Here is a 113,398-nt window from a genome sequence, read left to right on the forward strand (position 1 = left end):
AAGTGGTGATCACGATGCTCTGGAATGGGTGATCACGATCGCCTGGAATCGGTGATCACGATCGGCTGGAACGCGCACACCCTCCGATCCGGCGGCGCGCTGGACCGGGGCGCACGGTGGCCAAGCCTTCTTCGCCTACTCAACGAACTACCTGATTGACGTCGAGAACGCGATCATCGTCGATGTCGAGGCGACGACGGCAATCCGGCAGGCGGAGGTATTGGCCGCCAAACGCATGATTGAGCGCTCGCTCGAACGGTTCGACCTCTATCCGAGCCGACTTCTCGGCGACAGTGGCTACGGCTCGGCCGAGATGCTCGCCTGGCTGGTCTATGAGCACGGCATCGAGCCGCACGTTACAGTCTTCGACAAGTCGGCCCGCACGGACGGAATCTTCTCGCGCGATGACTTCACCTATGACCATGCCGGGGACCTCTATCGTTGTCCCGGCGGCAAAGTTCTTACCTCGACCGGAACGCTGGTGAACGATGGCGCCACCATGCTTTACCTCGCCAGCAAGCGCGATTGTGATCGCTGCGCATTGAAGTCCCGGTGTTGCCCTAAGCAGCCTTCACGGAGGGTACCGCGCTCGATCTACGAGGGCGCTCGCGACATGGCGCGCCAGATCGCAAGATCATTGGAGGGCCGCACGTCTCGTCGGCTCCGAAAGAAGATCGAGATGCTGTTCGCGCACCTCAAACGCATTCTCAAGCTCGATCGCCTGCGACTAAGAGGCCCGAACGGCGCGCGTGACGAGTTCACCCTCGCAGCCACCGCTCGGAACCTTCGTAAGATGGCCAAGCTGATCCCGATGCAAATCCCCAGGCCCGCATAGCGGGTGGACCAAGCGCTAAGCCGCTTCGGAGCTGGCGCCAATACATCGGATCACCGGCGTCTTTTTCAACGAAATCGGCCAAGAGCCGACATTAGTGGGCGCTTCGCTAAGATCAGTTTTCGGGTCTCACATTGGTACCACCCGTGGCACATTTAGTGCGCCAATTTGCGCTGAGAACTCCATCACCTCCCGGGGGCTCCTGGCGCATAGGAACGTTTTGATCCCAAGCGCGTCCTACAGGGCATCGATCCTTAGCTTCTGTGGATCGGCCAATGGAGAAAGCACTCGCTTACGGCATTTCGGCGCTCATTGTGGGCTTTGGTGTCTGCATCTTTGTTGCTGGCCTGGGCTCCAGCTCGCCCGCCCTATGGACCATCGTGGGGCTAGTCCCCATTGCGATCGGACTGATAAGCGCTTTCGGTCCTTCTTGATTGGCTTGGTTACACCGGGTGGATCGACGCCAGGTCGCCTGGAGTTTTCTCAGAGAGGCAACCGTGGATCTAACCGGGATGGAGCGCGCGTTCTTAAAGCAGCTGTCTCCCGAAAAGTGGATCAGCACCCCGATCACAGCCGAGAGCTCGATCGTTCAATTCATGGCATTACTGCCGCCGCCACAAGATCGCCGTCGGCTACACCTAGACCTGCTGCGGCGAGGCAAATCGCGGCGAGCGCAAGCACAGCGATCGCTGAAAGTTGTCTCCCACGCTGCCCATTCACTCCCGGCAATGGGTATTCTCAAATGTCTTGTGATGATTGGCCTCTGCGCGAGATCGATCCGGGCACGGAACGTGCCAAAAGAAAGATCGATCTTGGCTCCCGCCCTTTGCGCAAGTCTTCGCATCGGCCAGTTGTCGCTCGTGTAGATAAGATCAACGCTTCGGGCATCCTTATAAAAGGACAGGCGGGCGCCGAATATCAAGCTGACCTGCGTGAACAAGCCGCATTGACTCCTGAAGGCAGACACTGCCGCCCTATAAGCGAAGGTCGGCAACGGGTCACCTGCGGACTACACTGCAGCCCAGCGCCAGAAGTGCAGCCACGTGACCCTCATCGAGTTGGTCATCCGGTTGAACCTTTCGGGATTTCCGGGCTCACTTCGGAGACTGAGGTTTCCCATCATGAAGCATCGCGCGATCACCGGATTTGTGGCTGTCGCTCTCCTTGTTGCAGCCACCGCGATCACCATTAAGTCGTACTCGTCCTCTGCCGATAGCTTGATTTACTAAGCGCCTGGCGCGCCACGATTCCGAGTATGAACGGGTTCACAACGGCGTCGTGGCGCGAATGCTATGCTTGCAGCAAGTTCAATTGCTGACTGATTGTTTCAAAAGGGTTTCTGTTTCGAACGACCTCCGAAGAGGTTTTCATGTTCAAGCGACTTCTTTTGCTAGCGGTCATAGCCTCTCTAACGTTAGCGGCATCGTCTCAAGCCCATTGTCGTGATGGGTCGGAGCCCACCGTGCCCACCGGTTCCCCTTCGGTTCCGTCGCATGCCGACGCAACGCGAGCCGCGGAAGACTTGTTGGATGAAATTGTGACTTGGCTCGCTTCGAATTTCGATCTGCCGGCCATCGAGGAACGTCCAGCCATCGAATTTGCGTCGAAGATGAAACTCGCGACGATGCGGTTCGGAGATGGTACCCTTTCGGAGAGTTTCACGGGGAACGACGCATTCGATGAACTGGCTCAGCGTCAGGTCGTCGCCCTCTATAACAACACGTCAAAAACGATCCTGCTCCCTGATGACTGGACTGGGACTTCACCAGCCGAACAATCGATCCTGGTCCACGAAATGGTCCATCACCTCCAGAACCTGGCCAAGCTCACGTTCGAATGCCCGAGGGCGCGAGAGAAGTTGGCATATTTGGCTCAGGACAAGTGGCTTGGGCGGTTCGGAATGAGCTTGGAGCGCGAGTTTGACGTCGACATGTTCACGGTGCTGATTTCCTCAGCATGCATATTTTGACCGTGAGTTGAACGATTGCCACCAACGTAATGTAGTCCCGGGTCGGTTTGCTGAAGTGGTGCCCGCGATCGGCGGCGACAGCCACTACCGTTCCCTCGAGCGAGAGATCGTGCCCATGCGGCATCAGGCGGCCCGGGCGAGCGAGCGCCGCTTTTGGCGGAGGTAGCGCGTGATCTCAGGCAGCGTCATCGCGTTCAGGACCCGTTCGGGAGGGACGCCGCCCTTGCGGGCCATCAGCACGCCCCAGTGCATGTGGTCGAGCTCGGGGAAGGAGTGCGCGTCCGGATTGATGCTCAGCATGCAGCCGAACTCCAGCGCCGCCTGGTGCCAGCGCCAGTCCAGGTCGAGGCGCCACGGGTGTGCGTTGATCTCGACGACGACGTCATGCCAAGCGCACGCGCGAAGCACCTTCTCGATGTCGATTTCGTAGCCTGGCCGGCGTTGGAGCTGCCGCCCTGTCATGTGGCCGATGATGGTGGTGTGAGGATTGCCGATAGCGCGCAGCAGGCGCTGCGTCTGGGCCTTGCGATCCAGTTTGAACCGGCCATGAATGCTCGCGACCACGAAGTCGAAGCGCTCTAGCACGTCGTCCGGATAGTCGAGCGAGCCGTCGGCCAGAATGTCGGATTCGATGCCTTTGAGGATCCGGAAATCCTTGCCGAACCGCTTGTTCAACCGGTCGGCTTCCCGGTGCTGCTGCGCGATCTCCTCCACGGTGAGACCACCGGCATAGTGCGCGGACTTGGAATGGTCCGCGACCCCGAAGTATTCGTAGCCGTGCTGGCGCGTGGCCTTGGCCATCGTCTCTAGGGTCTCTGCGCCGTCGGAAGCATCCGTGTGGCAGTGAAGGATTCCGCGGAGGTCCTTGTCGGTAACCAGGTTCGGCAGCTTGCCTTTCAAGGCTAGTTCGACCTCGCCGCGCCCCTCCCGGAGCTCCGGATCGATGAAAGGCAGGCCGAGGGCGCGGTAGATGTCGGTTTCTTCGCCGGCGACCAGGATGCGACCCTTGTGCAATCCGTCGGCCTCCAAACGAAACCCCTTCTCCGCGGCAAGCGCCTGAAGCCGTTTGACGTGAGCGGCGGAGCCGGTCGCGAACAGAAGGGCGGCGCCGAAGTGCTTGCGGTCGGACACGCAGATTGGCAATCCTCCGGCTGACGGCATCCACGTCTTGTCCGACTTGGCAGCCTCCGCAACGATTGCGAGGTCGCCGACGAGCTCGCAGCCGCGACGAAAATCGCCGGCGATCGTCACGCGCTTGAGCTCGGGCCGGGCTTTCAGCATGGAATCCTGCGCGTGCGCGAGCAGGGCGGCGGCACGGTGCAGGTGGAGACGGACTTCTCCACTCTTCGCGATGGCCAAGTTCTGCAGGATTTTGGCCTGCAGCGCGGCGCCAAGTCCTTTCGCCTTCTTGATGCGGTCGTCCTTGGCGGCCGCCTCCAATTCGGCGAGGGAGGCGATGCCCAGATCTTTGTAGAGCCGCAGTACCTTCTCGGGGCGGAGACCGGGCACGGCAAACATCTCGAGTACACCCTCTGGAATCTCCTTCCGGAGCTTTTCGAGGCTGGGATGACTTCCCGTCTTATGAAGCTTGGTGATGATGTCGGCAATAGCATCGCCGACCCCCCGGGATCTCCGTGAGACGATCTTCGGCGATGAGCACGCCGAGCGGGACGGCAAGTGCCGCCAAGCTGTCGGCGGCTCTCGAATAGGCCTTGGACCGATAGGGATTGTCCCCTTGCAGAGCGGTGCGCTGCGCGTATTCTCGCAGGAGACTAGCCACACCGCGATCGTCGAGCGAAGGCATTCAGCGAGCCTCCCCGTCCGCGCTTTGCGGCGTCGCCGTAGTAAGGCGACCGCCTAGCCTGTCACTTGGCCGCCCATCGAGAGAGCTCTCGAGCTTCTGAGCTGCGCGAAAGTCCTCGAGGTGCTGGATATTTGGGCCGTAGGCAGCCTCTTTCTTGAGGAGATTGTAGATCCGGCCGGCCACCAGCTGCAGATGCTTCATCCTGCCCCGCGGCATGGATCTCGCTTTGCAGAGAGCTCGGACTGCGTAGGCCCGAAAGTAATCGAATGCGTCTGACATGATTGTCAGTAAACGCCGGCGCTCGCCGGGAGTTCGATGGGCCCCCGCGGATGACCGGACTGCCCTCGGCATCGGTTGCAGCCTAGGCGCAAGCTCGAAAGACTTCGAAACAGCGCGCTCGTTGGAACTCCTCGCCCCCTGCGAAGTTGCGAGACTCGTTGATTAAGGTAGGTAGACTGCCCGCCGTCGGCCCCAACCCGGCGGCGGGTTTCTTGTGAGTTGCGTAGCGTGGCAAAGCGTACAAAGGCTGGCCCTCGGCCCGAAGAGGCAGAAGCGCCTCAGATGCCAGGGTTCATCGGACCCCAATTGGCGACCCTGAAGATGAAGGCACCTTGCCTGGGATGGCCTGTTGCTCGACGGTTGGGCTCCCATCCTCCACCGCCATTCTTGTGGCCACTGAGCCGCGGACTTTAGCTCACGGGGAACCCGCGATTCCTTGCGGCGTTGCATCGCCACCAGTTCGCAAGAGGAGGAGCCGATGGCCGCAGCGCAGAAGAAGAAGACCGCGCGTGGACGCAAGCAGGACCGCGCCCGGGTCGCGAAAGGGCAGGACTACGAAGTCCATTACGAAGCGAAGAAGACCGGCCGCTCGGCATCTGCCGTGAAGAAGGCCGTCAAGAAGGTCGGGAATTCCCGCAAGCGCGTCGAGAAGCGTCTCGGCCGCTAGGGCGTGCTAATAACAGTCGGCTTACGAAGACAAAGCGGAAGTCTGCCACCTTGCGCGGATCGGCAGCTTTTGACCCTGGCTGTGTGAAAACACTGGGCTGCTGTTATGATTCTCCTGTGATTCTTTTGGGGGGAATCGATGAGGCGCTTCGTTGAAGAGGCGGACCGTGGGCAGCGGACGCTGTTGCCCGAATGCCTCGATGACTTCATTGACGAGAGCAACCCAGTTCGCGTGATCGACGTATTTGTCGACGCGCTCGGTTTGGCTGAGATGGGCTTTGAGGGTGTAGAGCCGGCGGCCACCGGTCGGCCGTCGTACCATCCCTCGGTGCTCCTGAAGCTTTACATTTACGGTTATCTGAACCGGGTGCAGTCGAGCCGGCGGCTGGAACGAGAGGCCGGGCGCAATGTCGAGGTGATGTGGCTGCTGGGGCGGCTCGCTCCCGATCACAAGACGATTGCGGACTTCCGCAAGGACAACGGTCTGGCGCTGCGCAGGGTATGTGCGCGCTTCGTCGAACTCTGCCGAGAGATGGGTCTGCTGGCGACGGCGAGCGTCGCCATCGATGGCAGCAAGTTCAAGGCCGTGAATAACCGGGACAGGAACTTCACGCGCGCGAAGATGGAGCGACGGCGTGCTCAGTTGGAGGAGAGCGTCGCGCGCTATCTGAGCCAACTTGACACGGCCGATCGCCAGGAGCCGACGGAGGCGCTGGTCACGAAGGTGACGAGACTTACCGAGAAACTGACAAAGCTGAAGGAGGAAATGGGCAAGCTTGCCGTCTACGAGAAGCAAATGCTTGCCTCGCCTGACCAGCAAATCTCGCTTACCGACCCTGACAGCCGTTCGATGGCGACGAGCGGCCGCGGCTCTGGCGTTGTCGGCTACAACGTACAGGTCGCCGTGGACACCGAGCACCATTTGATTGTGACGCACGAGGTGACGAACAGCGGCTCGGATCGGGCACAACTTACCAATATGGCCAAGCAGGCGAAGGCTGTTCTAAAGACCGAGACGCTCGAAGCTGTAGCCGATCGCGGCTACTTCAACAGCCCGGAGATCCTCGCGTGCCACGAAGCAGGCATCACGGTAACTCTGCCCAAACCGCTAACGTCCGGCGCTAAGGCAGACGGACGCTTCGGTAAACAGGACTTTGCTTATTTGCCAGAGGAGGACGCCTATCGCTGCCCGGCCGGGGAGCGGCTGTCTATCGCTATACGAATGAAGAAGACGGCAAGGTGCTGCGGCGCTACTGGACCACGGCCTGTCAAAGCTGTTCGCTCAAGACCCAATGCACGCCTGGGTCAGAACGGCGGATTACGCGATGGGAGCATGAGCATCTGCTCGAGGCTGTGCAGCATCGCCTCGATGCAAACCCGCACGCCATGCGTCAGCGTCGCGAAACAGTCGAGCATCCGTTCGGCACCATGAAAGCCCGCATGGGCGCGACATACTTCCTGACCAAAACGCTTCCGAAAGTGGCGGCCGAAATGGCGCTCTCCGTCCTGGCCTACAATCTGACACGGGTCATGAACATCGTTGGGATCAAGCCGCTGATGGTTGCGATCGCGGCCTGACACCAAGCTGGTCCTGGCTTCCGCTCGACTGCCTAGAGACCGGCGTTTTTACACGACCAAGTCTGAAAGCAGACATCGCAATTAGCCAGCCAACATGTCCGGAGCCCGGTCTCATAGCAGATTGGAGCGATCGTCAGGTCATGGCGTCTGACGCATTCTGCCTCGGCACGTCCGCCTGAAGACTCTCGCCGTAAACCTGCAGGAAGATGTAAGGTGCTTCACAAGCTGGGTCGGCCCGCTTTGCTAACTTGCATTTCTCTCCAGTTGCTCGCACCGCGCCCTGAACGGCGCTTCGGTAAACCTGGGAGTTAGAGATGAAAAAGTTTCTCGCGTATCTTGTTGGCTCGTTTGTCGCCATCTTCACTGCGGCGCTCCATTGTAGTGCGAATGCCGAAGTGATCATGGACTGGAATATCAAAGGCGACGCAATCGCCGCGGAGAAGCTAGTTCTACCGGCGCAACAATCTCGCGCGATGTCGATGCTTCATATCGCCATGTTCGAGGCGGTGAACGCGATAGAGCGAAAATATGCGCCTTACAAGCTGACGCTGTCTGCAGATCGTTCGACTTCGAAGGAAGCAGCCGCAGCGACGGCCGCTCACGTTGTTCTCGTGTCGATCTATCCGGATCAAAAATCCCTGCTCGACACTGCCCTTGAAACGTCGCTTGCAGAGATTGTCGACGATGAGGCAAGGGCCAAGGGTGTCGCCCTAGGCAAGGAAGCGGCTGAAGGCGTGATCGCGCTTCGTGTTAACGATGGCGCCGCCGCAAAGGAAAATTACCGCCCCTACACGGAGGCCGGCGTTTACGTGCCGACAACAATACCTTTGTTCTCCACCATTGGAAATTCAACACCCTGGGTAATGGCATCCGGCTCGCAGTTCCGACCGGCTCCGCCTCCGACGCTGGATTCCGAGATTTGGACCAGAGACCTAAATGAGATTCGCAAGCTTGGCGCTCGCGACAGCACCATCAGGACGGCAGAGCAAACCATAATTGGCCGGTTCTGGTTCCTGGTCGGACCTCGCTCGTACAATCCAATCGTCAGACAAGCTGCTATGGCCAAACGCATGGATGTGGTCGACTGCGCTCGCCTGTTCGCACTGACTTCTATCGCCGGTTACGACGCGCTCGTTGCCGTGTTTGATGCAAAGTATCACTATAACTTCTGGCGGCCAGTTACCGCGATCCGGAATGCAGATATGGCTCACAACGCGGCAACGCCGCGGGATGAGTCGTGGCTGCCGCTGGGCGATACTCCCATGCATCCAGAATATCCTTGTGCGCATTGCATTACCTCAGCTGCGGTATCGACCGTCCTCGCGACTGTTGTAGGTGACGAGTTCGGTGAGTTTTCGCTTACCAGCCCGACTGCACCGGGTGTTGTGCGCAAGTGGGCCCGCTTGCGAGATTACAGCGACGAAGTGGCCAACGCGCGAATTTATGCTGGATTCCACTACCGGTTTTCAACATTGGTGGGGAAAGATATGGGAAGGAAGATTGGAGAACTGACCGTCGCAACGCAGCTTCGCGGCTTGGAAGCATCAGCTGGACCTCAGCAATAGACAGCCGAGCAAGTCTCGTCGCATCTGGAAAGCTGTTCTCCGTTAACGATCGAGTATGCACCTACAATGCCGAGCAATCAGCCGATGTTGCGTTGGAGGACGGAGATAAGCCTCCTCTCCGTCCTCAGATCTGGGGAGGCATGCAACAGTAGGGAGTTACATCATGCGCACGATCGGAGTCGTATGTTTTTCGCTGCTGCTATCAACAACTGCTGCGACCTCATCAGATCAAAAGCTCAAGGAGGAGCTTGGACGAGTGACCTCCGCATACGAGCAACACTTCAACAAACAGGACGCCGCTGGCATCACGTCGCTTTTTACCAAGGATTACCTCCGCGTTACTCAGAATGGAATCGAGCCCGACAATACGAAATACTACGAAGGCGCCTTCAAGGCTGGAATGAATCACCTCGAAATAAAGACGACCGACATTCAACCTCTCTCAGAGAGCATGGCGTTGCTTACCGGAGAAGCTCGAGTAACTGGTAAGAGCGAGAGAGGCGACCCACTGGAGCTGAATGTCGTTTGGACCTCTGTTGATGTTCGTGAGGATGGGCAGTGGAAGATCCGTATGCTGACGTCGGTGCCTAAGCCGCCGCCCCAGTCGCAGCAAGCAGCAAGGTAAGTACCTTATCCTTAGGCCCCGCCTCCGGACGCATTTCAAAGTCTGCCGGAGATTACTTAGTGAAGTCATTTTCTCCGTTCTTCCCGGAGGCGGGCTTTTTCAGTCCAACATTTTAGAAGAAGCTATTTGCTATGTCCACTTTCAGAAGCGAAGCTCGGTGCTCCGCAGGTATTGGCCATTCAAACGCAATGCGATCTTGCATACTCCAAGTCGCTTGCTTCATTGCCTTCGCGAGTGCCGCGTCCGCTCAATGCGCAGCCCGCGATGTCTTGCAGAGGCAGCTGAAGCTCACGACGCGCTCCGCCCCCACGTCCGAACAGTCTATCAGGTCCGCCCGCGACGTTGCGACTTGGAAGACGATTGCAATTGGTACCTTCGTCAACTCGCATGCCTTGCGCAACGAGCTCGATAGCAAGGGCTGCAATGTCGGCAAGCAGGCCGCAGAAATCCTTGCTCGGCCGACGTTCGATGTCAGCTCTCAGAAGACGAATGCGGAGCTTGCCCGCGTCTCGCCTGCGCAGCTCGGGTTCGCGTCCGATACCGCGACATTGGCTAACGTTTACGCACGCGCCCAGCAGCTCGGTCTTAAGCTTGCTGCGGCCGAAGTCGGCCCGCAATTGCGCCTCCAATATTTCGACCAGCCTATCGGGGAGTTTCTCATCATCGGAATGGATCCGATCAAGACATGGAGTGGCGAGCCAATCATTCTGAATGTGGCAAATGGCGGCGCCGGATTGATCCTAATCGGCCAGGATGGTCGGGCCGAAGCGGATATACCCGTTACCTCTCATTTCATTTTCGTCCGGTCCTACAAACCGGCGGCGAGCGGCGAAGTCGTCGGATCAGTTTTATTGTCGCCGCAGTGAACAAACTAGCGCTTTAGGTTTCGGCTAGTGGCCCGTGGCTGACCTCAGCCTAGAGCGCGGGGATGTCCGCTTCGTGCAACCGACCTGACCAAGGTCTGCTGGTACCGCGGGCAATCTTTGACTCATTCCGCTCGAGTCTAAAGAGCCTTCGTTGGTGCAGTGTACGTAACGCAATTTCTGCCGATATCACCAACTGCACGTACGCCCGCACCTGGCGCCTTTACTGTCGGTCATCTCAGGAAGGAGACGAGACCATGACTACAAATGCTTTCTCGGACCTTATGCGGCTGATTAATGGCTATCAAATTTCACAGGCCATTCACGTCGCGGCGCGGCTCGGCATAGCCGATCATCTTAGTCACGGGCCGTTAGGCAGTAACGAACTTGCTCGGCTCAGCGAATCGCATCCGAGGACACTTTATCGGCTCTTGCGGGCACTGGCTTCAGCCGGTGTTTTCCATGAGGCCGAGAACAGGACGTTCTCGCTCACCCCGATGGGCGAGTGTCTTCGTTCTGATTCGCCGACTCCACTCGACGGGTGGGCCGCATATGTCGGCCGACCTTATGCATGGCAGGCCTGGGGCCATCTTGAACACAGCGTTCGCACTGGCGAGAATGCCTTTCTGCATCTCAACGGTCAGAGCGTATGGGCGTATCGCAGCACCCGTCCAGATGAGAACACCATTTTCAACCGAGCCATGACGGCCAATTCTCGCGGAGCCATCGAAGCTACTATCGCTGCCTGCGACTTCAGCCGCTTCCGTCACGTCGCGGACATCGGGGGCGGTCAAGGCCAGCTGCTGGCGGGAATTCTCGCCGCACACAAGAGCCTGCGAGGAACGCTGTTCGACCAGCCCCACGTGGTCGGTAAGGCGACCGAAGTTCTGAGCCAACATGGAGTCGCCGACAGATGCGAAATCGTTGGTGGCAGTTTCTTTGAAGAGATCCCGGAGGGGGCTGACGCCTATGTGATGCGCGCGGTCATTCACGATTGGGACGACGAAGAAGCCATCTCTATCTTGAAGACGTGCCGCCGCGCAATGAAGGCTAACGCCAGATTGCTGCTCGTTGAACGTGTGGTGGAGCCGCCGAATGAGGGTCTAATCTCGAAATTCAGTGACCTCAACATGCTCGTCATGCTCGGTGCGCTGGAACGGACCTATGACGAGTATTCTGCGCTTTGCCGAACGGCCGGATTCGAGACGCGCGGCACGGCTCGCGCAGGCGCGAACTTCCAAGTCATCGAGGCGGTTCCCACTTAGGCCGAACCAGTAGGACTTTGCTTCACTGCCGCAGAGGCACGCCTCAGATACACTTTCGTAAGCTGGGGTCTGCTTATGGCCCGAAGCCGCCTGCGAGAAAGGGGCAGAGCATGTCCGCTCTGCCCAGTTGGTTCAGACGTCGACTTGCTCTGCTATTGCAAGCGCATCGTCGACTTCAATTCCTAGGTATCGGACGGTGCTCTCGATTTTGGTGTGCCCCAGAAGCAGCTGCACGGCTCGCAAGTTGCCGGTGCGCCGATAGATAAGGGTCGCTTTTGTTCGACGGAGCGAATGCGTTCCGAACAGGTGAGGATCCAACCCTATACCGGCCAGCCAGCCCGATAATAGACGCGCATATTGCCGAGTGGTCAGGCTGCACCCAGGGCCTCTGCGGCCGGTGAACAGGCGATCGCCAGGCTTTTTGTCGGTTGCCCTCAGGTAGTCATCGATGGCTTGGCGGGTAGACTCTGTAAGCTCGAACTTGACCGGCCGTCCAGTCTTCTTCTGGCGGACGCTTGCTCTATCGGCCGCATACCCGCTTGATGCCACGTCATCGACTTTCAGGCCCACCACGTCGCAGCTACGAAGCTTGCTGTCGATTGCGATGTTGAACAACGCCAGATCACGAATCCGTCCCTCAACCTGGAGCTTCGTCCGGATAGACCAAACGTGCTTCGGCCGAAGTGGCGGCTTAGCGCCAACGATCTTACCCTTGTTCCATGGGACGCGCTTTTGGACGTTCTCTGCGGGATTTGAGACATCGGTCATGATGACCTCCTCAGTTGGTGAGGCCGATCACTTTCGAACCTGCCACCTTCTGAACCTACGGCGGCTTTCGGACGACTGGAGGCGTACTTAGGTCCAATTCGATGGGTGAGAGGTCGCAATTTGGCCCACAAGAGACATTAGCCGGATCGAAATCCCGCAATGCGAGATTGGCGCTACAGGCCCCCGATCTGGGACCCCGCCGCCGTAGCCGATGCGCTGGTCACGCTGCTGCTGGCACATGTGATCGGACACAACGCCCACGATCCGGCGACGATGGCCGCGGCACTCGATCAGGACGACGCCGACGTAGAGCCGGGCAAGCGTGGCAACCAGCGCGACACGTTGGCGCAATAGGTGTCGTACTCCGCTCCAAATGTCCTACGCAGCGTCGGCTCCTCATAAGCCAGAACGAAGACGTGGAAGGCGATCCACAGTAGCGCGCCGTAGACCAGAAGCCCTGTGTTTCCGAGGATCAGTCCTTGGCCAAGTACAATCGCCACTAGGGCAAGATAGATCGGATTGCGGACATAACGATTGGGGCCGGTGATCACCAAATGTTGCGGTGGTGCGACCGGCGCTGGCGTGCCGCCGCCTTGCAGCGCAAATCGTGTGAAGGTTTCGACCAACACCGGAATGCCAAGCAGGATCAGAACAACGCCAAACCATCGGATAAGCTGGAGATCGAAGAACGGCGCTTGCAGATGCCATCGCGAAATCGACCACGGCACGACGCCGGCGACCGTCGTGGGGGCAATCAGAAAAAAGACCGCCGACCCCAGAGCTGCCAAGCCCCTGGTCATGATGTTGCTCGGCCTCACAAATCCCAGCGTGCACCCGCGATAGCGACGCGGTCGCCCGGCCTCATCGTAGCGGCCGGCGATTGGGGCGACAAGGATTGACTGGCGCGGGTCACGCTGCTCACGACCGCTTTCAATCTCGTTAAGGGCCGCTTCTGGACCCTCTGAGACATGCCCGCCTATCCTCATAATGTCCGTTCACTGGGGTAGACCGGAAGTCGCTATGATCCGCAAGACCGACGCGAATGACCCAACTCGGACTCCGCCGAACGATTGCGTGATTTACGCGGCGCGATCCTTGTCCGACTGTTCCTCGACTGCGGTCGCGGTTTCTTCGAACCCCTTTTCGTAATTGCCCGCAAACCTCTCGATGCTGTCGGCCCACATCCTCAGCATTGAGATCTGAAAGTGCATAATTGGCTTCAGGGCAATAATACCGATTTCTGTCGCTGCGGTTGTGCGCTTTTGGGCGTCGCGCGCGAGACGGTCTGAGTTAGAGGTGTTGTCTGCCATGGCTGCTTGCTCCTTCTCGGTGATTAACCTCACAGCTGGGTGCCAGGTTGTACACCACGTGATGCTAACCGTTCGGCCAAGGCCTGATCTGCCGCGAGTCTCGCACGGCGGTCGTCATGCAGTTCGTCCAGCTTTTTGAGGTAAGCGACCGCTGCTATTTGCAAGAGATCGAAATCATACTCGCCGGTATCGCGGAGATTGGTGACGTAGCGAAAGAGGGCGGAACGCCTGGCATCGTTCTCACTGATGCCGCTATGGAGCAGCAAGTAGTTCCGCCAAGCGAACGCACATGCGCCTTCTATGGCCTGAGAAGTCATGGGCACCTCCCGAAGGTCAGAGAAAGACTGATGAGTCGATTCGTTCCGCGAATTTCTCAGATGTAATGTTGTTCCATAGGTGCACCGCAAGGTGTTTCGCGAAGATGGCAGTGCTGCAATCGGCGACGTCCCTATCGCAATCGGTTGGCTGTTACTTTCGATTACGTGTCGTCACAACGTTCCGTGAAGGCTATCAAGTTCTAGGTCGTCTGCCCGTCGTCGGACGCGAGGACTCCGACGCTCTCGGCAAAAAGAAACAAGGTCCACCAAGGATCGAACCTGCATCGAACCTGCATCTTAGTCATCACCCCGTGGCGGTGTGCACTTCATCGTGCACTCTGATGCGCCCAATGGAGCGCTTCATTCACATGGGAATATCCGCCTATACCGGCGACTTCTTGAGGAGAGAATGAGGACAGGCGGGCCCTCATCCGAAAGCTCCTAGCCGCAGTAGAAGCCAGAGACGTGCCCCCAATTCCGCGTGGGACTCGACGCGATAGATGAGAGCCCACTTGGCGGTCTCTATCGTCTTCGTCGCAGTAGACCCAGAGTGCGTGCCATGCTCTCGATTTTGGTTTGCCCCGGCGTGGGAGCACGACGAACCTGTTTCCGTTTGAAGCCTTTGAACGAGCTGGCCATTGGGCTTGCGATGATCGGAGAGGCGAGTTGCCAGGAATTTGTCTGGCCCTCCGCGATGCGGCGACCGCTTTCGACGTGAGACGGCCCGCCTGCGCGAACTGCTCGTCCTGGGTCATTGGATGGCTCCATCCCTTGAAAGGCGCCCGGGAGCAACTAACTAACATCCATTGACCATCCAAAGGGATGGCAGATGGATGTTTAGCGATGGCCGATAATATACACGAGCTGCGACCCAAAGCTCCCGACACCGAGAAGATCACGATCAACCTTGGCTATGTCGACCTCGGTCATGTCGATCTTATGGTGCAGGAAGGGTTCTATTCGAACAGAACCGATTTCATCCGGACAGCAATCCGGAACCAACTCGAGCGGCACGTAGAGGTCGTCAGACAGTCCACGGCCCGGAAGAAACTGGACCTCGGGCTGCGCAATTACACTCGCGAGGATCTCGAAGCGGCGCGGCGTGCCGGCGAGATGCTGCAGATCAATGTTTTGGGCTTAGCCACCATCGCCCAAGACGTCACTCCCGAGTTGGCTCGCGCCACAATCGCGTCGGTCTCGGTGCTGGGGGCCCTTCACGCCACTCCCGCGGTCAAGGCCGCTCTCGCCGACAGAACGAGGTGAACGATGCTGAATCAAGTCATAGTCCGCGAAGCAACCCGTCTCACGCGTGCCGGCCAACTGGTCGAGGCCACCGCGCTGCTGCAGCGCATGCTCCAAGGCGGTAGCGCTCCAAGACCGGAGTCGCGCAGCGCCTCTCAGGCTCCGCGCTCGCGGCTGGATCCGCTTGCGATCGACGCCACGGCCGAGCTTGTCGAGGAGCGGGAAGCTCCGCAGATTGCACCGGCCCGCTCTGCTCAGGGACGCAGACGCTCCTTATCGCTCGGCGGCATGCGAGATTTCTCCGGGCTCGGCCTGCGAAGTCCGATCACGCGCGCTCCTCTGTCGCCATCGGACATCGTGCCCGAGGGCACGCGGTTTATCGCCGGTACCTTCAGTAACGGCGCGGGAAGCCGGACCTACAAGCTGTTCGTCCCAAGCCGCTGTCAGGGACAACGGCTTCCCCTGATCGTCATGCTTCACGCCTGCACCCAGTCGCCGGACGATTTCGCGGCCGGCACCCGGATGAACTTCCTGGCGGACGAGCAGAATTGCTTCGTGGTCTATCCTGAGCAGCCGAGCGGAGCCAACCAGTCGAAGTGCTGGAACTGGTTTCGCACGAGCGACCAGCGCCGCGGCGGGGGCGAGCCCTCGATGATCGCCGGCATTACCCGCCAGATCATGCGCGACCATGTGATCGATCCGAACCGCGTATACGTCGCGGGTCTGTCGGCCGGCGGGGCCGCCGCCGCCATCATGGGCGCAACGTATAGCGACCTGTACGCGGCCGTCGGTATTCATTCAGGCCTCGCGTGCGGAGCCGCGAGCGATCTTCCCTCCGCGTTCGTCGCCATGCGGCAGGGAGGCGGCTCCAAGGCAATTGCGGACGGCAAAACTTCTGTGCCGACCATCGTTTTCCATGGCGATCGCGACACTACGGTGCATCCAAAGAATGGCGATCAGATTATCGAGCAGTCCGCCAGGGCAACGAGGCCGACGACGAAGGTACTTCGCGGACGCGTACCCCACGGCCACGCCTATACGCGCACCGTCCTGATCGACGGCGCCGGTCGGGCGATTTCCGAACACTGGAACATCGATGGCGCCGGACACGCGTGGTCAGGCGGCAGCCCCGCCGGGTCCTACACTGATCCGCAAGGGCCGGATGCGACGAGGGAAATGCTGCGCTTCTTCCTCGAGCATTCGCTCGGTGGGTAGTCCGGCTTGTTCTCAGACTGACGCCGTTGAGCATGGGTCGGGAAGATCGCCAGTTAGACGTTTGTTGGTTGGAGTTGCTACCTAAAATCATCGTCGACATCGCAGAACATGCGATTGATCTCAGTTCATGCGGGACTCCAACGGGTTTGGAACGCCACGTCACAAAGCCTGTTGTCCTTTCAGAAATGACCGTTGTGGTCGCCCCCCCTTTTCTTGGAGCGTCAGATGAGCAAACGCAAACCGGCGACAGCGCCAAAGCGCGCCCGCAATCCGAAAATGGCCGCGCGGGCCCAACGGAACAAGCAGGCCATTGTTAGAAGCCCGAAAGAGAATTTACTTCACTCTGCTGCGGCAGTCTCGATCGAATCGCGTCCTGAGCTTCATGATGATCCTAAACACGAGGTTTCTATCATTGAGCCTCGGGCGGATACCGTAGTAGATGACCTCGGTCAGAGAATGACGGATAGCGATCCAACGAATTTAGCGACGGCAAACATGCGGGCGTATCAAGCGAAGCTTCTTGAGATAGCCGGGGCCAACGCGCAATTTGCTTTTGAATTCGGCCTGAGACTTGCGACGATCAGGTCACCAACTGAATTTTTCGGCGTCATTACGGAGTTTACAAGCAGACGGGTCGATATGTTCGCGCAGCATTCGAAAGAACTGGCGGCATATCCGTTCCGGCGCATCAAGCCGCCCCGAGAGCTCACGGCTCTGCCGGGACGATAACTGCAAGCCGTACCCGCTGCGGTAAAGGGTGGATGCAAATGCGGATCACGCGCGCCCCGATCACGGTTGCTTACTTTCGGCTGGGGAGCGCGGCTCACAACGAGGGAGCGGAAACAGCGCCGGCCATCTTGGCGGGCTCGGTGCCGCTGGTCCGAGGTACCCGCCAGCGCAAACATAGGTTGACACCATTCACAACTGAAGCGGCTCTCGACCGTCTCCGGTCAATTCGCGCGTCTATCCCAGGACTGGTTTTTGGCGGAGTGATTGGAAGGCCCGGCTTGGACATAGCGGTGCGATACGTGGGCCTAAGCGCGAGGCGCACGGATGGAGTTGCCCGCTACACTGAACCTCGTTGACTTGACGGTGGGCGCACATCTAGAGCTCACAAAACCTGGGCGACTGCGCCTCGACCGGCTGAGAAAGCTTGGTAGGCGCGTGACGGCACTGGTTTATGCAGCGACGCTACTTGTGGCGTTTGCTGCAACTCGCGCATACGCCACTGACATAGGTTATTGGGCTCCCCCAGGAGTCGCTGCAAACGAGTTTCCCTCACCGCAGCGCCCTGTTGCACGGATTGTCAGCCCACGCCGCTCCGCCGAAGAGCACCGCGACGCTCTCAATGAGGCCGGCCAGATCGCACGTGTTCTTAAACTGAAACCTGGCATGACAGTCGGCGACATTGGTGCGGGCAGTGGCTACCACACGGTCAGACTCTCGTACCTCGTCGGACCCGCCGGCTCTGTCGTTGCCCAGGACGTCACGCGGGATTACCTCATTGAACTCGCCAGGCGAACAGAACTTCTGAAATTGACGAACGTGCAATTCGCGCTCGGCGAACCACACGACCCGCGTCTGCCCGCTTCCTCGCTGGATGCCGCAATCCTCGTGCACATGTATCACGAGATAGCCCAACCCTATGCCTTCCTCTACAATCTCGCGCCGGCCTTGAAGCAGGGTGCGCGGGTCGGAATTGTCGACTTTGAGCTTCCGACGTCGAAGCATGGCACGCCAATTGAGCTCCTGCGCTGCGAATTGACCGCCGTCGGCTATCGCGAGGTCGCCACATATAAGCTCGCAGGGGACGGAGGGTACCTCGCAGTATTCTCTCCGCCGGAGGTAGCGGGTCGAAAATCTCCCCGCGACATCGTTGCTTGTGGGGATCCCGCCGGCGCTCGCTGACACCACGCCCGCCGCCCGTCTCAGAAGCGATACGCGAACAGGTCGAAGACGGGGTTAGACCGAGTGCGTGACATACGGCTTACATTTTCCTTGCCGCCGGCCTATTCTTTTCGCGTCAGACGTCACCATAGCGGCCTCAAAGGACAACCGGGGGAATGCGCATTGCGCTACTTCTTCGGCGCCACGCGTTCGACGCCGACCGGCGCGATTGACGGCCGTTGACCCAAGACCGGCCCATCCCGTCTACTCAACTGAGTGGCGGCAGCGTGTAAGACAATGCTGACGCAAATTTACGAAGTCGCGACACCTGCGGAAGCCGAGGCGATATCGGCAATCGGCGTGGATCATGTCGGCGTGCTCCTCGGCGATGGAGCCTTCCCTCGGGAGCTTCCGGTTCGGAAGGCGTCAGCGGTCATGAAGATGGTGCGGTCGCCGTCCGTACTTTCCGCGCTGTTCCTTTCGGCGGATGTCGCTCTTATCGAACGGATGGCGAGAGAGCTTGATCCGCCCATTGTTCATCTTGGCGCATCAAGCGAATTGCTTACGCCTGATCTTGTCGTGGCGCTGCGAAAGTCCATGCCGAAGACCAAATTCATGCGCAGCGTACCTGTCACGGGACCTGAGGCAGTAGGTGTGGCGCAAGCCTATGATGGGGTTGTCGATTGGATCCTGCTCGACAGTCATCGCACAGGTGATGTGCAAATCGGCGCGCAGGGGGTGACGCACGACTGGAGCATCAGTCGAACGATAGTGGAGAGTGTTCGCACCCCAGTCATACTTGCTGGCGGCCTCGGACCAGACAATGTCAAAGAAGCTATTCGGTCGGTGCGACCTGCCGGCGTTGATTCGAAAACAAGAACGGATCGAGAGGGCACTCACTCAAAAGACCTGAGGAAGGTAGAAGCTTTCTATCGCGCTGCGACGAGCGGTTAGATCGCATTTCTCTCCTTGGCCCATCGCGTCAGTTAGTCCGGTGCAGCTGTTTGTCTGGAGTTATATTGGTAAAGCCGACCTGCCGGCTGAGCGCCTGGACTTCTCAGTTTGGCCCTTAGCCGAAGGTCGATTGAGCGCGTGCCGTGTCGGCTGTCAGAGGGATTGTGTTGCAAAACTCCAGTTGAGGCGACTCGCGAACCGTGATTCCGTTGGTTTGAGGCGGCATTTGCGGGAGCAGCGTGTATTTCGGCTTCAAATATCGCCCCCTTTCGGCTTCCAACATTGACCCCAGTGCGGCGGCAGAATCGAGAATGAGTCGAGACACTGAAGATGCATGGGGTGGGGGCCAGCCTTGGGCGGCCGATTGGGGGTCAAAGGACGCGCCGATTTACAGGGGGGAAGCAATTCCCCAATGGACCGGTCGCCGGAATGACGAACGGCTATGAGTTCATGCACGATTGCAATCTTGGCCATATACGGCAACTCATCGAAGAACACTGGACGATTTTCTCACCCCGGTTCGATCCCCTCAGCCTGGCCGATTTCTCCGCCAAATCTGACAAGGTCCGAGAAGTTAGGAACGCGGTCTACCACCACCGGTCGCTCTCTGGCATGTCAGACGTCGTTGCGGCCGCGGAAGGGCTTCTGGACAAACTCAATTTCTCGCTAAAGTTCGTCCATGGCAAAGTGGCTGAATGTGAGCCGGCAAAGCTTTCGTTTTTGATCGAAGCTGACGCGGTGCGGCATCGCACCTGGGTCATTATGTAATCTGCGATATCACAAGCTTGGCAAGCCTTGAAAAAACCGGTTCAAATCGCTTTCAAGCACAATGAAGCTTAGAAGGGCGCTACTAGCTTGGAACGCACAATCATCGTTGCGTAGCCCATCGTCGCGTCTCGTCCGATCAGGTCGCCTGGAGCTGTCGATTTATAAATCCCGCGCACTCGGTTCTCACGGGATCGCATTGTATCAGCGGATTGATCGGCGATTTAAATTGCCCGGCCCCGATTTGATTGACTTGAGTAAGGAGCATGGAAGACCGCGAAATCGCGGCCCCGTCTCCTACGCCAACATTGGGGAATCGGAGATCGGCCCATAGGCAATATCCTGAAGCTTTTTGAGCCCGGGGGCATTCGGATTTTATCGCTGTCAGAGAATACGCAGAACGTTGACGCATATTCATTCTGGCATGACGACCGTCCGTTTGTATTCCAGCAACTGCTCCTTTGCAAAGGCGGTCATCGGTTCTTCGACGATAGGTACCGAAAGGGCCGCTCGGAGAGCGGCCCTTTCCTATTCACCAGTTCCGGGTGCCGAAGCTGAAGCCGATGCTCGGGCCACCGCCGTAGTAGCCGTAGCCGCGATCATAGTAGCCGGGCCCGCCATAATAGCCGTAGCTCCGACGTACCACATAGCCGTCGTCCCCGCCGTAGTAGCGCTGAACATAGCGTGGACCGCGGGTGCGATAGCAGCGGCCATACTCGTCGCAGACCAGGCGGACCTGGTCGACGTTGGCAACCTCTGCCGACGCGATGGCAGCGGGCGCAAGCCGTGGGGCAGAAAAAAGGGCCCCGTGGTGGGGCTAATCTCAGTGAGCGAACGCCATACTCTAATTGTAATCCGAGTATTTGAACTGCGGGAGCGCTTTCAATTGCTCCTTGTTGCCGCTCATGACGGCGTGGTCCGGGACCCAATCGTTCGCATTGCGGGTCGTGGTGGTCGTCGACGCGGCGCCGGTGGTGGTGTCGCGCGAGGTTGTCGATGTGCTGGTCGAGCTGGTCCGGACAGGCTCATCGACGAACTTCAGCTTGTCCATCGAGACAGCGATGTCGTGTTCGCCCATGCCGAGAAAGCCGCCGATCCCGATCACCACCGCGTTGATCTTGCCGCTCTGTCGACAAGCAGTTCGTTGATGTCGCCAAGCTTCTCGTTGGCCTCGTTGTAGACGTTCAAGCCCATGAGCTTCGAGGCGCGCCAATTGCCTTTTAGGGCCATCTTCGCATCGGCCGAGTGGGCGGCCGCCGGGGCGGTGCGATCGATCGGCTGAGTGGACTGCGCGAACGCAGCGCCGCCGATCACGGCAGTGCCAAGCAGAGCGACGGCAAGAAACCTTTTCATGGAACATCTCTCCAACGTGAGAACCGCACCCGTTCGGATGCCGGCCCCAACGTCCGGAATTGCCACTTGTTCCCGAATTCGGAACAGAGGCTGGAAAGGATTCGACCGAGGAAATCGGCTCTCCTATCGACGTTCGGTTGTGACGATACGGACGGAAATCCCCTTACCTTCGGAGCGGATGCAGGCCTCCGAAAAATGCGGCCAAACCTGCTTCGAACAGTCTACGGCTTCCATCGCGGTGCCGCGGACCTGCTGGATTTTCGGCTGCGCAGGAGCTGTCTCGTCCGCGAAAGCCGGCGTCGCGAGAAGGACAAAAGCTGCCGTCGCGGAAAAGATGATTTTCATGGAGACCTCCTGGTCCGCGACAACGACTGGTGTCCTCAGCCGTTCCGGAAGGGATCGAAACGAGGCGCTCCGTTCTCGAATCCTTTCACGTCCACTGTTTGCCCTCACGCTGGGCGCCCCCGCGAGCGACCAGTTCGCGATATTGGTCTTCATATTCCCTCGCCATCCGGCTCGCAGCGAAGCGCTGCTCGAAGCGGGCGCGGACCTTTCTTCTGTCAAGCCGGACGACTTCCTTGACCGCTTCGATAGCCTGCTCCTCGCCGTCCACGATGAAGCCCGTGACCCCATCTTCCAGGACTTCCGGCACCGACCCCGAGCGGTAGGCGATCACGGGCGTGCCGCACGCCATCGCCTCGATCATGACGAGTCCGAACGGCTCCGGCCAATCGATTGGAAACAGCAGGGCGGCGGCGCCAGCGAGGAACGGCTGCTTGCGAACTTCGTCCACCTCGCCGATCAACTGGATGTTCTCACCGTCGATCTCGGGTTCGATCTTCTTCTTGAAGTAGACCGTTTCCGCGCGGGGTATCTTAGCCGCGATCCGCAGCGGCATCTGGACGGCGCGTGCGATGCGGATGGCATCTTCCGGACCCTTCTCCAGCGTCAGCCGACCGAGAAAAGCCAGGTACGAACCGCCTTCGTAAGAGGGGCGGAGCAAATCCTTGGGCAGTCCGTGCGGGATCGTTGCGATCCAGTTCGCGTCCGGAAGCTGACGGCGCTGGTTGTCGGAGATGGAGACGAACGGGGCCTCGGCAAAGGTCCCGACCACATCGGATAAACCGGGAAGGTCGAGCCGGCCGTGCATCGTCGTCAGGAAAGGCACACCGGTCCGGCTCAGCACCGGCAGGGGCAGCCAGTCGATATGGGAGTGGATCACGTCGAAGTCGCGCGCGCGCTCGGCGACGGCTTCGATCAGCAGCGCGCAGGCGACGTTCGGATCGACGCCCCGCCGCCCCAGGCGCAACGCGCGCGGCCACACCGCCTGGAGCCTTCCCTTCGTCTTCGAGTCCTCGCTTGCGAACAGAGTGACATCGTGTCCGAATTCGACCAATTCGTCCACCAGCCAGGCGATCACGCGCTCGGTGCCGCCGTAAAGCTTTGGAGGAACACTCTCGGCCAACGGAGCAAGTTGGGCAATCCGCATCGGCTAGGCCCCGGACACGAACCGCATAATTATCACGACAACAGCGGACATGAGGAATGAAATCGCGAGCAGCGTCCAAGCCGGTCTCGTGCTTCCGCGAGCCACTCGTGCCGCGAGAATTTTTCATGGCTGTCAACATTCGTCTCCACCAAGCCGCTGCAGGTAAGCTATCCCGAAACCAGCGAGTTCTTCGGTATCGCTCCTCCACACTTCGAGCTTGCTGTAGAGGTGGCGCTCCAGCAGGCAGCGCCGGCTATCGTGTGCATCAACATCGGGGTGCCGCGCGCGGTAGACCGTCCAGGCGGTCTCCATGGCGTTCTTCAAGGCGACTTCGTCGACCATGCTCACCCTCCGGCGATCGAACCCAGTCGCTGCCAACTAGAAGCATTCCCGAAAGTTTCCAGTTTTTCCCGATACTGGACGGAGGCCTGGCCAGGATGCCTTCACTTGCTTATGCGCCGCCCAGGCATTAACTTCGGCCGGCCTCGTGGAGTAAGAGCCTGGGCACGGCCTTTGCTCCGTCAAGGCGTTCGACGGAGCAGCCCGTTCCAGCCGCTGCTCGGAAGGCGTGCCTTCCATGAAGTCGAGCACGGTCCGGCCTCGTCGGTGTCCGAACAACCACCTGTTGCCCCGGCTCCTATCCGACGTTCGGTACCGCATCGGCAACATTGGCGCTGGTGAGAGCTTTCGGTCCGCTCGTAAGCGAGACGCCGGTCAAGGGTCTCCTTTCTGTAGTGTTGCCGAGCGCTTCGGATGCGGTTCGCCCGAAAGGAACGAGCATTCCAGATCTTCTGCAATTCGCAGCTTCTTCTGCCGGTTCGCCAGGCGTCCCGCTCAGATATATGAACATCACAGTGCTCGCGACGTTTTCCACGGTTGGAGGAAGCGACAACGTGCCATTACGGACCAGATCGACATGCGGGTACTGATCGTCGACGACCATCCCGTTGTCGTGATCGGCTGCCGGGCCTTGTTCACGTCGGATCCCTCCGTCGAGATCCTGGAGGCTTCCGATGCAAAGGACGGCCATCGTGTGTACTTGCAGAAGCATCCCGAAGTCACCGTGGTTGACGTGAGGCTTCCCGACGCTACCGGCTTCGAGTTGGCCCGGCGAATCCGCAGGGATGATCCGGCCGCCAAAATAGTCATGTTCAGCGTCAGCGAGGATCCGGCGTTCGTGGTGCGCGCTGTCGAGATGGGCATTCAGGGATATGTCTCGAAGAGCGACGATCCCCGGCTCCTGGCCAAGGCCATTCGGAAGGTTGCAGCTGGGGAGCGCTTCGTCTCACCGCGTCTGACGGAGGCGACGACCTTCGCGGGAGCGGAGGTCAAGGCCACTCCCCTGACGCAGATGAGCCCACGCGAACTCGAGATCCTGAGGCTCTTGGGTCGTGGCGACCGCATCTCAGAAGTCGCTTCCAAACTCGGCCTCTCCTATAAAACCGTTGCCAACACGACCTCCCTGCTGAAGTCCAAGCTCGGCGCTAAAAATCACTCCGATCTCGTCCGGATTGCAGTCGAGATTGATTTGCACCGGTGAAGAGTCGACGACTGGGATGCCGTTTTTCAGAGTTAAGCGCCGCAATAGCGACATCGGCGAGCGTTCTGCGGCCGCCCAAAGGGCATTCTACGGGATAAAATGGCTTTTGCAGAGAACGCTTCCATCCCCGATTGCACATGGGGGATCACCAGCAATCCCTTCAAGCCGCAGCCCCCTCCGCGGAGCGGTAAACCTCTGACGGACGGCTAAGAGGGGAGCGATATGGAGCCGCCACTAACTGATTGATTCATCGTCAGAACCGTGCGTACGAATCCAGTGTGACATTTAGGAACGCAATCAGTCGAGCGGAGTTAAGTCGCGGCCGCTTCTCATGCTGTGTGCGCGGCCGAGCGAAGGAAGCCCATGCGTCGCGTTCGACTTGTGATAGCAGATCGACGTCCCATTGTTCTGCAGGGTTTTGCATCGCTGCTCGGAGCGCAGCCGGATTTCGAAGTAGTTGCATGCTGTCTTGATGGAGTGAGTTGCCTTGCGGCCATTCGCAGTTTGACCCCCGATGTGGTGTTACTGGAGGACGGATTCACCGATGTAACCGTCTCCGACATCCTCGCCGTCGCGGAGGACGAAGGTCTTTCCTCCCGGCTGGTGTTCTTCACTGCTACCGTCGCCTGCGGCGATCTTGCCAGTGCACTCGCGACCGGTGCCTGTGGCGCGATTCCGATGAACGCCAAACCAGAAGCGCTGGTGCAGTCCCTGAGGCTGGAAAAAACGGGGTCCGACCTGGCGAGGGTCGGTAATGAAGCTAATGGAATCGAATCGTTCGGCAATAATGTTCTGGCGGTTTTGACCGTCAACGAGCGGACGATCATGGATCGGGTCGCCGAAGGTTTGTCGGACAGTGAAATTGCTCGGGTCCTCGGTGTCTCTCTGGAGATCGTCAGGATTCACATCGACCACGCGCGACAGAAGCTTGGAATCAACAGTCGGACGGAGCTCGCCGCGCTGGCTCTGTCGCGCCGCTATGGCGCGATGAGTATCCTGGCAGCTGCGCTCCTGGCAGCGCTGGACGACTCGCCCGGTCACGCCGCAACCGAAAGTTTCACGGTCATGGCCGAAAACGGCTGCGCGGAGGTCGTAACCTTTAGAATCGGCCGCAAGGAAGCAGTATCAGGTGGCACCCCGGCCAGAAGCGCGAGCAAGGACCGCGCCGGCGCCGCAACCGGGACATCGACCGGCAAACTCGTCGACCCCGTTGCGGAGATTGCCGCGAGCGTATTTGCACAGGCAGCACTCAACGCGCCGAGGCCGGGTTCGAGCAGCTACAGCATCTTCATGGTTGCAGCTTTCGCCGCCTTGATCTACGAGCTCGATGGTGCCAACCACGCCGTGCAGGCGTTCGATTTCGGCGATGACATCGTCACTTCATCTACCGCAAGCGACGCTGACGGACCGGCATCCGCACTTCCCGGCTTTGCAAAATTCGGCGGTACAGCCGTGTACGGTGAAGCATTCGCATTCGAATTCGCCCAAGGCGATACAATCGCAACAGACGGCAGCGAGCTTTATGTCGGCAACACCCATGCGGAGGATGGCGGCAGTGGCAGAGAAACTCCTATTCCCCGAGGTTCCGGAACCATTGATGTCGTTGCGACGGCGGCGAACGAAGCCGCGCAACATGACTCCATGCATACAGGCCGGGAAGACGTGGCAAATCAAGGCCGGTCGCAATCCGACATGCATGCTCCCGACCACAGCTCCGAAGCCGCTAAGCTTGTGGGCCCGGGGGACGATTTAAATAACGGTCAATCGCAGAAGACCCTAGATGAGTCCGACCGCAGCTCCGGAGCCGCCAAGGGGCACGCCAAGCATGACGCCGCGGGAGACGTTTTAAACCACGGTCAATCGCAGAAAGCCCTGCATGAGTCCGACAACGTCTCCGGAGCCGCCAAGGGGCACCCAAAGAATGAGGCGGCGGGAGACAGTTTAAATCACGGTCACTCTCAGAAGGCACTGCATGAGTCCGACAACGGCTCCGTGGCCGCCAAGGTGCATGCCAAGCATGAGGCCTCGGGAGATTCGAATCGCGGACAGGCGCACAGCGACTTGCTGACTTTTGAAGATGGTTCCGCGGCCGACAAGCAACACGCACAGCATCCACAGGCAGGTGATTTAGATAGCAATCCGGAGCACAATATACCAATGGCGTCCGTAAATTCTGCCAACGACGCACATTCGGGATCGAAGGATAAGAAAGGCGGCCCTTCTTCCGACAACGCAGATCGGGCCAAATCAGCGATTGGCACCGAACTTGGCGATTCTTTTCATTTTAAAAGTGCCGCCGATAATACGTCGTCGGACGTCTATGACCTTCAACAACTGAGCAACGCAAATGGAAAAGCTCATGCAGATGGTCAACATGCTGTTGGACACGGGGGGCCGGAGCCGGACCAGGATGCTGATGGGATTGATATTTCAATTGCGCACCACGATCACTCCGGGCACGTCAATCTTCCTGCGGCTCACGATTTGATTCTGTAGCAAATTACTGGATGGCCGGGTTCAAGGTGCGCTATTTGGCGCTGCAGCACGACGGCTCGGACAGGTACTGGATCACCTTGCGCCCGTCGGAGCGCGTGGCCTTGGGGTCGGACCTGGCCGACGAGTTCACCTTCAAGCAGATCGACGATGCGCGCACCGGAAGCGGCATCGCGCTCGTGGCGTGGTCGGGAAAGAAACCCGATGGCTCACCCTTTCTCGCCGACCGCTACGTGCCGGAGACGGTCGCGACCGTGGACGATCTCCTCGATAGGGCGAAGCTTCTAGTGTGTCGCGACCACCTCGAGCCGATGCTTTTGCTGCTTCAAAAGCGCTTCCGGGAGTCGCGGATGCCTGGACTTCCGTCTCGAACGCTGGCGGATTTGCATCCGGCGGGGTGGACGTCGTCCACACGCTTAGAACTCGCGACCTCACGCCATGAAGGTTCAAGATGCTACTCTCTGTGCCCGGCGGTAAATCAAGTCGCATAAGGGAGAGGCGCGAGAACATTACGGCAAGCCTTAAGAATCGCCGGCGACTGCTGCTCCGGAACTGCGCGAGCGGCGCGCCTGAAGCATTTCGATAATCGCGAACATGACGATCACGACAATAAGGACGACGACCGATGCTGCAGCGATGACGGGGCTCACCTGAAGCAGGATTCCATCCCACATCTGCTTCGGCAAGGTTGTCTTGATGCCGCCGCCGACGAATAGTGCGACCGTCAGCTCCTCGAACGATTGCAGGAACCCGGTTACAAAGCCGACGGCGAGCCCGCCCGCCACCAGCGGCAAGGTAATGCGCCAAAAGATGCGCAGCCGTCCGGCGCCAAGCGTTGCGGCTGCCGCATCGAGCTGCCAGTCATAGCCCTTGAAGGTCGCCAGCATGACCATGAACACCACTGGCATCGCGATGACGGTGTGACCGATGGTGATCCCGATGTCGCTTGCCACTAGTCCCATTCGCGCGAACAGATAGAACAGCGCGATTGCTGTGACAATGGACGGGACCATCATCGGTGAAAGGCAGAGGAGGAACGCGATGCTGCCGAGCCTGCTGCGAGTCCTGGCAACCCCATACGCGGCCATCGATGCGATCAGCAGCGTGACGGCTGCCGCCGCGAACCCGATGCCGAATGAACGGGTCATCGCGCCGAGCCAGAGGGAGGACGCGAAGAACTGCTCGAACCAGCGGGCACTCAAACTCGGCGGCGGAAACGACAGAAAGGTCGAGCCAGTGAAGGCCATCGGGATAAAGGCGATGATCGGTGCCAGCAGCAAGGCGATCATGACCCAGGCATAGACCGAGAGCAGGGCGCCCCCGCGCAGGCCGCGGATATTGCGCTTCCAGAGCTCCTCGATCGTGCTGCAGATCAGCCCGGTGGCGTGGACGACGGAAAGCCCGATGCGTCGTACCGGGCCGTCCGCGCTGGTCGGCCGGCCGCTGCCTGTCGTCACCACCGACAGGTCGAAGATCCTGTCATAGACGAAGCAGATCGTGATGGTCGAAATCAGGAGGATCGCCGCGAGCGCGCTGCCGAGCTGCCAATTCTGCAATTCGTTGATTTGCAGGATGATAAGCTGCCCGATCATGGTGTCCTTGGCGCCGCCGACGAGGGCCGGCGTGATGAAGAAGCCGAGCGAGGAGACAAGAACGAGGAGGCCGGCCGACGCGACGCCGCGTACCGAGGGCTGAAAGAAGACCTGCCAGAATGCGCGCGAGCCGTTGGCGCCAAGCGTCGATGCTGCCATCATCAGGCGACGGTCGATCTGGTTCATGACCGGCAACATCGTGACGACCGCAAGCGGCAGCAGCGTGTGCACCATGGCGAAGACGACGGTGGTGCGCCCGAACAGCAATTGATCGCCGCCCTTCAGGCCGATCGCGGCCATGGTCTTCGCTACGATGCCGTTGCGCCCGAGCAGCACCAGCCAAGAAAAATTCTTGATCAGTGCGCTGGTCCAGAATGGTAGCAACACGAACAAGGTGGCAATGCGCTGCTGCTGGGCCGGCTTTTGCGACAGCCAATAGGCGAGGGGATAGCCTAGCACCAGGCAGAGCACGGTGGTCCAGCACGCGACCTGGAACGTCGTCGACAGCACGGTGAGATAGGGGCCGCCGTTCCAGATGCGCAGGAACGGAGCGACAGTCAGCGCGCCCGTGATCTTGTCCATCACGCTCACGGACAACATCTGCGCGGTCGGCCAAACCAGGAACAAGGCCAGGAAGGCGAGGCCAGGCAGCGCCAGCCACAGCGGGTCAAGCCTGAGTTTACGTGCCTTCGTGCGCGGACGCTCGGCAATTCCGAGAGACGTCATCTCGGCCATCTCTCAATGCCCTCGCTCGACCCGTTGCAGTGCGGTCATCTCGGTCTAGGCACGCTTGGCAAGCGGCGTCTTCGCCAATGCCACGTTGCGGTTCTCGGGGCGCGCCAGGCCGAGGTGCTCGCGGAGGGTGCGCCCTTCATAGTCGTGGCGGAATCGTCCGCGCCGCTGCAACTCCGGCACCACCTTCTCGACAAAGTCGGTCATCGTGCTCGGCAGCGCCACGAACGAGATCATGAAGCCGTCGCAGGCGCCTGCGTCGAGCCAGGTTTCCATGTGATCGGCCACCTGCGTCGCGGTGCCGCAAAACGTCGCCTTGGCACGATTGAACCGGCGCGCGATCTCGCGCAAGGTCAGGCCCTGGCGGATCAGACCGGCGATCTCGTCGAAATAGGCCTTGTGGAGGTTGGACGTCGCGGGAATCCGGCTGACAGGCACCGGCTCATCGAGAGGGAGATCCGACAGGTCGGTTTCGAGGTCCTGCCCAAGGCGCAAGATGCCGACATCAGGATGGACCAGGTCCTGCCAGCGATCGAGCTTGTCGCGGGCCTCCTGTTCGGTCTCGCCGATCACGACCGAAATGCCCGAGGCGATCTTCAGATCGTCCGGCCGGCGGCCGAACTTGGCCATCCGGGTCTTGAGATCGCTATAGAAAGCCTTGGCGGCATCGAGATTGCCGCTCGACCCGAACACCACTTCGGCATGTTCGGCCGCGAAATCCCGGCCGGTGTCGGACGCGCCGGCTTGGATGATGACCGGGCGGCCCTGCGGCGAACGCTCGATGTTGAGTGCGCCATGCACGGTGAAGTACTTGCCCTTGTGGTCGACCAGATGCTGCTTCTCCGGCAGGAAGCTCTGGCAGGTTTCCTTGTCGTAAACGAAGGCGCCGTCTTCCCAAGTGTCCCAGAGTGCTTCGACGACCTCGAGGAATTCCTTCGCCTTGGTGTAGCGGTCGCCATGCGGAGGCAACCGTTCGAGACCAAAATTGCGCGCCGCATAGTCGTTGGCGGAGGTCACCACGTTCCAGGCGGCGCGCCCGTGCGAGATGTGATCCAGCGAAGAGAACAGCCGCGCAACATTATAGGGCTCGTAGAAGCTGGTTGATGCGGTCGCTCCGAGGCCGATACGGGTCGTCGCCCCCGCAATGGCTGAAAGCAGGGTGATCGGCTCCAGGACGTTCATGAACAGCGGCGACCGGCTCCAGGCTCTCAGGTTCTCGGTGCGCGCCGCCGGTGTGTCGGCGATGAAGAAGAAGTCGAACTTGCCTCGCTCGGCGAGTTGCGCCATCTCGCGGTAGTAGTCGATGTCGGTCGAGGCGTGGGGTCGCGCCTCGTCCATCAACCACGATGCCGCGTGCGATCCGTTGGCGTGCACCAACGCGCCGACCACCATCTGCTTCTTCTTGCTCATGACCGTCCCTCCATGTTTTCTCGCGCGCCGCAGACGTTACTTCTTGCCGCCCATCAGCAGCCATTCCTGGAAGCGTTCCGAGACGGCTGCGTAGTTCTTGCCCCAATAGGCGTAGTCGCGCACGGTGAGGCCGGCGAGGTTTTCAGGCAGCGTCGGAAGCACCTTGGCGCGTTCGGGCGTAATGAACTTGTAGGCCTTGAGGTTGCTCGGACCATTGGCGACAATGCTGGAATAAGCCGCCTGGCGCTCGGGCTGCATCGAGAACTCCACGAATTTGCGGGCCTGTTTCAGCTTCGTCGTGCCCTTCGGAATCGACCAGCCGTCGATCGAGTAAAGGCCCTTCCAGACGATATTGACCGGAGCGCCGGAATCGATTGCGGCAAAAGCGCGTGCCGACCACGTGTCGGTCATATCGACCTCGCCATTCTGCAGGATCTGCGTATTCTGCGCGCCAGCCGACCACCACACCGCGACCTCGGAGCGGATCTTGTCCATCATCTTGAAGGCGCGATCGACATCAAGCGGGTAGAGATCTTTTGGCGCGACGCCATCGGCGAGCAGCGCCGCTTCCAGCACGCCCTTGGGGTTCCGATACAGGCCGCGGCGTCCCGGAAACTTAGTCGTGTTCCAGAAGTCGGCCCAGCCCGTCGGAGCCTCCTTCTTGTAAATGTCGGTGCGATAGGCCATCACGATGCCATAGGCGGAGAAGCCGAACCAGTTCGGCATCAATGCGCCTGGAATCAGTTCGTCATCCGGTCCCTTGTCGACCTCGAGCGGCTCGAGATAGTTCTTCTCCTGGGTCAGCCGCAGCACGTCGTCGGGGGTGACCATGCAGACGTCCCAGAGCTTGCTGCCGGTGTCGACGATAACCTTGAACTGCGTCACTGGATCCGATTCGTGGGCAACACCTTCGACGCGGATGCCGGTGGCCTTCTCGAACGGGTCATAGAAGGCGGTGCGGAGCGCGGCACCGGGAGCGCCACCGACGTCAGCGACGGTGATCTGCTCGGCCGCACCGGCCCCTCCGGACCAGACTGCCGGCAGCGCCAAGCCGGTAGCGGCCGCGCCCGCGGCCTTCAGAAGTTTCCGTCTTGTGATGCGCGTGATGGCGGACATTGTTGTTCTCTCTGTGATGTAATGAACGGTGTCGGAGGACGCGATGTGACGGCGCGGTGCTACGCGCCTGCCGTTGATGGACCGCTTTCGAGGACCCGGGCCTGGTTGCGCTCCCAGCGGATAAAGACGCTTTCATCGATTGCGACCGGCGGCAGGCCGGCCCCACGACGCACGGTGATCAACGTGCCGCTGGCGAGACGGACCAGCAGCCGCGTCTCCGAGCCCGCATAGATGCTTTCCTGAACACGACCGCTCAGCAGCGCCTCGTCATTGCTGCAGAGAAGGAGCTTTTCGGGGCGCACCACCAACGCGGCCGATTGCCCGACCTGCATGTCGCAGCCGTCGGGCAGTGGAAGCACGCCATCGGGGCTCTCAAGGCATCCGTTCGCGGCAACCTTGCCATGGATCAGGTTGGATGCGCCGATGAAGTCGGCGACGAAGGTGTTGGCCGGCCGTTCGTAGATTTCCTCGGGTTTGCCGAGCTGCTCGATCCGGCCGTCGTTCATCAGGCAGATGCGGTCGGCCAGCGCGAGAGCCTCTTCCTGATCGTGCGTCACGAAAATGATCGTTGCGCCGGTTTCGCGATGCAGGCGCTTGATCTCGATGCGCATGTCTTCCCTGAGCTTCTTGTCGAGCGCGGACAGGGACTCATCCATCAGGATCAGCGACGGCCGATAGACGAAGCAGCGCGCCAGCGCGACCCGCTGCTGCTGGCCGCCTGACAGTTCGCGGGGAAAACGGCTGGCAAAGTCCGAAAGCTCCACCATCGCGAGCGCCGCTTCCGTCCGGCTCTTGATCTCGCCCGGCGGCATTCGCCGCATCTGCAGCGGGAACGCGACGTTTTCGCGGACGGTGAGGTGGGGAAATAGTGCGTAGTTCTGAAAGACCACGCCGATGTCGCGCTTGTCGGCAGAGTTGTCGGTCTCGTCACGGCCGTCGATGATCAACTGGCCGCCCGACGGTTCGACCAGGCCGCAGATGATCTGGAGAAGCGTCGTCTTGCCGGACCCCGATGGACCAAGAACGGCGAGGAGCTCGCCGGCAACAACCTTCAGCTCGATCGGCTTGAGCACGGTGACCGCACCGTAAGCCTTCGAGATGCCACGAACGTGCAGCTTGACCTTCGACGGCAGCGGGCCAGTCGACGCGGAAGTGTCGTCGGACACGGCAGACCCTAAAGGCGCATCGTGAGCGTCGCGCGACGATCGCCACAATATACGAAACACGTCGCTACGGCGGCTTCGAAGGGGCGGAACGGCGCGGATCGCATCCATTACAGATCCTGTCAGGTCAACTGGGGCAAAGTAAGCCTCCCGGATCCGTGATGTGTAAATTACGAAAACCGGGTCCTTTGATTAGACGACGCCTAATCGATCCAGCTGAGGAATTATTGGGCGAACGGTGGTCAATCATTGGCCTTTTCGCCTACGGCGTCAGCGTTGGCCCGATATAGCTTTCAGGTAATCAGCGGCGACGATTTTCTTATTTTACGCCCGCACCGGAATCCATAAGTCTCGCTTGCCTGAACGTGCCTCTCGTAGGAGCAATAGATGACGAATTCCGTCGCCTCGTCGGAAGAGCAGCAGCTTCGTATTGATCTCGCAGCTGCCTTCCGCAGCATCGCCAGGCTTGGTATGCATGAGGCCGTCGCCAACCATTTCAGTGCCGCGATCTCCGCGGACGGCCGCCGGTTCTTGATGAATCCAAAGTGGCGGCACTTCTCGCGCATTAGGGCCAGCGATCTGGTTCTATTCGACCTGGATGACGAGCAGGGCGTCAAGGGACGGCCCGATGTCGATCCGACGGCCTGGGCCATTCATGGCCAGATGCACCGGCAACTGCCTCAGGCGCGGGTTGTGATGCATCTCCACCCTCCGTTCGCGACCACGATCGCCTCTCTTATCGATCCTCAGATCAAGCCGATCGATCAGAATACCGCGCGCTACTTCAATCGCCTTGCCATCGACGATCGCTATGGCGGCATGGCCGACAGCGAGCAGGAGGGAGCGCGCCTTGCAGCGCTGCTCGGCAACAAATCGCGGCTGATGATGGGAAATCACGGCGTGCTCGTGATCGCCAACTCGGTCGGCGAAGCCTTTGACGACATCTACACGCTGGAGCGTGCCTGCCAGATCCTGGTCCAGGCCTACGCGACGGGGCAGCCGTTGAAGGTTCTGCCCGACGCCGTTGCCGAAAGCACGGCGCAGGATTGGGAGCAGATCACGGACTTCTCGATCGCGCATTTCGAAGAAATGAAGTGCATCCTGGATACCGAGGATCCGTCCTACGCGCATTGATCACGACCGCGGCTGCGTTGCGGGATAGCGCGAATGAAATCGAGACAGGAGCGGATATGATACGGACGGGCGAAGAATACAAAGCCTCCATTCGCGACAGCCGCGCGGTTTATATGAACGGCGAGAAGATCAAGGACGTCACCGTCCATCCGGCGTTCAAGCCCCTGGTCGATCTCAGGGCGCGGATATACGATCTCCAGCATGATCCGGCGACGCGGCATCTGATGACTTACCGTGAGGACGGAGAGGTCAACGCGATCAACAACAAATTGCCGCTCAGCCAGCAGGATTGGTGGGACAAGCGCCGCGCGACCGATACGGTCCTGGAGGATGCCGGCGGCGTCATCACGCGCGTTGGCGACGAGACGGTCGGTGAAATGTGGTCGCTGTTCGACGGGCAGGACGTGCTCAACGACGTCGATCCGCAATTCTCCAAGAATATTCGTAATCACATCTTGAAGGTGCTGCACGCCGATCCGTTCCACGTCTCGGCAAACACCGATCCCAAGGGTGACCGCTCGAAGGCCCCGCAGGACCAGGATCCCGACATGTTGCTGCATGTCGTCAGGGAAACCGATGCGGGGATCGTAGTGCGGGGTGCGAAGTACGAGACGGCCGCGGCCTACGCCAATCAGGCGTTCACCAAGCCAACCATCGCCAATTGGGGCGATGCCGCCTATTCCGATTATGCGGTCGGATTCATCTGCGATCTCAATGCGCCGGGCCTCAAGTTCATCTGCCGCACCGGCTTTGCAGGTCGCGCGCCGGCCGAGGACTACCCGTTGTCGAACCGATTCGACGAGGTCGACACGTTGGTGATCTTCGACAACGTCATGATCCCCTGGGAAAACGTGCTGTTCTATCGGCATACCAAGGCTGCGGCCTATATTCGGGCCACGCTTCATCGCTACTCGGCGTTCGCGTTCGTGCAGCGGAATTTGAAGCTGGCCGACATGCTGATCGGCGCGGCGCTGTTCAACGTCCGCCAGACCGGGCTCGAGAAGCAGCAGGCGGTGCAGGAGAAGCTCTCGAAGCTCGCGATCTACCGCGAGGGGATCAACGCGCACCTGACGGCGGCGATCGCGCTGCCCGAGCGCAGCCCCGGTGGCCTGATGATGCCGAACCAGTCACTGCTCTACACCGGACGTGTGCTGGCCTGCTCGCAGCTTCACGAGATGATGCACGTCGCGCGCGAATTGTGCGGCGGTCAGATCTGCGTGACGCCCGACAAGGCTGCGTTCGAGGACGCCGAGACGGGCCCTTGGCTGGAGAAGTTCTATACGGTCAACGAGCATTGGGTCGCCGATGACCGGCGCCGGCTGCTGTCATTTGCGCGCGACCTGCTGAATTCGGACTATGCGGGCCATCGGCTGACGTTCCAGCTGTTTGCGCAGTCAGCGCCGTTCGCGCATCTTGCCGCTGTCTATCGAAACTTCGATTGGGACGGCCCGCTCGATTTCGTGCGGAGATCGGCGGGGCTGTCGGAGAGGGTCATGAAAGAGAAGAGCGCTCAGACTGGGGATCGCGCCGTCAACCATTGGTTCGGGCAGATCCGCGATGCGGCCGAGTAGCAGGGAGGGATTTTACATGCGAGCCACAAACGTGCAATCGGCTGCGATGGACATTCGGACGCAGTTCCTCGACGGCATGAGCCGTGCCGCATTTTGCGTCAACGTCGTGACGACGGATGGGCCGGCGGGACGTGCCGGTGTGACGGTGTCGGCGATGTCGTCGGTCTCGGCCGACGGCAGCACCCCGACAGTTCTGGTCTGTATCCATCATCAGAGCAAGACGGCGGCGGCCATCGTCGATAATGGCGTGTTCTGCATCAATATCCTGCGCGACGACCAGGCCGATATTGCCGATCATTTTGGCGGCCGCAGCAAATTCGGCGGCGACGACAAGTTTGCATATGGGCAATGGCTCCCGAGTGAGTCCGGCGCGCCGCGCCTCGCCGAAACCGTGGTGGCGTTCGACTGTCGCGTCATATCGTCCGAGCGCGTCGGCACCCACCACATCTTCGTCGGCGCGGTCGGTGCGGTGGCGGTCGGTTCGGGGCGGGCCCTGATCTACGCCGATCGTGTCTATGGCCGGGCCCATCCCATCCCGGCTTCGCAGACGTCATAATTACCTCCGTTACGACATCAGGACCAATCGATGACCCACAAACGTATCCGCCAGTTCAACACCAAGGACACCTATCCCGAACAGAAGCTCGACAATGATCTGTGCCAGGTCGTGGTCGCGAAAGGCAGCATGGTGTTCGTCCGTGGCCAGGTCGGCCAGGATATCGAGACCGCGGTCAATGTCGCGATCGGCGATGCCTCGGGTCAGACCGAGCAGGCGATGAAGAATGTCAGGACATTGCTGGCGGAGGCGGGTGCAGAACTCGGCGACATCTGCAAGATCACAATCTACATCACCGACCCGCGTTATCGCGAGGCGGTGTATCGCAAGATCGGAGAGTACCTCAAAGGCGTCTTCCCGGTCTCAACCGGAATCGTAGTGTCCGCGTTGGCGCGGCCGGAATGGCTGGTCGAGGTCGATGTGACGGCCGTCATTCCAGACGGGAGATGAGGGCTGCATGACCTTCTCCCTGACGGCCCGTTGCCCGGACACCGGGATGTTCGGCATGGTGATCTCGTCCTCGTCTCCGGCAGTTGCGGCGCGCTGCGTCCATCTGCGCGCCAAGGCGGGCGCGGTCGCGAGCCAGAACATCACGGATCCCGCGCTGGGGCAGATCGGTCTCGATCTGCTGGCGCGTGGTCTGAGCGCAACCGAAGTTTGTGACGCGCTGGTCGCTTCGACGCCATTCATCGCCTACCGGCAGCTGGTGGTCGTCGACATGCACGGACGCACCACGTCGTATTCCGGAGGCAATACGCTCGGCATTCACGCGACCCATGGCGGCGGGGGTGCGATTGCCGCAGGTAACATGCTCGCCAATACGCAGGTGCCGGCAGCCATGGTCTCGGCTTATCACGCTGGTGCCGGCAAGCCATTTGTCGAACGGCTGCTGTCGGCGCTGGAAGCGGGGCTCGTCCAGGGCGGAGAGGCCGGCCCGGTTCATTCGGCGGGCCTCTGCGCGGTGCGCGACGTATCCTGGCCGATCGTGGATCTTCGGGTCGACTGGAGCGAAAACCCGATTGAGGCGCTCCGCGAGCTATGGGCGGTGTACCAGCCACAGGTCGACGCCTACATCGATCGGGCGAAAAACCCATCGGTTGCGCCCGCTTTTGGCGTCGCCGGCGACGACAGGACCTGATCGGGCGCCTGCCCATGCTATAGTCGGTCTCGATTAGTCGGATGCAGGGGCCGAGCAGAAGCTAATGAGATATACGCTACGCCAGATCGAGTATTTCATCGCCACAGCGGAGACCGGGAGCATCACTCTGGCGTCAGAGCGGGTGAACATCTCGCAGCCTTCGATCTCGACGGCGATTTCGCATCTGGAGGAGGAACTCGGGACCCAGCTCTTTGTGCGCCGACACGCCCAAGGGCTGTCGCTGACATCGGCGGGGCGCGTTCTTCTGGTGGAAGCAAAGCGCCTGATCGAGCAGGCTGAACAGGTCTATTCCGTGGCCTCCGAGGTCGGAGAACGCGTTCGGGGCCAATTGTCTTTGGGAAGCCTGGTGACGCTGGCGCCGATGGTGATGCCGGAGCTGTCTCACTCGTTCACGTCCACCTATCCGGAATCGCGTATTATTCAGACGGTCGCCGACCACGAGCAATTGCTGGAACGCCTGCTGCGAGCAGAGCTCGATGTCGCCATCACTTACGACCTCTTGATCCCCGACGAGTTCGAGTTTCTGCCGCTGGCGAGCCTGCCGCCGCATGTCGTGGTCAGCGAAGCCGGCCCGCTGGCACGCCATTCTGCCGTGAGTTTGCAGGAGCTTGCGAGAGAGCCGCTGATCCTGCTGGATCTGCCGATCAGCCGCGAATACTTCCTCAGCATGTTCATGAAGGAAGGCCTTGAGCCGAACATCGTGTCCCGTTCCACGCATCAGGACGTGATCCGGACCATGGTCGCCAACGGCTACGGCTACACGCTGGCGAACGTTCGGCCGCGCTGCGAGATTGCCTTGGACGGCCGGCGCGTATCCCGGGTTCGGCTGTCCGGCGATCACAGGCCGATGGTCATGGGCGTGCTGACTCTCTCCCAGGGACGCAAATCCAGGTTGGTCGACATGTTCGAACAGCATTGCCGGCGCTTCGTCTCCGACGCTTATATCCCGGGTATGGTCGCGCCCGTCATGGAGCGCTGCACCTTCCGCGGACTGGTCGAGGGAGAGGAGAACCGGCCCGAAAAGGGCACGCCGGACTGAACGGCTCACGTCGCGTTGCCTGAAGTGGCAGGGCATATCGAAATCCGTCGAAGCCCATAGGTTTTTTCAATTTTCGTCCAGATGACATGGCTGGCTACTGTTCGTGTGGCCGTGCGCGTTTCGACTGGTATGCGTCCTGCATCGCCAACGGCCGAGGCGAGTGTCGACCGTGCTGGACGGAGGTGTAAGCGCATCCATGACGAAACCGACGATCTATTTCCTCAATGGTCCGAACGCCAATCTCTATGGCCTCGATCGTAGCGGAACCTATGGCCGCGAGAGCTTCGTCTCGATCAAGAAGCGATGCGAGGATCATGCGACCACGCTCGGCTTGACGCTCGATTTCCGTCAGTCGAACCACGAGGGCGTCCTCGTCGACTGGATCCAGGAGGCGCGGGAGAAGGCCGCAGGCGTCGTGATCAACGCCGCCGGGCTTACCTACACATCGGTTGCGATTCTCGATGCACTGCTCGCATTCGAGGGGCCGATCATCGAGGCGCATATGAGCAATATCTGGAAGCGCGAGCCGTTTCGGCACCATTCCCACGTGTCGCGCGCTGCGACGGGTGTTGTTGCCGGCCTTGGCGCGCTCGGCTACGAGCTGGCCTTGACGGCCGTCTCGCGGTTGATCGCGGAGCGAACAGCTCAATGACATCCGAGTTGATGGCGTTCTACAGTGCCCACGATGATTTCGACGCGTGGCGGGCAGCGCTTGCGGTCGAGGACGTCGAATTGCGCCAAGCCGATGATATCGTGGAGGCTGGCCGTGTCCGGCACGCGCTGGTCTGGAAGCCGCCGCATGGCTTCTTCGCACGCTTTCCCAATCTCGGTCTCGTCGTCAATCTCGGTGCTGGCGTCGATGCGCTGGTCGGGCGGGCCGACCTGCCGGATGTGCCGATCACCCGCCTGTCCGATCCGAAGATGGCACGCATGATGGCAGGCTACGTGTTGTTCGCGGTGCTGCGTCACGCGCGCAATATGCCCGCGTTCGAACGGGCGCAGCGCGAGCGGCGCTGGCACTACATCCATCCACGCGATCCCGAGACGATTAGCGTTGGCGTGCTCGGTCTTGGCGAACTGGGGCTGACAGCGGCGATGGAATGCGTGCGACAGGGCTTTCGGGTGCGCGGCTGGTCGAGCTCGCCGAAGGTAGTCGACGGGATCGAGACCTCGGCCGGCCTGGATGCGCTGGAAGCAGTTTTGAGAAACAGCGATATCGTTGTCTGCATGCTGCCGCAGACCCCGGCAACCCGCGGACTTCTGGATGCCGGCAGGCTGGCACAGATGCAGCCGGGGGCATGCTTCGTCAACGTGTCACGCGGCAGCATTGTCGATGAGCCTGCGCTGGTTGAGGCGCTGCGAACTTGCCATATTGCCGAGGCGACGCTGGATGTGTTCGCGACCGAGCCGTTGCCATCGGAAAGCCCGCTCTGGACGCTCGACAATGTGCTGATCACGCCTCATCTGGCATCGATTGCGCTGCCGGCGTCCGCGGCCCGGCAGATCGGTGAGAATGTCCGCCGATCCAGGACCGGCGAGCCGTTGCTAAGTCGCGTCGACCCCGGGCGGGGCTATTGACCCTGGCCCGAACAGGCCGCCGATCGTAAAGGCATCGCGGGTGTAGTCGGCAAAGCTCTGCACGGCTGGACGCGGCGTGTGCCGCTTCAGCCGCAGCACCGTGACGTGGGTTGGCGGCAAGGGCTCGACAATCGGCACGACGGCGATGCGGCTGCCATCGTAGCCGATGGTCGTGCGCGGCACCGCATTGTGGATCGAATAGCCTTGTCCATGACCGATCAGGCCGCGGATCATCTCGAATGAGCGGCTCCGGATGGCGACGCGCGGCTCGATTCCGGCGGCGGCAAACAGCCCAAAGAAGTAGTCGCGCGAATGCGGCAGATCGAGCAGGATGAACGGCTCGTCGCGCAGTTCCGCGAGGCTGATCGCAGGGCGCCTCGCCAGCGGATGGTCGGCCGACAGCAGGATGTAGGGCGGCAGCTCGCATAGCTTGTCGCCCGTGATGTCGTCCGGGATGGCGAACGAATAGGAGAGGGCAAGCTCGGTCCGCCCTGACATTAGCGCTTCGATGACTTCCTGCTGGTTGCCTTCCTCCAGCTTGACCGAGATGCCTGGCTGTCGTTGGCGAAAGCCGGAGAGCAATCCCGGCATGAAGCGTGTGGCCAGCGTCAGGAAGCTCCCGACCACGATCTCGCCACGGAGCGTGTTGCCGAGGGACTGTGCACTTTGCGCAAAATCGCGCGCATGATTGAGTAACAATCGTGCATCGTTGACGAGGCGCTGGCCGGCCGGCGACAGCGTGACGCCTTTTGCCAGATGCCGCACGAACACTTGAATGCCGAGTTCGGCCTCGATCTGGCCCAGCGCGGCCGAAATCGACGGTTGCGACACGTTCAGGCGCTTGGCTGCCTCGGTCACACTTCCCGCGTCGGCCGTTTCGACCATGTACCGAAGAGCGCGGAGAGAGAACCTCATCGTGTTTTCCTATGCATCTCCAAAGATATTTATATTTTCCTTATGCTAACTGCTCCGGCACCTTTTCGTCCAGTGCAACAGGAGCCGATCGATGATCCGCACGGGCGAAGAGTACAAGCAGGGCATTCGCGATGGTCGCGAGGTCTGGATCGACGGCGAGCGTGTCAAGGACGTCACCACGCATCCCGCGTTGAAGCCAATCATCGACGTCAAGGCGCGCATGTACGACATGGCGCATGAGGGGCACTACAGCGGCGATCTCACCTATGTCGAGGGTAACGAGCGGCACTCGATCTTCTATAAGCCTCCGACGGAGCAGAAGGACTGGCGCGACAAGATCAAGGCCCTCGATCATTTCATGAAGGACATTTCCGGCGTCGTTACGCGCGTCGGCGACGAGACCATCGGCGAGATGTGGTCGCTGACCGATGGTCGCGACGTTCTGGCCGAAATTGATCCGCGCTTTGCGCCCAATATCGATCGTCATATTCGCGCCGTGGTCGAGAAGGACGTCTTCCACGTCTCTGCCAACACCGATCCGAAGGGCGATCGTTCACTGCCGCCGCAGCAGCAGGATCCCGACATGATGGTCCACGTCACGCGCGAGACCGACGCCGGCATCATCATCCGTGGCGCCAAGTACGAGACCGCGGCAGCCTATGCCGACCAGGCCTATCTGAAGCCGACGGTCGGCGCATGGTCGACCGAGAAACTGTCGGATTATGCGGTAGGCTGCATCGTGAAGATGGGTGCGCCCGGCGTGAAGCACATCTGCCGCAGCGGTTTCGCCAGCCGCAGCAACCCGCAGGACTATCCGCTCGCCAACCGTTTCGACGAGGTGGAAGCGCTGGTCGTGTTCGACGATGTCCTGATCCCGTGGGAGGACGTCTTCTTCTATCGCCACACGCGCGCCGCCCAGTTTGTTCGCTCGACCTTGCATCGCTATTCGGCATTTCCTTACGTGCTACGCCTGCTTTACGTTGCCGACATGATGATCGGGGCGGCGATGTGGAATGCCAAGCAGACCGGTCTCGACAAGCTCCAGTCGGTGCGTGAGAAGCTTGCCGATCTCGTTTGCTACCGCGAGGGCATCAATGCGCACCTCACGGCGTCGATCGCGATGGCCGAGAAGAGCTCGGGCGGGCTGCTGATGCCGCAGCAGTCCATGCTCTATGCGGGACGCGTGTTTGCCTGCTCGCAACTTCCGGCAATGATGCACATCGCACGGGAATTGTGTGGCGGACAGATCTGCATCACGCCCAATGCGAATGCGTTCGATGCCAAGGGCAGCGGAGAGTGGCTGAACAAGTTCTACTCCCTGAACGATCAATGGCAGGCCGACGATCGCCGCAAGCTGCTTGCCTTCGCACGCGATCTCCTCAATTCGGACTATGCCGGTCATCGCCTGACGTTCGTGCAATTCGCCCAGGCGCCGCACTTCAATCATCTGGCCGCGGTCTACAACAGCTTCGATTTCTCGGGGCCGCTCGATTTCGTGAAGAAGTCGGCTGGCTTGTCGGATCGCATCGATGGAAAGGCCTCATGAGCGCGCCAGCTGCGCGGATGAAGATTGCCGCTGGCTATATCAAGCTGCTGCACGAACAGGCATGAACGAGCTGGCTGTCGCATTCGGTGCGACAAACCGGATCCTCTGAGGTCTCGCCAAGCTGACGGAGATCGACGTGATCGCTGGAACTTCGATGATTTAACGGCGTCAGAGCTGATCGACCGTCGGTTCTTCACAAGATGAGCGCCGATCTCTCGGGCGAGAGATCGGTATGCGCGTTTGCGTATTTCTCCAGAATTGTCAATGGGTTGTGAGTGGGGGTGGCACGCCGTTTGCTTTCTGGTTCATGTCAAAACATTGTTGTGAGGGTTGGAGATGAAACGTGTCCTGAAGCACTTCATGATGGCGCTGTCGTCGGTGCTGATTATCGGCGCCGTGCCGTCCTCGGCCTCAGCTGAGGATAAGCTCGTTGTCAGCACCTGGGGCGGCAGCTTTCGCGATCTGATCAACGAGTCGATCGCGAAGAAGTTCACGGCGGAGACCGGCGTCAAGGTCGAGTACGTCACGGGCGGCACAATGGACCGGCTCAACCAGGCCAAGCTGGCTGCCGGCAAACCCGAGAGCGACGTCACTTTCACGACGGCCCATGTCGGCTGGCTCTACGCAAATGACAATCTGTTCGAGAAGCTCGATCTTGCGAAGATCCCAAACGCCATGCATCTGGTCGAGCAGGCCAACATCAGCCCATACCACATCGGCGCCTGGGCCTATGTCTACACGATCGGCTATCTGCCGGATCAGCTCCCAAAGGGCGTCAGCTTCGACAGCTGGGAAGGTCTCTGGAATCCGGCACTGAAGGGCATGATCTCATCGCCCGATTTCGATCCCAGCCACGTCATCGCCGTTGCCGCAAAGCTGTCCGGCGCCGATGCCGCGCATTGGGAGGCCGGCAAGGACAAGCTGAAGGCGCTGAAGCCGAACTACAAGGCCTTCTACACCAATGACGCCAACAGCCAGCAGATGTTCGCGACCGGAGAGACGCCGGTCCAAGTCGTGCTGTCGATGAATGCCTACTACATGCGTGATCAGGGCGTTCCGATCAAGCTCGTCATCCCCAAGGAAGGTGCGGTGCTCGGTGTCGACACGATGGGCATCACCAAGGGGACGACCAAGGCTGAGCTGGCCTACAAATTCCTGAACATTGCGCTCGATCCGGCGGTGCAGGCACAGATCGCCGATCTCAAGAAAGGCAGTCCAGTGGTCGATAACGCGAAGCTCCGGCCCGAGGTGGCGGCGCTGCCCGGCGTGTTCACGACGCCTGACCAATGGGCGCATCAGACGCTGATCATCGATCACAAGCTGCGCGCCGAAAAAACGGCCGAGTGGCGGAAGTGGTTCGCCGAAAACATGATGGCTCCCTGAGCCAAAGCAGCGGCCCGGCCACGGCCGGGTCGCGAGTTTCCGCGCGGAGTTCGCCATGACCAAGCGCCCGTTTCTGTGTTGGTTCGTTTCGCCGGCCGGGCTTGTCGCGCTGGGGCTGACTGCTGCGATGGCGGCCGTGTTCCAGTTCAGCATGAGGACTTACATCCCGGGATCGCTGGAGGTAGGCGGATTCACGTTGCAGAATTTTGCGGCCATGCTGCGGCCGCTTTACGCGCTCGCGTTCTGGAACACGATCCTGCTCTGCTTCGAGACTGCGGCGTTCACGCTGATTCTTGCCTATCCGCTCGCCTATGCACTGGTGCGCACGAGCAGTTCCGCGAAGCGCTCCTTTATCCTGATTGCGGCGGTAACGCCGCTGTTTCTAGGGGAGGTGGTGCGGACCTATTCCTGGATGATTGTGCTCGGGAATAACGGCTTCCTCAACACGCTGCTGCTCAAACTCGGCCTCGTCGAGCGGCCTGTGCAGATGATGTTCACGCCAGGCGGCGTGATCGCGGCGCTTGTCCACGTGACGATGCCGATCATGGTGATCATGCTGGCCGCGGGTCTGTCGCATATCGATCGGAACTGCGAGAAGGCGGCGGAGAGCCTCGGCGCCGGACCGATCCGTGTCTTCCTGACGATCACGCTGCCACTATCGATGCCGGGCATCATCGCGGGCTTCTCCACCGCGTTCGCCTGGACATTCAGCGCTTTCGCGACGCCGCAATTGATCGGCGGCGGGCGGGTCAGCACAGTATCGACGCTGATCTATCAGCTCGGCTTCTCGTCCTTCAATTTCCCCTTTGCGGCAAGCCTGTCGATCATCGGCCTCGCGCTGTCGCTGGCGGTCATTGTATTGCTGAAGCAGGCAACCATGCGGCTCGAACGATTGGCAAGCCCGACATGAGGCGGTCTCCTGCCACCAAAGTGCTGAGATGGTCGCTGCGTGTGCTTGTCGTCGCGATCCTTCTGTTCGTGCTGTTGCCCGGTGTCGTCGTAACCGTTACCGCTTTCAACGACCGCGCCATTCTGGCATTTCCGCCGCAGGCGTGGTCGCTGCGCTGGTTTTGGCGGGCGTTCTCGTACAGTGATTTCGGCCGGGGTCTCTGGAACGGCCTGACGGTGACGTTATGGGCGTCGAGCGTAGCGCTGGTCGTCGGCGCAGCCTTCGCCATCGCGATCCATCGTTATAATTTCGTACTCAAGTCGGTGCTCGAAGGCATCCTGCTGTCTCCGCTCGTCATTCCACATTACACGATCGGCTTGGGTATGCTGATCCTGGCGTCGCAGAGCGGTGCGGGTCGTGGCTTTCCACTTGTTATCCTGACCCATGTGCTGCTGGTGCTGCCATTCGTGATGCGCAGCACCTTGATCTCGCTGCAAAATCTCGACAATCGACTTGAGCTTGCAGCTTCCAGCCTCGGCGCCAGACCAGGCCATATTCTGCTGACGGTGACGATCCCGCTGCTGCTGCCGGGCCTGTTGAGCGGTTGGCTGTTTGCCGCGATCCTGTCGTTCAACGAGTTTACAGCGACGCTGTTCGTCAGTAGCCAGGCGACGCAAACGCTGCCGGTCGCGATGTACAACTATGTCCGCGAATTTGCCGATCCGACGCTGGCTGCATTGTCGGTAATCTATATCGCCGTCACGGCATTGCTGCTGAGTCTCGCCAATGCCTTCCTCGGGCTCGGGAAGATTCTCGATGTTGATGCATACTGATCGGATGGGCGCGACTGCGAGCAGAGAGGCCGGCTGGCAGGGCCAGCCGGCGGTCCAGCTCGACGGCGTGACCAAGCGCTTCGGCGAGTCCATTGCCCTTCATGAGGCCTGGCTCAAGATCGAGCCGGCGGAGTTTATGACTCTGCTCGGTCCGTCTGGCTGCGGAAAGACCACGCTCCTCAATCTCGTTGCCGGCTTTCTCGAAGCCGATAACGGTGAAATCTTTATCGAGGGTACCCTGGTTACCGAAACTCCAGCCCATCAGCGTGAGATCGGTATCGTGTTCCAGAATTATGCGCTGTTTCCGCATATGAGCGTCGCGAAAAATATCGCCTACGGTTTGAAAACTCGCGGTATCGATAGGAAGGAGATTGCGCGCCGGGTCGAAGAGGCGCTGTCACTGGTCAAGCTGGACGGGTTCGGTGACCGCAAGCCGCGGCAGCTGTCAGGCGGCCAGCAGCAGCGTGTCGCATTGGCCCGCGCACTCGTGATCAAGCCGAAGGTGCTTCTGCTCGACGAGCCATTCTCGGCGCTGGACAAGAATCTACGCGGCTCGATGCAAGTCGAACTCAAGCAGATCCAGCGCGAGCTTGGCGTCACCACGATCTTCGTGACGCATGATCAGGGTGAGGCGCTCTCAATGTCGGATCGCATCGCGGTGATGTCGGAGGGGCGGATACGTCAGGTCGCAGCGCCTGGTGATGTCTATCGCCGGCCAGCGGATCGTTTCGTCGCGTCCTTCGTCGGCGATGTGAATGTACTGGCCGGATGTCTCGTCGCGCGGCACGATGAGGTTGCTATCGTATCCATCGGCGATATGCGTCTCGGTGTTCCGGCCGCGCCGCTTGAGAGGCTGGCTATTGCTGACGTTGCGGACGTCTTCATTCGGCCGGAGCATCTCGCTGTGACCTCGGCAGACACGCCAGGTGCGCTGCGCGGAACGGTGACTGCGCAGATCTTTCAGGGCGATCACACCGATCTCTATGTCAACGTCGTCGGCGTTGCGCGTGGGCCCCTCCTGTTGCGCACGGCAGGGATCGCGGCCTTGTCGTCCTGCCCGGTCGGCGCCGAGGTCGGATTGATCGTGGGATCCGATGACATCGTGGCATTCGCGCCCGAAACAAGGTAACGGCGTTGGTCATGCGCACTAGACGATCAATAATCCGACGATAGCTAATGTCATAGGCGCCTTCAACGTCGGCAATACGCTGCGAATTATGCCAATGACTAAGACTGCGGTTCGATGAAACCGCGAGCCTGAGCTCGAAGTGGGAACGTCAATGCCTGATCTTGATAAGGTCGTCGCAAAAGTTTAGGACGTGATTTCGCGGAATGCGATGTTCTACGAAGAGTCTCCGGAGGATACCAAGCAGTATCAGGTGTCGCCTGAGACGATCGCAATCTTGAGTTGGATCGCGACGAACATAGCGCTACCTACCATTCTGGCAGTTCTCGTCGCTCCGGTCTCCGAGATGTTCCAGTCGCTCGCCGGCTGCCAGTTGCAGGACGATAGTGATCTCCAGCATCCAGGGCACCGGTAACCAGAAATGGCGTAGCGCCCGGCGAACCGGGTGTCCCCCGTCCGAGGCCAGCTCATTCGGACCGGTTTCGACGAGCCGGCGCTCGGCTTCCTCTTGGGAAAGGCCTGCCTGGGTTCCAGGGACATTGTTGGAAAGGCCGCCAGCCGAGAACGTGTCGTGCTGATCTTTATCGGATTCCACGTTCCGGACCTCTCACCATTGATACCGGACGATGACCGCCTGCCCCAGTCCTTATGCGACAGGACAGGTCAGTCTGGGGATCAAGCGATCATGCCTGTTGTGTGGGTTCAGGCAGGATGCACATGCCGGACATCGGTTCGATCCAGGCGATTTGATCGATCACGCCCTTCACACCCGCAACGTTTTCGGCGACAACACGGGCCGCTTCCCACGCACGTTCATCGAAGATTGCGCCGGAGAGCCGTAGCCGCAGCGGACCATGCTGATCTCGTCGATGACGGCGCGCGGGTTCACGTTGACGACGTCCTGCATGAAGGTGCCCTTGTCGTCCATGAACGGTCCGAACGACATCGCATGCGAGCAGCCGAGGACGTCGGTGAAGAACGCAGCCGCGGCCTTCACGTCCGGCACGGTGATGCCGGTGTGGTCGTGACCACGCAGGCCCGGAATGGAATCCGCTGAAGCCGGCAGGATCGAGGCTCCGAGCGACAATACGGCGGAGGCAAGCAGTACTCTCAACGGGATCATGATCACTTCCTCATGGTTTGCAGCAGCACAACGTCTGACGCGAAATTCAACCCGGCGACGCCAGCTGGCGTTCGACACCCTTGGGATCATGGGCAAGGCCTTGTGCAAGGCCGCGCGCCATCTCGCCGACATAGATCTCCTCCTCGCCGGCCTCGAAGCCGTCGAGGATTTCCTTCGCCGCATCCGCGGTCGTCATCTTCGGGATAGTCAGCATCGCAGTCATGCGGGTGTCGATCGCACCGGGAAGTGCAGCAACGACACGCACGCCCCTCGGGCCGAGATCGCCGCGCAGGCCCTGAGTCAGGCTGAGGCCCGCCGCCTTGGAGGCGCAGTACGATCCCATGAATGGCAGATTCACGCGTGCGAGGATGGTGAGGATGTTGAGGACCGCCCCCTTGTTCCTGACCAGCGCGGGCGCGAAGGCCTTGGTCACCCGCAGCGGCGCGAGATAGTTGATCTCAATCTCCTCGCGGGCGATCGCAAGATCGGGAGCGACCATGAAGCCGGTGTTGTGGTTGATTCCGGCATTGTTGATCAGCACCGCGACGTCGCCGAACTGACCGGCGGCTTTCGCCACATCGTCGTCGCTCGTCACGTCCATCTTGACGGGCACGATGCCGTCCGAGGCTGTCAGGGCGAAAACATCGCGCGCGGTAGCATAGATCTTCGCAGCCCCGCGCGCCTTCAGTTCGGCCATGAGCGCCTGCGCGATCGCTCCGGCAGCACCTGTGACGAGCACGACGGAACCTTTGATTGTCTCGGTCATGCGGCCGATCCTTGTTGTTGCGGAGAGACGACCGAGGATTCATCGAGCCAGCCCGGCTCGACATCGGGCAACGGAATCGCGGCGAGCAATTGCCGCGTATAGGCGTGCTGCGGAGCACCGAACACGCGTGCGACCGGGCCGGATTCGACCACTTCGCCGTGATGCAGGATTGCGACGTCGTCGCAAAGCACTCGCACGACCGAGAGGTCATGGCTGATGAACACCATGGTGAGGCCAAGCCGCGTGCGCAACTCCTTCAGCAGCAGCAGGATGTGCGCCTGGGTCGAGACGTCGAGACCCGACACGATCTCGTCGGCAACGATGAAATCGGGCTCGAGCGCAAGGGCGCGTGCGATGCCGGCGCGCTGGCGCTGGCCGCCGGACAATTCGTGCGGATAGCGATTGGCGAAATCGGACGGCAGGCCGACCAGATCGAGCAGCGCTGCCGCGCGCTCGCGCTGATCGCGCTTGCCCTTCAGCCGCCCGTGCACGCCGAGCGGGCGCGTCAGCGTCGTGCCGAGCCGGAGCCGCGGATTGAGCGAAGACTGCGGGTCCTGAAAGATCATCTGGATGCGCGCGCGCAACGGGCGCAGCGCGGCCTCGTCGAGCTGACCTATCTCGAGGCCGTCAAACTGGATGCCACCAGAGGTCGGCTTCAACAGCCGCACCAGCAAGCGGCCGAGCGTGGTCTTGCCGGAACCGGATTCCCCGACGAGACCCACCACCGAGCCACGCGGCACCGCGAGATTGACGCCCTTGATCACTTCGCGAAGAGTCGGCTTCCCGAACAGGCCGTTACGCTGCGGATAGCCGAAGCCGAGGCTGCCTGTCTGGAGCAGGATATCGCTCATGCCGCACCCACCGCCGGAACCTGATCGAGCCGGTGCGCCTCCGACCACAATTGGTCGATGAGATCAGGCGGCACTGGACGCAGCGCTTCGGCAGGCCGGTCGGCGCGCGGCGTCGCGGCGAGCAGCGCACGGGTATACGCATGGCGCGGTCGCACCAGCACGTTGGCCGTCTCGCCCTCCTCCAGCACCCGGCCGGCATGCAGCACCGTCATGCTGCGGCAGATCTTGGCGACCACGCCGAGGTCGTGGGTGACGAACAGCACGGCGCCGCCATGGCGCAGGCGTAACCGCTCGACGAGCTGCAGCACCTGGCGCTGGACGGTAACGTCGAGCGCCGTGGTCGGCTCGTCGGCAATGACGAGCGCGGGATCACAGGAAAAAGCCATCGCGATCAGCACGCGCTGGCGCATGCCGCCGGAGATCTCGTGCGGAAAGAGCGCGAGGACCCGCTCGGGGTCACGGATCGCAACCTCGGCCAGAAGCTCGGTGGCGCGGGCCAGCGCCGCACGCTTCGACAGGCCGAGATGATGCCGCAGCAGATTGCCAATCTGCCCTCCAATGCGTTTCACCGGATTAAGCGAGGTCATCGGATCCTGCGGGATGAGCGCAATGCGGCGGCCGAGCAGGCTGCGGCGTTCGGCCTCGGCCATGGCCAGCAGATCGCTGCCCTCGAAGGCGATGCGCCCTGCGGTGACGCTTGCGTTCGCCGGCAACAGCCCGAGCACGGCACGACCGAGCATGGACTTCCCGGCGCCGGATTCGCCGACCAGCCCGCGGACCTCGCCCGGCTGCACATCGAGGCTGACACCGCGCAGCACATTGGCGGCGCCGATCGCGACCTTCAGCCCCTCCACCGCGAGTGTCGCCGTCATGAGCGTTGTACCGGATCTAGCGCGAGACGCAGGCCGTCGCCGAACAGATTGAGGCCGATCACGCTGGTGATGATGCAGACGATCGGCAGCGCCATGATCCACGGCGCCTGATAGACGATCTGGCGACCCTCAGCGATCATGCTGCCCCAGGTCGGCGTGTCACCGGCCACCGAGATGCCGACAAAGGACAGGATGACCTCGACCAGGATCGCAATACCCATCTCGACGGCGAGGAGGGTCACCAGCAGCGGAACAAGGTTGGGCAATATCTCCAGCCGCAGCAGCCTGGCCCGGCTCAGGCCGATCACTTGCGCGGCGGCCGCATAGTCGTGCGTGAGCTGCACCATGGTCTCGGCGCGAATGACGCGGGCAAAGCGCGTCCAATCGATCACCACGATCGCGGCGATCACCGAGGTCAGTCCGGCGCCGATCGCTGCAGCCAGCACGATCGACAGCAGCACCGGCGGAAAGGCCATCCAGACGTCGATCAGCCGCGAGATGGACTGATCGACCCAGCCGCCAAAACTCCCGGCAAACAGGCCGAGCGCGATGCCGATCAGCGCCGCTAGCGTTGCCGCGATCAGTGCGACCATCACGGCCGTACGCGCCGAATAGGTCAGGCGCGACAGCACGCAGCGGCCGAGGCTGTCCGTGCCGAGGAGATACGCGTGATCCCCGCCAGTCATCCAGGCCGGCGGCAATTGCGCCGACATCAAATCCTGCTCAAGCGGATCGTGCGGCGCGAACACGGGCGCGAATATCGCGGACAGCACCAGGAGAGCGACCAGCACCGTGCCGATCCAGAGACGCGGACCGCCCCGCCTCAAGCCCGCAAGCAGGCGCGACGGCGGCGCGGCAATGGAGGCGATTGCGATTTTAGCCATGGCGCAGCCTCGGATCCAGCATGGTGACCACGAGATCGACCAAGAGATTGAGCGCAATGAACAGCACCGCAAAAGTCAGGACCAAGCCCTGGATCAGCGGAAAGTCGCGGTTGATCACCGCATCGATCGCCATGTTGCCGATACCCTCATAGGAGAAGATGCGCTCGACCAGCACGGTGCCGCCGAGCAGCAGCGTCACCTGGACCCCGCCGAGCGCGACCGTCGGGATCAGCGCGTTAGGAAACACCTCGTGCAGCAGGATGTTCGGGCGCGAATAGCCGCGGGCGCGCGCGATCTGGGCATAGTCCTGATCCTCGGATTCCGCCAGCGAGGCTTTCAACAGACGCGCCACCAGAGCCGCAAACGGCAGCGCCAACGCGAGCGCCGGCAGGATCATGTGATGCAGAAGCGCGAAGGCGACGTCGAAGTGGCCGGTTAGGATGCTCTCGATCAGGAAGAAATTGCTGTGCAGGTTGAGGTCGATCTCCGGATCGATCCGGCCGGAGATCGGCAGCAGCGGAATCAGCACACCAAACAACAGCAGCAGGATCAGCGCCCAGAGGAAATCCGGAATCGCAAGCAGCACGCCGATGCCGCCATCGACGACCCATTCGGCGCGCCGGCCCCGCAGCAGAATGCCGACAAGCGCTGCGACAACGCCAATCACGACGGCGATCATCGTCGCCACCAGCGCAAGCTCGATTGTGGCCGGCAGCCGCGCCAGCAGCAATTCCAGTACGTTTTGCCGCAGGCTGATGGAGCGGCCGAAATCGCCGCTTGCGACCTGGCCAAGCCAGGTCGCAAATTGTTGGAGGATCGGCTGGTCGAGGCCATAGAGCGCACGGAGCCGGCCGATGTCGGCCTCCGAGGCGCCGGGCGGGATCATCATGGCAATGGGATCGCCCGGTACGACGCGCAGCAGCACGAAGACGATCACCGCCACACCGAACAATGTGGGCGGGACGAGGACGAGTCGCCTGATCAGCTCGCCCCATCGCATCCTTGTGCCCCCTTTTTCCTAGCCGGCGGCTCAAGCCGGCGTGACGAGCTGCGGAAGGATCATGCCGTTGGATTGCGACACGACCTTGAGACCCTTCTTGTGGATGATCGGCTGCACATATTGGAACAGCGGAATCACCTCGCCCTCCTCGGCAATGTACTTGTCGACGGCCTTGTAGCCGGCGATACGCTTGGCTTCGTCTTTCTCGCCCCAGAGAGGCCCAATGCGCTCGACGAGATCCTTGCCCTTCCAGGCGCAATGCGGCGAGGGACCGAACATCGCAAAGCCGGTCGAGGTCGAGGGATCGCCGATCGCGTTGCCCCAATTGTAGAAGGCGGCCGGCGCCAGCGCGTGGCGTGCGCGCAACTCGAAATGCTTGGCGATCTCGTATATCTCGATATTGGCGTCGATGCCGACCTTGCGCCACATGCCGACGATCGCCTGGATCATCTCGTAGTCCTTCGGCTTGAAGCCTCGCGTGGTCTGGATCGTGAACTTGACCGGCTTGTCCGGAGAATAGCCGCTCTTGGCGAGCAGGCTTTTCGCAAACTGGGGATCGTAGGCAACTTTGATGGAGGGATCGAAGGCCGCGTAGCCCGGCGCCTCGAGTGTCGAGATCGGCACGCCGTAGCCCTTGAGAAGCCGGTCGACGATCGCCTTCTTGTCGATCGCATGGTGGGCGGCGAGCCGCACGTTGCGGTCGAGCATTGGGTCGATGTCGGTGATGAAGATCATAGCGATGTCGGACACCGGCTTGGTCTGCCCTGCCAATCCCGGCTTGGCTTTGAGGCGGTCGAACTCTTCGTAAGGGATCTCAAAGGTGAGATCCGAGCCGCCGGATTCCATCTCGGCCACGCGGCTCGTCGGATCGGTGATGAACTTGAAAACCACGGTCTCGAAAGCCGGCTTGCCGCCCCAGTAGCCAGGATGCGCCTTCAGCCGCAGGAAGGCGTTGCGCTCGAAGGCATCGACCTTGTAGGGGCCCGATCCGATCGGCGCCTTCTCGAAACCTTCGGCACCGACCTTCTCGAAATAGGCCTTAGGCAGAATATAACCGGTGAGGAACGCCATCCATTTGAACAGCGTCGGCTCGAATTCGAGCACGTCGCCGGTGATGGTGTTGCCGTCGATCGTGTAATTGCCGACCTTGGCCCAGACGAACTGGATCGGATTGCCGCCTTTCGGATCCGCCGCGCGGGTAAGCGACCAGACGACATCCTCAGGCGTCACCGGTGAGCCGTCATGCCAGGTCGCGCCCTTGCGCACATCCATCGTGATCTTGGTGCGATCCTCGTTCCATCCCCATTTCGTCAGCAGCCCGGGCTTGAAGGAGAGGTCCGGCGCCTGGCTGATATAGGGGTCGAACACCGCCTGATAGATCGACTGGATGGTCGGGTTCACGGCCGAGAGGCCGACAGTCGGATCGAACGACGGCAAATTGACGTTGTAAGCGATGGTCAGCGTGCCCGGCGTAGCCGCAAGTGCGCCACCGGTGAGACCCGAGGCGAGCGGCAGCGCGGCGACGCCGCCGGCAAGCTGGAGAAGCGAGCGACGAGAGAGATACGACATGTTCATGACCCCCAACACGATGGACGAGAGATTGCGAGCATTTGCGAAAACGGCGCCGTCGATCAGATCTGCTTATTTCCCGGCGCTCTCGGACCAGCGCGCCATCAGCGTGTTGGACGGCAGCGATTCATCGACCAACTTCTTGGCGGTCTCGACGCCGGCCACCGGCAGCTTGCTTGGATCGATCAGGCCGATCTGCACCAGCACCGACGCCTGGTCCCAATAGATGTGCTCGTTGTAGAGCTTGTCGCCACGGAAGCGCACGATCGCCACCAGCGGGATCTCGACATACTTGCCGGTCGGCGGCACGCCGGGCAGCATCCAGTCGATCTCGATGTCGTGGGTGAAGCAGAACAGCATCTCGTCGACGATGCGGTCCGAACCGATGGTACGGGAGATCGGCACCAGCTTGGTGTCCTGCGGCGTCTTCGGAATGAAGTGGTTCTTGTAGAAGCGCAGCAGGTCACGATAGCCCACACCACCCGTCATGGTCGGGATGTGGTTGACATAGGGCTCGGCAACCATGGTCGTCATGGTCTGCTCGGCCGACCGCGTCGCGAATTCGAGTTCGGTGTGCTTGTCCCACAGCGCCGAGAGGTCGTAGTGCGGGCCCAGCACCTTCCGGAACAGCGCGATCGAGCGCGTATAGGCCATCAGCGTCGCGGGCTTGTTGAAGCTGGTGCGCTCCGGCGCAGCGAAGGCGTGGTCGCAACCGGGGTAGAGGTAGAATTCGATCTCAGGCCGGCCCTTGAACGCCGCCATGATCTGCGCTCGCGCTTCCGCCGGCGCAAAGCGATCGAGCTCGGCGAAATGGAAGACCACGGGGCATTTGACGTCGGCCGCTTCGCTAAGATCGGCCTCGATGCCGACGCCGTAATAGCTGACGGCGCAGTCGACATCCGTCCGCGCGGCAACGAGATAAGCAAGCTTGCCGCCAAGACAGAAGCCGAGCGCACCGACCTTGCCCTTGCATTCGGGACGCGCGCGCAGCACCTTCAGCCCGTCGGCGGCGTCCTTGATCGACTGATTGGCATCGAAGCGTTGGTAATAGCCCATTGCCTTGCCGAAATCGGCCTCGGTGTAGCCGAGCTCGACGCCGGGCTCCATGCGCCAGAACAGATCGGGTGCCAGCACCACATAGCCTTCCTCGGCGTAATGGTCGGCAACCTCACGCATCGATTCGTTGACGCCGAAAATCTCCTGCAACAGCAGGATGCCGGGACCGGAGCCCGAAGCTGGGACCGCGAGGTACCCCTTGAACGTGCCGCCATCCTTGGCAGCGATCTCGATCCACTGTCCAGCCATCGTGATCGTCCCCTCTCCTCGTTGAGCCCCTGGAGCCTTCCCCCATCACGGCGCGTCTGTTTGACGCGTCGGGCACGAGGCGAAGACGGTTGCCTTTTCATCATGCTTTCTTAATTGAATTTTTAATGTAAGAATCGAACTTGTAAATAGCATAGATTGAGCACAGCCTGCCCAGGCAGTAAGCGAGGGCGGGAATCAGGAGACGATGTTGAGGAAGACGCAGAAGGCGGCCGCGCGACGAACGGGTATCGCCGCGAGAGACAAGCAGCGGCCGGCCGCGACGGAGCGGCCAGGCTCGTGGCACCTGGCGCGCACCGAGACCGAGCTGCGCCTCTCCGAGTTCGAGTTCAGGCTGGAGCGGCTGGCGCAAGCCTATTATCGCTGGAAGGCTGCCTGCCTTGCCGCCGTCTGCGACGTGCCGTTGACCGGAGATGACGTCGCCGTGCTCAACGTGGTGCGCATGGGCGATGAACCCAAGCGACTGTCAGAGATCGGCCAGCTGCTCAACCGCGTCGACGTCCCCAATCTGCAATATGCGACTCGCAAGCTTGTGAAGGCCGGTTTGATCGAGACCGAGGGCTCGTCATCGCGCAAGGAGACGCGCTACCGCGTGACCGACCGGGGCCACGACGTCACTGAAGCCTATGCAGCCTTGCGCGCGGAAACGCTCCCGCCGATGTTGGAAGCACTGGACGACTGGGCCGAAAAGTCGGAGGCCGCGGGCTCCCATCTCGAACTGGCGTCGAGCCTCTATACGCAGGCCGCCCAGGCCGCGATCATACGGCGGCATCACCCGTGAAGCTGCTGTGCAGTCTCGCCTGCGATTGCAAAGGGAGAGATTGGTAATCCCGGCATGACTCGAACATGCGACTTACGGGTCTCCGGTGAGCGCGTCGCAGACTGTATCCCGTGCGGCGGTCGGCACTGGCAGGTTCTTGCCATCATTCCGGCCGCATGATCTAGGACGCATCCTTGCCGACGACTGTAGCCCATTCGCGGATGTGCCAGCTTCGGACCAATCCGTTGTTGATGTACGAATATTGCTTCACAAAGTTCTCCACCAGTAAGGCTTCGCTCGGTCCGAGTCACAGAGCGTGGTGCGTCCCAGTCTCTCGTCAATGATTGCGATGGCATCTGCCGTCTTCAGCATGTCGGCGAGGACCCTATCCGCCTGGATGCCCGTGCGATGATCGTGCGCAGCGATTGCATCTTGAGCCTCAGCGGGGATGTTGTTTCCAAGCCAGCGAACCGTCAGCAGACCGTGCTGGCTCCAGTTGTCCAATGTGTGAAAGTAATCGAGATCATGGCGCAGGCCAACGACTTCCCAAAGCTCAGCAGAAGCCGAAAAGCCCGGCGCAAGCGTCCGCATCATGTGGGCCACTACCCGCGAGTGATTGGCCCTAGGGGTGTCACTCAAATGCTGCTGGAACAACATCTGTGCAACAACAACTGTTAGCATTCGGCCCATCCCAACGAACGTTGTCTCGACCTTAGTTTGGGAGTTTGGGTCAGGACAACTACCATCCGTCAAGGGGGTAGCGAGGTCCGCTTCGGATCCAGAGGCCGCCTTGGATCACGTGTGTTCCTCTGTTCGGGTCACCCTCAGGAAGCAGACCTCGCTGCGCTCTGAGCCAGAGTCCGCCGCGGGCAAAAGCAGAAATCAGCGGCATATTCGAACTGCTTTTTATTGCCTGCGGCTAGGGTCGACGAGCATGATGACTCAGCCATTCCACCAGCCAGCCTGCGACCTCCAGGCTGTTGCTGCGTGAGGAAGCGCTTGCGTTTCCAAACCGCTGAATGGTTTCGGCGGACGGCGCGACGGACTCATCGTCACCGTCCTATCCTCTGTCCTTACTCGTGAGTCGGCGAATTGGGTTCGCCCGGCCCGCGATGATGCGTCGTTACGTGGTCTCCAAAGGTGACAAAGCTTGGACACCGCGAGCCTACGATTGGGATATTGTTATAGCGGGGCGAAGAAACGCAGACGCTGACGACAAGCGAGGATCGCTGGCGCTGGCATCGGATACTGAGCAACCAGAGAATGGAACGACATTGTTAATGCCGCTTCTTAGATGGAGCTGGCGGGCCGATGAGATCGCTGATCTCGTCTCGCTTTAGTTGCGGCTCATCTGAATATCCTTCACGACGACCTCGCCGTCGATCACGATCGCTTCGTCATCCAGCAGCAGCGAGCAGTTGCGCATGGGGATGTCGAGATGGCACGCGGTGGTGTTGGGGCCGCCGAGTTCGTTGTTGGGGCCGGTCGAAAACATGACATTGCCGTAGAAGCTGCGCGGCTCCATGCCCATCCCTCCGGGAAACTCGCCGGGGACGAAATTGTGCCAGCGTGCCTGAGGGTTCATGCCCCAGCCGACATGGCTCATGCCGTAGCCGCGCCTATCGTTGAAGGATTCCATGTAGGCCTTGACGATCTCGGCCTCGAGCCCGCCCCTGATGTCCGTGACCCAGCCTCGCTCGATTGTGTAGGTGATGGGATCGCGGACCATGATGTTCTGCGGCAACAGGATGTCGCCGGGCGCGACCACGATCTGCCCATCGACCCCGTCATCGTCGCCGCCAGTGAAGACGAAGCCGGAGGGCCAATGGTCCCAGCGGCCCGGCGTATCGTTGCAGGCATATTCGGCGATCGTGTCATAGGTGTTCAGCTTGTAGGTCACGTCGGTGCCGTGCGGCGAGGTGATCCGCATCACCTTGGCCGCGTCGAGAAGGCCGGCGGCGATCTCGACCTTCTCGCGCAATTCGGGATAGGGCTGCATCCGTGCCAGCAATTCCGGCGGCTCGACCGCAGTGAGAATGCGAGTGCCCGCGGCCTGAATGGCGAACTGTTCCGGCGAGAACAGCAGGAAGACGCAGTCGATCAGCATGTCGCAATTCTTCAGGGCCTCGACGGCGTCGGGCAGGGCAGCCAGGCCAGTGACGCCGACGTTCCAGCCGGCAGTCGGGAGAGGCGTGGGCAGCCGCATGTGATACATCCGCGCGCCGAGCCGCTGGCCCGCGGCCATGAAGGCGTCGGCGTAGGACAGGCGATCATTGCCCTGGGTCAGAACGACCAGGCGCTCGCCGTCGCGCACACCGGACATCTTGAGCTGATGCAGGCAGATCTCGGTGAAACCGGCGTGGTCCATGACTCATCCTCTTCGTCAATCGGGGATAAATTAAACGATGGATTAATTTAATGGCAAGCCCATGTGATAGGCAGGCCTATGAGGCAGGATGCGCGAATTGGCGGCGGCCTCAGCCCTTAAAGCCAAGGGTGGTGAAGCGCACGACCTCCTCGATCAGATCGCCGGACGGAGGGACGCTGCGCTTCGTTCCGCTGATCTCGTCGATCCGGTGCGCGTCCGAAAGAATGTAGATGTAGATTCCGATGAACTGGGCAAAACGCAGATACAAGCGCTCATCGGTCAGATGCGGCAGCAAATCGGCCAGTACCTCGACGTAAGCGCGCACCGGGCGGTCATAGACCTCGCGGCGCAGTTGATAGGCCGTTTCGTCGGGCTCGGCATGGAGGCGGGCCTGGAGGCGCAGAAAGGCGCGTCCCTGCGCCGACGCCCGCAGCTCGAAGGGCGGCGTCACATAGGCGCGCAGCACGTCCTCGACCTTGAAGCGCCTTCGCGCCGTCAACTCGCCGAGCAGCGCCATGCGACGCTCGGCCAGCCATTCGCCGCGCCGCAGATAGACCTGCCGGAACAGCTCCTGCTTGCTGCCAAACCAATAATTCGCCATGGCCTGCGTGACCTCGGCAGCTTCGGCGATCTCGCGCAGATTGGCCGCCGCATAGCCGCGCTCGGCGAAATAGCGTTCGGCGGCGTCGAGAAGCGCGTCTCGGCTCTCAGTCTGCCCCTCGGGGCGGCCCGGTCCACCGCGTTTCTTTCCATTGCGAACCGTTTTTATCACCGCCATGCGTGCCTCGATCACGCCACCATGCCGATCGGCCGGGAACGGGATAGCGTCTCGTGTGGGATAGCAATCGACAGCCCGCCGTGCCAGCCGGCGTGTCCGCGATATCGATTGGATGTCATGATTGCGATCGCGGTGCTGGTCTACCGGTTGATCGTCTGCGCCGGGACTTCTTTGAGGGAGCGGCGGGGCGCTGCGGCTCGTCCCGGCGCATGCCGCCGGCGATGAACGCAACGGTCTCTACCTTCAATCTCTCATTGTCCCGCGGATCATAGGCTTCCGGCATCATGTCCTCCATCCGGTTCGTGTCGGACAAGGCATAGAGATAGGTCCCGATCATCAGCGTCATGCGCCAATGGATGTCGACGCGCGAGAGATGGGGCAGGGCCTTGTGCAACGCTTCGATATAGAGGGTCGTCGATTCATCATAGGCGGTCTTGCGGAGCTCGTAGGACAGGTTGGGCGGCTCGGTGTGCAGCCGCGCATGCAGGCGCAGGAACGCCAGTCCTTGCGCCGTTACGCGCAAATTCAGGATCGGTTGCAGGAACGCCTCGATGATGGCGACGACGTCGTTCGCCTGGCCGGCGGCCCTCAACGTGGCGAGGCTTTCGATCCTGGCATCGGCGATGACAGACGCGCGACGCAGGAATGTCTCGCGAAACAGGCCGAATTTGGTGCCGAAATAATAGGTGATGAGGGCCTGCGTCACGCCGGCCTGCTCGGAAATCTCGCGCAGTGTGGTTCCAGCATAGCCCTGATTGGCGAAGATGACCTCTGCGGCATCCATGATGTCCGCGCGCATCTTGCCGCTGCCGCCTTCCGGCCGGCCCGGACGCTTGGTGCGGGACTCGGTTGAGGGAAGGCCGCGTCGGCCGGACACGCCACTCATATGTGCTTCGCTCCGTCGGCGCCGCAGCCGGTGTCAAAGAGGCGGCATGGTGCCCGGAATCGATGCAAGGAATTCTGTCGAGATCGCGATAGTCGCATGCAGTTGCCCCCGAATGGACGAAGATGGCGATGCTTTCCGCCTTTTCTCAAGGTGGCATGTGGATTGCAAACGATAATTATATAGGCGACCAATAAAGAAATTATATGGTCACCCAATTAAGATGACGTGGCGGCGCCACGTCCCGTAAAGGAGCATCGATGTCCGCCATGACCTTATCAGCTCATCGGCCGATCACTGCCCAGGACGGCTGCCAGGACCCCGTCTTGCTTAATGACTGGCATGTCGTGGGGTTCGCGTCGGACTTCGTCCCGGGCAAGATCCATCCGGTTCGCTTGCTCGAGCGCGACTTGATCGCGTGGCGCACGGACGATGGCGAGATCCATGTCTGGGAGGATTTGTGCATCCATCGTGGGGCCCGCCTGTCCAAGGGCTGGATCAAGAACGACCGGGTGGTCTGTCCCTATCACGGTTGGGAATATGAGGGGGGCGGCCGGTGCACCCTGATGCCCGCGGCGCCCGACGAGACGCCGATGAAGAAGGCGCGGGCCTTTCCTTATCTGGCGGTCGAGCGCTACGGCTTCGTGTGGGTCTGCCTCGGCGAACCCAGCGTCGACGTGCCGCTGTTTCCGCAGTGGGACGATGCGAGCTTCCTGAAGGTCCACAGTGGACCTTACAGCTATGCGGCCAACGGCTTCCGTGCGATCGAGAACTTCATCGACGCCAGCCATTTTCCCTTCGTGCATGCCGGCCTGAACGGAGTCATGGATCATCCGGACCGGCTCGATCCCTACGACGTGCACGAGGTCGACACCGGGCTTCGTTCCTCGGAGGTGAAGGTGTTCCAGCCGTTCGGCGATGCGCGTGGCGTGCCGCTGATGGCCTTCTACACCTATCATACGTTCCGGCCGCTGGTGGCCTATTTCTCCAAGCGGACGCAACAGGCCGACGCTGCTGCAAACATCGTCTCCGATCACTCCGACCTGTTCACGACCTTCTTCACGGCCCAGCCCATCGACGAGAAGACGACCATCGTCCGCGTCTGCGCGGCGCTGAACGTGCAGCCGCATCCCGACCCGAAGTCGGTCCGTGAGCGCGCCGACGTGGTCTATGGGCAGGATCGCGAGATCGTGGAGTCGCAGCGGCCCGAGCGCATCCCGACCGAGCTGCGCTACGAGTTGCATCACCGCACCGACCTGATGGGCCAGCGCTATCGCACATGGTTGCGTGCCAAGGGAATTTCCTATGGCGTCATCTGAGCTCGGCCTGGGCTTGCGGCTGGTCGAGATCGTTTTTGGCGCCCCGGGCATCAACCTCTACCGGCTGGCCGCGCCCGACGGATCCGCGCTGCCGGCGTTCGAGCCCGGCGCGCATCTCGATTTGGAGATCGCGCCCGGACTAGTTCGGCAATATTCGCTGCTGTGGCCGCAGCCTGCCGGGGATCGCTACGAGATCGCCGTTCAGGAGGCGCCCGACGGGCGGGGCGGTTCGCGCTGCTGGCATCGGCAGTCGGTGGTGGGCGACGTCTACCGTGCCTCGCTTCCGCGCAATCATTTCGCGCTCGGAGCCGCGACGCCCGCGACCCGATATCTGTTCGCCGGCGGCATCGGCATCACGCCGATCATATCGATGTATCGCAACCTCGCCGCTCAGCAGCAGCCGGTGCAATTGCACTATTGGACTCGCAGTCCCGCGGCCGGGCTGTTCCACGACGAGCTCGCCGGCATCACCGATGGCAGCGTGCATCTGTACTCCACGCGCGGACCTGCGCCGCGCTTGGCGGACGTGCTGCCGTCGGTGCCACGCGATGCGCCTATTTATTGCTGCGGGCCGCAGCGCATGATCGACGCGTTCGATGCGCTGACCGCGCGGCGCCCGCCCGAGCTGATGCATCGCGAGCGCTTTGCCGCGGCCCCGCAGCAGGCCGAGCCCTCGGGAAGTTTCAGCATCCGTCTCGTCCGCTCCGGCCGCACCTTGGAGGTCGGCGCCGACGAGAGCGTGCTCAGCGCGTGCATCGCCGCGGGGGTCGACCTGTCCTACTCCTGCGAAGAGGGCGTCTGCGGAGCCTGCGAGGTCCGCGTGCTCTCGGGGGAGGTCGATCACCGCGACCAGGTCATTCCACCGGCCGCGAGAGCAACCTCGGCCACCATGATGGCCTGCTGCTCGCGCGGCCGGACCATGCTCGAACTCGATATCTGAACGTTGCCAAATCTGAGTCTTGTCAAGTCTGCCTTGCCAGGACCAATCCGGGAGATCGCATGAAACATCCTTTCCACGTGGCCATCATCGGCGGTGGCATCGGCGGCGTCGCGCTGGCGCGCAGCCTCGATCTGCTTGGCATCGACTATCATGTGTTCGAGCGCGCTGCGGCCTTCGGCGAGATCGGCGCGGGCGTTCAGGTCACGCCCAATGCGGTCAAGGTGCTGGAGGCGCTCGGCCTTGCCGAGGATCTCGAGGCCGCCGGTTTCCTGCCCGAAGCCATGGTCGGCTGGAATTGGCAGAGCGGAGAGGAGTTGTTCCGCACCCCCCTCCGCGCCGTGTGTCCGCGGGTGTTCGGGGCCGAGTTCTATCATGTCCATCGCGCCGATTTGCACGTGATGCTCGCCAAGGACATCGCGCCGGAGCGTGTCACCCTGGGCCGGGCCTGCACGGGGCTGCGCCAGCGGGCAGGGCGGATGGTCGCCTGCTTCGATGACGGTAGCGAGCATGTTGCAGATCTCGTGGTCGGCGCCGACGGCGTTCGGTCCGTGATCCGGGCCGAATTGTGGGGACAGGAGCCGGCCAGCTACACGGGTCACATGTGTTGGCGCGCGCTCGTTCCGGTCGATCAGCACCCGTTGCCGTTCGTCACGCCGACATCCTCGTTCTGGATGGGCCCCAAGGGGCATGTGGTGACCTATTACGTCAAGGGTGGCGCGATGGTGAACATCGTCGCCGTCGCCGAGAACCACGAATGGGTCGAGGAATCCTGGACGGCCAAGAGCACGCCACAGGAGCTGCTCGATGCCTATGCAGGCTGGCATGACGATCTGGTCCGGCTGTTCGCTCGGACCAATCCGGATCAGGTCTACAAATGGGGATTGTTCGACCGTGATCCCATGGCACGCTGGTCGCAAGGGAACGTCACGCTGCTCGGTGATGCCGCTCATCCGATGCTGCCGTTCCTGTCGCAGGGTGCGGCGATGGCGATCGAGGACGCCTACGTCCTTGCGCAGGCGCTGGATTATTTCGGGCCTGGAAGGCTCGACGCGGCACTCGACGCGTATGAGATGGAGCGGCGTCCGCGTACGGCGCGGGTCCAGCTCGAGGCGCGCGAACGCGGCCGCACCTATCACCTGGCTTCTCCGGAAGAGTCGCGCGCGCGAGATCTCGCCTTCAAGGAGGAGCAGGCGCGCAATCCCAACGCGGTCGGCATCAAGGCGGAGTGGGTCTACCAATACGATGCCCGCATCTGTCGCGATCGTTTCGACACATCACCGGCGCTGAGCGCCGCGTCCTGAGGTTTTGAGGTCCCATCGTTCACCGGAGAATAGACGTAATGATCAAGAAAGTGAGTTTTATGCGTGTTTTGCTGTCCAGTCTCGCCGCCGTCGGTGTCCTGTCTTCGGCTGCGGCCATGGCCGAGGAGCCGATCAAGATCGGCGAGATCAATAGCTACAAGTCGCAGCCTGTCTTCACCGACGGCTACAAGAAAGGCATGCAGCTTGCGATCGACCAGATCAATGCCGCGGGCGGCGTCGCCGGCCGCAAGCTGGAGCTCATCACCCGCGACGACAATGCCAATCCGGGCGAGGCGATCCGCCAGGCCGAGGATCTGATCACCCGCGAGAAGGTCGATATCCTCGCCGGCGCGTTTTACGCCCATATCGGCACCGCACTGACGGACTATGCCAAGCAGAAGCGCCGCTTCACGCTGATCACCGAGGCCTTGAGCGATAACATCGTCTGGAGCGTCGGCAACCGCTACACGTTCCGCCTCGACGCGTCGACCTACATGCTCGTCGCCTCGCTGGTCGACGATGCCGTGAAGCTGAAGAAGAAGCGCTGGGCGCTCATCTATCCGAACTACGAGTTCGGCACGTCGGCCGCGAACGTCTTCAAGAAGCTGATGAAGCAGCGCCAGCCGGATGTCGAATTCGTCACCGAGCAGGCTCCGCCGTTCGGCAAGATCGATGCCGGCAGCGTCGTCCAGGCGCTGTCGGACGCCAAGCCTGAAGCCACGTTCAACGCGCTGTTCGGAACCGATCTGGCGCAGTTCGTCCGCGAGGGCACCACCCGCGGCTTCCTCGGCGACAACATGCCGGTCTACAGCATCATCACCGGCCAGCCCGAATATCTCGAGCCGCTGCGCGACGAGATTCCGAAAAATTGGGTGGTCACCGGCTATCCCTGGTACAGCATCAAGACGCCGGCCCACCAGACCTTCCTGACCGAATACCAGGCCAAATACGGCAAGGAGAATCTGCGCTTCGGCTCCATCATCGGCTACGCCACGATCAAGGCCATCGCGGCCGGTGTGGCGGCCTCGGGCGGCAAGACCGATACCGAGTCGATGATCAAGGCGTTCGAAGGGCTCGAATTCGATACGCCGGATGGCAAGACGGTTTTCCGCAAGATCGATCATCAGGCGACCTGGGGTCTCTATGTCGGCAAGCTCGCGGTCGAGGATGGCAAAGGTGTGATGGTCGACTACCACTTCGCGCCGGGCGACACGCTGCTGCCGTCGGACGACGAGGTGCGCAAGCTGCGTCCCGCCGATTGATCCAACGACGGGCGCCCCGCATGCGGTGGGGCGCCCGTCGTCATTCCCCGCCACATCTGTCCTGAGCGAGATTGCCAGAGAACTGTCATGGATCTTTACGCCCTCCTGGCGCAATTGCTGAACGGCCTGGCGGAAGCCTCCGCGTTGTTTCTGGTTGCCGCCGGCCTGTCGCTGATCTTCGGCGTGAGCCGGATCGTCAATTTCGCCCACGGCTCCTTCTTCATGCTGGGCATGTATGTGGCTCATTCGCTCATCGAACGGCTCGGCGGCGGCTCCTGGCGGGTTATGGGGTTCTGGGGCGCGCTGTTGCTCGCGGCGTTGGCAGTCGGATTGCTCGGTGCGCTGGTGGAGATGCTGCTGCTGCGTCGGATCTACAAGGCCCCCGAGTTGTTCCAGCTCCTGGCCACCTTTGCGTTGGTGCTGGTGTTCAACGACGCGGCGCTCTGGATCTGGGGACCGGAAGATCTGCTGGGCCGCCGCGCGCCGGGGCTCGCAGGCGCCGTCCAGCTCTTCGGCCGTGCCTATCCGAGCTACAATCTCGTCCTGATCGTCATCGGGCCCGCGATCCTCGGACTGCTCTGGATCCTGCTGACGCGGACGCGCTGGGGTGTGATGGTCCGCGCGGCCACGCATGACCGCGAAATGCTCGGTGCGCTGGGGGTCAACCAGGCCTGGCTGTTCACCGGCGTGTTCGCGCTCGGATGCATGCTGGCGGGGCTCGGCGGCGCGCTGCAATTGCCGCGTGAGCCGGCGAGCCTCGGCCGCGATCTCACGACGATCGGCGATGCGTTCGTCATCGTGGTGGTGGGTGGTATGGGCTCGATCCCGGGGGCTTATCTGGCGGCCTTGCTGATTGCGGAAGTGAAGTCGATCTGCATCGGGCTCGGCACGGTTCAGTTGGCGGGCATCACGATCTCGTTCTCCAAGCTGACCCTGGTGGTCGAGTTCCTGATCATGGCAGTGGTCCTTGTGGTGCGGCCGTGGGGGTTGTTGGGACGCCCGCAGGCAACCAATCGCCATGCGGCGCCGGTTGAGGCGCCGCTGCGCCGCGGCTCGGGACGATATGGAGTTGCGATCACCGTCTGCCTGCTCGCGATGGCGGCGCTGCCATTGCTCAACCAGTCGCTGCCTTATGCCGCCGTGCTGGGCCAGGACGTGCTGGTGGCGATCCTGTTCGTGGTCAGCCTGCACTTCATGATGGGGCCGGGTGGCATGCACTCGTTCGGGCATGCCGCCTATTACGGGCTCGGCGCCTATGGCGCGGCGATCCTGGTCAAGGCGGCTGGCTTGCCGATGCCGCTCGCGATCCTCGCGGCGCCGCTGCTTGCGGGGCTTGGCGCGATGCTGTTCGGCTGGTTCTGCGTGCGGCTTTCGGGCGTCTATCTGGCGATGCTCACGCTCGCCTTCTCGCAAATCGTCTGGTCGGTGGTGTTTCAGTGGGACGCGGTGACGGGCGGCTCCAACGGCATGATCGGCATCTGGCCGGACGAGTGGCTGAGCGGAACGCGCTATTACTATCTGACCCTCGTCATGGTCGCGCTCTCGGCCTATGTGCTGCGCCGGTTCCTGTTCGCGCCGTTCGGCTACGCGTTGCGGGCCGGGCGGGACTCGCCGCTTCGCGCCGATGCGATCGGCATCGACGTGAAGCGCGTGCAGTGGCTGGCCTTCGTCATCGCCGGCGTGTTCGGCGGATTAGCCGGCACGATCTATGTGTTCTCCAAGGGCAGCGTGTCGCCGGATGTGATCTCGGTCGGCAAATCGGTCGATGGCCTCGTCATGGTTCTCCTCGGCGGAATCCAGGCGCTGACGGGGCCCATCATCGGCGCCGCGGTGTTCGGGGTCCTGCAGGATTCGGTCATGCGCGCCACCGATTACTGGCGGGCTCTGTTCGGCGGCATCATTCTGTTTCTGGTGCTGGCCTTCCCGCAGGGACTTGCGGGGATCTCGTTGCAGATCCGCAATTGGTGGCAGCACCCACGAATGAGCATGACGGCGGAGCGGCAGGAGAAACTGACATGAGTGCTGCGTTGCTTGAAGTCCGCGACCTCGGGATCTCATTCGGCGGCGTACGCGCCGTCGATGGCATCAGCTTCGACCTTCATCCCGGCGAGCTGCTGGCGCTGATCGGCCCCAACGGCGCAGGCAAATCGACCACGTTCAACATGGTCGGCGGGCAATTGCGTGCCTCCGGCGGATCGGTGCGCATGGCGGAGCGTGATCTGATCGGCATGAAGCCACGCGCCATCTGGCGCCTCGGCGTCGGACGAACCTTCCAGATCGCAGCCACCTTCGCCTCCTTCACGGTCGCGGAAAATGTGCAGATGGCGGTGCTGTCGCATCACCGCCAGGTGTTCGCGCTCTGGCACCCGGCGGCCGGCCGGTTTCGCGCCGAGGCTTTGGCGCTGCTCGAGCAGGTCGGCATGCGCGCGCAAGCCGACCGGCCCTGCAGCGAGCTCGCCTATGGCGACATCAAGCGCGTCGAGCTCGCGATGGCGCTCGCCAACGATCCGAGGCTGCTGCTGATGGATGAGCCGACCGCCGGCATGGCGCCGCGCGAGCGCAACGAGCTGATGGCCCTGACGAAGCGGCTGGTGGTCGAGCGCGGCATGGCCGTGCTGTTCACCGAGCACAGCATGGATGTGGTATTCGCGCATGCCGACCGCGTCATCGTGCTCGCGCGCGGCCAGCTGATCGCGGAAGGGACGCCGGAGGCGATCCGCAACCATCCCAAGGTGCAGGAGGTCTATTTCGGCAGCGGGACGACCTTCGAGCATCTGCCGCAACCGGCCTTCGGCGGGAGGATGTCCGCATGAGCGACGTCGTCGAGCCTGCTCTGCTGGAAGTTTCCGGCTTGAACGCCTGGTACGGCGCCGCGCACATCCTGTTCGATGTTGCGCTTCAGGTGCGCCGTGGCGAGGTCATCTCGCTGATGGGGCGCAACGGCGCCGGCAAGTCCACAACGCTGAAGGCGATCATGGGGCTGCTGGCGCGCCGCGATGGGCAGATTCGCTTCATGGGCCGCGATATCGCCGCCAAGGAGCCGTTCCAGGTCGCGCGCATGGGGCTTGGTTTCGTACCCGAGGATCGTCGCATCTTCCCCGATCTGACGGTGACGGAGAATCTCGAAACCGGCCGGCAGCAGCTTCGTCATTGGCCGGATGGCAGTCCGGCGCTGAACTGGACGCCGGACGCGCTCTACGAGCTGTTTCCCAATCTCGGACGCATGCAGGGCCGGCGCGGCGGACAGATGAGCGGCGGTGAGCAGCAGATGCTTACGATCGCCCGCACGCTGATGGGCAATCCGTTCCTAGTGCTGCTCGACGAGCCCTCGGAAGGCGTCGCCCCCGTCATCGTCGAGCAGATGGCGCACATGATTCTGTCTCTCAAGGCGCGCGGCGCCAGCATCTTGCTGTCGGAGCAGAATTTTCATTTCGCCCAACTGGTCTCGGATCGCGCTTATGTGCTGGAGAAGGGGCAGATCATGTACGAGGGCTCGATGCGGGAGCTTGCGGAGAATGACGACATTCAGCGCAACTATCTTGGTGTCTAGGCGAGAAGCCCCCGCTTGGACCACGAGAAAGCACCGGCGCCCGCCGAAACGCGGACATTGCTTCGCTTCCCTTTTCTGTTTGCTGAGGGGCCGCTCTAATTCGGCTCCATCTTTTTCGCCTCCAGCAATATCTAGCTATTTGCGTAGTTGTCCCCTGAAGCGGAACCACAAATGGCCGATCAGCGATAGGGCTATGGCGGTCAGAATTATCGGGAGCCAGATCGACGTGGTTATGATGAACAAGGATATGATGACCACGCGTCCAAAGACCGATTCGCTAACCGGATTCTTAAGACGAGCGAAATAGGCGTAGGTGATAAAAATGGTGGCCGGCACCATCCACGCGGCAACAAGCACCAGTAGCAGGTCAGCAAGTTGGCTGGCATATTGGTGCATGAGCGCACCCCCTGACAGCGTCGGCGCGAATTGCTGTCACCGCTGCGAGAAATGCGGTGATTGTCGACGATAGTTGGTCTTTGTTCGCGTTGGTGGACATCTGCACGTTCGGCATCGCTGTCACGGCCGGTGCCCAAACTCATGCGAACCCGCGGCCTTCGATTCGACTGAGCTAGGGCCTCTCAACGCGCACTCGCTGAGATGGCTCGGGCAAGGGCTCGTCCAATGCAATCATAACCATCGGCGGTGTTGTGCAATCCGTCCCACGTTACAAGCGCGCTTTGCGCAACTCCGGCATTGATCGAGTTTCGCATCAGCGCAAAACGAGAGAACAGCCCGACCCGTTCCTGCTTCGCGACATCGGCGATGATGCCCTCCATCGTTGAGTAGCTAGCGGAAGCGAGCACCTGTGGCGCATATTGCAGATCCATCAACACGACATCGGCAGACCCCGCCTTAAGTGCCCTTACCCCTTCAAGAACGCTTCTTTTGAGCCCTTGGTCCGGCCGGCCACCCCAGGCGACGTCATTGGTACCTAATTGCCAGATAACGAGATCAGGCGTGTGCGCGAAAACGTCACGCTCGAACCGCGCGATGTTGTTCGGAATCGTATCGCCGACTCGACCGCTGTTGATGACCTCGATCGTTGCGTTGGATCTAAGCCTCGAGAGTTCTCGGCGCATCACCTGCGGATATGTGGCCGCGGACCGAAGTACCCAGAGCCCCACCGTCGACGATGATCCGATCGCGACAATCTTTAGCGGCTCACCAGATCTCAAACGCGCCGCCGTGCGGGGCAATTGTGCGCCCAGCGAAACATCCAAATTTGCAGCGAGGCATCTCTGGCCAGATGATGCCTCGTCCTGCGCTTGAGAGGGCGCTGTGCTGGACAAACCGACAATCACGGCAGCACCGATCGACGCTATTGTTCGAGCGGTTCGGCTTACGCATGGCAGAACAAATCGACCCATGTTCCCCAATAACTGGTCGATTCTCTCTTGACAACCCTTGGCTTCAAACGTCTGTTTTTGATTGCAGGTCGATTGACGCGTGGGGAGCGAGCAGCACGCATGAGTCCGGGGATAAGACAATGTCCGGCAAGCCTGTAGCGAAACGGTTGGTATTCCATATCGGCGGCTATGATCCAATCACGTCGCATGCCAGCGCGCAACGACGCTTTGTGCGCGAAATTGCGAGGTTCCAACGTACCTGGTCAGTGAAAGCGGCCGTTGACGGTTTGCATGATACCGCCGACCAGATACGATGGAATGTGACGTCAACTGGCCCCGACTGGCTCGTCGAAACCGATTACCGTCTGGTCCGATGGCACGACGTAATTGAGGCCTTCGGGCGTCGAAGCATTGGCTCACGCATTTCCGTCGGCATTCTTGCGTTTCTGGATTTCGTTTTGACCGGCACTCTTTGGCGGTACTTGCTGACCAACTGGCGCTACGCACTGTTCTTTCTCTATCCATTCGTCATGTTCGGGCTGTTCATCGCGGCCGCCTGTTTGATTGCCCTGGTTGCATTCAAGATCACCGGATCCATTCCTACGGCTACCGGTGTCGGTTTCTTCGGGATCGTAGCCGTTTTGGCTGGCCCGTGGCGCTGGCTCCACCTGAGCGACTTGTTTGACGATTGGATTTTTTCTCGCGAGTATATTCGATGCGGGAATTCGGAAATTGAGCAGAGGCTAGACAGGTTGGCCGCCGAGCTCGTGGTTGCGGCGACCAACTCTGCCGCAGACGAAATTTTGGTCGTGGGGCATAGCCTTGGCGCCGTGCTAGCGGTTGATCTACTTGATCGCGCCTTGAAGCTGGACCCTGGGCTCGGTCGGAAAAAGATTCCCGTCACATTCTTGAGCGTTGGATCATCCATACTCAAGATCGGCCTGCACCCGAAGGCAGTACGCTTTCGCAGTGCGGTGGAACGCGTCGCCAATTCCCGCGCGATCTTCTGGGGCGACTATCAAGCCCTCACCGACGTGTTGAATTTTTACAAATGCCGGCCAATGGCCGAAATGGGCTTGTCGACAGAAAACGAGGCGACCGTCAGGGTCGTGAAGATTAGTCGAATGCTTAACGACGACATGTATCAACGCATCCGCTTCAATTTCTTCCGCGTGCACTGCCAGTTCGTCAGTGGAAATGACAGGCGAACATCGTACGACTACTTCATGCTCACATGCGGACCTATTTCAGCCAAATCCCAGACGCTCGCCCCGGATGGCGCTGTGTCGATGATCGCTGACGACGGAGGCCTTATTGCGGGCGCGCCGGCGTCGGAAAGCGAGCTGCTGGGAAATCCGGGCGCGGCAGCCTGATTCAGATGACGCCCACCATTTCAAAAGTCATCTTCGTTGCGCTGGTGATCGGCTGGTACCTCATACGCTATAAGTACGCGCGCCGTTCCCGCCGTGCGAGGGTTGTGCGGAGCGCTCGAGGCCCCCTGGAAACTGCGCTCCTGCTCATATCACTTTCGGGACTCGGACTTGTTCCGCTTGTCTACGTAGCGACAGGAATGCCTCGTTTCGCAGCTCACAGCTTTTATCCCGCGTTGGCTTGGCTGGGCTCTTTCTTTGCGATTGCGGCTTTGGGCGTGTTTCACCTGACTCACCGTGCACTCGGCCGGAATTGGTCGATAAGTCTCGACGTGCGAGAGAATCATGAGCTCGTGACGGAAGGGATTTACCGGAGAGTTCGACACCCGATGTATTCGGCATTTTGGCTGTGGGCTATCGCCCAGGCATTGCTGCTGCCGAATTGGATTGCCGGTTTCGCGGGCCTGGCCGGCTTCGGGATCTTGTTCTTTGGCCGCGTCGCAAGGGAAGAGCGAATGATGTTGCAGACGTTTGGCGACAGCTATCGCGATTATATGGCGCGGACCGGTCGGGTCTTCCCGTGGATACTCTAGCTAGGTCCCGGCATGTCTCGACCTGTGGTACGCACGAGACTGATTTGGAACCAGACACCTCGATTTGCGTGCCATTTCCGCAACATACGGCAGAAAAAGCGGTCGGAACCGCGGACTCCCCCGGTCTATTCGTTGGTGCCGTGGCGAGTGTCGGGTTATTCCTATGCGTGTCAGGTGAATCCAATCGTCCCGAACAATGGTGAGAAACGATGTTGAAATTCGCTGTCCTTGGAATCGCTTCTTTGGCTTTCGTGGGAACCGCAGCTGCTGCTGACCTGCCGCGGCCTCAGCCGGTTGCCGCCGCCGCGCCGGTTGGCAAAGCTCCGATCGGCAAATATCCCGTGGGTAAGAGCCCCGTGGGCAAATACCCGGTCGCTGCCCCGGCTCCATTGGTGACCAAGGGTTGATCTGACTATCCATTCGTACGCCAGCGGCGTTCGTTTGGGGTAGCAGGCTACCTGTGGCATCGGATCTTGGATCCAAGAGGATTCGAAGATGGCGGGAGTGATTCGGAAATATCCGGGTCTAAAGCTTCTTGCAAAGGCCGCCATGCTGGCGGCCTTTGTAGGCTTGGGGGCCGGGATCAGTAGCGCGCAACCACTCGTGGCGCGTGCCGACCAGCAGCAACGGGACGCTGTCCCCAGTTCGGCGACGAAGCATGCGGCGAGCATGGCTGCTGCTACGCCGGCGATATCCGATGTAAAGCCAGCTCGAAGAGCTGCCGCCACGGGTCCCTACTACGTTGATTTTCGTGCCCGCACGGCGGCAACGTACGGTCATGCTTTCGTCTGGTACGGAAAGACGGGCGAAAAGCAGGTCGAGGTCGCTGGTCTGGCTCCGGCCGGCGACGAGGTGCCCTATATCCTGGGACACATCATGTTTGTCCCTTCTGAGACGGGCGCGACCTACGGTGATCTTGACGAGCAATATCTGACGGCCAGCTATCGCGTCTATTTGTCTGAGGCGGACGCCAAGAAGGTCTTTGCTTATATCAAGCGCCAGCAGGACACTTCGCCGCTGTGGAATGCAGCAACGACCAACTGCACTGCTTTCATCGGGCGCATAGCGACTTTTATGGGCCTCAACGCTCCGTTTCATCTGCTAAAGCCTGAGGAATACGTAAACAAACTCAGAGAGCTGAACGGGGGGCGAAAAACGGTGCAGCTTGAACCCGGTCGAGGCTAGAATCCTCGGATTGAGTTCATCCAGTTTTCCGCGCGTGAAGATGGGTGTGAGGTCTTCAAGAAATTCAAGCGAGCTTGTTCTTTGAGGATGCGGTTCGATACGACCAGCATTCGTGGGCTGCCTCGCCTGGTTGATGAATAGGCGGGGAGATCATGGGAACGTCCGTGGCGCTGCGCTGCGAGGCAGCTCCACCTCCGCTTTGACATTGCTGAGCTCTTGTTAGAAGCCGTTCCGAGGGCGAAGTCCACCTTGGCGTAGTTCCGGAAGGTTCGCAGAACTTGTCGTCGCAGACGAAGATTGCCGTTTTGGGCAATGGTTCTGCGTCGAGGCCGAGCATCAATATCGATCGACCAGTGCACGTCGCGTACACGGCGGGATAATAGACGCTCTCCGTGCCGAATCGAGATCTGTACCATCAGCACGCTTGTCGCCGCCTATGGCGATCCGCGATCATGATCGCGGTGTAGCCGACCTTTGCAGCGGTCACGGCGCGGAAAGCTGCGTGTTATCAAGTCGACAAGCGCTCCTTCGGCTCTGTGGAAATGGAAGAGCTGAGTTCACGTCGCTATATTCGAGCGCGATGGATCAGACGCTTTTTTTGAGCTAAGCCGTCTGAGCCGCCTGGAACGGCGCGGGCGGCCGCTCTATTGCGGCATACTCAATGCCTGCAAGCTATCGCGCCGGTATTCGGGGGACGCGGATGCGGGTCCATATGATTGTTGCCGGCCTAATCCTAGCTATCATCGGGACGGCCAGCGCCACGGTTGTCGATAAGGGAACCGACGCGCAAAAGGCCTGCGAGCTGCTTGTCAAGAGCTCGCTTCGCAATCAGGACGAAGCTCGGTCCGCAGGTGCATGTGAGGGAATGATCGAGACCGCGATGCTCTTTTCACCAAATCTGCCCGCTGACGTGCGTGCATGCCCCCCCGCGCAAGGCAGCCCTTTGCAAAGTGCGAAGGTTTTTCTGCAGTATCTTGATAACAATCCGGATCGGGTGAATGAGCCGGGGATCACCGTCGCGATCGAAGCATTCAGGGATGCTTGGCCCTGCCGTGGGGACGATGCCGGGACGGGACTGAAAAAGCGTGCCCCAAAAAAATCCAAATAGAACGCGTATCTGAGGATACTGATACTAGCCTTGCGGCCGGCGATGTTCGCGTCAGGCCTGATTGATTCGCAATGCACTGCCGCCGAGGTGCGCGAACTGAACCGCCATGCGCATCTCCACGATCAGCACTCAACGCCTTATCGACGAGCGGAATCGAACCCTTGAGCCCCGATAAACAGCGGGGCATTGTGCCATCAACGCCCGGGCTGGAACAGCATGACAATCCCCTGCCGCGTCCTGATGATCTATCCGAAGTTCGTTCCGAATTCGTTTTGGAACTATGCGGATGCCTGCGAACTCGTCGGTGCGAAGTATCCAACGGCGCCACTCGGCCTGATCACCGTCGCCGCTATGTTGCCGAAGCATTGGGACATCCGGCTTGTCAACCGCAATACCGAGGCTTTGACAGAGGCGGACCTCGATTGGGCCGATCTTGTGATGATCGGCGGTATGCTCAACCAGCAACCGGATGCCATCTACCTGATCGATCTCGCTCACCTGCGCGGCAAGCCAGTATGTGTCGGTGGGCCGGACGTCTCCTCGAGCCCGCATCTTTACGCGGACGCGGATTTTCAGGTGATCGGCGAGGCCGAGCATGTCATCGAGCAGTTCATCGCCGCTTGGGAAAGCGGCGAACGCAAAGGCGTGTTCATCGCCGAGAAATTCAAGATAGATGTCACGCTGAGCCCGATGCCTCGCTACGATCTTCTCAACTTCGATCACTATCTATACATTGGCTTGCAGTATTCGCGTGGCTGCCCGTTCACCTGCGAGTTCTGCGACATTATCGAGTTGTATGGCCGCGTGCCGCGTACCAAGACCAACGATCAGATTCTCGCAGAGTTGCAGGCACTCTACGATCACGGTTATCGCGGGCATGTCGATTTCGTCGACGACAATTTCATCGGCAACAAGAAGAACCTCCGCACCTTGATGCCACGGCTCAAAGCGTGGCTGGAAGACCACGACTATCCATTCGAGTTCTCGACCGAAGCCTCGATCAACATCGCGGACGACAGCGAACTGTTGCAGGCAATGAAGGATGCGAACTTCTTCGCGATCTTCGTCGGCATCGAGAGCCCGGATCCCGAGACGCTCGTGCAGATGAAGAAGAAGCAGAACACCAGGCGCAACATCGCCGAGTGCATTCACAAGATTTACGGCTACGGCATGTTCGTCACCGCTGGCTTCATCGTCGGGTTCGATAGCGAAAATGCCTCGATAGGACAGGCAATGGCCGACCTCATCGAGGAGGCGAGCATTCCAGTCTCCATCGTTGGACTGCTTTATGCGCTGCCTGGGACGCAGCTTACACGGCGGTTGGCCGCGGAAGGCCGCTTGCATCAGGGCCATGACCTCATGAACGTCGAGCAGGCGGGCGATCAGTGCACGCTCGGCTGTAATTTCGATACCAAGCGTCCGCTTCGTGACATCCTTGCCGATTACAAGGCCGTGCTCGGGCACGTCTACAGTCCGGCAGCCTATGCAGGACGGCTGTCGCGTCTCGCATCCATGCTCGACCGGTCCGACCGGCGCCGCGATCTCCCGGATGGCGATGTGCGCAAAAGGCTTGGCGGCATCGACAGCGTACACAAGATCATGCGGGCCCTGCCGAAGGTTCGTGAGCCGTTCTGGAAGACCTTCGTCGACGTCGCCAAGACCAATCCGGGCGCGCTGCGTTACATCGTGATGCTGATGGCGCTGTACATGCACCTCGGGCCGTTCTCGGAACGCGTCATCGGCGAGATTGACCGCCGCATTGCCGAGTTGGACGATGTTCCTCTGCCGAGGGCTACGGCGGTTGGCCAAGTGCTACCTCCAGCGACGGTGTAGCCACAGCCACTGGTCGGGATATTCGCGGATCCAGCCCTCGATGACCGACGTGACCGCCTGCATCGTTCCCTGAATGTCGATTTGTCCGGCGGCATCGCGGACCGGCTTCACTTCTTCAGACAGTTCGCCACGAAAGCGGTGTCCGGGCAGACGGATGATGCGCACGCCGTGGATTGGGCACTCAATCTGCCGTACCAGCCGGGCAAGCAACGGATTGGCCCGTGTCTTGCGGCCGAAGAAAGTGACCTCGACGCCGTTGGTCAGATACTGATCGACCAGCATTCCAACGTGCTGGCCACTTTTAAGGGCCTCGGCAAGTCTTAAGGGCGCGTCACGACTTGCTGGAATGAGTGTGCCCATTTTCACGGCGCGCAAATCCTGGATGATGCGGTCGGCGGACGCGATGTTGGGTCGGCGATACAGGATCGCGGTATCCAGCCCGTGCGCGACGGCTGCCAGGGCCGGAATTTCCCAGTTAGCGAGATGACTCGCAAAGATCAGCGCCGGTTTCCCGTCGAGCCGCAGCTGCGTAAACAAATCATACGAGCGCTTGTCGATTTCGATCCGGCTATCCTCGGGCCGCGCGGGTTCGTAGTTCCAGATGTGATCAAGATGCGCGAATTCGGCGCCGACTCGACCGAGATTGTCCCAGACGCCTGCGAGAATGGTCTCGATCTCCGCAGGCGATCTTTCCGGAAATGCGGCGGTTAGATTGGCTCGACCGGTCTTTTGCTCCCGCATCATGGGCCCTATTGAGCGAGTGATCCGAGCGAATAGGTTGGCGGTCTTGGTTGGATCGAAATGGCGAGCGGTACGCAATGTTCCGATCGTCAACGCGCCCACCGCCGCTTGGCCCAGGGGCTTGGTCACGTCGCGAAGTCGGGCCCTGGTCCGCATTGAAACGACAACCTTGGCTTACACTTTCGGCTTTCCATGGGCTTCAGCGCGCATCATCATACCACCGATACGCGGTGCGATCAAAGACACCGATGGGTTGCGCAGGGCGTATCGTCGATGATCCCAAGTTCATCGAAAGCGTACTCGGTTTCTTCGATGGTCTGAAAATCATGCTAGACGACGAGCATCCCGACCATGTGCGGATCGGGGCTCAGCCGGTGGCTTCAGGCCAGGAAGCTGCCAAGTTTGCCGACGTAATCTAAGCAGTGTCGTTCTCAATCGACGAGGGCTTGAACGACAACACGAAGGCGCTGGCTGCCAGCTCCTGTGACTATGTGCAGGACTTGATGACCTGGACGACGTGCCGATGTCCAGCCGCCTCAGGTTCGCCAAGGAGCCGGATGGCATCTTGCCGGACCTGCGAGAAAATGGCGCCAGCGTCTTTTCAGCGACGCGTAACCGCAAGTTCCGCAATTGGGGTGATGCGCCGGCTCTCGAGATGACGGTAGGCTATTCGGTTATCGGTCCCGCCGACCGGCAGCTCACCCAGCTCTACATCCCGCGCCGGGCGAGGCTCGCCTAATGGGTCGGTGCATCGAAGCAATATGATCGTGCGACGAATGCCCATTTTCGGCCGGATAAGCCCAGTGGTGCGACCAGTAAGTCATTGATTGTTCTCTACCCGTCGCTACCTCTTAATCAGCGGGTCCCAGGTTCGAGCCCTGGTGCGCCCACCAAATCAGTGCCTTAGCCAGAGAAACCGGTTTAGCGGTCGGATTTTCAAGCGGTTGTTTCTCGCGAACGCTGATCAACCCACGCCCCGATGCCGCAATGTGGCACTTCGCGGTCTAACCCCGCGCCGCGCGCTGTCCCATGATGGATTGGAGCGAGACTTCAAGTTTTTCGGCCATTTGGAAGGTGGCGTGTGCAAGGTTGGATCAAGCAAAATCCATCGGCGGTAGACAAGGTCGGTCGCTCCTTGGAGTGGGTCGTGCCCATATACAAGGGCGAATTTCCTGGCCTGATAACGTCACGCGAGCCTTTGAGGAAGAGCAGGCTATGTGCGCATGCTCTAAGGGGTGGCGCAGAGCGTTTTTTTGCACGTTGATACGGGCGCATATGAGCAAAATGCGTGCTTGCAGAGGATAGCCGAGCGCTCGTGAGCAGCGTCAGTTGCCGGAGGAGCGGGACGCGTCACCGCTTACTGGGCATCGGCGGCCACTCAGGGAGCCCTCGCACGACCTAACTCAGTCGCGCCGGTGCCGGGCATGGCAGCCGGTTTGCGCCGCCCTCCATGAATGTAGGCGATGGCGCCGAACACAGCGGCACTTTGACGACGCCGAGGGAATCACGACGATTATTGTGGTCCATCTCCTTCTGTTGCGCAGTTCTGCGACAGAACCTTAGCCTACGAGATCAATCAGGATGGGACATCCGCTGGATGAGGATCTGCCCTTCAGAGGTCACTAGGAAAATTCAGCAGTTTAGACATTAGCGCCCATCTTCAGCCGCTCCCGCAGACGCTGGAACGTCACGTAGAGCATCGGCACCAGGAAGATTCCGATCGAGCTCGCCGCGAGCATGCCCGCGAACACCGCTGTGCCGACAGCCCTGCGGCTGAGGGCCGCAGCGCCGGTTGCGATCACGAGCGGCAGGAGACCAAGGATGAAGGCGACGGAGGTCATCATGACCGCGCGGAAGCGCATATGGGCGCCCTGGACCGCGGCGTCGTCGAGCGCCACGCCTGCCTCGCGTTGCTCCTTGGCGAATTCGACGATCAGAATTCCGTTCTTGGCGGCGAGCGCAATCAGGACCACCAGCCCGATCTGGCCGTAGAGGTCGAGATTGAGGCCTGCGAGCTTGATGCCGACATAGGAGCCCAGGACACCGACGACGACGGACAGCAGCACCGGGATCGGGATTACCGTGCTCTCATAGAGCGCCACCAGGAACAGATAGGCAAACAGCACGGCAAGCATCAGCACGATGCCGGTCTGGCCGGTGGCCTGTTGCTCCTGAAAGGCAGTGCCGGTCCACGCAAAACTGTAACCCGCAGGCAGTATGGCATTCGAGACATCGGCCATCGCGGCCATTGCGGTGCCCGACGAAACCCCGGGTGCCGGGCTGCCATTCACCGTCACTGAGCGGTAGTTGTTGTAGCGGGTGATCACCTGCGGCCCGGTTACGATCCTGATCCCGGCCAGTGATCTGATCGGCACCATCTGCCCGGTACTGTTGCGCAGATAGATGCGCCAGATGTCCGAAATGTCGCTGCGATCGAACGCTTCGCCCTGGACGTTGACCTGCCAGGTGCGGCCAAACCGGTTGAAATTGTTGACGTAGATGCCGCCGAGCGTCGCCTGCAGCGCGGTGAAGATGTCGCTGATCGTCACGCCGAGCGCCTGCGCCTTGCCACGGTCGATGTCGAGATGGATGGACGGTTTGGTCGCAGTGAAGGTGGAAAAGACTCGCGCCAAACGTGGATCCGCGTTGGCGGCGCCGATCAGCGCGTTTGTGACGCTCGAGATCTCGGCCGGACTCTGTCCTTCCAACGCCTGAAGCTGGTATTCGAACCCGCCGCCGGTGGAGAGGCCGATGATCGGTGGCAGGTTGAACGGCAGCACATTGGCCTGCCGGACCTGCGCGCCGGCCGCGAAGACCTGGCGGATCAGCGCTTGCGCAGAATCCGTTGCGGCCTTGCGATCGGCAAATGGCTTCAAACGGGTGACGACGAGAGCACTGTTCGATTCCGATGCGCCGTCGAGCAGGGAAAAGCCGACGATGGCAAGAACGTGGTCCACAGTCGGCATCTGCTTCAGGATGTCTTCGATCTGCTGGGTGACCTCGCTGGTTCGTGCCACCGATGCGCCGTCCGGCAACTGGACCGAGGTAAAGAAGGCGCCTTGATCCTCCTCGGGCAGGAAACCCGTCGGCGTGATCAGCGACACGCCGAAGATGCCGGCGGCCAGGAGCGCGACGAACAGGACGGAGAGGCCGGCCACCCGCACGAGGCGACGGACGACGCTGCTGTAGCAGTGACGAATCCAGTCGATGGAGCCGAGAACGCGCCCCATGATGCCGCGCCTCGGCCCGGTGTGACGCAGGAACAGCGCACACAGAGCGGGCGAAAGTGTCAGCGCGTTCAACGCCGAGATCATCATCGCGGCGCTGATCGTCACTGCGAATTGACGAAACAGCGTTCCGGAAACGCCTGGAATGAATGCGATGGGTACGAAGACCGACAGCAGCACCAGTGTGATCGCGACGATCGGCGCGGTGATCTGGGTCATGGCCTTCTTGCTGGCTTCGGTGGAGGAAAGAGCCGGCTCCTCCTGCATGACCCGCTCGACGTTCTCGACGACGACGATGGCATCGTCCACGACAATGCCGATCGAGAGCACCATCGCCAGCAGGGACACCGTGTTTGCCGAATAACCCAGCACCAGCAGGACGGCGAACGTGCCGATCAGACTCACCGGAACCGCGATCGCTGGGATCACCGTTGCCCGGAGATCGCCGAGGAAGAGGTACACCACGATCACGACCAGCACGAAGGCTTCGCCCAGCGTCTGCCAAACCTCCGCGATGGTGTCGCGCACGAAGCTCGTGGAATCGTATTGCACGAGGTAGCTCAGCCCGACGGGGAAGTGCTGCGACAGCCGCTGCATCGTCGCCGCCACGGCCTGGGCGGTGGTCACCGCATTAGCGCCCGGCGCCAGATAGATCGCGACCGGAACGGCCGCGCGCCCGTCGATCCGCGCTTCGCTGTCGAAGTTTTGCGCGCCCATCTCGACACGGGCAACGTCCTTCACCCGCAGGGACGAGCCATCCGGGTTGGCGCGCAGAACGATATTGGCGAATTGATCGACGGTGGCGAGCCTGCCCAGGGTCTGCACGTTGAACTGGAATTGCTGGTCGTCGCTGATCGGGCGCGCGCCGATGCGGCCGACCGGCGCCTGGACGCTTTGGGTGCGTATTGCGGCAATGACATCCGATGGCGTGAGATTGAGGCTGGTGAGCCGCTGCGTGTCGAACCAGATCCGCATCGAGTAGTTCATCTTGGCGAACAGATTGGCCTGGCCGACCCCCGGGGTGCTCGCGATCGCATCGAGCACGTTGATGATGGCGTAGTTCGTGATGAACAGCGGATCCTGCTCGCCATGGGCGCTGTAGAGTACCAGGAATTGCAGAATGGACGAGGACCGCTTGCGCACCGTCACACCCTGCTGCTGCACTTCGGTCGGCAGTTGCGACAGAGCGCTCTGCACGCGGTTGTTGACATTGACGGTGTTGATGTCGGGGTTCGTACCGAGCGCGAACGAGACCGTCAGTGTGTAGCTACCGTCGCTGGCGCTGGTCGATTTCATGTAGAGCGCGCGGTCGACGCCGATGATCTGTGCCTCCAGGGGCTGGGCGACGCTGTTCTCGACGACTTCGGCGGATGCGCCCGGGAATGTGCCCGAAACTGTAACTTGTGGCGGCACGATGTCGGGAAATTGCGCCACCGGGATCTGCATCAGCGCGAGCGCGCCGGCGATGGTGATGGTGAAGGCGATCACCATCGCGAGCCGGGGACGATCGATGAAGACCGCAGAGATCATGGCTTGTCGTCCGCCCGGCCGGCCTTGCTGGAGGTGCTGGGAGCTGCTTGCGATTCCGCACCATCCTCAGACTTCATGCTCGACAGGATCAGTGGACTTGCCGGCCCCGGCGCAACGACCTGGCCGTGGCGAACCCGCTGCAAGCCCTCGACGATCACTCTGTCGCCGGCCGCAAGTCCGGCGATGATGGCCGCAATCGTCGGGGTCGATTGCCCGAGCTGGATGCGGCGCTGCTCGGCCTTGTTGTCGGCGCCGACAGCGAGAACATAGTCGCCCTGCTGATCGGAGAGCACGGCGGAGCGCGGGATCGCCAGAACCTCGATCGGCTGGACGCCCTCGAGCACCACGGTAACGAACTCGCCGTCAGTCAGCTCGTGAACGGTGACGCGGGCCGCCGACGACGTCCGCAGGATAGGATTGCCGATCTCGCCGCGCACGGTGATCGTGTCTGTGTTCTGGGCAATTGTATTGTCGACGAAGTTCAGTTTGCCGGATAGGCCGTACATGCGGCCGTCGGGGAGTCGCAGCCTGATGACGACCGCTTCCAGGCCACCTTTCGGCCCGTATCGTTCCCGCAGTTCCAGTCCTTGGCGCAGCGGCACGGGAAAGATGACGTACATTGGGTCCTGGCTGACGATGGTGGTCAGCACCCCCGAGCTTGGCCCGACGACGTTGCCTTCGGTCAATGCCGTGCGTCCGATCTTGCCGGCGATCGGCGCGCGGATCGTGGTGTAGTCGAGATTGATCCGGGAGGCTTGGACTTGAGCTTGGGCGGCCTGGACCTGGGCTTCGAGACTGAGCTGGTTCGCAATGGCGGCATCGTAGGTGGACTGTTGCCCGGCAGGGCCTCCGAGCAGGGTCCGCGCACGTTCTGTCGTCTGTTTGGCATTCTCGAGTGTCGCCTGAAGCTGCGCCATCTGCGCCTGTTTCGACGCCAGATCCGCCTCGAAGGGACCACGCTCCAGCTGGTAGAGCTCATCGCCTTTGCTGATCTCGGCGCCTTCCTCGAACAAGCGCCGTTCCAGAAATGCGGTGACGCGAGCAACGACGTTGACCCGATTGATCGCTTCGATCCGCCCGAGAAATTCAGTGCTCTCGGTGATCGGTCGCCTCGTCGCTTCCACGACGCCGACCGCGGGTGGGCCCGGCGCGGCGGGTTGGGTCCGGGCCAGCCCGCCGGCGATGATCGTCAGGAACGTCGCCGCCAGCAGCCTGATCGAGACGCCAGCAAGGTTCATTGTCTGCTCCTTGCAACCGGACTTGAGACCGAGCCGATGCTTCACTGGCGCTTTGTTAGTCCCGCGGTGTTCGATCGCTGCGCACCGGCTCGTCGTAACCCTTGCGACGGCTATAGAACATCAGTGCGATCAGGCCGCAGCCGGACACCAGCATCAGGATTGCAGCCCCCGCCAGGATGACGTCGCGGTAAAGCGGCATTGATGGCGTTTCCTGCCATACCGCCACGGAGAACCAGGTCGCCACAACGAGAAGCGCTGCGAGAACGGCTCCGAGAAGCCATACGTTGGTGTGGCGCACGATCTCCTCCCTCGTCTGGTTGGGGTTGCATTGCCTTCACACCCCATCGGCAGACTGCCGATTGCACAAGGCCTAGAGCCACCGCCATCCGCAGCGACGACGACCCCGATGCCACCAGCAAACCCAGCGGCGCCTGCGAGGTCGCCGGCGACCCCAGCCAGGATGAGGCGGTGGTCCCCATTGAGCTTGCGTCAGGAGATCCGACGCCCGGCCGGACCGGCCGAGCTCGGGTGCGATCGGCATCGCTTCCGCCACCGCAATGAAGCGGACGCCGATGGCGCCGATCGCCGCGGCAGCTACGGCATTTTGGGCAAGGCCAAGGAAGGCGCGGCGGGTAGGGGGGACCATCATCTTCCTCTCCTTAATTTCAGGCAGTCCGCCGCACGGACTGAAGCGCGTAAAGCAGCCACGCGAGGCCATGCGAGATCAGGTCGACGCCAAGCAGGAATCCGAGGACCCACACGCTCATGGTGGGGAAGCTGAACAGGATCAGCGCGCCCGCGACCAACCCGAAGACGCCGGAGATCAGCATCATCCATCCGTTCTGGCGCCAATGGGCGAAGCTCAGCATGCATCGAATGACGCCTGAGGCGATCAGGACCGCGCCGAGGAAATAAGTGAGAATGAGGGCGCCGGAGGCGGGCTGGGTCAGCAGCACGAGCCCGAAGGCGACGTAGAGGGCGCCGAGCAGGATCTGCCACAGGAAGCCGCCCCATCCTTTGGTCCAGAAGGCGTGGGCGATCTCGAACGCACCAGCCGCAATCGCCGTCAATCCGATCAACTTCACGCTGATGATGGTCGCGAACACCACATCGCTGAGAGCCGCGATACCGGCCGCGATCATGACGATGCCAAGGAGAGCGCAGACCCACAGGGGTGGAGGGCCCAGAGCTGCGATGCCGGACCGGCTGTCATAGACTGTCATGCCACGCTCCTGATCTACTAGTGATCGCCACCCCGAGGCGAGGGTAGCTTCCGAGCCGGAACGTCGACATCCGACGAAACCCTGAGCGACCGAGCGGGAATGTTCGCATGGAGTCTCGGGTGCGATTCCCGTGAACGAGCTATCGCCTGCCGCGCGGACCCAGAGTCAGGTTGGTCACGCCCACCGCGAGATTGATTCCGATAGATCGCTCGATCGAAAGCGGCTGCAGCATCACGCTCCTGCGCGAGCCGCCGATCAGGACATTGGCCCCGAGGCCGGGGCCCAAAGCGACATTGCCGCTCGCTCCCACATAGCTTCCTCGCAGCGTACCGGGGCCGACCCGCGAATTCTTGGCGAAGACGGCCCAGGAGAGAGAACCCGCCGAGGTCACTCCCAGATCGAGCCCAACGCGCCTTATGCGTCCCTCATAGATATATTGTCGAGGGGGTCTGCGTGCATAGAAGAAAGTACAGCGCAGCGATTGAGCCGATCCAAGGACCAAGCCCACGCGCGGGGAGCTGAGGCATAACAGTCTGCCGACCCGGAATGCGTCGGCGCGGGCGGGCGAGGCGGCGGTGCAAAGCAACACGCACGCGGCAATGCAGGGGAACCGTATCATCGGCATTCAAGCCTCCATCTGGTTGTCCGTGGACGCGGCCGCCGGCCGTCGGTCCTGGCGAAGCCAGAACGTGATGCCGAGGCCGGTCAGCAGCACCGCGCCAAGCAGGAAGAAGAAGACAGATTGCTTCAACCAGGATATCGCCGGGACGGTCACGCCCATCGCAAGCCCGAGAAACGAGATTTGCAGCGACAGAAGACTGACGCCCGCGAGGAACGTACCTAGCGCGAGCAACATCAGCAGGACCAGGCCGGTTGCCGGTGTCGGAAGCAATTGCTGGACACCCGACATCAGCATGATGTTCATCGTGACCAGGACGGCGATCCAGTGCAGCGCCTGGGTCCAGATCAATCGGAGCTGGGCCTCCTTGCCTTGCGTCTCCGGCCATTTCGTGACGACGCAGACCACACCGATGGCGAGCGCCAGGAATTCCCAGTAGCCGACGAGAGGCTGGTGGGAGACGTTGGTATAGGCGACGCCGGCGACGGCGAGCACTAGCGCCACCACGTAAGGGAGTTGCTGCCACAGGAAATAGGCCATCCTGAACTGAGGCGGGGGAGGCTCCCTGTCCTCGATCCGTTGTAGATCGGTCTCGCTCATGCGCCATCCACTCGCGATCTGTTGTTGCTGAACGTCAGCTTGGGGTCGTCACCGAGATAGTCCTCGACGTAGAACCGGATGATTGCGACGCGGCCGATCGCGACTAGGGGCATGGCCATCGCGATGCCCAGGATGCCGAACAGCGCGCCAAGCATGACGATCGCGACCAGCGTCCAGGCAGGGGGGATCTCGACCGCCTGACGTTGGATCAGCGGGCCAATCACATAGCCTTCGATCGACTGGATGATTGTGTAGATGAGCACGGCCCAGATCAGCAGCGAGCCGCCCAGTGGCATTGCGACCAGCGCGATCGGAACCGCCGCCACGATGGGGCCGAGGTAAGGAATGAAGTTCGACAAGCCCGCCTGCAGTCCGAGCACAAGTGGTCCGGGCAGTCCGACCAGATAGAGTGCGACCCAGACGCACAGCGTCATGAGAATGATCCGGATGAACTGTCCGATCAGCCACAACCGCATCACACTGCCCATCTCGTCCATGACCGCTCTTGTTCGCGCCCGGTAGGGTCGCTTCACCAACATGACCAGGCTCTCGCGATGGCTGGTCGGGTCGAAAGCGAAGAGGATTCCAAGGAACACGATGACCAGCGCGCCGGTCAGAAGACTCGACGCTCCGCCGAGCAGGAATTGAGCGTGGCTGAGAAAACGCCCCTGATCCGAGAACAACCATTGCGCGAAGTCGCGGCCCCATTCCGGGCCGAGCAGGTCGACGCCGTATGACAGGAGATGCTCCTGCAGGACGTCGATCTGGTTGTCCATGACCTTCAGCAGGAGGCGCGTCTGCTCCGGTAGCTTGCCCGCGCCCCATACCAGTCCAAATCCCGACAGAGCGGAGAACAGCAGCAGGACCAGCGTCAGCCGCCAGGCGCGAGCGAGCGGAAGGAGCGGGGCCAGCGCCCTTGCGCAGGCATCGAGAAATGCGCCGAACAACACGCCCGCAAAGATGAGCAGGAGACTGGACACTGTCTGCCACGCCAGAAACAGGAAGACACAGGCAGCGAGCAGGCTGAGCCCGGTCGCGAGGACGCTGCGCCCGGCGTGCTCCGCCGGGCCGGTGGAATCGTCGCGCGGGAGGAGTTCGCGAAGCCGATCCGGCCCTGTTCTGGAATCGCTCATGGATCGGTCCTATCGCGAGCGTGGGTGATGGTTCGCTGCACCTAGGTGCGGACGCGCCGGCTGCCAAAGTGCGGATGCTTTCCGCCGCGATGACGCCAGTAGCGGTGCTTGGTCGGGTTCGTGTTGGTGTTGGGCGTCACGTTCTTCGGCGCCGATACGCCGGTGTCCTTTGGCGCCATCGTCCCTGTGTCAGTCGACTGGGCCAGTGTCGGGGATACGGAAACCGCTACCAGCCCACCCAGGATCAGGGCGGTCCAGATCGATCGAATGCTCATATTCGCCTCCATGCAGCCGGGGACAAGACTCAAATCGAGATGGCTCCCGTGGAAAGTGCGTAGACGCCGGCACAAGCGGCGACCGTGATCACCGCAAAGAGGATCGCCTCGAACGGCCTGAACGCCGCTTCCTTGCGTTCGCGCTTGGCGAGAAGGAACAGCAGCGTGCCGGGTGCATAGAGGATCGACGACAGCAAGAGAAACTTCGGGCCGCCTGCGTAGATCATCCCGGCCGCGTAGAACGTCGCGACGGCCGAGCGGATCCAGTCGCCAAGGCGGGCGCGCTCGCCAGCGCGGTAGCACTCGCCGGTCCAGGCGAGCTTGAGACCGTAGGCCGCAACAAACAAATACGGGATCAGCGTCATCGCGCTCGTCATCTTCAGGGCGAGCGTGAATGCATATTCCGCAAACCAGGTGACGAGGAGGAAGGTCTGGATGACGCAGTTGGTGAGCCAGAGCGCTCCAGCAGGGACCTTGTACGCGTTCACTGTTGCGAGAAAGGAGGGCATGGTGCGGTGGACCGCGGCGGAATGCAGCACCTCAGCCGCCAGGAGTGACCAGGACAGGTAGTTGCCGAGGACCGAGATCAGGAGCGCCACGCTGATGAATATGCCGCCCCAGCGGCCGATGATCGCTTCCATGACGCCGGCCATGGATGGCGTCGGCAGATCCGCCAGTTCACCTCGTGGCAGCACGCCATAGGACAGCAGTGTCACGAGGACGAGCAGGCTGAGCACCGTCAGAAAGCCGGCAACGGTCGCGAATCCAATATCGCTGCGGCTGCGTGCATAGCGGGAATAGACACTGGCGCCTTCGATCCCGACGAACACGAATACGGTCAGCAGCATCGTGCTGCGAACCTGAGTGAGCACACTTGAATGCTCCGGCTGCTCCGCTCCCGCGAAGTTCAGGGAGAAAAGCCTGCCGTCGAAGGCGATGGCGGCGGCTGCAATGAACAGCAGGATGGGAACGATCTTGGCGTAGGTGGCGATCGTGTTGAGTGCGGCGGCGTTCTTGATGCCGCGCAGCAGCAGAACGTGCACTCCCCACAGCAGGACGGAGGCCGAAGCGATCGCCACCGCCGTTGTGCCGTCACCGAAGACAGGGAAAAACTGTCCGAGTGTTGCCTTGATCAAGACGAGACAGGCGACATCTGCAAGGCAGCATCCAATCCAGTATCCCATGGCCGAAGCAAAGCCGACATACTCGCCAAACCCAGCTCTGGCGTAGGCATAGATGCCGGCATCGAGGTCCGGTCTGCGGTGTGACAAGGTCTGGAACACCAAGGCCAGCATCAGCATGCCGGTGCCTGCGATCGCCCAGGCGATCATCGCACCGAGCGCACCCGTGGTCCGCCCGAACGAAGCGGGTAGTGCGAAAATGCCGGAGCCGACCATCGACCCCACCACGAGCGCGATGAGCGCATTGCGCGAGAGTTTTTGATCGACATCGTTCGCTGATGAAGCCATGGCAAGATGGCCTTCCAATCCGCGATCGGCGGGCACTGATGCCGGCCAACCCGGCGAAGACCTTAGAGGCGGCTTTCCCCCTCGCACATCAGGGATTCTCTGTAGGGAGCAGGGGCAGGAAATCGCCAGGCAGAGCGGCGCGGCGCCGGTCAGGCCCTTGCCGTGGGGTCGGTTGCGCCTTCGCCAGCACTGGGTGATGGCCCGGGAACGGCTGCCAGCAGCACGACGCCGGAACGGCAGAATTCACCGGCCTTCGCGAGTTCGGCCGCAATGCGTTGGGCATGCAGAACCGCGGCATCCTGATCGGCGTATTCGCATCCGGTCCCATCGGGAGTGAGACCGTATTTGTCGACGATGTGAAAATAGAAGCGCATGTCAGCCGATTAGGCCGCGCCGCGATCATCTCCTAGTGACAAACGCGTAAGGCTCCCCCTCCAAAAGGAGGAGGGGTGAGCGGCGGTTCCAGGTTGCCCATTTGTAATGAGCAGGATGGTCGCTGCGGATCGCCGGAATATTGCAGGGGCAACAGGGTGGTTTCCCCGCCGCCGTTCGGGTGATTGTCCGATGCCGTCCTCTGAGCCCGAGCGATAGCGTAGGCGCTGTCAGCAAGCTCTGAGAGGAGACGAGCAATGTCACACTATGATCAGAACCTGGCGGCCTCGAGTGCGGGCGGTGGTGGCACAATCGCGGTGGACGCCGGACTGCGTGACTACATGCTGCGCATCTATAACTACATGGCCGCCGGCGTCGGCCTGACCGCTGTTGTCGCGTGGCTGACCTATCAGCTGACTGGTCCGGCCTTGCTGCAGAGCCCGTTGATGTGGGTCTTCATCCTGGCACCGCTTGCATTGGTCTTCTTCATCAGTTCGCGCATCAATACGCTGTCGGTATCAACGGCACGGCTTCTGTTCTTCATCTATGCCGCCCTGGTAGGCGTCTCGCTCTCGACGTTGTTCCACATCTACACCAGTGCGTCGATCACACGCGTCTTCTTCATCGCGGCCGCGACCTTCGGGGCGCTCAGCGTGTTCGGCTACACCACGCGGCGCGACCTGTCCGGTCTCGGCACCTTCTTGTTCATGGGCCTGATCGGCGTCATCATTGCCAGTCTGGTCAACCTCTTTCTGCAGTCTTCCGGGCTGGACTGGCTGATCTCGGTCGTGGGCGTCGGTGTCTTTGCCGGACTCACGGCCTATGACACGCAGCGGATCAAGGCGATGTACGACGACAGGGATGATGAAACTTCGGCTGGCCGCAAGTCCGTGATTTCGGCGCTGTCCCTCTATCTCAACTTCATCAACCTGTTCATGATGCTGCTGCGCCTCGCCGGCGGCCGGCGCTGAACGGGGCCGAGGGCGGCCGTTCAGGCCGCCGGCTGCTTCGCCGCGCTTGCGAGCGCGTCGCGCAGCGCTTGTTCCTTGGTATCATCCAGGGACGTCTTGAGCACGGTCCCCCCGGCCTCCTTGATCTCCTTCAGCACCTTGTCCGCCGTCATGTTCTTGACCAGGACGAACAAGGCGGCGTTGCCGGTCTGGAGCGACGCAGACAATTCCTTCATGAAGGCATCGTCGATGCCGAAATCGGAGAGGGCGCCGCCGAGCGCGCCGGATGCTGCGCCGACCGCGATACCGAGGATCGGATTGAGGAAGATAACGCCGATCAGCAGTCCCCAGAAACTTCCGGTCATCGCGCCGATCGCCGTCGTGTTGACGAGTTGGTTGAGTTTGATGCCGCCGGAATCGGTTTTCACGGCGATCACTGCGTCACTGATTGTGATCAGATATTCTTTCTGCAGCCTGAGCAGCCGTTGACGCACTTCTTCGGCCTTCGCCTCGGATGGATACACGATCGCTACTAGATCGGACATGCAAGCCTCCTGCTGGGTCGAGTTCCGCCGGCCAAGCCTGGTCGGTCCGGCGCGACACGCTGAAAGATTAGCTGCCGCCCCCCTGGCACGGCATCGGAGAAAACCCTAAGGCCCTGGGGATGAATGTTCCTGATGCGCGGCGCTGCCGCCCCCCTGGGGCAATTACGGCGGCATCGTATCGAAAGCCGAAGTCTCGGCTTCGTCTCATTGTGAGCGCTCGCTCGTTGGCGAGGAGAATCCCGATCTTTGACTAGGTAATCACCCGATATTCCAGCCCCGGCGCAAGGCGCATGGTGCAACCGGTGGGCAAGTCGATCGACCCGGGATGCAACGCACGCTCGTGTCGCGAGGTCTTCACATGACTGAGACGCCGTCAATCCAAAAGCTCTCGCTGTTCGCATTGACCGCGATGGTGGTCGGCTCGATGGTCGGCTCGGGAATCTTTTCGCTGCCGAGAACCTTCGGTATCGCCACTGGACCGTTCGGCGCCATCTTCGCCTGGTGCATCGCGGGCGGGGGCATGTACACCCTCGCGCGGGTGTTTCAGGCACTGGCGGAACGAAAGCCTGAGCTCGATGCCGGCGTCTATGCCTATGCGAAGGAAGGGTTCGGCGACTATCCCGGCTTTCTGTCGGCATTCGGATACTGGATAGGCAGCTGCATCGGCAACGTCTCCTACTGGGTGCTGATCAAGTCGACGCTGGGTGCTTTCTTCCCGGTCTTCGGGGACGGGAACACGGTGATCGCGATCGTCGTCGCCTCGATCGGAATATGGCTGTTCCATTTCATGATCCTGCGAGGTGTGCAGCAGGCGGCAGCGATCAACACGATTGTGACGATCGCGAAGATCGTGCCGATCCTCGTCTTCATCATCATCCTGTTCGTCGGGTTCAAGGGGGACCTGTTTCGAGCGAATTTCTGGGGCGGAGAGGGCATGCCGGACAAGAGTTTATTCGAGCAGATTCGTGCGACCATGTTGGTCACCGTATTTGTCTTTCTCGGCATCGAGGGCGCCAGCGTCTATTCGCGCTACGCCAAGGAACGTGCGCACGTCGGCGCTGCGACCATTCTGGGATTTACGATCGTGACGAGCCTGATGGTGCTTGTGACCATGTTGCCCTATGCCGTGCTTCCCCGCGCCGAGATCGCTGGTATGCGGCAGCCGTCGATGGCGACGGTGCTGGAGGCAGTCGTTGGGCATTGGGGCGCGATCTTCGTCAGCGTCGGGCTTCTGGTTTCGGTGTTGGGGGCCTATCTCGCATGGTCGCTGATCTGCGCCGAGGTGCTATCCGCCGCCGGCCGGACCAGGGACATGCCGGCCCTGTTCGGCACGGAAAATGCGAACAAGGTGCCAGCTGCCGCGCTTTGGCTCACCAATGCGATCGTTCAGCTCTTCGTCATCAGCACCTATTGGTCGCAGGATGCATTCGCGTTGATGCTCAATCTGACGAGCGTGATGTCGCTCATTCCGTTCTTCCTCGTCGCGGCCTATGGGCTTCTGCTCGTCAGGCGGGGCGAGACCTATGGTAAGGAAAGCAGCGACAGAACGCGGGACATGGTCTTCGCCGGCATTGCCGTCGTCTACACGCTATTCCTGATCTACTCCGCCGGAATGAAGTTCCTGCTGCTGTCCTTGATCCTCTATGCGCCCGGTACGGCGCTCTATTTCTGGGCGCGTCTGGAACAGAAGGCGCGGGTCTTTACGGCCGTCGAGTGGGTCATCTTCATCGCCGCTGCCGTCGGCGCTGCTGTCGGGATTCACGGATTGGCGACTGGCTACATTACCATCTAGGCAAGGCATCCCGGGGAGAACTCCCATGGCAAAGCAGGCGTCGGACAGCTCGGTTTCCTTTGGGGTCCATTCGGAGGTCGGTCAACTCCGGAAGGTGATGGTCTGCTCACCCGGTCGAGCCCATCAGCGCCTCACGCCGTCCAATTGCGATACCCTGCTGTTCGACGACGTGCTGTGGGTCGAGAACGCCAAGCGCGATCACTTCGACTTCGTGCAGAAGATGCGCGACCGCGGCATCGAAGTCGTTGAGATGCACAATCTGCTGGCGGAGACCGTCGCGATCCCCGAGGCCAAGAAGTGGATTCTCGACAACCAGGTCGTTCCCGATCAGGTCGGCCTCGGTCTCGTCGATGAACTGCGGGGTTACCTCGATAGCCTCAAACCGCGCGATCTGGCCGAAACGCTGATTGGAGGCGTTTCGACCCATGACTTCCCGGACGCCCATGGCGGCGAGATGCTCAAGCTCGTGCGCGAGGCCGCCGGCATGACCGAGTATCTGCTGCCGCCGCTTCCCAACACGCTATACACGCGGGACACGACCTGCTGGATCTATGGCGGGGTCACGCTGAACTCGCTCTACTGGCCGGCGCGGCACGAAGAACCGATCCTCGCGACAGCGATCTACAAGTTCCATCCGGATTTCGCCGGCAAGGTCAATGTCTGGTGGGGCGATCCGACGCGGGACCACGGTCTTGCGACGCTGGAAGGCGGCGACGTGATGCCGATCGGAAAGGGCAACGTGCTGATCGGCTTGAGCGAGCGCACCTCGCGGCAGGCGATCAGCCAGGTCGCTGCGGCCTTGTTCAAGAAGAAGGCGGCGGAGCGCGTGATCGTGGCTGCGATGCCGAAGCTTCGTGCTGCGATGCATCTCGATACCGTCTTTACATTCGCCGACAGGGATTGCGTTCTGCTCTATCCCGACATCGTCAACAACATTGCGGCCTTTTCCTACCGGCCGGCCGACAATTCGGCTGGCCTCGATCTGCGCAAGGATGAAAAGCCGTTCGTGGACGTCGTCGCCGAAGCCCTTGGCCTGAAGAAGTTGCGCGTGATCGAGACCGGGGGCAACGCCTATATGCGGGAGCGCACACAGTGGGACAGCGGCGCCAATCTGGTTTGCGCGTCCCCAGGCGTGGTGTTCGCCTATGACCGCAATACCTACACCAACACCTTGCTTCGCAAGGAAGGGATCGAGGTGATCACCATCGTCGGGGCGGAGCTCGGGCGGGGCCGGGGAGGCGGTCATTGCATGACTTGTCCGATCACCAGGGATCCGGCGGACTATTAGACCATGCGGATCGGACCGGGTTCGATCGTGAGGGCCCGCGTGCCGGGGCGGAGCGCCGCTCCGGCCCCTCTTGCACCCGGCGATCGACGAGGTCAGGCGCAGCATTGGCTCCATGCGTCTATTCCGCGGCGACAACCAAGAGCCCCCGACAGTTTACGAAATGGCGATTCATGGATTCAATCAATGATTTTAAATCATACCATTAACACGCCACAATCGTCGCCCAGGCTAAGGCAATTCCTGGTGCGCGCAATAGCCATCGAGGGGCACCATGCGCGGGTCGAGAGCTCTCTTGCCGGTCTTGGGGTTGTTGGGAACCGGCACCGCTTGGGCAGCGGACGTTGATCTCACTGAACTGAAGGCGAGCAGCCCCATACCGTATTACTCCGCTCCGTCCTGGAGTGTCGTCGGCTCCGTCACGCCGAACTTCACCGACAATGCCCTGTTCAGCCGAGACAACCGCAGGTCGGACTTCTTCTACGAGCCCGACGTGAGCGTCAGGCTGGATGGAAATCTCACAGATGACCTGTCCTACCGGCTCTATGCACGCGCACAATATGACGCCTTTGCGAGAGAGAAGGACGGCAACGCCGCAGTGGCACGGATGGGAGCGCGCCTGACGGAGAATTGGGACGGCTGGCGCTTCTCCGCCATCTACGAGCACCGATACGATTTCGACGGCGTCTATCGCGATCTCGCTTTCACGTCAGACGACGTGATGGGCTCGGTTGCGCGTGACCTCCGCGTGGAAAATGTGACATTCTCACCGCTGTTGCTCCTGACATACCGGTTTTCCGACCTTGCCGAAGCTCGCCGCTGGCGCTTTGATGCCTTGCTCGGCATAGAGGTCAAGCTCGACCCAAAATGGTCGATCGTGAGTACGCCCTTGTTCGAAGCCTTCTGGTTCACGGACGGGCTGAACAGGGGACGACAGGATCAAATCTACTCCGCGGATATTGGCCTGAAGTACAATTTCGCCAGCAACGTTTCGCTCACGACGAGTGTGCTGTACGAGGCACGAGAATCGAACGTCATGGTGCGACGCTACAGGGATCTCAGGATCGGTCCCCGACTTGACTTTGCCTTTTGAGAGGTCTGCAAGATGATGTTGAGGCGTGCTTGGGTGCTGATTGGGGTCCTTGTCGGTTTAACGGCAGCATCCGTCGCAGCGGCGGACCCACGCGACTCTGTCGACCGGAGCCAGCGTCTGGATACCGATGCACTCAGGGACGATGCCGGCACCCAACGGCTGCGGGTGCCGTCTCATCCGCTGGTGACCGCGCCGCCTCCACAGGCAACTCCAAACGCGAAGAAAGGAAGCAAGAGCAAGTCGAACACGAGCGGCGATATGAGCCGCTAGCACATCGCGTCTCAGCCATGGCGCGATCGCCTCGACGCAACGGTGAAAGCCGTTTGCGGGATAGCTATCTATTGCACTGCATTTGAATCGCAGCGGGATAATCTGGCAAGAACTCCACAACCGATCCCCTCCCGATATCGTCGCACATTGCAGGATTTTATTCCATCAGCATCACTACCTGGTGGTGTGATCATCCTGATGGTGTATACTTTGACCATCCCGAGGGCGCGGGTCTCCTGATCCGATGATCGATACCTCGCCTGCGGGGCAGGAGGAGACTTTCGGCGTTCAGCCTCAATGTATTGAGCGTCAGTATGTTGAGCTTCAATGTTGGGGGTCACCGGCGAATAGTGAGTGCTTGCCGTGAAGTTTCATAGCTCCCCCGCCTGTGAGTCGAGTGAAACCAGTGTTCGAGGGTGGTTACGACTTGGCTCGGAAGAAGCCAGCGAACGCCTGTACTGGGTCTTCTCACCCGATCTTCTTTTTGCAGTGCGCCCTTCGTTCGGAGGGCGCTTCCTGTATGAGGGAATCAATCCGGCGTTCGAGCTTCGTCTCGGCGTCTCGTCGGAGGACATCCGGGAGATGGACGTTTCCAACTGCCTCGGCAGGGACGACGCCCGAGCCGTCAGCGAAGCTCTCCGCGCCTGTCGCGCAGAAGGAACAGAGGTCAGGATTCGCCATCGCCTTGCGTTTGGCGGCCAGCGTCAGAACTTCGAAACGACCATCGTCCCGATCATGGACGCCGGCACCGGTGGGGCGGTCCGGTTGATCGGCAGCCATCGCGTCGCGCGCAATGGACTCTTCGAAAACGCCGTTGAACCATCAGACGCCGCGCGCGCGAGCTTCAACTTGCTGTCCATCCAGGAGGATATCCAGCAACGGATTGCGTCCGATCTGCATGACTCGACTTGTCAGCATCTGATTGCTGCCAGCCTCGGTCTGATGCGGATCCGGCAGACCATTGGCGATCCGGTCGGGGCCGTGCGCCTCTGCGACGAGGTCGACGCGTCGATTGATGGGGCGCTCAGGGAAATCCGCGCTTTTGCCTACCTGCTGCACCCGCAGAATCTGACTGCCGAAGGGCTCAAGGCCACGATCGAGCATTATGCCGATGGATTCGCGGCGCGCACGTCGTTGCGGGTCTCGACCAGGATCCTGGCCGACGTCGATCGACTGCCCTACGAGAAGCAGCGTTCATTGCTCCGGGTCGTTCAGGAAGCCCTCACGAACGTATTCCGCCATGCAAAGGCAACGGAGGTGAGCATCGTCATTGACGGGACAAGCAGCCATTTTCGGCTGATCGTCAGCGACAACGGCCGCGGGCTGCAGACCGACCGCGCGAACCAGCCGGTATCGACCGGAGTTGGAATTCCGGCCATGAGAGCAAGGCTTGAGCAGATCGGAGGGGCGCTGGAGATCCGCTCCGATCCAACAACGCATCGTTCCGGCACCGTTCTATGCGCAGTCTTTCCGCATGCATTGGTCACGAACAGGGAGCCGGCGAAAGGACGCCGCTGTCACGAGGGTCGCCGCAGGCACCCACTGAGGGAAGAAAAACACTGACCACCGGCGGTAGGTGGAAGCGAGTTCGTTTCGGGCTCAGCCGCCGAGTAATGACACTGGAGTGCTCGCCATGAAGCGCTTTCTCATCGCTGATGACCACGAGGCGGTACGGTCGGGCTTGCGAGCGGTGCTCGAACAACGAGCGGATTGGGAAGTGGTGGCCGAGGCGAACGACGGCGGCAAGGCGGTGACGGCGGCGATCGAAAGCCGACCTCACGTGGCCATCGTCGATTTTTCAATGCCGCGAATGACCGGACTGGAGGTCGCGCGGCGGATCAGGGAATATCCGCTGCAGACCGAGGTCCTGATTTTCACGGTGCACGACTCCGGCCTACTCGCCCAGCAGGCATTTGAGGCAGGTGCGCGCGCCTTCCTGGTGAAATCGGACGCAAACAGATTGCTGGTGGCGGCCGTCGAATCTCTTCTGGCGCACAGGCGGTTCTGCACCGAAAGGTGTCGGAGCGAACTCAACGGTGGATCTGGCAGCAATGCAGACAGGTACCCGGGGCTCACCCCACGCGAGCAACTCGTCGTCAAGCTGGTTGCCGAAGGCTACAGCAATAAGGGCATCAGTGCGATCCTCGACCTCAGCGTCAAGACCACTGAGGCCCATCGGGCCGCCGCGATGCGCAAGCTGAACGTGAGTTCGACTGCGGGCCTGGTCCGATATGCCGTCCGCGCGCAGCTGGTCGAGGCATGACAATGCCTTGCTGGGATTTGATGGCCGCGGCCACGTCGGTACATTCGGCCGGCCGTCTCGGGGTTTTGCAGGATAGTGCTTTGACCGACGATCGCTACGGTCGCGCGACTGTTCTGCTGCCGACTATCTCCGCCGATTCCGATCGGATAGGAGGCGATACAGTGAAGCGCATCTTGATTGCGGATGATCATGAAGTCGTGCGTTCAGGGTTGCGCGCGATCATCGACACGCGCGCCGACTGGATCGTCGTCGGCGAGGCGACGAATGGCGAGCAGGCCGTCGCGTTGGCTTTGGAGACGAGACCGGACGTCGTCGTCGTCGACTATTCGATGCCCCTCATGAACGGGTTGGAGGTCAGCCGCCGCCTGAAGTCGCTGCGCTCGCGCAGTGAAGTTCTGGTTCTGACGATGCATGAGAACGAAGAGTTGCTGACCGAAGCCATTCTGGCGGGTGTCCGTGGCTTCTTGTTCAAATCGGATGCGAGGAAACACTTGCTGTCCGCCATCGAAGCGCTGATGGATCGCAGACCCTATTTCACCAGCGTGCTGCTGGAGAAGTTGCTCCACGACTACCAGCTCAATAAGCTGAACAAGCCGGATATGCTGCTCACCTCGCGCGAGCAGAGTGTAGTCCAATTGATCGCGGAAGGACATACCAACAGGTCCATAAGCGTCATTCTGCAGTTGAGTGTGAAGACTGTCGAGACCCATCGCGCTTCGGCGATGCGCAAGCTGGGAATGTCGTCGACCGCTGAACTGGTCCGTTATGCCATCCGCAAGAAATTGGTGGCGCCCTGAGGAGTTCCGCCGGCCGAACGATCTTTCGCCAGATGTGAGATCCGAGGTACCATCGACTGCCGCCGGTTCTAGCGGCGCATGCTACACGCAGATGCACGTACGGAGCGATTGCAGGCTCGCTTCGCTTATGCCACAGCCGTTGGTATCCGTATTTATCCCTTGGCGTCCTAGGCTGAAATTGGGAGTGTCCTGGTTTCGCAATGCTGCGAGACTTGTCGGCGCCCGCTGCAAGGAGGTCCGTATGAATAGAAGTGCGCCTGTTGTTTTCGCAATCGTTCTGTCGGCTGTTGCCGTAAACGTCGCGCTTGCTGACCGACCGGGGCCTGACTGGATGCCGATCCAGCAAGTCATCGAGAAGGTTCTTAAGTCGGGCTTTGCGCTGGTCAGCAAGATCGAAGCCGATGACGGTCGCTGGGAAGGCGAAGGCATCAAGGATGGTCAGAAGATGAAGTTTCTCGCCGACCCAAAGACGGGCGAGATCATATCGACCAGGCCTGATCACTAGTGGAGGTCGCCGACGGCGGCGCTCGACGAGCGCCTGAATGTTCCGCTCGAGAACAGGGCTCATTCCTTTCAGGGGGTGGCGTCTTGTAAGTCAGATCGCTCCGCATGCGGCGCCAACGTAGACGCTGCGGCGAGGTTCCTGTGAAGTTCAGCAAGGAGGACGTCGTCTCACGTGAGAGGCCATCCGGAAAGTGAGGTCCTTAAAATCCAATCCTGCCGGCGATCGCGAATGTGACGCCGCCACAAAGACACGCAGGAGAACCGAGCGAGATCTTTGCAAAGTGAGTAGCCATCGTCCCCATGATGGACGGGGGCGAGAGATCAAGTTTTTCAATCACCTAGGAGGCGGCCTGTGCACGACGCCTGCACCGGGAGATCAAAGAAAATCTGCTTTCCGCCAAACTTGAAAGTGTGACATTCCGTATGTTGTGAGACCAACGCCCACGCTATGAAGGGGTAAAGATCGATTATGAGGCGACGAGCCCGCAGGCACGCACGAGGTGGTCCGCAATAGTGCGCGGCTACGAAGAATATTGCGTCCTGACCCCTCTGGCTCATCCGGCGAGGAACCCGCCATCCACAGCAACGACGGTTCCGGTCGCATATCGCGACGCCGGCATGCAGAGGAAGGCCACTGCGCCGGCAATCTCCTCCGGCTGTCCCCAGCGCTTGAACGCGGTGCGGTCGGCGATGCGCTGGTAATGCGCAAGATCAGTACGGCCGGCGGCGTTGATCGCCGTTTCGATATAGCCGGGTGCCACCGCATTGACGCGGATGCCGTCTTCGGCCCACTTCAAGGCCAGCGCCTTGGTCAGCATCACGACGCCGCCTTTGCTGGCGCAATAGGCGGGAATGCGCGGCAGCGCCAGCGTCGCATTCATCGAGGCGATGTTGACGATCGAGCCCTTAGTCTCCGCGAGCCGCGGCTGAAACGCCATGCAGGTTCGGAACGTGCCGGTGAGATTGACGTCGAGCACCTTCATGAAGGTCTCGATTTCGAATTCCTTGTCGCGCGCGAGAATCCCGGCGCAGTTGACCAGCGCATCGACGCGCTTGTGCTGCCGGGCGAAGGACGTGACGGCGGCATCATCGGTCACGTCGAGTGTCGCGAGCGCAAGACCCGCGCGCGGCTTGAGCAGGGTGCGGTCGAGATCGGCATCGTTGGCGCCCGTGGCCGTCACGGTCGCGCCGAGATCGCAAAACTGGTTGCTGATCGCAGCGCCAATGTCGCCGGCGCCGCCGATCACGACGGCGTGGAAGCCGGGTGCGAGGGAGAAATTCGAACTCATGGGCAGGGTCTCATTTCAGGGATTTCGGAGGCTGGGCCGTCGATTCACGCACCACCAGCGAGAAATCGATCTCGCGATGCATGATGGTCTGCTCGCCGGCAAGGCTCCGCACCAGATATTCTCCGGCGCGCTGCCAGGTCTCTCCGGTCGGAACGTGGATCGTGGTCAGGCTCGGCCGCAAATGGCGGCTCCAGTCGAGGTCGTCGAAGCCGACCACGGATAGGTCGCGCGGCACGGAGAAGCCGTCGCGCTCCGCCTCGAGCAGGACGCCGTAGGCGATGACGTCGTTGCCGCACACCACCGCCGTCGGACGGTCCTTGAGATTGAGGAGATAGCGCGCTGCCTCGCGCGCGTCGTCCAGCGTATAGGGCACCTCGACATGCCATTGCGAGGGAAGGTCGATGCCGTTCTCGGCGAGCGCGCGGCGAAAGCCGGCGACGCGGGCGCTGGCGCGGTCGTTGTTGCGCTGGAGCGCCGAGACGATCCCGATGCGGCGATGGCCGAGCTCGATCACATGCGCGGCGGCGCGATGGGCGGCGGCTTCGTTGTCGGTGCCGACACAGGGGTAGGGCCGGTCCGGCTGATAGATGCCGACGTTGATAAAGGGGACTGCATTGTCCGCGAGCAGTTTTCGCAAGCCGTCGTGATGACAATCGCCCCGCAGCACCAGGCCGTCGACGCCGCGGCTGATCAGATTGCGCGCCTGCTGCAATTCGACGTCGAGGTCGTAGCCGCTCGTGGTGAGAAACAGCATGTATCCGACCGAGGAGAGATATTGCTGCAGCGAGGCGATGCCGCGCGCGAACATCGTGTTGTCGATCGTCGGCACGATCGCGCCGAGTGTGCGCGAACGCCGCGACGACAGGATCCGCGCCGGCGCATGCGGGATGTAGCCGAGCGCGTCAATGGCCTTTTCAATGCGCGCGCGCAGGGACGGGCTCACCGCATCGGGATTGTTGAGCGCGCGCGACACCGATGCCGTCGAGACGCCGGCGCGCGCCGCCACGGCGCGGATACCCTGTTTCGCAGACTTGGCGTTGGTCAGTCTCATGTAACGTTACATTGTGCGGCGCAACCCGAGCGTTAGCCGGAATGTCGCAAATCTGCCGTAGATTGTGCAACTTGTCCATCGCTTGACACGGCGGATGCGAGGTCTATTTTGTAACCGTTTTCAGATAGTGATCAAACGTACTCAAAATGGTCCGCCAGCTTAAGGCGGCCAGCCGGGAGGAGAGTTCGATGAAGGCCAGGATGCTCGCGACCCATGTCGCGTTGCCCGTTTTCGCGATTGCCGCCGCCAGCGCGCCAGCACACGCGGCCGATTTCGACTGGATGAAATTCAAGGGCAAGACCGTCACCTTTCTCGCCAACAACAATCCGGTCGCGCAGGCGCTGCTGACCTACAAGGCCGATTTCGAGAAACTGACCGGGATGACCCTGAAGGTCGACGCCTATCAGGAACAGCAGATGCGCCAGCGCCTGGTTACCGTCATGAACGCGAACAGCGACGAGGTCGACGTCTTCATGACGCTGCCCTCGCGCGAGGGCGAGCAGTTCGCCGCTGCCGGCTGGTACGGCGATCTCACCGCGATGGCCAGGAACGAGGTTGCCAAGGACTATGATCCGAATGGATTGAGCCAGGCCTTGCTCAAGGCCGCGACCTTCAACGGCAAGCTCACCAGCATGCCGATGAACATCGAAGGTCCGATCTTCTACTACCGCACCGACATCTTCAAGAAGTGCGGCCTCGAGGCGCCGAAGACCATCAAGGACGTCGAGGCTGCCGCCGAGAAGATCAAGACCTGCGACGGCGCGGTGACGCCGTTCGTCTCGCGTGGCCTCAAGCCCGCGATCGCCTACACCTTCAGCAACATGCTGCACAATATCGGCGGCACCTACATCGCGAGCGGAAAGTCGAACCTCTGCTCCGCCAAGGGCAAGGAGGCGCTCGATACCTATAGCCGGCTGCTGCGCGATTTCGGTCCGCCGGGCGTCGTCAATTACAGCTTTCAGCAGATCTCCGCGCTCTACCGCAGCGGCCGCGCGGCGATGGCGTTCGAATCCTCGAACGAACTGCGCACGGTGATGGAAGGCGGCGCGCGCCTGAAGGACACCGGCCTGCTGCCGTTCCCGGCAGGCGAGGCCGGCCAGGTGCCGACCACGATCGGCTGGGGCATGGCAGTGTCCTCGCACAGCAAGCAGCCCGAGGCAGCCTGGTACTTCGTGCAGTGGGCGACCAGCCCCGAGGTGCAGAAGAAGATGGCGCTGCAGGGCATTGCCCCGCCGCGTCCGTCGGTCGCCAAGGACCCTGAATATCGCAAGTGGATCGACGAGGAGCCGGTCCGCAAGGAATGGCAGGCCGCGCTCGACGTGCTCGCCACCAAGGGCTCCTCCGAGGTCGGCTATCCCATCGTTGCCAACCCGGAATCGCGCGAGTTCATCGGCCAGGCGGTGCAGGATCTGATCCTGAAGCAGAAGCCGGTCGAGCAGGCCTGCGCGGATGCCGACAAGGCGCTCGATGCGCTGATCGCCCGGAAGTAACGGCTTCATGCCGGCAGGCTCGCTGCCTGCCGGCACCTCATTCTCAAGGAAACGGGCGGATGTCTGACACGGCTGCGACACTCACGCAGGACCGGCAGAGGCTGGAGATGGCGGCGCTTTCGGCGCCGGCCGTGATCTTCACGGTCGCGATGATCGCGTTTCCGGTCGTCTATACGATCTGGCTCGGCTTCCAGACGTTCTCCTCGACCGGCAAGCAATCCTTTGCGGGCCTCGCCAATTATTCGAAGCTGATCTCCGATGTCGAATTCTGGCACGGACTGTGGATCACCATCGCGCTGTTCGTGCTGTCGCTGGTGCTGCAGCTCGTGTTCGGCGTCTGGCTGGCGCTGGTGCTGTTCCACGCCAAGCGTCTGCCGGGCATCGTGCGCTCGCTGTTCATCTCGCCCTTCATGATGCCGCCGGTGGTGGCGGGCATGATGTGGCTGGTGATCCTCGATCCCTCGCTGGGCGCCGCCAACTACGTCCTGCAATCGTTCGGCCTGCCGCCGTCGGATTGGCTGGCGTCGCCGACATGGGTGATTCCGACCGTAGCCCTGATCGACAGCTGGCAGTGGACGCCCTACGTCGCCCTGATCGTGCTGGGCGGCCTGCAGTCGCTGCCGCCGAGCGTCTACGAAGCCGCGCAGATCGACGGCGCATCGCCGTTCAAGACCTTCCACCGCATCACGTTGCCGCTGCTGCTGCCGACCATCGTCACCGCGGCGATCCTGCGCAGCGTCGATCTCTTGCGCTTCTTCGATATCATCTACATCACCACCCAGGGCGGCCCGGGCAACGCCTCGAACACGCTCAACATCTACGGCTTCCGGGTCGGCTTCGAGTTCTTCAACATCGGCTATGCCAGCGCCCTGATGCTGACGTTGACGGCGATCGTGTTCGGCGCCGTGCTCGCCTTCAACCGCCTGCGCGGCGCAGTGGCGTGGTGATGTCATGACCGATGCCGCCAACACCGACCGCTGGATCCGCCGGCTCAACCTGGTGCAGCTCGTGCTGGCCGGCGTGATCATCATGGCGCCGACGGTCTGGATGGTGCTGTCCTCGTTCAAGCCGTCCTTCGAGGTCACCGCCTATCCGCCGACGCTGGTCTTCACGCCGACATTGGAGAACTATGTCGAGCTGACGAGGACCACGCCGTTCCTGAGCTATGCGCTCAACAGCCTCATCGTCACCGTGGGCTCGACCGCGCTCGGACTGCTGTTCGGCATTCCCGCCGCCTTCGCCGTCTCCTGGACGCGGATTTCCTGGCCCGCGATCCTGACGCTGGCGGCGCGCATGGCGCCGGGCACGCTGTTCCTGCTGCCATGGTACGTCATGTTCCGGCAGGTCGGCATGATCGGCTCCTACACCGCGTTGATCCTCAGCCACGCCGTGATCACGCTGCCGATCGTGATCTGGGTCCTGCTGCCGTCCTTCGACGGCATCCCGCGCAGCGTCTTCGAAGCGGCGCAGGTGGACGGATGCAGTGTCACGCGCATCCTCTGGCGCATCGCGCTGCCGCTGGTGGCGTCGGGCGTCGCGGTCTCGGCGATCCTCGCCTTCGTGTTCTCGTGGAACTACTTCCTGTTTGCGCTGGTGCTTTCCAATGGCGACACCAAGACGCTGATCGCGGCGGCCTTCAACTTCATCGGCGAGGGTTCGACGCAGTGGGGTGCGCTCATGGCGGCGGCGACGTTGATCGCATTGCCGCCGCTGGTGCTGGCGGCCCTGGTTCAGCGCTGGCTCGTGTCCGGACTGACGCTCGGCGCGGTGAAAGGCTAGGTCTCTGATGAATGTATTATCCCGTTCGAATTCGATCATGCAGGCCGCGGTCTTCCACGGCAACGATCGCATCACCATCGAACGCGTGCCGATGCCCGACGTCGGCAAGGGCGAGGTGCTGGTGCGCGTCTCGCGCACCGCGCTGTGTGGCTCGGACTTCAAGCTCTGGCACAAGGGTGCCGAGTTCACCGCGGGCCACGAGATCTTCGGCGAGGTCGAGCAGCCGGGTCATCGCCTGCATGGCCGGCGCTGCGCCGTCTATATCCCCTTGCACTGCGACCGCTGCGCCGCCTGTCAGCGCGGCGACACCCAGATGTGCCTGGAGGTTTCCAGCCTGATCGGCTGGAACAGGCCGGGCGGCTATGCCGAATACGTGCCGGTGCCCGAAAATTGCCTGCTCCCGGTCCCCGACGACATCGAGGACAGCCTCGCGCCGTTGCTGCTCGACACCATCGGCACGTCGGGCCATGCCGTGCGCTTCGTCAGCCGCGTGGTGTCGCCGGCCGAGGCCGGACCGGTGCTCGTGATGGGGGCGGGGCCCGTCGGTCTCGGCGTCGTACTGGCGCTCCGCGCGCTCGGCTACGATGACGTCCATGTCGCCGACCCCAACACCGCGCGCCTCAGGATCGCGCAATCCTTCGGCGCGAAGGCGCACCCGGTCGGCGATACCTCCCAGCGCTTTGCTCTCATCATTGAATGCTCGGGCGCGCATGCGGCGCGCAATCTCGGCATCGAGCTGGTCCTGCCGCGCGGCGCCTTGGTGCTGGTCGGCGAAAACGCGGCGCCCTGGACCATCGAGGAAGGCAAGGTGTTTCGCCGCAAGGATTTCTACATGATCCGGACCTTTTATTTCCCGGTCTCGGATTTCGAGCCGAATGTCGAGCTGCTGCGCAGGTACAAGGACGAGTACCGCGTCCTCGTCGACGGCGAGTTCTGCCTCTCGGCACTCCCTGAGAATTTCGCCCGCTTCGCCAAAGGCGAGCTGATCAAGCCTGTGCTGGCGCTGGACTGAGCGATCATGGCCTCGATCTCGATCCGCAACCTCACCAAACGTTACGGCAATTTCACCGTGATCCCCGATCTCAATCTGGAGATCGCGGACCACGAGTTCGTCGTGTTCGTCGGCCCATCCGGCTGCGGCAAGTCGACCTTGCTGCGCATCATCGCGGGCCTCGAGCCGATCTCGTCGGGCGACCTCTATATCGGCGACAAGCGCGTCAACGGCGTGCAGGCCGCGCAGCGCGACATCGCGATGGTGTTCCAGGACTACGCGCTCTATCCGCATATGCGCGTCTACGACAACATGTCGTTCGCGCTGGAGCTGCGGGGAGTGTCCAAGGCCGAAATTGATGCGCGCGTGAGGCGCGCCGCCGCGCTCTTGCACATCGAGCCTTATCTCGACCGCAAGCCGAAGGAGCTCTCAGGCGGACAGCGCCAGCGCGTCGCCATGGGGCGCGCCATCGTGCGAAATCCCAAGGCGTTCCTGTTCGACGAGCCGCTCTCCAACCTCGACGCCAAGCTGCGCGGGCAGGTCCGCGCCGAGATCAAGGCGCTGTCGCAGGAGCTGAAGACCACCATGGTCTTCGTCACCCACGACCAGATCGAGGCCATGACCATGGCGGATCGGATCGTGGTGCTCCAGAGCGGCACGATCCAGCAATACGACACGCCCGAGACGGTCTACGAACGGCCCGCCAACCAATTCGTCGCCGGCTTCATCGGCTCGCCCGCGATGAATTTCTTCCCGGTCGAGTGGCGCCAGGAGCGGGCAGTCCTTTCGCAAGGTGGAACGGTGGTGGCGCTGGACGGCGGGACCGCAGGGCGCCTGAGCAAGGCCGGTAACGCCGTGCTCGGCATTCGCCCCGAGCATTTCGCCGTCGCGACCGATGACGCCGACGGCATCGCCATCGACGTCAAGCTGGTCGAGCCGCTCGGTTCGGACACGCTGATCCATTTCGACCTCGCCGGCGGCCCCGCCATCGCGCGGGTCGATCCAGCGTTGCGGCCGAAGGTCGGCGATCGCATCAACCTGCGCCCGCAGCCGGGCAAGACGCATCTGTTCGATGCCACCAATGGACAGGTTCTGCGGTGAGCGCGTCGGTGAACATCGGTGACCTCTCGGCGCTGGAGGACGTCGCGTCCAGGGAGAGGCCCGTGCACGTGATCTGTCTCGGGCTGTCCGCGCTCGACCAGGTCTGGCGCGTCGATCGGCCGTTCGCGGGTGGAAGCGAGAAAATCAGGGCGGTCGAGTACGGCACGCTTGGCGGCGGCATGGCTGCCAATGCTGCCGTCGCGGTGGCGAAGCTCGGCGCGTCTGTCGCGTTTTGGGGGCGGGCAGGGAACGATGCTGCCGGCCATGAGATGAAGTCGGCCTTCACCGCCGAAGGCGTCGACGTCGAGAACTTCCGGCTGTTTCCCGATGGCCGTTCGTCGGTCTCCGGAATCATCGTCGACAGCTCCGGCGAGCGCCAGATCGTCAACTTCCGCGGCCTGTATCCGGAGGCAGCGGATTGGATTCCGCTCAAGATCGTCGCGCACGCCTCTGCCGTGCTGGCCGATCCGCGCTGGGTCGAGGGCGCGGCCGCGCTGTTTCGCGAAGCGCGTGCGCGCGGCATTCCGACCGTGCTGGACGGCGACATGGCCGACGCCGAGGTGTTCGAGCGGCTGCTGCCGCTGACTGATCACGCCATCTTCTCGGAGCCCGCGCTCGCAGCCTTTGCCGGATCGGCCGATGATAGATCTCTCGCAACGCTCGCGCGCTTCGGATGCCGCGTCATCGCCGTCACGCGCGGCGAGGGCGGCGTGAGCTGGTACGAAAACGGCCAGCTGCATCGGCAGGTCGCCTTTGCCGTCGACGTCGTCGATACCACGGGCGCGGGCGACGTCTTCCACGGCGCCTATACGCTTGCGATCGGCGCCGGCATCGACGTGCGCGCCGCCATGGCGTTTTCGGCGGCCACGGCCGCCATGAAATGCCGCCATGCCGGCGGCCGCAATGGAATCCCCACCATCAATGAGTGTCTTGTATTCATGAGGACGAAGCCATGAGAGCGATTGGAAAGAACCGAGGCCTGGCACGGCTTGCTGATGCGGACGGCCACTTTCGCATGGTCGCGCTGGATCAGCGGCCGCCACTGTTCGATGCCATCGCGAAGGCCAAGGGCATCACGCGAGAGCAGGTTGAGTTTTCCGACGTCACGGCGGCCAAGCGCCTCCTGGTCGAGAACCTCGCGCCGCATTGCAGCTCAATGCTGTTCGACCCGAACTTTGCCGTGCCTGCCGCCATCGACCTGCTGCCTCCGCGCTGCGGCCTCATCATGACGCTGGAAGAGCATCGCGTCGAGGAGACCGCGGGCGGCCGCAAGTCGCGCGCGATCACCAATTGGAGCGTGGAGAAGATCCGCGCCATGGGCGGCGACGCCGTCAAGGTGCTGGCCTGGTACCGGCCCGACGCCGATGCCGCCGTCAACGAGCACCAGAAGAAGTTCGTGCGCGAGATCGGCGAGGACTGCGCCCGCCACGACATTCCCTATGTGCTCGAGCTGCTCGTCTATCCGTTCCTCGGCAGCGCCAATCACACTGCCGATTACGTGGAATCGCCGGGCAAGCTGCCGGGCCTCGTCATCGACAGCGTGCGCGAGTTCGCGAAGCCCGAATACGGCGTCGATCTCCTCAAGCTGGAGAGCCCGCTTGCGGCCAACAGCCTGCCGGCCCGTGACGGCAGCGCCGAGGCGAAAGCCGCGCAGAAGGAGTTCGATGCGATCGGCGACATCTGCCGCGCGCGCAACATTCCCTGGGTGCTGCTCTCGGGCGGCGCCGCGCCGGAGAAGTTCGAGCGCGTGCTCGACTATTCCTATGCTGCAGGCGCAAGCGGCTTCCTGGCTGGTCGGACCATCTGGCTCGATGCCGTCCTCAAGAACTTCCCGGACCGCGCGGCGGTCTCGGCGAGCCTGAGCAAGGATGGTCTCCACGTCCTCGCACGGCTCAGCGAACTGACCAAGGCCAAGGGCACGCCCTGGAAGCCGCGTTTTCCGGTCTTTACCGATATCAAGCTGGAAGGTGACTTCGCACGCGCCTACTAGGATGGTAGCGGTCCGGCGTGGTCTTGCAGGAATTGCAACATGACTGACGGCTTCACCATCCGCTCGATCGAGGCGTTCTGCTATCGCTATCCGCTGGCAATGCCGGTGGTGACCTCTTTTGGCAAGATGCTCGACCGTCCCGCCGTCTTCGTTCGCGCTGTCGACGAAGACGGCGTCGAGGGATGGGGTGAAGCCTGGTGCAACTTTCCAGCGCCAGGCGCGGAGCACCGCGCCCGGCTCATCAACGAGGTGCTTGCGCCCGCGCTCATCGGGCGCAAATTCGATGGTCCCACTCAGGCTTTCGAGACGCTGACCAAGGCTACCGACGTGCTGGTGATTCAGTGCGGCGAGCCCGGTCCGTTTGCGCAGGCGATTTCGGGCATCGATCTTGCGCTGTGGGATCTCTGCGCACGGCGTCGGCGGTTGCCGCTATGGCGGCTGCTCGGCGGACAGTCCGGCAAGATCAAGGTCTACGCCAGCGGCATCAATCCCGCCGGCGCGGCGCAGACGGCGGAAGCCGCGCTCAAGCGAGGCCATTGCGCGCTGAAGCTGAAGGTCGGGTTCGGCGCCGAAACCGATACTGCCAATTTGGCCGCGCTGCGTGGGATCCTCGGCGCCGGCATGCTTGCCACCGATGCAAATCAGGGCTGGTCCGTCAGGCAGGCGATCGAGATGCTGCCGCGGCTTGCCCAGTTTGATCTACGCTGGCTGGAAGAGCCGATCCGGGCCGATCGCCCGCGCGCGGAATGGCGCAGGCTGCACGCCGCAGCGAAGATGCCGATTGCCGCCGGCGAGAACATTTCGAGTGTCGAGGGCTTCAAGGAGGTGCTCGCCGACGACGTGCTCGGTGTGGTTCAGCCCGATATTGCGAAATGGGGCGGGCTGAGCGTGTGCAGTCCACTGGCCCGCGACATTCTGAAGGCGGGCAAAACGTTCTGTCCGCACTATCTCGGCGGAGGCCTGGGCTTGCTTGCGTCCGCGCATCTGCTCGCCGGCATCGGCGGCCATGGCTGGCTGGAGGTTGATGTCAACGACAACCCGTTGCGCGATCTCTATTGCGGCCCGGTTCTTAACGTGAGGGAGGGCACGGTTGAATTGGATCAAGAACCGGGGCTCGGAATCGCGCCCGAGCTCTCACGTATCGAGCGCTATCGCAGCCTCTAGGCCGACGACCGTTCGTCATGATTGGCGTCTACTGCCGGCACCTCGGGCGGGTGCCAGACGATCCATCGCGGCGCCGGTACGCCTCGGCACGCGATGGACGCCACCATCGCTGCAAGGTGCATCGTTGACGAGGTAGTCAGTCATCGCCGATCACTCCTCGATCGAGAGCTGGTACAGGGACGTCCGCCTGTTCCGCCTCTACGAGGGCACCAGCCAGATCCATCAGCTCAACATCGCGCGTCTCCTGCTGCGGGACGGGGCGTGAGCGAGTGATCGGAGTCAACGGGTTCGAGGAAGTGAAATGAGCGGGCCGCTCGACGGATTGAAGGTTCTGGACATCGCCACCATCGTTGTCGCGCCCTTCGCCGCGACGCTGCTGCCAGATTACGGCGCAGACGTGCTCGGATCGTCAGGAAGAAGGTGGCTCACGGATTCACCCACCGCTGCGTGCCGCGCGTTGGCGCAGCAGCTTGGCAAACGCTTCCGCAGGCGGTGAGAGCACGAGCCCGCGTCGTTGATATATATAGTAGCGGCGGCGGATTTCCGGAGCGCGCAGCTTGATGAAACGCACGTCGAAATTCGGCGCGAACAGCCGTCCGTAGTCGGGAACGGCCGCCAGGCCGGTGCCGACGCCGACCAGCGCCAAAGCGGTGGTCAGATATTTGACCTCGACGGCGGTCTGCATGGAAAGCGAGCTATCATGCGCATGCAGCAGGCTCTCCAGGTGCCGGTTGAACTCACTGGAATAGATGACCCAGCGCTCGTCGCGCAGTTTTTTCCACGAGACGGCGCGTTGCTGCGCCAGCGGGTGCTGCGCTGAGCAGACCACTCGGATCGGTACATCCATCAGGAATGTGCTGGTGACATCCTCGCCGGTGGCGCGCTCTGGGCCAACGCCCAGTTCCGCCTCGCCCCGGCGCACCGTGCTCACCACCTCGTCCGCCATCGCGTCGGTCACGCGCAGGCCGACATCCGGATGGGCTTGCTCGAACTCGCCCAGCACTGCCGCCACCCACGTGCATGCCAGCATCTGCGGCGCTACCACGCGCAACAGGCCGGTGCGAAGGGAGCGAAGGTCCGAAGCACCCTCTGCGATCTGTTGCACGTCATCCAGGATGCGGCGCGCCAGGGGCAGCAATTGCTGGCCGGCTGCCGTCAACAACACGACCGCGCCGCGGTCGAACAGTTTCAGCCCGAGAGTCTCCTCGAGTTGCTGAACCAGCATGCTGACCGCCGACTGCGTCAGGTTGATCTGTCGCGCCGCCGCCGTGAAGCTGCCCGCTCGAGCGACCGCGGCAAAGGCGCGCATCTGGCGCAGGCTAAGAGTGGAGAGAATGGCGGGCCGCATCACATATCCTCGCTCGAATGGATCGACTATCAGGAAACCTGATGACAATATTAAAAGAATTGGCTTGTGTGATGGGGGAATTATTTTTCAGAATTCCCGCATGCACATTGTCGTCATAGGAACGGGAATCGTCGGCGCCTGCACTGCGGCGTGGCTGCAGCGCGACGGCCACGCGGTGACCTTCGTCGACCCGCTGGATGCGGGCGAGGCCTGCTCCTTCGGCAATGCCGGCTCGCTTTCGCCCAGCGCCTGCCTGCCGGTGGGCATGCCGGGCATGTGGAAGAAGGTCCCGCGCTGGCTGCTGGATCCATTGGGACCGCTGACGGTGCGTTGGGCCTATGCCCCGCTCGTGGCGCCATGGCTGCTGCGCATGCTGCATCATTCATCACGCGAAGAGGTGACCCGCATCGCCACCGCGTTACGTTCGCTGCTGGCGCCTATCTTCGACTGCTATGATCCGCTGCTCGCCCATGCCGATGCCCGGGAGTTGGTGCGGCGTAGCGGCTGTCTGTACGTTTTTTCCTCTCGCGAGACGGCGGCGCAGTGGGCCTGGGGCATGAACCTGCGGCGATCGCTTGGTGTGCGGATGCAGGACGTGGAGCAGGACGAGTTGGAAAGCCTCGAGCCGGACCTGAAGGGACGTTTTCGGTTCGGCATTCTGGCGCCCGATAACGGCTCCACGTCCGATCCATCTGCCCTCGTCAAGGCGATCTACAATCGCTGCATCGGCGACGGCGCGCGTCACGTCCGCGATCGCGTCCGCGGTTTCGAGCGGCAGGGCCGGCGCGTCACGGCAGTGTTGTTGGAGCACGGCGAGCCGCTGGCGGCGGACGGCGTGGTGGTGGCAGCCGGGGCCTGGTCGGGCGCATTGGCGGCACAGCTCGACAGCCCGGTGATGCTGGAGACGCAGCGCGGTTACCACGTCACCGTGCAGAGCTCGAACCTGGCCCTGCGCCACACCGTGATGGCGGTGGAGCACAACCTGATGGTCAACCCGATGGCCATGGGTCTGCGGCTGGCCGGCACGGTGGAATTTGCCGGCTTGAAAGCGCCACCCAACATGGCGCGTGCCGATGCACTGCTCCGTCAGGGACAGCAATTATTCCCGCACCTGGACACATCGTCCGTCACGCGCTGGATGGGCCATCGTCCCTGTCTTCCCGACAGTCTTCCCGTGGTCGGTCCGGTTCGCGCGGCCGACAACGCCTGGCTCGCCTTCGGCCACGGCCATATGGGCATGTGCATGGGCGCGGCGACCGGCCGCGAGATCGCGCATCTGGTGGCCGGACGTCCGACGCAGGTGGACCTGACGCCGTTTTCGCCGGAGCGCTTCCGTTGAACGCGTCCTGGTCACTCGCCGTGGACATGGGTGGCACCTTCATCGATGCGGTGGCCTTGCGGAGCGACGGGCACGTTGCATCGCTCAAGCATCCGCGCGCCGGACGCCGGCTGGCGGAGCCGGTCGTCGAGGCACTCGATCGGCTGTGCGCGCAGGCGGGCATCGGGGCAGATGACGTCGGCCGCGTCGTGCACGGCTCCACCGTCATCACCAATCTGCTGTTGGAGCTGAACGAGCCGCCGGTGGCCCTTGTCCTGACGCGCGGCATGCGCGACGTACCGGTCCTGGCGCGCCAGGACCGCAAGGAGCTGTACGAGCCGGTGATCATGCCGGCCGTGCCCGAAGCAAGGCTGTTTCCGGAGCCGCTGCGTTTCGAGATCGGCGGGCGCATCGATGCCGAGGGGCGTGAATCGGAGCCGCTCGACCTGTCGGCCGTGGACGCCATTGCGGATGCAGTGAGCGACGCCGGCGTGCGCGCGCTGGCGATCGGTCTGTTGTTCTCGCACCGCAATCCGACCCATGAGCGCGCGCTGCGTGCGGCGCTGCATGCGCGCCTTCCGAGCCTGCACATTTCACTGTCCAGCGAAGTCGATCCGCAACCGCGGGAGTTCGAGCGCTGGCTGACCACGGCGCTGGACGCCTATGCCAAACCGCTGGCAGCGAATTATCTGCACGCGCTGGCCGACGCATTGAAGATACGTGGCTTGCCGCCGCTGCGCCTGATGCGATCGGCCGGCGGCACTGCGCCCTGGCATGAACTCGCCGCGCAGCCGATCGGCCTCGCCATGTCCGGTCCCTGCGCGGCGCTGCAGGGTGTGGCCGCCGGCCTCGCAGCATCCGGTCCCGCGATCGTTCTGGATATCGGAGGCACCAGCGCCGACATCAGCATTCTGCTCGACGGCAGGCCGACCTTTACCGACGCGCTGGAATGCGGCGGCTTGCCGATCCGTCAGCGCTGCGCAGATATCGCCTCCATCGGCATCGGGGGTGGCAGCGTGGTATCGGTGCTGCCGGGTGGCGCGCTACGCCTGGGGCCGCGCTCGCAAGGAGCCTGGCCAGGACCGGCCGCCTTCGGTCTCGGCGGTGGCTTGCCGACGCTGAGCGATGCGCTGTGCGTCCTGGACCGCTTGCCGCCCCGGCTGGCCGGCGGGATGGTGCTGGACCGCGCCGCCGCGGAGGCCGCGCTTGGCGACGTGGCCGGCGCGCTCGGCTTGTCGGTGCTTCGAACCGCTGAAGCCGTCGTGAGCGCGGCCGCCGCCGGGATGGCGGAGGCGCTCAAGACCCACGCCTTTCAGCGCAACCTGGATCCGGCGGATGCGGTGCTCGTCGCTATCGGCGGCGGCGGCGCGCAGCATGCGGCTGAGATCGCCGAACTGGCCGGCATGCGCCGTGTGCTGGTGATGCCGCACGCCGGCGTGATGGCGGCGCTGGGCATGCTCTACAGTCCGGACGAGGGCGACGTCCGCCTGGCGTCGAGCGAAAGCCCGTGGGATTCGCTGGCGCCGCAAGGCGAGGGGCCGCATTCTCTGTTCGCGCCGATGACAACCGTCTTTGTGCCGGCGGGCTGGTCGTGGCGGGTGACGCCGGATCAGACGCTGGTGCTGGAGGCGAAGGCATGATGCCGCGCGCGCGCGACGTCGCACCTGATCCGGCCATCGCCCTGCGCATGGAGCCGCTGCGTCTGGCGCTGCAAGGCACGGCCGACCGCATGCAGCATGGCATGATGCGCGCCGCCGTGTCGTCCATCGCCCGCGAGAGCGGCGACTGTGCCGCGGCGCTGTTCCTGCCGGACGGACGCTTGCTCGCCCAGGCGCGCTCGCTGCCGTTGTTGCTGGGATCGCTGATTCCGGCCGTTGCCGGTGTGCTCGCACGCTTTCCGCTCGCAACGATGTCCGAGGGCGACGCCTATCTGCTCAACGACCCCTGGTCCGGCGGCACGCATCTGCCGGACCTGGCTCTGGTCCACCCGGTCTTCCACGATGGCGAGGTGATCGCCTTCGCCGCCGCCAATCTGCACCATCAGGATGTCGGGGGCATGGCCGCCGGCTCCATTCCGCCCGACGCAACCGAAGTGTACCAGGAGGGCCTGCGCCTGCCGCCGGTGCGCTGGCGCAGTGGCGAAGGCGTGCGGCCCGATATCGACGCCATCCTGGCCGCCAACTCACGCACGCCTGACAATCTGCGTGGCGACCTGGAAGCGCAGTGGACGGCGCTGACGCAAGGCGCGCGCGAACTGAAGCAGATCGCACGTCACACCGGACCTCGTTTTGCCGAGGTCTGCGATGCCCTGATCGCGCAGACCGAACGCATGACCCGCGCCGCCCTTGCGGCCGCGCCCGACGGCGAATGGACCTGGCGCGATCAACTCGACGGCGACGGCATCGATACCGCTCCGGTTTCCATCGTGGTGAGCTTGCGCAAGCAG

The 113,398-nt window shown here is 61.7% G+C and carries 103 protein-coding genes and 8 pseudogenes (1 of these 111 cut by a window edge); 66 read left to right on the forward strand and 45 right to left on the reverse strand.

Features of this window, described 5'->3' with window-relative positions:
• Positions 1-76: 76 nt before the first annotated feature.
• Both AC1RQP_RS28520 and AC1RQP_RS28525 read left to right on the forward strand, forming a co-directional pair.
• Positions 77-835: pseudogene (locus tag AC1RQP_RS28520) on the forward strand (transposase); the annotation flags it as partial.
• Between the two features lie 1,459 nt (positions 836-2,294).
• Complete coding sequence (locus tag AC1RQP_RS28525) at positions 2,295-2,801, forward strand: DUF6647 family protein (RefSeq protein ID WP_492939911.1); 507 nt, start codon at positions 2,295-2,297, stop codon at positions 2,799-2,801.
• Between the two features lie 123 nt (positions 2,802-2,924).
• Here AC1RQP_RS28525 and AC1RQP_RS28530 read toward each other — a convergent pair.
• Positions 2,925-4,605: pseudogene (locus tag AC1RQP_RS28530) on the reverse strand (helix-hairpin-helix domain-containing protein).
• Between the two features lie 757 nt (positions 4,606-5,362).
• On the opposite strand from AC1RQP_RS28530, the gene AC1RQP_RS28535 reads away from it, so the two are divergent.
• From AC1RQP_RS28535 to AC1RQP_RS28560, 6 genes and pseudogenes are all read left to right on the forward strand, one after another.
• Positions 5,363-5,551 carry a DUF3606 domain-containing protein gene (locus tag AC1RQP_RS28535; protein ID WP_492939913.1) on the forward strand — a complete coding sequence of 63 codons (189 nt, stop codon included), beginning with the start codon at positions 5,363-5,365 and terminating at the stop codon, positions 5,549-5,551.
• A 138-nt stretch (positions 5,552-5,689) separates the two neighbouring features.
• Positions 5,690-7,128: pseudogene (locus tag AC1RQP_RS28540) on the forward strand (IS1182 family transposase).
• 314 nt (positions 7,129-7,442) lie between these two features.
• Positions 7,443-8,693, forward strand: coding sequence for a vanadium-dependent haloperoxidase (locus AC1RQP_RS28545; protein ID WP_492939915.1), 1,251 nt, complete (start codon positions 7,443-7,445; stop codon positions 8,691-8,693).
• A 163-nt stretch (positions 8,694-8,856) separates the two neighbouring features.
• Positions 8,857-9,318: a YybH family protein gene (locus tag AC1RQP_RS28550; RefSeq protein WP_492939917.1), complete on the forward strand. Its 462-nt coding sequence runs from the start codon at positions 8,857-8,859 to the stop codon at positions 9,316-9,318.
• Positions 9,319-9,587: 269 nt separating this feature from the next.
• Positions 9,588-10,184: a hypothetical protein gene (locus AC1RQP_RS28555; RefSeq protein WP_492939919.1), complete on the forward strand. Its 597-nt coding sequence runs from the start codon at positions 9,588-9,590 to the stop codon at positions 10,182-10,184.
• A gap of 254 nt (positions 10,185-10,438) precedes the next feature.
• Entirely contained in the window at positions 10,439-11,446 is a 1,008-nt protein-coding gene (locus AC1RQP_RS28560; protein WP_492939921.1) for a methyltransferase, read from the forward strand.
• Positions 11,447-11,578: 132 nt separating this feature from the next.
• Here the strand turns inward: AC1RQP_RS28560 and AC1RQP_RS28565 are convergent, their stop codons facing one another.
• The 4 genes from AC1RQP_RS28565 to AC1RQP_RS28580 all read right to left on the reverse strand — a co-directional run bounded on the left by AC1RQP_RS28565 (position 11,579) and on the right by AC1RQP_RS28580 (position 13,841).
• A complete protein-coding gene (locus AC1RQP_RS28565) occupies positions 11,579-12,214 on the reverse strand; it encodes a tyrosine-type recombinase/integrase (RefSeq protein ID WP_492939922.1) in 636 nt (211 codons plus the stop codon).
• Positions 12,215-12,504: 290 nt separating this feature from the next.
• Positions 12,505-13,014, reverse strand: a complete 510-nt coding sequence (locus AC1RQP_RS28570) for a methyltransferase family protein (protein WP_126260730.1) — start codon at positions 13,012-13,014, stop codon at positions 12,505-12,507.
• 279 nt (positions 13,015-13,293) lie between these two features.
• On the reverse strand, positions 13,294-13,524 hold the full coding sequence (locus AC1RQP_RS28575) for a hypothetical protein (protein WP_492939924.1): 231 nt from the start codon (positions 13,522-13,524) through the stop codon (positions 13,294-13,296).
• A 29-nt stretch (positions 13,525-13,553) separates the two neighbouring features.
• The gene (locus AC1RQP_RS28580) at positions 13,554-13,841 is read right to left on the reverse strand and encodes a hypothetical protein (protein WP_492939926.1); all 288 of its coding nucleotides are present in this window, start codon (positions 13,839-13,841) and stop codon (positions 13,554-13,556) included.
• A gap of 843 nt (positions 13,842-14,684) precedes the next feature.
• On the opposite strand from AC1RQP_RS28580, the gene AC1RQP_RS28585 reads away from it, so the two are divergent.
• The 6 genes from AC1RQP_RS28585 to AC1RQP_RS28610 all read left to right on the forward strand — a co-directional run bounded on the left by AC1RQP_RS28585 (position 14,685) and on the right by AC1RQP_RS28610 (position 19,907).
• Positions 14,685-15,104: a CopG family transcriptional regulator gene (locus AC1RQP_RS28585; RefSeq protein WP_492939928.1), complete on the forward strand. Its 420-nt coding sequence runs from the start codon at positions 14,685-14,687 to the stop codon at positions 15,102-15,104.
• Between the two features lie 3 nt (positions 15,105-15,107).
• Positions 15,108-16,298 (forward strand): extracellular catalytic domain type 1 short-chain-length polyhydroxyalkanoate depolymerase, encoded by a 1,191-nt coding sequence (locus AC1RQP_RS28590; protein WP_492939930.1) that lies wholly within the window; start codon positions 15,108-15,110, stop codon positions 16,296-16,298.
• 225 nt (positions 16,299-16,523) lie between these two features.
• On the forward strand, positions 16,524-17,027 hold the full coding sequence (locus AC1RQP_RS28595) for a phasin family protein (protein ID WP_492939932.1): 504 nt from the start codon (positions 16,524-16,526) through the stop codon (positions 17,025-17,027).
• 324 nt (positions 17,028-17,351) lie between these two features.
• The gene (locus tag AC1RQP_RS28600) at positions 17,352-18,206 is read left to right on the forward strand and encodes a class I SAM-dependent methyltransferase (RefSeq protein WP_492939934.1); all 855 of its coding nucleotides are present in this window, start codon (positions 17,352-17,354) and stop codon (positions 18,204-18,206) included.
• Positions 18,207-18,482: 276 nt separating this feature from the next.
• Positions 18,483-19,139 carry a phosphoribosylanthranilate isomerase gene (locus tag AC1RQP_RS28605; RefSeq protein ID WP_492939935.1) on the forward strand — a complete coding sequence of 219 codons (657 nt, stop codon included), beginning with the start codon at positions 18,483-18,485 and terminating at the stop codon, positions 19,137-19,139.
• A 429-nt stretch (positions 19,140-19,568) separates the two neighbouring features.
• Entirely contained in the window at positions 19,569-19,907 is a 339-nt protein-coding gene (locus AC1RQP_RS28610) for a hypothetical protein (RefSeq protein ID WP_492939937.1), read from the forward strand.
• A gap of 529 nt (positions 19,908-20,436) precedes the next feature.
• Here the strand turns inward: AC1RQP_RS28610 and AC1RQP_RS28615 are convergent.
• The 5 genes and pseudogenes from AC1RQP_RS28615 to AC1RQP_RS28635 form a co-directional block, all read right to left on the reverse strand.
• A pseudogene (locus AC1RQP_RS28615) lies at positions 20,437-20,697 on the reverse strand (hypothetical protein); the annotation flags it as partial.
• Positions 20,698-20,748: 51 nt separating this feature from the next.
• A pseudogene (locus AC1RQP_RS28620) lies at positions 20,749-21,257 on the reverse strand (PRC-barrel domain-containing protein).
• A 123-nt stretch (positions 21,258-21,380) separates the two neighbouring features.
• Complete coding sequence (locus tag AC1RQP_RS28625; RefSeq protein WP_492939939.1) at positions 21,381-21,602, reverse strand: hypothetical protein; 222 nt, start codon at positions 21,600-21,602, stop codon at positions 21,381-21,383.
• Between the two features lie 85 nt (positions 21,603-21,687).
• Positions 21,688-22,746: a glycosyltransferase family 4 protein gene (locus AC1RQP_RS28630; RefSeq protein WP_492939941.1), complete on the reverse strand. Its 1,059-nt coding sequence runs from the start codon at positions 22,744-22,746 to the stop codon at positions 21,688-21,690.
• A gap of 132 nt (positions 22,747-22,878) precedes the next feature.
• Positions 22,879-23,088: a hypothetical protein gene (locus AC1RQP_RS28635; RefSeq protein ID WP_492939943.1), complete on the reverse strand. Its 210-nt coding sequence runs from the start codon at positions 23,086-23,088 to the stop codon at positions 22,879-22,881.
• Between the two features lie 574 nt (positions 23,089-23,662).
• Here AC1RQP_RS28635 and AC1RQP_RS28640 point away from each other — a divergent pair.
• The 3 genes from AC1RQP_RS28640 to AC1RQP_RS28650 all read left to right on the forward strand — a co-directional run bounded on the left by AC1RQP_RS28640 (position 23,663) and on the right by AC1RQP_RS28650 (position 27,270).
• Entirely contained in the window at positions 23,663-24,286 is a 624-nt protein-coding gene (locus tag AC1RQP_RS28640; protein WP_492939945.1) for a response regulator transcription factor, read from the forward strand.
• A gap of 363 nt (positions 24,287-24,649) precedes the next feature.
• Positions 24,650-26,782 carry a LuxR C-terminal-related transcriptional regulator gene (locus AC1RQP_RS28645; RefSeq protein ID WP_492939947.1) on the forward strand — a complete coding sequence of 711 codons (2,133 nt, stop codon included), beginning with the start codon at positions 24,650-24,652 and terminating at the stop codon, positions 26,780-26,782.
• Between the two features lie 11 nt (positions 26,783-26,793).
• The gene (locus tag AC1RQP_RS28650; RefSeq protein WP_492939949.1) at positions 26,794-27,270 is read left to right on the forward strand and encodes a hypothetical protein; all 477 of its coding nucleotides are present in this window, start codon (positions 26,794-26,796) and stop codon (positions 27,268-27,270) included.
• A gap of 30 nt (positions 27,271-27,300) precedes the next feature.
• Here AC1RQP_RS28650 and AC1RQP_RS28655 read toward each other — a convergent pair whose 3' ends face one another.
• The 4 genes from AC1RQP_RS28655 to AC1RQP_RS28670 are packed head-to-tail and all read right to left on the reverse strand — an operon-like array spanning position 27,301 to position 32,903.
• Positions 27,301-29,097, reverse strand: coding sequence for an ABC transporter permease subunit (locus AC1RQP_RS28655; protein ID WP_492939951.1), 1,797 nt, complete (start codon positions 29,095-29,097; stop codon positions 27,301-27,303).
• 54 nt (positions 29,098-29,151) lie between these two features.
• Positions 29,152-30,513, reverse strand: a complete 1,362-nt coding sequence (locus AC1RQP_RS28660) for an LLM class flavin-dependent oxidoreductase (protein WP_239626058.1) — start codon at positions 30,511-30,513, stop codon at positions 29,152-29,154.
• A 36-nt stretch (positions 30,514-30,549) separates the two neighbouring features.
• Complete coding sequence (locus AC1RQP_RS28665) at positions 30,550-31,629, reverse strand: ABC transporter substrate-binding protein (protein WP_492939953.1); 1,080 nt, start codon at positions 31,627-31,629, stop codon at positions 30,550-30,552.
• A gap of 59 nt (positions 31,630-31,688) precedes the next feature.
• Complete coding sequence (locus AC1RQP_RS28670; RefSeq protein WP_492939955.1) at positions 31,689-32,903, reverse strand: ABC transporter ATP-binding protein; 1,215 nt, start codon at positions 32,901-32,903, stop codon at positions 31,689-31,691.
• Between the two features lie 276 nt (positions 32,904-33,179).
• Between AC1RQP_RS28670 and AC1RQP_RS28675 the strand changes: the two genes are divergently transcribed.
• From AC1RQP_RS28675 to AC1RQP_RS28710, 8 genes are all read left to right on the forward strand, one after another.
• Positions 33,180-33,926, forward strand: a complete 747-nt coding sequence (locus AC1RQP_RS28675) for a class II aldolase and adducin N-terminal domain-containing protein (RefSeq protein WP_492939957.1) — start codon at positions 33,180-33,182, stop codon at positions 33,924-33,926.
• Between the two features lie 56 nt (positions 33,927-33,982).
• Positions 33,983-35,497: a 4-hydroxyphenylacetate 3-hydroxylase family protein gene (locus tag AC1RQP_RS28680; RefSeq protein ID WP_492939959.1), complete on the forward strand. Its 1,515-nt coding sequence runs from the start codon at positions 33,983-33,985 to the stop codon at positions 35,495-35,497.
• A gap of 16 nt (positions 35,498-35,513) precedes the next feature.
• Positions 35,514-36,053, forward strand: coding sequence for a flavin reductase (locus AC1RQP_RS28685; RefSeq protein ID WP_239626050.1), 540 nt, complete (start codon positions 35,514-35,516; stop codon positions 36,051-36,053).
• A gap of 30 nt (positions 36,054-36,083) precedes the next feature.
• A complete protein-coding gene (locus AC1RQP_RS28690; protein WP_239626049.1) occupies positions 36,084-36,503 on the forward strand; it encodes a RidA family protein in 420 nt (139 codons plus the stop codon).
• A 7-nt stretch (positions 36,504-36,510) separates the two neighbouring features.
• Positions 36,511-37,191: a DUF1028 domain-containing protein gene (locus tag AC1RQP_RS28695; protein WP_492939962.1), complete on the forward strand. Its 681-nt coding sequence runs from the start codon at positions 36,511-36,513 to the stop codon at positions 37,189-37,191.
• Between the two features lie 64 nt (positions 37,192-37,255).
• Positions 37,256-38,251 (forward strand): LysR family transcriptional regulator, encoded by a 996-nt coding sequence (locus AC1RQP_RS28700; RefSeq protein WP_492939964.1) that lies wholly within the window; start codon positions 37,256-37,258, stop codon positions 38,249-38,251.
• Positions 38,252-38,447: 196 nt separating this feature from the next.
• On the forward strand, positions 38,448-38,903 hold the full coding sequence (locus tag AC1RQP_RS28705; protein ID WP_239626043.1) for a type II 3-dehydroquinate dehydratase: 456 nt from the start codon (positions 38,448-38,450) through the stop codon (positions 38,901-38,903).
• Entirely contained in the window at positions 38,900-39,829 is a 930-nt protein-coding gene (locus AC1RQP_RS28710) for a 2-hydroxyacid dehydrogenase (protein ID WP_239626041.1), read from the forward strand. The genes AC1RQP_RS28705 and AC1RQP_RS28710 overlap by 4 nt, the downstream gene beginning before the upstream one ends.
• Here AC1RQP_RS28710 and AC1RQP_RS28715 read toward each other — a convergent pair.
• On the reverse strand, positions 39,797-40,744 hold the full coding sequence (locus AC1RQP_RS28715; protein ID WP_492939966.1) for a LysR family transcriptional regulator: 948 nt from the start codon (positions 40,742-40,744) through the stop codon (positions 39,797-39,799). The two genes, AC1RQP_RS28710 and AC1RQP_RS28715, sit on opposite strands and share 33 nt — an antisense overlap.
• 91 nt (positions 40,745-40,835) lie before the next feature.
• On the opposite strand from AC1RQP_RS28715, the gene AC1RQP_RS28720 reads away from it, so the two are divergent.
• The 5 genes from AC1RQP_RS28720 (at position 40,836) to AC1RQP_RS28740 (ending at position 46,524) form a co-directional block, all read left to right on the forward strand.
• Entirely contained in the window at positions 40,836-42,290 is a 1,455-nt protein-coding gene (locus AC1RQP_RS28720) for a 4-hydroxyphenylacetate 3-hydroxylase family protein (RefSeq protein ID WP_492939968.1), read from the forward strand.
• A 336-nt stretch (positions 42,291-42,626) separates the two neighbouring features.
• Entirely contained in the window at positions 42,627-43,673 is a 1,047-nt protein-coding gene (locus AC1RQP_RS28725; protein WP_492939969.1) for an ABC transporter substrate-binding protein, read from the forward strand.
• Between the two features lie 55 nt (positions 43,674-43,728).
• A complete protein-coding gene (locus AC1RQP_RS28730; protein WP_492939971.1) occupies positions 43,729-44,583 on the forward strand; it encodes an ABC transporter permease in 855 nt (284 codons plus the stop codon).
• Between the two features lie 41 nt (positions 44,584-44,624).
• Positions 44,625-45,395 carry an ABC transporter permease gene (locus tag AC1RQP_RS28735; RefSeq protein ID WP_492939973.1) on the forward strand — a complete coding sequence of 257 codons (771 nt, stop codon included), beginning with the start codon at positions 44,625-44,627 and terminating at the stop codon, positions 45,393-45,395.
• Positions 45,396-45,462: 67 nt separating this feature from the next.
• Complete coding sequence (locus tag AC1RQP_RS28740; RefSeq protein WP_492939975.1) at positions 45,463-46,524, forward strand: ABC transporter ATP-binding protein; 1,062 nt, start codon at positions 45,463-45,465, stop codon at positions 46,522-46,524.
• Between the two features lie 301 nt (positions 46,525-46,825).
• Here the strand turns inward: AC1RQP_RS28740 and AC1RQP_RS28745 are convergent, their stop codons facing one another.
• The 9 genes and pseudogenes from AC1RQP_RS28745 to AC1RQP_RS28785 all read right to left on the reverse strand — a co-directional run bounded on the left by AC1RQP_RS28745 (position 46,826) and on the right by AC1RQP_RS28785 (position 54,891).
• Positions 46,826-47,116, reverse strand: coding sequence for a cation-transporting P-type ATPase (locus AC1RQP_RS28745; protein WP_239626028.1), 291 nt, complete (start codon positions 47,114-47,116; stop codon positions 46,826-46,828).
• Positions 47,117-47,353: 237 nt separating this feature from the next.
• Positions 47,354-47,644, reverse strand: a pseudogene (locus AC1RQP_RS28750) (VOC family protein); the annotation flags it as partial.
• Between the two features lie 46 nt (positions 47,645-47,690).
• Positions 47,691-48,410: an SDR family oxidoreductase gene (locus AC1RQP_RS28755; protein ID WP_492939977.1), complete on the reverse strand. Its 720-nt coding sequence runs from the start codon at positions 48,408-48,410 to the stop codon at positions 47,691-47,693.
• Complete coding sequence (locus AC1RQP_RS28760; RefSeq protein ID WP_239626024.1) at positions 48,407-49,261, reverse strand: ATP-binding cassette domain-containing protein; 855 nt, start codon at positions 49,259-49,261, stop codon at positions 48,407-48,409. The genes AC1RQP_RS28755 and AC1RQP_RS28760 overlap by 4 nt, the downstream gene beginning before the upstream one ends.
• Positions 49,258-50,133: an ABC transporter ATP-binding protein gene (locus AC1RQP_RS28765; protein ID WP_492939980.1), complete on the reverse strand. Its 876-nt coding sequence runs from the start codon at positions 50,131-50,133 to the stop codon at positions 49,258-49,260. Before AC1RQP_RS28765 ends, AC1RQP_RS28760 begins: the two co-directional genes overlap by 4 nt.
• Positions 50,130-51,017: an ABC transporter permease gene (locus AC1RQP_RS28770; protein ID WP_492939982.1), complete on the reverse strand. Its 888-nt coding sequence runs from the start codon at positions 51,015-51,017 to the stop codon at positions 50,130-50,132. Before AC1RQP_RS28770 ends, AC1RQP_RS28765 begins: the two co-directional genes overlap by 4 nt.
• Complete coding sequence (locus AC1RQP_RS28775) at positions 51,010-52,017, reverse strand: ABC transporter permease (RefSeq protein ID WP_492939984.1); 1,008 nt, start codon at positions 52,015-52,017, stop codon at positions 51,010-51,012. Before AC1RQP_RS28775 ends, AC1RQP_RS28770 begins: the two co-directional genes overlap by 8 nt.
• 30 nt (positions 52,018-52,047) lie before the next feature.
• Entirely contained in the window at positions 52,048-53,586 is a 1,539-nt protein-coding gene (locus tag AC1RQP_RS28780) for an ABC transporter substrate-binding protein (protein ID WP_492939986.1), read from the reverse strand.
• A 72-nt stretch (positions 53,587-53,658) separates the two neighbouring features.
• Positions 53,659-54,891 (reverse strand): dienelactone hydrolase family protein, encoded by a 1,233-nt coding sequence (locus tag AC1RQP_RS28785; protein ID WP_492939988.1) that lies wholly within the window; start codon positions 54,889-54,891, stop codon positions 53,659-53,661.
• A 205-nt stretch (positions 54,892-55,096) separates the two neighbouring features.
• Between AC1RQP_RS28785 and AC1RQP_RS28790 the strand changes: the two genes are divergently transcribed.
• Entirely contained in the window at positions 55,097-55,690 is a 594-nt protein-coding gene (locus tag AC1RQP_RS28790; RefSeq protein WP_492939990.1) for a helix-turn-helix domain-containing protein, read from the forward strand.
• A 246-nt stretch (positions 55,691-55,936) separates the two neighbouring features.
• On the opposite strand, the gene AC1RQP_RS28795 is transcribed toward AC1RQP_RS28790, so the two are convergent.
• From AC1RQP_RS28795 to AC1RQP_RS28810, 4 genes are all read right to left on the reverse strand, one after another.
• Complete coding sequence (locus tag AC1RQP_RS28795; RefSeq protein WP_239626013.1) at positions 55,937-56,350, reverse strand: hypothetical protein; 414 nt, start codon at positions 56,348-56,350, stop codon at positions 55,937-55,939.
• Positions 56,351-57,005: 655 nt separating this feature from the next.
• The gene (locus tag AC1RQP_RS28800) at positions 57,006-58,037 is read right to left on the reverse strand and encodes a 2,5-dihydroxypyridine 5,6-dioxygenase NicX family protein (RefSeq protein ID WP_492939992.1); all 1,032 of its coding nucleotides are present in this window, start codon (positions 58,035-58,037) and stop codon (positions 57,006-57,008) included.
• 109 nt (positions 58,038-58,146) lie between these two features.
• Complete coding sequence (locus AC1RQP_RS28805; protein ID WP_492939994.1) at positions 58,147-58,830, reverse strand: TetR/AcrR family transcriptional regulator; 684 nt, start codon at positions 58,828-58,830, stop codon at positions 58,147-58,149.
• A 100-nt stretch (positions 58,831-58,930) separates the two neighbouring features.
• Positions 58,931-59,701: a TetR/AcrR family transcriptional regulator gene (locus AC1RQP_RS28810; RefSeq protein ID WP_492939996.1), complete on the reverse strand. Its 771-nt coding sequence runs from the start codon at positions 59,699-59,701 to the stop codon at positions 58,931-58,933.
• A gap of 257 nt (positions 59,702-59,958) precedes the next feature.
• Between AC1RQP_RS28810 and AC1RQP_RS28815 the strand changes: the two genes are divergently transcribed.
• From AC1RQP_RS28815 to AC1RQP_RS28845, 7 genes are all read left to right on the forward strand, one after another.
• A complete protein-coding gene (locus tag AC1RQP_RS28815) occupies positions 59,959-61,017 on the forward strand; it encodes a Rieske 2Fe-2S domain-containing protein (protein ID WP_492939998.1) in 1,059 nt (352 codons plus the stop codon).
• Positions 61,004-61,957, forward strand: a complete 954-nt coding sequence (locus AC1RQP_RS28820; protein WP_492940000.1) for a PDR/VanB family oxidoreductase — start codon at positions 61,004-61,006, stop codon at positions 61,955-61,957. Before AC1RQP_RS28815 ends, AC1RQP_RS28820 begins: the two co-directional genes overlap by 14 nt.
• 59 nt (positions 61,958-62,016) lie before the next feature.
• On the forward strand, positions 62,017-63,258 hold the full coding sequence (locus tag AC1RQP_RS28825) for an FAD-dependent monooxygenase (protein WP_492940002.1): 1,242 nt from the start codon (positions 62,017-62,019) through the stop codon (positions 63,256-63,258).
• 38 nt (positions 63,259-63,296) lie between these two features.
• Positions 63,297-64,520, forward strand: coding sequence for an ABC transporter substrate-binding protein (locus AC1RQP_RS28830; protein WP_492940005.1), 1,224 nt, complete (start codon positions 63,297-63,299; stop codon positions 64,518-64,520).
• Between the two features lie 87 nt (positions 64,521-64,607).
• Positions 64,608-66,539: an ABC transporter permease gene (locus AC1RQP_RS28835; RefSeq protein WP_492940007.1), complete on the forward strand. Its 1,932-nt coding sequence runs from the start codon at positions 64,608-64,610 to the stop codon at positions 66,537-66,539.
• The gene (locus AC1RQP_RS28840) at positions 66,536-67,333 is read left to right on the forward strand and encodes an ABC transporter ATP-binding protein (RefSeq protein ID WP_239625997.1); all 798 of its coding nucleotides are present in this window, start codon (positions 66,536-66,538) and stop codon (positions 67,331-67,333) included. The genes AC1RQP_RS28835 and AC1RQP_RS28840 overlap by 4 nt, the downstream gene beginning before the upstream one ends.
• Positions 67,330-68,070, forward strand: a complete 741-nt coding sequence (locus tag AC1RQP_RS28845; protein WP_194392605.1) for an ABC transporter ATP-binding protein — start codon at positions 67,330-67,332, stop codon at positions 68,068-68,070. Before AC1RQP_RS28840 ends, AC1RQP_RS28845 begins: the two co-directional genes overlap by 4 nt.
• A gap of 135 nt (positions 68,071-68,205) precedes the next feature.
• Here AC1RQP_RS28845 and AC1RQP_RS28850 read toward each other — a convergent pair whose 3' ends face one another.
• Positions 68,206-68,466, reverse strand: coding sequence for a hypothetical protein (locus AC1RQP_RS28850; protein WP_239625995.1), 261 nt, complete (start codon positions 68,464-68,466; stop codon positions 68,206-68,208).
• Between the two features lie 182 nt (positions 68,467-68,648).
• Entirely contained in the window at positions 68,649-69,371 is a 723-nt protein-coding gene (locus AC1RQP_RS28855; RefSeq protein ID WP_239625993.1) for an SGNH/GDSL hydrolase family protein, read from the reverse strand.
• Positions 69,372-69,556: 185 nt separating this feature from the next.
• On the opposite strand from AC1RQP_RS28855, the gene AC1RQP_RS28860 reads away from it, so the two are divergent.
• The 6 genes from AC1RQP_RS28860 (at position 69,557) to AC1RQP_RS28885 (ending at position 75,505) form a co-directional block, all read left to right on the forward strand.
• Positions 69,557-70,789: a hypothetical protein gene (locus AC1RQP_RS28860; RefSeq protein WP_239625991.1), complete on the forward strand. Its 1,233-nt coding sequence runs from the start codon at positions 69,557-69,559 to the stop codon at positions 70,787-70,789.
• A 5-nt stretch (positions 70,790-70,794) separates the two neighbouring features.
• On the forward strand, positions 70,795-71,379 hold the full coding sequence (locus AC1RQP_RS28865; protein WP_239625989.1) for a protein-S-isoprenylcysteine O-methyltransferase: 585 nt from the start codon (positions 70,795-70,797) through the stop codon (positions 71,377-71,379).
• Positions 71,380-71,588: 209 nt separating this feature from the next.
• On the forward strand, positions 71,589-71,786 hold the full coding sequence (locus tag AC1RQP_RS28870) for a hypothetical protein (RefSeq protein WP_082822273.1): 198 nt from the start codon (positions 71,589-71,591) through the stop codon (positions 71,784-71,786).
• Positions 71,787-71,874: 88 nt separating this feature from the next.
• A complete protein-coding gene (locus AC1RQP_RS28875; RefSeq protein WP_239625988.1) occupies positions 71,875-72,564 on the forward strand; it encodes a hypothetical protein in 690 nt (229 codons plus the stop codon).
• Between the two features lie 661 nt (positions 72,565-73,225).
• Positions 73,226-73,672 carry a Rap1a/Tai family immunity protein gene (locus AC1RQP_RS28880; RefSeq protein ID WP_492940011.1) on the forward strand — a complete coding sequence of 149 codons (447 nt, stop codon included), beginning with the start codon at positions 73,226-73,228 and terminating at the stop codon, positions 73,670-73,672.
• A gap of 216 nt (positions 73,673-73,888) precedes the next feature.
• Positions 73,889-75,505 carry a B12-binding domain-containing radical SAM protein gene (locus AC1RQP_RS28885; RefSeq protein ID WP_492940013.1) on the forward strand — a complete coding sequence of 539 codons (1,617 nt, stop codon included), beginning with the start codon at positions 73,889-73,891 and terminating at the stop codon, positions 75,503-75,505.
• On the opposite strand, the gene AC1RQP_RS28890 is transcribed toward AC1RQP_RS28885, so the two are convergent.
• A complete protein-coding gene (locus tag AC1RQP_RS28890) occupies positions 75,485-76,402 on the reverse strand; it encodes a lipid A biosynthesis lauroyl acyltransferase (protein ID WP_492940015.1) in 918 nt (305 codons plus the stop codon). The genes AC1RQP_RS28885 and AC1RQP_RS28890 overlap by 21 nt on opposite strands.
• Before the next feature lie 367 nt (positions 76,403-76,769).
• On the opposite strand from AC1RQP_RS28890, the gene AC1RQP_RS28895 reads away from it, so the two are divergent.
• The gene (locus AC1RQP_RS28895) at positions 76,770-76,985 is read left to right on the forward strand and encodes a hypothetical protein (protein WP_492940016.1); all 216 of its coding nucleotides are present in this window, start codon (positions 76,770-76,772) and stop codon (positions 76,983-76,985) included.
• A 901-nt stretch (positions 76,986-77,886) separates the two neighbouring features.
• Here AC1RQP_RS28895 and AC1RQP_RS28900 read toward each other — a convergent pair.
• The 10 genes from AC1RQP_RS28900 to AC1RQP_RS28945 all read right to left on the reverse strand — a co-directional run bounded on the left by AC1RQP_RS28900 (position 77,887) and on the right by AC1RQP_RS28945 (position 87,934).
• Positions 77,887-81,003, reverse strand: a complete 3,117-nt coding sequence (locus tag AC1RQP_RS28900; RefSeq protein WP_492940018.1) for an efflux RND transporter permease subunit — start codon at positions 81,001-81,003, stop codon at positions 77,887-77,889.
• Positions 81,000-82,241 (reverse strand): efflux RND transporter periplasmic adaptor subunit, encoded by a 1,242-nt coding sequence (locus AC1RQP_RS28905; RefSeq protein WP_492940020.1) that lies wholly within the window; start codon positions 82,239-82,241, stop codon positions 81,000-81,002. Before AC1RQP_RS28905 ends, AC1RQP_RS28900 begins: the two co-directional genes overlap by 4 nt.
• A gap of 55 nt (positions 82,242-82,296) precedes the next feature.
• On the reverse strand, positions 82,297-82,539 hold the full coding sequence (locus AC1RQP_RS28910; RefSeq protein ID WP_239625973.1) for a hypothetical protein: 243 nt from the start codon (positions 82,537-82,539) through the stop codon (positions 82,297-82,299).
• A gap of 367 nt (positions 82,540-82,906) precedes the next feature.
• The gene (locus AC1RQP_RS28915) at positions 82,907-83,464 is read right to left on the reverse strand and encodes an HdeD family acid-resistance protein (protein WP_492940022.1); all 558 of its coding nucleotides are present in this window, start codon (positions 83,462-83,464) and stop codon (positions 82,907-82,909) included.
• Positions 83,465-83,603: 139 nt separating this feature from the next.
• Positions 83,604-84,089, reverse strand: a complete 486-nt coding sequence (locus tag AC1RQP_RS28920) for a DUF992 domain-containing protein (RefSeq protein ID WP_239625970.1) — start codon at positions 84,087-84,089, stop codon at positions 83,604-83,606.
• Positions 84,090-84,683, reverse strand: a complete 594-nt coding sequence (locus AC1RQP_RS28925; RefSeq protein ID WP_492940024.1) for a hypothetical protein — start codon at positions 84,681-84,683, stop codon at positions 84,090-84,092.
• Complete coding sequence (locus AC1RQP_RS28930; RefSeq protein ID WP_239625967.1) at positions 84,680-85,816, reverse strand: AI-2E family transporter; 1,137 nt, start codon at positions 85,814-85,816, stop codon at positions 84,680-84,682. Before AC1RQP_RS28930 ends, AC1RQP_RS28925 begins: the two co-directional genes overlap by 4 nt.
• Before the next feature lie 41 nt (positions 85,817-85,857).
• Positions 85,858-86,091, reverse strand: coding sequence for a hypothetical protein (locus AC1RQP_RS28935; protein WP_239625965.1), 234 nt, complete (start codon positions 86,089-86,091; stop codon positions 85,858-85,860).
• Between the two features lie 29 nt (positions 86,092-86,120).
• Complete coding sequence (locus AC1RQP_RS28940; protein WP_239629355.1) at positions 86,121-87,560, reverse strand: basic amino acid/polyamine antiporter; 1,440 nt, start codon at positions 87,558-87,560, stop codon at positions 86,121-86,123.
• 149 nt (positions 87,561-87,709) lie between these two features.
• Complete coding sequence (locus tag AC1RQP_RS28945) at positions 87,710-87,934, reverse strand: DUF6894 family protein (RefSeq protein ID WP_492940026.1); 225 nt, start codon at positions 87,932-87,934, stop codon at positions 87,710-87,712.
• Between the two features lie 255 nt (positions 87,935-88,189).
• On the opposite strand from AC1RQP_RS28945, the gene AC1RQP_RS28950 reads away from it, so the two are divergent.
• Entirely contained in the window at positions 88,190-88,903 is a 714-nt protein-coding gene (locus AC1RQP_RS28950) for a Bax inhibitor-1/YccA family protein (RefSeq protein ID WP_492940028.1), read from the forward strand.
• Between the two features lie 20 nt (positions 88,904-88,923).
• Here the strand turns inward: AC1RQP_RS28950 and AC1RQP_RS28955 are convergent, their stop codons facing one another.
• Complete coding sequence (locus AC1RQP_RS28955) at positions 88,924-89,427, reverse strand: DUF1269 domain-containing protein (RefSeq protein ID WP_492940030.1); 504 nt, start codon at positions 89,425-89,427, stop codon at positions 88,924-88,926.
• Between the two features lie 358 nt (positions 89,428-89,785).
• Here AC1RQP_RS28955 and AC1RQP_RS28960 point away from each other — a divergent pair, with 358 nt between their 5' ends.
• The 7 genes from AC1RQP_RS28960 to AC1RQP_RS28990 all read left to right on the forward strand — a co-directional run bounded on the left by AC1RQP_RS28960 (position 89,786) and on the right by AC1RQP_RS28990 (position 97,432).
• Positions 89,786-91,219, forward strand: a complete 1,434-nt coding sequence (locus AC1RQP_RS28960) for a basic amino acid/polyamine antiporter (RefSeq protein ID WP_492940032.1) — start codon at positions 89,786-89,788, stop codon at positions 91,217-91,219.
• Between the two features lie 25 nt (positions 91,220-91,244).
• Positions 91,245-92,507: an arginine deiminase gene (gene arcA / locus AC1RQP_RS28965; protein WP_239625959.1), complete on the forward strand. Its 1,263-nt coding sequence runs from the start codon at positions 91,245-91,247 to the stop codon at positions 92,505-92,507.
• A 292-nt stretch (positions 92,508-92,799) separates the two neighbouring features.
• A complete protein-coding gene (locus tag AC1RQP_RS28970; protein ID WP_492940034.1) occupies positions 92,800-93,597 on the forward strand; it encodes an outer membrane beta-barrel protein in 798 nt (265 codons plus the stop codon).
• Positions 93,598-94,221: 624 nt separating this feature from the next.
• On the forward strand, positions 94,222-95,430 hold the full coding sequence (locus AC1RQP_RS28975; protein ID WP_492940036.1) for a PAS domain-containing sensor histidine kinase: 1,209 nt from the start codon (positions 94,222-94,224) through the stop codon (positions 95,428-95,430).
• 70 nt (positions 95,431-95,500) lie between these two features.
• On the forward strand, positions 95,501-96,130 hold the full coding sequence (locus AC1RQP_RS28980; RefSeq protein WP_239625953.1) for a response regulator: 630 nt from the start codon (positions 95,501-95,503) through the stop codon (positions 96,128-96,130).
• Positions 96,131-96,291: 161 nt separating this feature from the next.
• On the forward strand, positions 96,292-96,927 hold the full coding sequence (locus AC1RQP_RS28985; RefSeq protein WP_239629351.1) for a response regulator transcription factor: 636 nt from the start codon (positions 96,292-96,294) through the stop codon (positions 96,925-96,927).
• A 241-nt stretch (positions 96,928-97,168) separates the two neighbouring features.
• Complete coding sequence (locus tag AC1RQP_RS28990; protein ID WP_492940382.1) at positions 97,169-97,432, forward strand: PepSY domain-containing protein; 264 nt, start codon at positions 97,169-97,171, stop codon at positions 97,430-97,432.
• Between the two features lie 553 nt (positions 97,433-97,985).
• On the opposite strand, the gene AC1RQP_RS28995 is transcribed toward AC1RQP_RS28990, so the two are convergent.
• Together AC1RQP_RS28995 and AC1RQP_RS29000 are read right to left on the reverse strand one after the other, a co-directional pair.
• Positions 97,986-98,720 carry an SDR family NAD(P)-dependent oxidoreductase gene (locus tag AC1RQP_RS28995; RefSeq protein WP_061883555.1) on the reverse strand — a complete coding sequence of 245 codons (735 nt, stop codon included), beginning with the start codon at positions 98,718-98,720 and terminating at the stop codon, positions 97,986-97,988.
• A 10-nt stretch (positions 98,721-98,730) separates the two neighbouring features.
• Positions 98,731-99,771, reverse strand: coding sequence for a LacI family DNA-binding transcriptional regulator (locus AC1RQP_RS29000; protein ID WP_239625948.1), 1,041 nt, complete (start codon positions 99,769-99,771; stop codon positions 98,731-98,733).
• 188 nt (positions 99,772-99,959) lie between these two features.
• On the opposite strand from AC1RQP_RS29000, the gene AC1RQP_RS29005 reads away from it, so the two are divergent.
• The 10 genes and pseudogenes from AC1RQP_RS29005 to AC1RQP_RS29050 form a co-directional block, all read left to right on the forward strand.
• Entirely contained in the window at positions 99,960-101,261 is a 1,302-nt protein-coding gene (locus tag AC1RQP_RS29005) for an ABC transporter substrate-binding protein (protein ID WP_492940039.1), read from the forward strand.
• A 59-nt stretch (positions 101,262-101,320) separates the two neighbouring features.
• On the forward strand, positions 101,321-102,208 hold the full coding sequence (locus tag AC1RQP_RS29010) for a carbohydrate ABC transporter permease (protein ID WP_492940041.1): 888 nt from the start codon (positions 101,321-101,323) through the stop codon (positions 102,206-102,208).
• Between the two features lie 4 nt (positions 102,209-102,212).
• On the forward strand, positions 102,213-103,040 hold the full coding sequence (locus AC1RQP_RS29015) for a carbohydrate ABC transporter permease (RefSeq protein WP_492940043.1): 828 nt from the start codon (positions 102,213-102,215) through the stop codon (positions 103,038-103,040).
• A gap of 7 nt (positions 103,041-103,047) precedes the next feature.
• Complete coding sequence (locus AC1RQP_RS29020; protein WP_492940045.1) at positions 103,048-104,052, forward strand: zinc-dependent alcohol dehydrogenase family protein; 1,005 nt, start codon at positions 103,048-103,050, stop codon at positions 104,050-104,052.
• Between the two features lie 6 nt (positions 104,053-104,058).
• Positions 104,059-105,132, forward strand: coding sequence for an ABC transporter ATP-binding protein (locus AC1RQP_RS29025; RefSeq protein ID WP_492940047.1), 1,074 nt, complete (start codon positions 104,059-104,061; stop codon positions 105,130-105,132).
• Between the two features lie 8 nt (positions 105,133-105,140).
• Positions 105,141-106,088, forward strand: coding sequence for a sugar kinase (locus AC1RQP_RS29030; RefSeq protein ID WP_492940049.1), 948 nt, complete (start codon positions 105,141-105,143; stop codon positions 106,086-106,088).
• A complete protein-coding gene (locus tag AC1RQP_RS29035) occupies positions 106,085-107,122 on the forward strand; it encodes a tagatose 1,6-diphosphate aldolase (RefSeq protein WP_492940051.1) in 1,038 nt (345 codons plus the stop codon). Before AC1RQP_RS29030 ends, AC1RQP_RS29035 begins: the two co-directional genes overlap by 4 nt.
• 39 nt (positions 107,123-107,161) lie before the next feature.
• The gene (locus tag AC1RQP_RS29040; protein WP_492940053.1) at positions 107,162-108,286 is read left to right on the forward strand and encodes a mandelate racemase/muconate lactonizing enzyme family protein; all 1,125 of its coding nucleotides are present in this window, start codon (positions 107,162-107,164) and stop codon (positions 108,284-108,286) included.
• A 157-nt stretch (positions 108,287-108,443) separates the two neighbouring features.
• Positions 108,444-108,551: pseudogene (locus AC1RQP_RS29045) on the forward strand (acyl-CoA dehydrogenase family protein); the annotation flags it as partial.
• Between the two features lie 36 nt (positions 108,552-108,587).
• Positions 108,588-108,689, forward strand: a pseudogene (locus tag AC1RQP_RS29050) (CoA transferase); the annotation flags it as partial.
• A gap of 30 nt (positions 108,690-108,719) precedes the next feature.
• On the opposite strand, the gene AC1RQP_RS29055 reads toward AC1RQP_RS29050, so the two are convergent.
• The gene (locus tag AC1RQP_RS29055) at positions 108,720-109,634 is read right to left on the reverse strand and encodes a LysR family transcriptional regulator (protein WP_194392644.1); all 915 of its coding nucleotides are present in this window, start codon (positions 109,632-109,634) and stop codon (positions 108,720-108,722) included.
• A gap of 100 nt (positions 109,635-109,734) precedes the next feature.
• On the opposite strand from AC1RQP_RS29055, the gene AC1RQP_RS29060 reads away from it, so the two are divergent.
• The 3 genes in view from AC1RQP_RS29060 to AC1RQP_RS29070 are tightly spaced (each overlapping or abutting the next) and all read left to right on the forward strand, a layout consistent with a single transcriptional unit that may run on beyond the window.
• Positions 109,735-110,973: an NAD(P)/FAD-dependent oxidoreductase gene (locus tag AC1RQP_RS29060; protein WP_492940055.1), complete on the forward strand. Its 1,239-nt coding sequence runs from the start codon at positions 109,735-109,737 to the stop codon at positions 110,971-110,973.
• Positions 110,970-112,592, forward strand: a complete 1,623-nt coding sequence (locus tag AC1RQP_RS29065) for a hydantoinase/oxoprolinase family protein (RefSeq protein ID WP_492940057.1) — start codon at positions 110,970-110,972, stop codon at positions 112,590-112,592. The genes AC1RQP_RS29060 and AC1RQP_RS29065 overlap by 4 nt, the downstream gene beginning before the upstream one ends.
• On the forward strand, positions 112,589-113,398 hold the start of the coding sequence (locus AC1RQP_RS29070) for a hydantoinase B/oxoprolinase family protein (protein WP_492940059.1). Its footprint extends 828 nt past the window's final position; 810 of the gene's 1,638 nt are visible here — the first part of the coding sequence; its start codon is at positions 112,589-112,591; its stop codon lies beyond the right edge, outside the window. The genes AC1RQP_RS29065 and AC1RQP_RS29070 overlap by 4 nt, the downstream gene beginning before the upstream one ends.

Source organism: Bradyrhizobium sp. GW821-FHT13H06 (assembly GCF_058803975.1).

What these genes read in the sequence shown, in the direction of transcription:
- AC1RQP_RS28535 (WP_492939913.1), top strand. Translation starts at nt 5,363, where the DNA reads ATGGCCGCAGCGCAGAAGAAGAAGACCGCGCGTGGACGCAAGCAGGAC.
- AC1RQP_RS28545 (WP_492939915.1), top strand. Translation starts at nt 7,443, where the DNA reads ATGAAAAAGTTTCTCGCGTATCTTGTTGGCTCGTTTGTCGCCATCTTC.
- AC1RQP_RS28550 (WP_492939917.1), top strand. Translation starts at nt 8,857, where the DNA reads ATGCGCACGATCGGAGTCGTATGTTTTTCGCTGCTGCTATCAACAACT.
- AC1RQP_RS28560 (WP_492939921.1), top strand. Translation starts at nt 10,439, where the DNA reads ATGACTACAAATGCTTTCTCGGACCTTATGCGGCTGATTAATGGCTAT.
- AC1RQP_RS28565 (WP_492939922.1), bottom strand. Translation starts at nt 12,214, where the DNA reads ATGACCGATGTCTCAAATCCCGCAGAGAACGTCCAAAAGCGCGTCCCA.
- AC1RQP_RS28570 (WP_126260730.1), bottom strand. Translation starts at nt 13,014, where the DNA reads ATGACCAGGGGCTTGGCAGCTCTGGGGTCGGCGGTCTTTTTTCTGATT.
- AC1RQP_RS28575 (WP_492939924.1), bottom strand. Translation starts at nt 13,524, where the DNA reads ATGGCAGACAACACCTCTAACTCAGACCGTCTCGCGCGCGACGCCCAA.
- AC1RQP_RS28580 (WP_492939926.1), bottom strand. Translation starts at nt 13,841, where the DNA reads ATGACTTCTCAGGCCATAGAAGGCGCATGTGCGTTCGCTTGGCGGAAC.
- AC1RQP_RS28585 (WP_492939928.1), top strand. Translation starts at nt 14,685, where the DNA reads ATGGCCGATAATATACACGAGCTGCGACCCAAAGCTCCCGACACCGAG.
- AC1RQP_RS28590 (WP_492939930.1), top strand. Translation starts at nt 15,108, where the DNA reads ATGCTGAATCAAGTCATAGTCCGCGAAGCAACCCGTCTCACGCGTGCC.
- AC1RQP_RS28595 (WP_492939932.1), top strand. Translation starts at nt 16,524, where the DNA reads ATGAGCAAACGCAAACCGGCGACAGCGCCAAAGCGCGCCCGCAATCCG.
- AC1RQP_RS28600 (WP_492939934.1), top strand. Translation starts at nt 17,352, where the DNA reads ATGGAGTTGCCCGCTACACTGAACCTCGTTGACTTGACGGTGGGCGCA.
- AC1RQP_RS28605 (WP_492939935.1), top strand. Translation starts at nt 18,483, where the DNA reads ATGCTGACGCAAATTTACGAAGTCGCGACACCTGCGGAAGCCGAGGCG.
- AC1RQP_RS28610 (WP_492939937.1), top strand. Translation starts at nt 19,569, where the DNA reads ATGACGAACGGCTATGAGTTCATGCACGATTGCAATCTTGGCCATATA.
- AC1RQP_RS28625 (WP_492939939.1), bottom strand. Translation starts at nt 21,602, where the DNA reads ATGAAAATCATCTTTTCCGCGACGGCAGCTTTTGTCCTTCTCGCGACG.
- AC1RQP_RS28630 (WP_492939941.1), bottom strand. Translation starts at nt 22,746, where the DNA reads ATGCGGATTGCCCAACTTGCTCCGTTGGCCGAGAGTGTTCCTCCAAAG.
- AC1RQP_RS28635 (WP_492939943.1), bottom strand. Translation starts at nt 23,088, where the DNA reads ATGGTCGACGAAGTCGCCTTGAAGAACGCCATGGAGACCGCCTGGACG.
- AC1RQP_RS28640 (WP_492939945.1), top strand. Translation starts at nt 23,663, where the DNA reads ATGCGGGTACTGATCGTCGACGACCATCCCGTTGTCGTGATCGGCTGC.
- AC1RQP_RS28645 (WP_492939947.1), top strand. Translation starts at nt 24,650, where the DNA reads ATGCGTCGCGTTCGACTTGTGATAGCAGATCGACGTCCCATTGTTCTG.
- AC1RQP_RS28650 (WP_492939949.1), top strand. Translation starts at nt 26,794, where the DNA reads ATGGCCGGGTTCAAGGTGCGCTATTTGGCGCTGCAGCACGACGGCTCG.
- AC1RQP_RS28655 (WP_492939951.1), bottom strand. Translation starts at nt 29,097, where the DNA reads ATGACGTCTCTCGGAATTGCCGAGCGTCCGCGCACGAAGGCACGTAAA.
- AC1RQP_RS28660 (WP_239626058.1), bottom strand. Translation starts at nt 30,513, where the DNA reads ATGAGCAAGAAGAAGCAGATGGTGGTCGGCGCGTTGGTGCACGCCAAC.
- AC1RQP_RS28665 (WP_492939953.1), bottom strand. Translation starts at nt 31,629, where the DNA reads ATGTCCGCCATCACGCGCATCACAAGACGGAAACTTCTGAAGGCCGCG.
- AC1RQP_RS28670 (WP_492939955.1), bottom strand. Translation starts at nt 32,903, where the DNA reads ATGGATGCGATCCGCGCCGTTCCGCCCCTTCGAAGCCGCCGTAGCGAC.
- AC1RQP_RS28675 (WP_492939957.1), top strand. Translation starts at nt 33,180, where the DNA reads ATGACGAATTCCGTCGCCTCGTCGGAAGAGCAGCAGCTTCGTATTGAT.
- AC1RQP_RS28680 (WP_492939959.1), top strand. Translation starts at nt 33,983, where the DNA reads ATGATACGGACGGGCGAAGAATACAAAGCCTCCATTCGCGACAGCCGC.
- AC1RQP_RS28685 (WP_239626050.1), top strand. Translation starts at nt 35,514, where the DNA reads ATGCGAGCCACAAACGTGCAATCGGCTGCGATGGACATTCGGACGCAG.
- AC1RQP_RS28690 (WP_239626049.1), top strand. Translation starts at nt 36,084, where the DNA reads ATGACCCACAAACGTATCCGCCAGTTCAACACCAAGGACACCTATCCC.
- AC1RQP_RS28695 (WP_492939962.1), top strand. Translation starts at nt 36,511, where the DNA reads ATGACCTTCTCCCTGACGGCCCGTTGCCCGGACACCGGGATGTTCGGC.
- AC1RQP_RS28700 (WP_492939964.1), top strand. Translation starts at nt 37,256, where the DNA reads ATGAGATATACGCTACGCCAGATCGAGTATTTCATCGCCACAGCGGAG.
- AC1RQP_RS28705 (WP_239626043.1), top strand. Translation starts at nt 38,448, where the DNA reads ATGACGAAACCGACGATCTATTTCCTCAATGGTCCGAACGCCAATCTC.
- AC1RQP_RS28710 (WP_239626041.1), top strand. Translation starts at nt 38,900, where the DNA reads ATGACATCCGAGTTGATGGCGTTCTACAGTGCCCACGATGATTTCGAC.
- AC1RQP_RS28715 (WP_492939966.1), bottom strand. Translation starts at nt 40,744, where the DNA reads ATGAGGTTCTCTCTCCGCGCTCTTCGGTACATGGTCGAAACGGCCGAC.
- AC1RQP_RS28720 (WP_492939968.1), top strand. Translation starts at nt 40,836, where the DNA reads ATGATCCGCACGGGCGAAGAGTACAAGCAGGGCATTCGCGATGGTCGC.
- AC1RQP_RS28725 (WP_492939969.1), top strand. Translation starts at nt 42,627, where the DNA reads ATGAAACGTGTCCTGAAGCACTTCATGATGGCGCTGTCGTCGGTGCTG.
- AC1RQP_RS28730 (WP_492939971.1), top strand. Translation starts at nt 43,729, where the DNA reads ATGACCAAGCGCCCGTTTCTGTGTTGGTTCGTTTCGCCGGCCGGGCTT.
- AC1RQP_RS28755 (WP_492939977.1), bottom strand. Translation starts at nt 48,410, where the DNA reads ATGACCGAGACAATCAAAGGTTCCGTCGTGCTCGTCACAGGTGCTGCC.
- AC1RQP_RS28760 (WP_239626024.1), bottom strand. Translation starts at nt 49,261, where the DNA reads ATGAGCGATATCCTGCTCCAGACAGGCAGCCTCGGCTTCGGCTATCCG.
- AC1RQP_RS28765 (WP_492939980.1), bottom strand. Translation starts at nt 50,133, where the DNA reads ATGACGGCGACACTCGCGGTGGAGGGGCTGAAGGTCGCGATCGGCGCC.
- AC1RQP_RS28770 (WP_492939982.1), bottom strand. Translation starts at nt 51,017, where the DNA reads ATGGCTAAAATCGCAATCGCCTCCATTGCCGCGCCGCCGTCGCGCCTG.
- AC1RQP_RS28775 (WP_492939984.1), bottom strand. Translation starts at nt 52,017, where the DNA reads ATGCGATGGGGCGAGCTGATCAGGCGACTCGTCCTCGTCCCGCCCACA.
- AC1RQP_RS28780 (WP_492939986.1), bottom strand. Translation starts at nt 53,586, where the DNA reads ATGTCGTATCTCTCTCGTCGCTCGCTTCTCCAGCTTGCCGGCGGCGTC.
- AC1RQP_RS28785 (WP_492939988.1), bottom strand. Translation starts at nt 54,891, where the DNA reads ATGGCTGGACAGTGGATCGAGATCGCTGCCAAGGATGGCGGCACGTTC.
- AC1RQP_RS28790 (WP_492939990.1), top strand. Translation starts at nt 55,097, where the DNA reads ATGTTGAGGAAGACGCAGAAGGCGGCCGCGCGACGAACGGGTATCGCC.
- AC1RQP_RS28795 (WP_239626013.1), bottom strand. Translation starts at nt 56,350, where the DNA reads ATGCTAACAGTTGTTGTTGCACAGATGTTGTTCCAGCAGCATTTGAGT.
- AC1RQP_RS28800 (WP_492939992.1), bottom strand. Translation starts at nt 58,037, where the DNA reads ATGGACCACGCCGGTTTCACCGAGATCTGCCTGCATCAGCTCAAGATG.
- AC1RQP_RS28810 (WP_492939996.1), bottom strand. Translation starts at nt 59,701, where the DNA reads ATGAGTGGCGTGTCCGGCCGACGCGGCCTTCCCTCAACCGAGTCCCGC.
- AC1RQP_RS28815 (WP_492939998.1), top strand. Translation starts at nt 59,959, where the DNA reads ATGTCCGCCATGACCTTATCAGCTCATCGGCCGATCACTGCCCAGGAC.
- AC1RQP_RS28820 (WP_492940000.1), top strand. Translation starts at nt 61,004, where the DNA reads ATGGCGTCATCTGAGCTCGGCCTGGGCTTGCGGCTGGTCGAGATCGTT.
- AC1RQP_RS28825 (WP_492940002.1), top strand. Translation starts at nt 62,017, where the DNA reads ATGAAACATCCTTTCCACGTGGCCATCATCGGCGGTGGCATCGGCGGC.
- AC1RQP_RS28830 (WP_492940005.1), top strand. Translation starts at nt 63,297, where the DNA reads ATGATCAAGAAAGTGAGTTTTATGCGTGTTTTGCTGTCCAGTCTCGCC.
- AC1RQP_RS28835 (WP_492940007.1), top strand. Translation starts at nt 64,608, where the DNA reads ATGGATCTTTACGCCCTCCTGGCGCAATTGCTGAACGGCCTGGCGGAA.
- AC1RQP_RS28840 (WP_239625997.1), top strand. Translation starts at nt 66,536, where the DNA reads ATGAGTGCTGCGTTGCTTGAAGTCCGCGACCTCGGGATCTCATTCGGC.
- AC1RQP_RS28845 (WP_194392605.1), top strand. Translation starts at nt 67,330, where the DNA reads ATGAGCGACGTCGTCGAGCCTGCTCTGCTGGAAGTTTCCGGCTTGAAC.
- AC1RQP_RS28850 (WP_239625995.1), bottom strand. Translation starts at nt 68,466, where the DNA reads ATGCACCAATATGCCAGCCAACTTGCTGACCTGCTACTGGTGCTTGTT.
- AC1RQP_RS28860 (WP_239625991.1), top strand. Translation starts at nt 69,557, where the DNA reads ATGTCCGGCAAGCCTGTAGCGAAACGGTTGGTATTCCATATCGGCGGC.
- AC1RQP_RS28865 (WP_239625989.1), top strand. Translation starts at nt 70,795, where the DNA reads ATGACGCCCACCATTTCAAAAGTCATCTTCGTTGCGCTGGTGATCGGC.
- AC1RQP_RS28870 (WP_082822273.1), top strand. Translation starts at nt 71,589, where the DNA reads ATGTTGAAATTCGCTGTCCTTGGAATCGCTTCTTTGGCTTTCGTGGGA.
- AC1RQP_RS28875 (WP_239625988.1), top strand. Translation starts at nt 71,875, where the DNA reads ATGGCGGGAGTGATTCGGAAATATCCGGGTCTAAAGCTTCTTGCAAAG.
- AC1RQP_RS28880 (WP_492940011.1), top strand. Translation starts at nt 73,226, where the DNA reads ATGCCTGCAAGCTATCGCGCCGGTATTCGGGGGACGCGGATGCGGGTC.
- AC1RQP_RS28885 (WP_492940013.1), top strand. Translation starts at nt 73,889, where the DNA reads ATGACAATCCCCTGCCGCGTCCTGATGATCTATCCGAAGTTCGTTCCG.
- AC1RQP_RS28890 (WP_492940015.1), bottom strand. Translation starts at nt 76,402, where the DNA reads ATGCGGACCAGGGCCCGACTTCGCGACGTGACCAAGCCCCTGGGCCAA.
- AC1RQP_RS28895 (WP_492940016.1), top strand. Translation starts at nt 76,770, where the DNA reads ATGTCCAGCCGCCTCAGGTTCGCCAAGGAGCCGGATGGCATCTTGCCG.
- AC1RQP_RS28900 (WP_492940018.1), bottom strand. Translation starts at nt 81,003, where the DNA reads ATGATCTCTGCGGTCTTCATCGATCGTCCCCGGCTCGCGATGGTGATC.
- AC1RQP_RS28905 (WP_492940020.1), bottom strand. Translation starts at nt 82,241, where the DNA reads ATGAACCTTGCTGGCGTCTCGATCAGGCTGCTGGCGGCGACGTTCCTG.
- AC1RQP_RS28915 (WP_492940022.1), bottom strand. Translation starts at nt 83,464, where the DNA reads ATGACAGTCTATGACAGCCGGTCCGGCATCGCAGCTCTGGGCCCTCCA.
- AC1RQP_RS28920 (WP_239625970.1), bottom strand. Translation starts at nt 84,089, where the DNA reads ATGCCGATGATACGGTTCCCCTGCATTGCCGCGTGCGTGTTGCTTTGC.
- AC1RQP_RS28925 (WP_492940024.1), bottom strand. Translation starts at nt 84,683, where the DNA reads ATGAGCGAGACCGATCTACAACGGATCGAGGACAGGGAGCCTCCCCCG.
- AC1RQP_RS28930 (WP_239625967.1), bottom strand. Translation starts at nt 85,816, where the DNA reads ATGAGCGATTCCAGAACAGGGCCGGATCGGCTTCGCGAACTCCTCCCG.
- AC1RQP_RS28935 (WP_239625965.1), bottom strand. Translation starts at nt 86,091, where the DNA reads ATGAGCATTCGATCGATCTGGACCGCCCTGATCCTGGGTGGGCTGGTA.
- AC1RQP_RS28940 (WP_239629355.1), bottom strand. Translation starts at nt 87,560, where the DNA reads ATGGCTTCATCAGCGAACGATGTCGATCAAAAACTCTCGCGCAATGCG.
- AC1RQP_RS28945 (WP_492940026.1), bottom strand. Translation starts at nt 87,934, where the DNA reads ATGCGCTTCTATTTTCACATCGTCGACAAATACGGTCTCACTCCCGAT.
- AC1RQP_RS28950 (WP_492940028.1), top strand. Translation starts at nt 88,190, where the DNA reads ATGTCACACTATGATCAGAACCTGGCGGCCTCGAGTGCGGGCGGTGGT.
- AC1RQP_RS28955 (WP_492940030.1), bottom strand. Translation starts at nt 89,427, where the DNA reads ATGTCCGATCTAGTAGCGATCGTGTATCCATCCGAGGCGAAGGCCGAA.
- AC1RQP_RS28960 (WP_492940032.1), top strand. Translation starts at nt 89,786, where the DNA reads ATGACTGAGACGCCGTCAATCCAAAAGCTCTCGCTGTTCGCATTGACC.
- arcA (WP_239625959.1), top strand. Translation starts at nt 91,245, where the DNA reads ATGGCAAAGCAGGCGTCGGACAGCTCGGTTTCCTTTGGGGTCCATTCG.
- AC1RQP_RS28980 (WP_239625953.1), top strand. Translation starts at nt 95,501, where the DNA reads ATGAAGCGCTTTCTCATCGCTGATGACCACGAGGCGGTACGGTCGGGC.
- AC1RQP_RS28990 (WP_492940382.1), top strand. Translation starts at nt 97,169, where the DNA reads ATGAATAGAAGTGCGCCTGTTGTTTTCGCAATCGTTCTGTCGGCTGTT.
- AC1RQP_RS28995 (WP_061883555.1), bottom strand. Translation starts at nt 98,720, where the DNA reads ATGAGTTCGAATTTCTCCCTCGCACCCGGCTTCCACGCCGTCGTGATC.
- AC1RQP_RS29000 (WP_239625948.1), bottom strand. Translation starts at nt 99,771, where the DNA reads ATGAGACTGACCAACGCCAAGTCTGCGAAACAGGGTATCCGCGCCGTG.
- AC1RQP_RS29005 (WP_492940039.1), top strand. Translation starts at nt 99,960, where the DNA reads ATGAAGGCCAGGATGCTCGCGACCCATGTCGCGTTGCCCGTTTTCGCG.
- AC1RQP_RS29010 (WP_492940041.1), top strand. Translation starts at nt 101,321, where the DNA reads ATGTCTGACACGGCTGCGACACTCACGCAGGACCGGCAGAGGCTGGAG.
- AC1RQP_RS29015 (WP_492940043.1), top strand. Translation starts at nt 102,213, where the DNA reads ATGACCGATGCCGCCAACACCGACCGCTGGATCCGCCGGCTCAACCTG.
- AC1RQP_RS29020 (WP_492940045.1), top strand. Translation starts at nt 103,048, where the DNA reads ATGAATGTATTATCCCGTTCGAATTCGATCATGCAGGCCGCGGTCTTC.
- AC1RQP_RS29025 (WP_492940047.1), top strand. Translation starts at nt 104,059, where the DNA reads ATGGCCTCGATCTCGATCCGCAACCTCACCAAACGTTACGGCAATTTC.
- AC1RQP_RS29035 (WP_492940051.1), top strand. Translation starts at nt 106,085, where the DNA reads ATGAGAGCGATTGGAAAGAACCGAGGCCTGGCACGGCTTGCTGATGCG.
- AC1RQP_RS29040 (WP_492940053.1), top strand. Translation starts at nt 107,162, where the DNA reads ATGACTGACGGCTTCACCATCCGCTCGATCGAGGCGTTCTGCTATCGC.
- AC1RQP_RS29055 (WP_194392644.1), bottom strand. Translation starts at nt 109,634, where the DNA reads ATGCGGCCCGCCATTCTCTCCACTCTTAGCCTGCGCCAGATGCGCGCC.
- AC1RQP_RS29060 (WP_492940055.1), top strand. Translation starts at nt 109,735, where the DNA reads ATGCACATTGTCGTCATAGGAACGGGAATCGTCGGCGCCTGCACTGCG.